This window comes from Sphingomonas sp. UV9 (assembly GCF_004101245.1).
Lineage (GTDB): Bacteria > Pseudomonadota > Alphaproteobacteria > Sphingomonadales > Sphingomonadaceae > Sphingomonas.
Genome location: NZ_SCIN01000003.1, coordinates 852,558 through 964,095, shown reverse-complemented (window position 1 = coordinate 964,095; position 111,538 = coordinate 852,558). Strand labels below are relative to the sequence as shown.

Annotated in this window: 110 protein-coding genes, 1 pseudogene and 1 riboswitch (2 of these 112 only partly in view); of the genes and pseudogenes, 25 read left to right on the top strand and 86 right to left on the bottom strand. The window is 66.7% G+C overall.

Annotated features, from left to right (window positions below; genetic code table 11):
* Positions 1-823 carry the 3' portion of an LPS export ABC transporter permease LptG gene (gene lptG, locus EQZ23_RS16750; protein WP_128455511.1) on the top strand. It extends 278 nt beyond the left edge of the window, so 823 of the gene's 1,101 nt are visible here — the last part of the coding sequence; the start codon falls outside the window, past its left edge; it ends in the stop codon at positions 821-823.
* 85 nt (positions 824-908) lie between these two features.
* Here lptG and EQZ23_RS16745 read toward each other — a convergent pair whose 3' ends face one another.
* A complete protein-coding gene (locus tag EQZ23_RS16745) occupies positions 909-2,024 on the bottom strand; it encodes a fatty acid desaturase (protein ID WP_240663629.1) in 1,116 nt (371 codons plus the stop codon).
* Between the two features lie 163 nt (positions 2,025-2,187).
* Here EQZ23_RS16745 and EQZ23_RS16740 point away from each other — a divergent pair, with 163 nt between their 5' ends.
* Positions 2,188-3,339 carry an N-acetyltransferase gene (locus EQZ23_RS16740; RefSeq protein ID WP_128455510.1) on the top strand — a complete coding sequence of 384 codons (1,152 nt, stop codon included), beginning with the start codon at positions 2,188-2,190 and terminating at the stop codon, positions 3,337-3,339.
* A gap of 97 nt (positions 3,340-3,436) precedes the next feature.
* Here EQZ23_RS16740 and EQZ23_RS16735 read toward each other — a convergent pair whose 3' ends face one another.
* From EQZ23_RS16735 to EQZ23_RS16705, 7 genes are all read right to left on the bottom strand, one after another.
* Entirely contained in the window at positions 3,437-3,763 is a 327-nt protein-coding gene (locus EQZ23_RS16735) for a hypothetical protein (protein WP_128455509.1), read from the bottom strand.
* Positions 3,764-4,570: a transporter gene (locus tag EQZ23_RS16730; protein ID WP_346427830.1), complete on the bottom strand. Its 807-nt coding sequence runs from the start codon at positions 4,568-4,570 to the stop codon at positions 3,764-3,766.
* On the bottom strand, positions 4,567-5,337 hold the full coding sequence (gene xth / locus EQZ23_RS16725) for an exodeoxyribonuclease III (protein ID WP_128455508.1): 771 nt from the start codon (positions 5,335-5,337) through the stop codon (positions 4,567-4,569). The genes EQZ23_RS16730 and xth overlap by 4 nt, the downstream gene beginning before the upstream one ends.
* A gap of 7 nt (positions 5,338-5,344) precedes the next feature.
* Positions 5,345-5,683: an iron-sulfur cluster insertion protein ErpA gene (gene erpA / locus EQZ23_RS16720; protein ID WP_128455507.1), complete on the bottom strand. Its 339-nt coding sequence runs from the start codon at positions 5,681-5,683 to the stop codon at positions 5,345-5,347.
* A 200-nt stretch (positions 5,684-5,883) separates the two neighbouring features.
* Positions 5,884-6,669, bottom strand: coding sequence for a M23 family metallopeptidase (locus EQZ23_RS16715; protein WP_240663628.1), 786 nt, complete (start codon positions 6,667-6,669; stop codon positions 5,884-5,886).
* Between the two features lie 271 nt (positions 6,670-6,940).
* Positions 6,941-7,396 carry a peroxiredoxin gene (locus EQZ23_RS16710; RefSeq protein ID WP_206364283.1) on the bottom strand — a complete coding sequence of 152 codons (456 nt, stop codon included), beginning with the start codon at positions 7,394-7,396 and terminating at the stop codon, positions 6,941-6,943.
* Positions 7,386-10,070: a bifunctional [glutamine synthetase] adenylyltransferase/[glutamine synthetase]-adenylyl-L-tyrosine phosphorylase gene (locus EQZ23_RS16705; RefSeq protein WP_240663627.1), complete on the bottom strand. Its 2,685-nt coding sequence runs from the start codon at positions 10,068-10,070 to the stop codon at positions 7,386-7,388. Before EQZ23_RS16705 ends, EQZ23_RS16710 begins: the two co-directional genes overlap by 11 nt.
* Positions 10,071-10,146: 76 nt before the next feature.
* On the opposite strand from EQZ23_RS16705, the gene EQZ23_RS19920 reads away from it, so the two are divergent.
* Positions 10,147-10,320, top strand: coding sequence for a hypothetical protein (locus tag EQZ23_RS19920; protein ID WP_164913479.1), 174 nt, complete (start codon positions 10,147-10,149; stop codon positions 10,318-10,320).
* 37 nt (positions 10,321-10,357) lie between these two features.
* Here EQZ23_RS19920 and EQZ23_RS16700 read toward each other — a convergent pair whose 3' ends face one another.
* Entirely contained in the window at positions 10,358-11,011 is a 654-nt protein-coding gene (locus EQZ23_RS16700) for a sigma-70 family RNA polymerase sigma factor (RefSeq protein ID WP_128455505.1), read from the bottom strand.
* Between the two features lie 306 nt (positions 11,012-11,317).
* Positions 11,318-12,121: a response regulator gene (locus tag EQZ23_RS16695; RefSeq protein ID WP_128455504.1), complete on the bottom strand. Its 804-nt coding sequence runs from the start codon at positions 12,119-12,121 to the stop codon at positions 11,318-11,320.
* A gap of 330 nt (positions 12,122-12,451) precedes the next feature.
* Between EQZ23_RS16695 and EQZ23_RS20510 the strand changes: the two genes are divergently transcribed.
* From EQZ23_RS20510 to EQZ23_RS16685, 3 genes are all read left to right on the top strand, one after another.
* Positions 12,452-12,586, top strand: coding sequence for a NepR family anti-sigma factor (locus EQZ23_RS20510; protein ID WP_276318485.1), 135 nt, complete (start codon positions 12,452-12,454; stop codon positions 12,584-12,586).
* A gap of 83 nt (positions 12,587-12,669) precedes the next feature.
* Positions 12,670-14,211, top strand: coding sequence for a histidine kinase dimerization/phosphoacceptor domain -containing protein (locus EQZ23_RS16690; protein WP_206364302.1), 1,542 nt, complete (start codon positions 12,670-12,672; stop codon positions 14,209-14,211).
* A 343-nt stretch (positions 14,212-14,554) separates the two neighbouring features.
* Entirely contained in the window at positions 14,555-14,689 is a 135-nt protein-coding gene (locus EQZ23_RS16685) for an entericidin A/B family lipoprotein (protein WP_128455503.1), read from the top strand.
* A gap of 78 nt (positions 14,690-14,767) precedes the next feature.
* On the opposite strand, the gene tatC is transcribed toward EQZ23_RS16685, so the two are convergent.
* From tatC to EQZ23_RS16645, 8 genes and pseudogenes are all read right to left on the bottom strand, one after another.
* Positions 14,768-15,550 carry a twin-arginine translocase subunit TatC gene (gene tatC / locus EQZ23_RS16680; protein WP_128455502.1) on the bottom strand — a complete coding sequence of 261 codons (783 nt, stop codon included), beginning with the start codon at positions 15,548-15,550 and terminating at the stop codon, positions 14,768-14,770.
* A 412-nt stretch (positions 15,551-15,962) separates the two neighbouring features.
* A pseudogene (tatB, locus tag EQZ23_RS20365) lies at positions 15,963-16,193 on the bottom strand (Sec-independent protein translocase protein TatB); the annotation flags it as partial.
* A gap of 53 nt (positions 16,194-16,246) precedes the next feature.
* Entirely contained in the window at positions 16,247-16,492 is a 246-nt protein-coding gene (locus EQZ23_RS16670; protein WP_128455500.1) for a twin-arginine translocase TatA/TatE family subunit, read from the bottom strand.
* Between the two features lie 35 nt (positions 16,493-16,527).
* On the bottom strand, positions 16,528-17,130 hold the full coding sequence (gene scpB / locus EQZ23_RS16665) for an SMC-Scp complex subunit ScpB (RefSeq protein WP_128455499.1): 603 nt from the start codon (positions 17,128-17,130) through the stop codon (positions 16,528-16,530).
* Complete coding sequence (locus tag EQZ23_RS16660) at positions 17,127-17,864, bottom strand: ScpA family protein (protein ID WP_128455498.1); 738 nt, start codon at positions 17,862-17,864, stop codon at positions 17,127-17,129. Before EQZ23_RS16660 ends, scpB begins: the two co-directional genes overlap by 4 nt.
* Before the next feature lie 799 nt (positions 17,865-18,663).
* Positions 18,664-19,665, bottom strand: coding sequence for a glycoside hydrolase family 3 N-terminal domain-containing protein (locus EQZ23_RS16655; RefSeq protein WP_128455497.1), 1,002 nt, complete (start codon positions 19,663-19,665; stop codon positions 18,664-18,666).
* Positions 19,666-19,674: 9 nt separating this feature from the next.
* Positions 19,675-23,754 (bottom strand): translocation/assembly module TamB domain-containing protein, encoded by a 4,080-nt coding sequence (locus tag EQZ23_RS16650; RefSeq protein ID WP_128455653.1) that lies wholly within the window; start codon positions 23,752-23,754, stop codon positions 19,675-19,677.
* Positions 23,755-23,828: 74 nt separating this feature from the next.
* A complete protein-coding gene (locus EQZ23_RS16645; RefSeq protein WP_128455496.1) occupies positions 23,829-25,868 on the bottom strand; it encodes an autotransporter assembly complex family protein in 2,040 nt (679 codons plus the stop codon).
* A gap of 154 nt (positions 25,869-26,022) precedes the next feature.
* Here EQZ23_RS16645 and EQZ23_RS16640 point away from each other — a divergent pair, with 154 nt between their 5' ends.
* Positions 26,023-26,220, top strand: a complete 198-nt coding sequence (locus EQZ23_RS16640; protein WP_128455495.1) for a hypothetical protein — start codon at positions 26,023-26,025, stop codon at positions 26,218-26,220.
* 265 nt (positions 26,221-26,485) lie between these two features.
* On the opposite strand, the gene EQZ23_RS16635 is transcribed toward EQZ23_RS16640, so the two are convergent.
* The 3 genes from EQZ23_RS16635 to nadC are packed head-to-tail and all read right to left on the bottom strand — an operon-like array spanning position 26,486 to position 28,577.
* Positions 26,486-27,199: a ribonuclease T gene (locus tag EQZ23_RS16635; protein WP_128455494.1), complete on the bottom strand. Its 714-nt coding sequence runs from the start codon at positions 27,197-27,199 to the stop codon at positions 26,486-26,488.
* Positions 27,196-27,672 (bottom strand): hypothetical protein, encoded by a 477-nt coding sequence (locus EQZ23_RS16630; protein ID WP_128455493.1) that lies wholly within the window; start codon positions 27,670-27,672, stop codon positions 27,196-27,198. Before EQZ23_RS16630 ends, EQZ23_RS16635 begins: the two co-directional genes overlap by 4 nt.
* A gap of 53 nt (positions 27,673-27,725) precedes the next feature.
* The gene (gene nadC / locus EQZ23_RS16625; RefSeq protein WP_128455492.1) at positions 27,726-28,577 is read right to left on the bottom strand and encodes a carboxylating nicotinate-nucleotide diphosphorylase; all 852 of its coding nucleotides are present in this window, start codon (positions 28,575-28,577) and stop codon (positions 27,726-27,728) included.
* A gap of 165 nt (positions 28,578-28,742) precedes the next feature.
* Here nadC and EQZ23_RS19910 point away from each other — a divergent pair, with 165 nt between their 5' ends.
* Positions 28,743-28,892 carry a hypothetical protein gene (locus EQZ23_RS19910; protein ID WP_164913478.1) on the top strand — a complete coding sequence of 50 codons (150 nt, stop codon included), beginning with the start codon at positions 28,743-28,745 and terminating at the stop codon, positions 28,890-28,892.
* A 42-nt stretch (positions 28,893-28,934) separates the two neighbouring features.
* Here EQZ23_RS19910 and nadA read toward each other — a convergent pair whose 3' ends face one another.
* The 6 genes from nadA to EQZ23_RS16595 all read right to left on the bottom strand — a co-directional run bounded on the left by nadA (position 28,935) and on the right by EQZ23_RS16595 (position 32,874).
* Positions 28,935-29,918, bottom strand: coding sequence for a quinolinate synthase NadA (gene nadA / locus EQZ23_RS16620; RefSeq protein WP_128455491.1), 984 nt, complete (start codon positions 29,916-29,918; stop codon positions 28,935-28,937).
* 15 nt (positions 29,919-29,933) lie between these two features.
* Positions 29,934-30,668, bottom strand: coding sequence for a DUF4230 domain-containing protein (locus EQZ23_RS16615; protein WP_128455490.1), 735 nt, complete (start codon positions 30,666-30,668; stop codon positions 29,934-29,936).
* Positions 30,650-31,507 carry an MBL fold metallo-hydrolase gene (locus EQZ23_RS16610; protein ID WP_128455489.1) on the bottom strand — a complete coding sequence of 286 codons (858 nt, stop codon included), beginning with the start codon at positions 31,505-31,507 and terminating at the stop codon, positions 30,650-30,652. The genes EQZ23_RS16615 and EQZ23_RS16610 overlap by 19 nt, the downstream gene beginning before the upstream one ends.
* A gap of 477 nt (positions 31,508-31,984) precedes the next feature.
* Positions 31,985-32,308: a Grx4 family monothiol glutaredoxin gene (gene grxD, locus EQZ23_RS16605; RefSeq protein WP_128455488.1), complete on the bottom strand. Its 324-nt coding sequence runs from the start codon at positions 32,306-32,308 to the stop codon at positions 31,985-31,987.
* A gap of 10 nt (positions 32,309-32,318) precedes the next feature.
* The gene (locus tag EQZ23_RS16600; protein ID WP_128455487.1) at positions 32,319-32,549 is read right to left on the bottom strand and encodes a BolA family transcriptional regulator; all 231 of its coding nucleotides are present in this window, start codon (positions 32,547-32,549) and stop codon (positions 32,319-32,321) included.
* Position 32,550: 1 nt separating this feature from the next.
* Positions 32,551-32,874, bottom strand: coding sequence for a DUF1476 domain-containing protein (locus EQZ23_RS16595; RefSeq protein ID WP_128455486.1), 324 nt, complete (start codon positions 32,872-32,874; stop codon positions 32,551-32,553).
* Between the two features lie 164 nt (positions 32,875-33,038).
* Between EQZ23_RS16595 and EQZ23_RS19905 the strand changes: the two genes are divergently transcribed.
* Entirely contained in the window at positions 33,039-33,176 is a 138-nt protein-coding gene (locus EQZ23_RS19905) for a hypothetical protein (RefSeq protein WP_164913477.1), read from the top strand.
* Positions 33,177-33,244: 68 nt separating this feature from the next.
* On the opposite strand, the gene EQZ23_RS16590 is transcribed toward EQZ23_RS19905, so the two are convergent.
* The 9 genes from EQZ23_RS16590 to EQZ23_RS16550 form a co-directional block, all read right to left on the bottom strand.
* Complete coding sequence (locus tag EQZ23_RS16590; protein ID WP_206364282.1) at positions 33,245-34,243, bottom strand: NADPH:quinone oxidoreductase family protein; 999 nt, start codon at positions 34,241-34,243, stop codon at positions 33,245-33,247.
* The gene (gene leuD, locus EQZ23_RS16585) at positions 34,206-34,835 is read right to left on the bottom strand and encodes a 3-isopropylmalate dehydratase small subunit (protein ID WP_128455485.1); all 630 of its coding nucleotides are present in this window, start codon (positions 34,833-34,835) and stop codon (positions 34,206-34,208) included. The genes EQZ23_RS16590 and leuD overlap by 38 nt, the downstream gene beginning before the upstream one ends.
* Positions 34,836-34,932: 97 nt before the next feature.
* Positions 34,933-36,372, bottom strand: coding sequence for a 3-isopropylmalate dehydratase large subunit (gene leuC, locus EQZ23_RS16580; RefSeq protein ID WP_128455651.1), 1,440 nt, complete (start codon positions 36,370-36,372; stop codon positions 34,933-34,935).
* Positions 36,373-36,500: 128 nt separating this feature from the next.
* Positions 36,501-37,382: an alpha/beta hydrolase gene (locus EQZ23_RS16575; protein ID WP_128455484.1), complete on the bottom strand. Its 882-nt coding sequence runs from the start codon at positions 37,380-37,382 to the stop codon at positions 36,501-36,503.
* Positions 37,382-38,017 (bottom strand): 3-oxoacid CoA-transferase subunit B, encoded by a 636-nt coding sequence (locus EQZ23_RS16570; RefSeq protein ID WP_128455483.1) that lies wholly within the window; start codon positions 38,015-38,017, stop codon positions 37,382-37,384. Before EQZ23_RS16570 ends, EQZ23_RS16575 begins: the two co-directional genes overlap by 1 nt.
* Positions 38,017-38,328 carry a DUF5076 domain-containing protein gene (locus EQZ23_RS16565; RefSeq protein ID WP_164913476.1) on the bottom strand — a complete coding sequence of 104 codons (312 nt, stop codon included), beginning with the start codon at positions 38,326-38,328 and terminating at the stop codon, positions 38,017-38,019. Before EQZ23_RS16565 ends, EQZ23_RS16570 begins: the two co-directional genes overlap by 1 nt.
* Positions 38,328-39,074 carry an HAD family acid phosphatase gene (locus EQZ23_RS16560; protein ID WP_128455650.1) on the bottom strand — a complete coding sequence of 249 codons (747 nt, stop codon included), beginning with the start codon at positions 39,072-39,074 and terminating at the stop codon, positions 38,328-38,330. The genes EQZ23_RS16565 and EQZ23_RS16560 overlap by 1 nt, the downstream gene beginning before the upstream one ends.
* A gap of 209 nt (positions 39,075-39,283) precedes the next feature.
* The gene (locus EQZ23_RS16555) at positions 39,284-39,994 is read right to left on the bottom strand and encodes a CoA transferase subunit A (protein ID WP_128455481.1); all 711 of its coding nucleotides are present in this window, start codon (positions 39,992-39,994) and stop codon (positions 39,284-39,286) included.
* 212 nt (positions 39,995-40,206) lie between these two features.
* Complete coding sequence (locus EQZ23_RS16550) at positions 40,207-41,106, bottom strand: SMP-30/gluconolactonase/LRE family protein (protein WP_128455480.1); 900 nt, start codon at positions 41,104-41,106, stop codon at positions 40,207-40,209.
* Between the two features lie 91 nt (positions 41,107-41,197).
* On the opposite strand from EQZ23_RS16550, the gene EQZ23_RS16545 reads away from it, so the two are divergent.
* Positions 41,198-42,844, top strand: a complete 1,647-nt coding sequence (locus tag EQZ23_RS16545) for a thiamine pyrophosphate-binding protein (protein WP_128455479.1) — start codon at positions 41,198-41,200, stop codon at positions 42,842-42,844.
* 276 nt (positions 42,845-43,120) lie between these two features.
* Here the strand turns inward: EQZ23_RS16545 and alaS are convergent, their stop codons facing one another.
* From alaS to EQZ23_RS16530, 3 genes are all read right to left on the bottom strand, one after another.
* The gene (alaS, locus tag EQZ23_RS16540) at positions 43,121-45,772 is read right to left on the bottom strand and encodes an alanine--tRNA ligase (RefSeq protein ID WP_128455478.1); all 2,652 of its coding nucleotides are present in this window, start codon (positions 45,770-45,772) and stop codon (positions 43,121-43,123) included.
* 337 nt (positions 45,773-46,109) lie between these two features.
* Complete coding sequence (locus tag EQZ23_RS16535) at positions 46,110-46,487, bottom strand: hypothetical protein (protein WP_128455477.1); 378 nt, start codon at positions 46,485-46,487, stop codon at positions 46,110-46,112.
* A 13-nt stretch (positions 46,488-46,500) separates the two neighbouring features.
* Positions 46,501-47,778 (bottom strand): Xaa-Pro peptidase family protein, encoded by a 1,278-nt coding sequence (locus EQZ23_RS16530; protein ID WP_206364281.1) that lies wholly within the window; start codon positions 47,776-47,778, stop codon positions 46,501-46,503.
* 71 nt (positions 47,779-47,849) lie between these two features.
* Here EQZ23_RS16530 and EQZ23_RS16525 point away from each other — a divergent pair, with 71 nt between their 5' ends.
* On the top strand, positions 47,850-49,187 hold the full coding sequence (locus EQZ23_RS16525; RefSeq protein ID WP_128455476.1) for a dicarboxylate/amino acid:cation symporter: 1,338 nt from the start codon (positions 47,850-47,852) through the stop codon (positions 49,185-49,187).
* A 227-nt stretch (positions 49,188-49,414) separates the two neighbouring features.
* Here the strand turns inward: EQZ23_RS16525 and EQZ23_RS16520 are convergent, their stop codons facing one another.
* The 6 genes from EQZ23_RS16520 to EQZ23_RS16495 form a co-directional block, all read right to left on the bottom strand.
* Positions 49,415-50,038: a glutathione S-transferase gene (locus tag EQZ23_RS16520; protein ID WP_128455475.1), complete on the bottom strand. Its 624-nt coding sequence runs from the start codon at positions 50,036-50,038 to the stop codon at positions 49,415-49,417.
* Positions 50,039-50,052: 14 nt separating this feature from the next.
* Positions 50,053-50,892 carry a class I SAM-dependent methyltransferase gene (locus EQZ23_RS16515; protein ID WP_128455474.1) on the bottom strand — a complete coding sequence of 280 codons (840 nt, stop codon included), beginning with the start codon at positions 50,890-50,892 and terminating at the stop codon, positions 50,053-50,055.
* A 556-nt stretch (positions 50,893-51,448) separates the two neighbouring features.
* Positions 51,449-52,522 carry a recombinase RecA gene (gene recA, locus EQZ23_RS16510; RefSeq protein ID WP_128455473.1) on the bottom strand — a complete coding sequence of 358 codons (1,074 nt, stop codon included), beginning with the start codon at positions 52,520-52,522 and terminating at the stop codon, positions 51,449-51,451.
* Between the two features lie 321 nt (positions 52,523-52,843).
* Positions 52,844-53,782, bottom strand: a complete 939-nt coding sequence (locus EQZ23_RS16505) for a 4-(cytidine 5'-diphospho)-2-C-methyl-D-erythritol kinase (protein ID WP_240663626.1) — start codon at positions 53,780-53,782, stop codon at positions 52,844-52,846.
* A 223-nt stretch (positions 53,783-54,005) separates the two neighbouring features.
* On the bottom strand, positions 54,006-55,283 hold the full coding sequence (locus EQZ23_RS16500; RefSeq protein WP_240663625.1) for a tetratricopeptide repeat protein: 1,278 nt from the start codon (positions 55,281-55,283) through the stop codon (positions 54,006-54,008).
* 136 nt (positions 55,284-55,419) lie between these two features.
* Entirely contained in the window at positions 55,420-57,081 is a 1,662-nt protein-coding gene (locus EQZ23_RS16495; RefSeq protein ID WP_128455471.1) for an electron transfer flavoprotein-ubiquinone oxidoreductase, read from the bottom strand.
* A 139-nt stretch (positions 57,082-57,220) separates the two neighbouring features.
* Between EQZ23_RS16495 and EQZ23_RS16490 the strand changes: the two genes are divergently transcribed.
* From EQZ23_RS16490 to moaB, 3 genes are read left to right on the top strand one after another with little or no spacing between them, the layout of a single operon-like run.
* A complete protein-coding gene (locus tag EQZ23_RS16490) occupies positions 57,221-57,991 on the top strand; it encodes a uracil-DNA glycosylase (protein WP_128455470.1) in 771 nt (256 codons plus the stop codon).
* On the top strand, positions 57,988-59,856 hold the full coding sequence (locus EQZ23_RS16485) for a lytic transglycosylase domain-containing protein (protein WP_128455469.1): 1,869 nt from the start codon (positions 57,988-57,990) through the stop codon (positions 59,854-59,856). Before EQZ23_RS16490 ends, EQZ23_RS16485 begins: the two co-directional genes overlap by 4 nt.
* Before the next feature lie 5 nt (positions 59,857-59,861).
* The gene (moaB, locus tag EQZ23_RS16480; protein WP_128455468.1) at positions 59,862-60,389 is read left to right on the top strand and encodes a molybdenum cofactor biosynthesis protein B; all 528 of its coding nucleotides are present in this window, start codon (positions 59,862-59,864) and stop codon (positions 60,387-60,389) included.
* Between the two features lie 197 nt (positions 60,390-60,586).
* On the opposite strand, the gene EQZ23_RS16475 is transcribed toward moaB, so the two are convergent.
* Positions 60,587-60,784: a hypothetical protein gene (locus EQZ23_RS16475; protein ID WP_082445022.1), complete on the bottom strand. Its 198-nt coding sequence runs from the start codon at positions 60,782-60,784 to the stop codon at positions 60,587-60,589.
* Positions 60,785-60,959: 175 nt separating this feature from the next.
* Here EQZ23_RS16475 and EQZ23_RS16470 point away from each other — a divergent pair, with 175 nt between their 5' ends.
* The gene (locus EQZ23_RS16470; RefSeq protein WP_128455467.1) at positions 60,960-62,030 is read left to right on the top strand and encodes a PA0069 family radical SAM protein; all 1,071 of its coding nucleotides are present in this window, start codon (positions 60,960-60,962) and stop codon (positions 62,028-62,030) included.
* Between the two features lie 171 nt (positions 62,031-62,201).
* On the opposite strand, the gene EQZ23_RS16465 is transcribed toward EQZ23_RS16470, so the two are convergent.
* Together EQZ23_RS16465 and EQZ23_RS16460 are read right to left on the bottom strand one after the other, a co-directional pair.
* Positions 62,202-62,561, bottom strand: coding sequence for a VOC family protein (locus EQZ23_RS16465; protein ID WP_128455647.1), 360 nt, complete (start codon positions 62,559-62,561; stop codon positions 62,202-62,204).
* A 194-nt stretch (positions 62,562-62,755) separates the two neighbouring features.
* Positions 62,756-64,291: an aminoacyl--tRNA ligase-related protein gene (locus tag EQZ23_RS16460; RefSeq protein ID WP_128455466.1), complete on the bottom strand. Its 1,536-nt coding sequence runs from the start codon at positions 64,289-64,291 to the stop codon at positions 62,756-62,758.
* Positions 64,292-64,629: 338 nt separating this feature from the next.
* Here EQZ23_RS16460 and EQZ23_RS16455 point away from each other — a divergent pair, with 338 nt between their 5' ends.
* Positions 64,630-65,490: a DMT family transporter gene (locus tag EQZ23_RS16455; protein WP_128455646.1), complete on the top strand. Its 861-nt coding sequence runs from the start codon at positions 64,630-64,632 to the stop codon at positions 65,488-65,490.
* A 160-nt stretch (positions 65,491-65,650) separates the two neighbouring features.
* Here EQZ23_RS16455 and EQZ23_RS16450 read toward each other — a convergent pair whose 3' ends face one another.
* From EQZ23_RS16450 to glmU, 7 genes are all read right to left on the bottom strand, one after another.
* On the bottom strand, positions 65,651-66,163 hold the full coding sequence (locus EQZ23_RS16450) for a CcdC protein domain-containing protein (RefSeq protein ID WP_128455465.1): 513 nt from the start codon (positions 66,161-66,163) through the stop codon (positions 65,651-65,653).
* A gap of 88 nt (positions 66,164-66,251) precedes the next feature.
* Positions 66,252-67,826: an aminomethyl-transferring glycine dehydrogenase subunit GcvPB gene (gene gcvPB / locus EQZ23_RS16445; protein ID WP_128455464.1), complete on the bottom strand. Its 1,575-nt coding sequence runs from the start codon at positions 67,824-67,826 to the stop codon at positions 66,252-66,254.
* Positions 67,823-69,193, bottom strand: a complete 1,371-nt coding sequence (gene gcvPA / locus EQZ23_RS16440) for an aminomethyl-transferring glycine dehydrogenase subunit GcvPA (protein WP_128455463.1) — start codon at positions 69,191-69,193, stop codon at positions 67,823-67,825. The genes gcvPB and gcvPA overlap by 4 nt, the downstream gene beginning before the upstream one ends.
* A 158-nt stretch (positions 69,194-69,351) precedes the next feature.
* Complete coding sequence (gcvH, locus tag EQZ23_RS16435) at positions 69,352-69,723, bottom strand: glycine cleavage system protein GcvH (RefSeq protein ID WP_128455462.1); 372 nt, start codon at positions 69,721-69,723, stop codon at positions 69,352-69,354.
* A gap of 1 nt (position 69,724) precedes the next feature.
* Positions 69,725-70,972, bottom strand: a complete 1,248-nt coding sequence (gene gcvT, locus EQZ23_RS16430) for a glycine cleavage system aminomethyltransferase GcvT (RefSeq protein WP_128455461.1) — start codon at positions 70,970-70,972, stop codon at positions 69,725-69,727.
* Between the two features lie 154 nt (positions 70,973-71,126).
* Positions 71,127-71,230: riboswitch (glycine riboswitch) on the bottom strand.
* A 238-nt stretch (positions 71,231-71,468) separates the two neighbouring features.
* Complete coding sequence (gene glmS, locus EQZ23_RS16425; protein ID WP_128455460.1) at positions 71,469-73,292, bottom strand: glutamine--fructose-6-phosphate transaminase (isomerizing); 1,824 nt, start codon at positions 73,290-73,292, stop codon at positions 71,469-71,471.
* Positions 73,293-73,315: 23 nt separating this feature from the next.
* Positions 73,316-74,710: a bifunctional UDP-N-acetylglucosamine diphosphorylase/glucosamine-1-phosphate N-acetyltransferase GlmU gene (glmU, locus tag EQZ23_RS16420; protein ID WP_128455459.1), complete on the bottom strand. Its 1,395-nt coding sequence runs from the start codon at positions 74,708-74,710 to the stop codon at positions 73,316-73,318.
* Between the two features lie 62 nt (positions 74,711-74,772).
* Between glmU and EQZ23_RS16415 the strand changes: the two genes are divergently transcribed.
* The gene (locus EQZ23_RS16415; protein WP_128455458.1) at positions 74,773-75,441 is read left to right on the top strand and encodes an HAD family hydrolase; all 669 of its coding nucleotides are present in this window, start codon (positions 74,773-74,775) and stop codon (positions 75,439-75,441) included.
* A complete protein-coding gene (locus EQZ23_RS16410; protein ID WP_128455457.1) occupies positions 75,438-75,797 on the top strand; it encodes a hypothetical protein in 360 nt (119 codons plus the stop codon). The genes EQZ23_RS16415 and EQZ23_RS16410 overlap by 4 nt, the downstream gene beginning before the upstream one ends.
* Here the strand turns inward: EQZ23_RS16410 and EQZ23_RS16405 are convergent.
* The 5 genes from EQZ23_RS16405 to EQZ23_RS16385 form a co-directional block, all read right to left on the bottom strand.
* A complete protein-coding gene (locus EQZ23_RS16405) occupies positions 75,794-76,783 on the bottom strand; it encodes a nucleotidyltransferase family protein (protein WP_128455456.1) in 990 nt (329 codons plus the stop codon). The two genes, EQZ23_RS16410 and EQZ23_RS16405, sit on opposite strands and share 4 nt — an antisense overlap.
* Positions 76,768-77,628 (bottom strand): HprK-related kinase A, encoded by an 861-nt coding sequence (locus EQZ23_RS16400; RefSeq protein WP_128455455.1) that lies wholly within the window; start codon positions 77,626-77,628, stop codon positions 76,768-76,770. Before EQZ23_RS16400 ends, EQZ23_RS16405 begins: the two co-directional genes overlap by 16 nt.
* Positions 77,625-77,915, bottom strand: a complete 291-nt coding sequence (locus EQZ23_RS16395) for an HPr-rel-A system PqqD family peptide chaperone (RefSeq protein WP_128455454.1) — start codon at positions 77,913-77,915, stop codon at positions 77,625-77,627. The genes EQZ23_RS16400 and EQZ23_RS16395 overlap by 4 nt, the downstream gene beginning before the upstream one ends.
* A gap of 4 nt (positions 77,916-77,919) precedes the next feature.
* Positions 77,920-78,372: a hypothetical protein gene (locus EQZ23_RS16390; protein ID WP_128455453.1), complete on the bottom strand. Its 453-nt coding sequence runs from the start codon at positions 78,370-78,372 to the stop codon at positions 77,920-77,922.
* A 136-nt stretch (positions 78,373-78,508) separates the two neighbouring features.
* Positions 78,509-80,317, bottom strand: a complete 1,809-nt coding sequence (locus tag EQZ23_RS16385; RefSeq protein ID WP_128455452.1) for a DUF885 family protein — start codon at positions 80,315-80,317, stop codon at positions 78,509-78,511.
* 258 nt (positions 80,318-80,575) lie between these two features.
* Here EQZ23_RS16385 and EQZ23_RS19900 point away from each other — a divergent pair, with 258 nt between their 5' ends.
* The 3 genes from EQZ23_RS19900 to EQZ23_RS16375 all read left to right on the top strand — a co-directional run bounded on the left by EQZ23_RS19900 (position 80,576) and on the right by EQZ23_RS16375 (position 83,469).
* Positions 80,576-80,752 carry a hypothetical protein gene (locus EQZ23_RS19900; RefSeq protein ID WP_164913475.1) on the top strand — a complete coding sequence of 59 codons (177 nt, stop codon included), beginning with the start codon at positions 80,576-80,578 and terminating at the stop codon, positions 80,750-80,752.
* A 67-nt stretch (positions 80,753-80,819) separates the two neighbouring features.
* Positions 80,820-82,064 carry a putative DNA modification/repair radical SAM protein gene (locus tag EQZ23_RS16380; protein ID WP_128455451.1) on the top strand — a complete coding sequence of 415 codons (1,245 nt, stop codon included), beginning with the start codon at positions 80,820-80,822 and terminating at the stop codon, positions 82,062-82,064.
* A 13-nt stretch (positions 82,065-82,077) separates the two neighbouring features.
* The gene (locus EQZ23_RS16375; protein WP_128455450.1) at positions 82,078-83,469 is read left to right on the top strand and encodes a UdgX family uracil-DNA binding protein; all 1,392 of its coding nucleotides are present in this window, start codon (positions 82,078-82,080) and stop codon (positions 83,467-83,469) included.
* Between the two features lie 19 nt (positions 83,470-83,488).
* Here EQZ23_RS16375 and EQZ23_RS16370 read toward each other — a convergent pair whose 3' ends face one another.
* A complete protein-coding gene (locus EQZ23_RS16370; protein ID WP_128455449.1) occupies positions 83,489-84,286 on the bottom strand; it encodes an aldo/keto reductase in 798 nt (265 codons plus the stop codon).
* 80 nt (positions 84,287-84,366) lie between these two features.
* On the opposite strand from EQZ23_RS16370, the gene EQZ23_RS16365 reads away from it, so the two are divergent.
* The gene (locus tag EQZ23_RS16365; protein ID WP_128455448.1) at positions 84,367-84,999 is read left to right on the top strand and encodes a DedA family protein; all 633 of its coding nucleotides are present in this window, start codon (positions 84,367-84,369) and stop codon (positions 84,997-84,999) included.
* Here EQZ23_RS16365 and EQZ23_RS16360 read toward each other — a convergent pair.
* The 12 genes from EQZ23_RS16360 to EQZ23_RS16310 all read right to left on the bottom strand — a co-directional run bounded on the left by EQZ23_RS16360 (position 84,996) and on the right by EQZ23_RS16310 (position 93,906).
* Positions 84,996-85,697, bottom strand: a complete 702-nt coding sequence (locus EQZ23_RS16360; protein WP_128455447.1) for a DJ-1/PfpI family protein — start codon at positions 85,695-85,697, stop codon at positions 84,996-84,998. The genes EQZ23_RS16365 and EQZ23_RS16360 overlap by 4 nt on opposite strands.
* 537 nt (positions 85,698-86,234) lie before the next feature.
* Positions 86,235-86,780 (bottom strand): hypothetical protein, encoded by a 546-nt coding sequence (locus EQZ23_RS16355; RefSeq protein WP_128455446.1) that lies wholly within the window; start codon positions 86,778-86,780, stop codon positions 86,235-86,237.
* 31 nt (positions 86,781-86,811) lie between these two features.
* The gene (locus EQZ23_RS16350; protein ID WP_128455445.1) at positions 86,812-87,360 is read right to left on the bottom strand and encodes a demethoxyubiquinone hydroxylase family protein; all 549 of its coding nucleotides are present in this window, start codon (positions 87,358-87,360) and stop codon (positions 86,812-86,814) included.
* On the bottom strand, positions 87,357-87,839 hold the full coding sequence (locus EQZ23_RS16345) for a disulfide bond formation protein B (protein WP_128455444.1): 483 nt from the start codon (positions 87,837-87,839) through the stop codon (positions 87,357-87,359). The genes EQZ23_RS16350 and EQZ23_RS16345 overlap by 4 nt, the downstream gene beginning before the upstream one ends.
* A 20-nt stretch (positions 87,840-87,859) precedes the next feature.
* Entirely contained in the window at positions 87,860-89,257 is a 1,398-nt protein-coding gene (locus EQZ23_RS16340; RefSeq protein ID WP_128455443.1) for a S41 family peptidase, read from the bottom strand.
* Between the two features lie 136 nt (positions 89,258-89,393).
* Positions 89,394-90,554, bottom strand: a complete 1,161-nt coding sequence (locus tag EQZ23_RS16335; RefSeq protein WP_240663624.1) for a peptidoglycan DD-metalloendopeptidase family protein — start codon at positions 90,552-90,554, stop codon at positions 89,394-89,396.
* A 17-nt stretch (positions 90,555-90,571) separates the two neighbouring features.
* The gene (locus tag EQZ23_RS16330) at positions 90,572-90,994 is read right to left on the bottom strand and encodes a 23S rRNA (pseudouridine(1915)-N(3))-methyltransferase RlmH (RefSeq protein WP_056411785.1); all 423 of its coding nucleotides are present in this window, start codon (positions 90,992-90,994) and stop codon (positions 90,572-90,574) included.
* Positions 90,995-91,020: 26 nt separating this feature from the next.
* Positions 91,021-91,428 carry a ribosome silencing factor gene (rsfS, locus tag EQZ23_RS16325; RefSeq protein ID WP_128455442.1) on the bottom strand — a complete coding sequence of 136 codons (408 nt, stop codon included), beginning with the start codon at positions 91,426-91,428 and terminating at the stop codon, positions 91,021-91,023.
* A gap of 1 nt (position 91,429) precedes the next feature.
* Entirely contained in the window at positions 91,430-92,044 is a 615-nt protein-coding gene (locus EQZ23_RS16320) for a nicotinate-nucleotide adenylyltransferase (RefSeq protein ID WP_128455441.1), read from the bottom strand.
* Positions 92,041-92,325: a type II toxin-antitoxin system RelE/ParE family toxin gene (locus tag EQZ23_RS19895; RefSeq protein WP_164913474.1), complete on the bottom strand. Its 285-nt coding sequence runs from the start codon at positions 92,323-92,325 to the stop codon at positions 92,041-92,043. The genes EQZ23_RS16320 and EQZ23_RS19895 overlap by 4 nt, the downstream gene beginning before the upstream one ends.
* Complete coding sequence (locus EQZ23_RS19890; RefSeq protein WP_164913473.1) at positions 92,322-92,576, bottom strand: hypothetical protein; 255 nt, start codon at positions 92,574-92,576, stop codon at positions 92,322-92,324. The genes EQZ23_RS19895 and EQZ23_RS19890 overlap by 4 nt, the downstream gene beginning before the upstream one ends.
* Before the next feature lie 31 nt (positions 92,577-92,607).
* Entirely contained in the window at positions 92,608-93,906 is a 1,299-nt protein-coding gene (locus EQZ23_RS16310; protein ID WP_276318482.1) for a glutamate-5-semialdehyde dehydrogenase, read from the bottom strand.
* Positions 93,907-93,986: 80 nt separating this feature from the next.
* Here EQZ23_RS16310 and EQZ23_RS16305 point away from each other — a divergent pair, with 80 nt between their 5' ends.
* Entirely contained in the window at positions 93,987-95,078 is a 1,092-nt protein-coding gene (locus EQZ23_RS16305; protein ID WP_128455438.1) for a DUF3667 domain-containing protein, read from the top strand.
* Positions 95,079-95,243: 165 nt separating this feature from the next.
* Here EQZ23_RS16305 and EQZ23_RS16300 read toward each other — a convergent pair whose 3' ends face one another.
* The 7 genes from EQZ23_RS16300 to ruvB form a co-directional block, all read right to left on the bottom strand.
* Entirely contained in the window at positions 95,244-95,621 is a 378-nt protein-coding gene (locus tag EQZ23_RS16300) for a hypothetical protein (protein ID WP_240663623.1), read from the bottom strand.
* Positions 95,622-95,684: 63 nt separating this feature from the next.
* Complete coding sequence (ftsH, locus tag EQZ23_RS16295) at positions 95,685-97,592, bottom strand: ATP-dependent zinc metalloprotease FtsH (protein WP_240663647.1); 1,908 nt, start codon at positions 97,590-97,592, stop codon at positions 95,685-95,687.
* 227 nt (positions 97,593-97,819) lie between these two features.
* Positions 97,820-98,788: a tRNA lysidine(34) synthetase TilS gene (gene tilS, locus EQZ23_RS16290; protein ID WP_128455436.1), complete on the bottom strand. Its 969-nt coding sequence runs from the start codon at positions 98,786-98,788 to the stop codon at positions 97,820-97,822.
* Positions 98,789-98,915: 127 nt separating this feature from the next.
* Complete coding sequence (locus EQZ23_RS16285; protein ID WP_128455435.1) at positions 98,916-99,848, bottom strand: tetratricopeptide repeat protein; 933 nt, start codon at positions 99,846-99,848, stop codon at positions 98,916-98,918.
* A gap of 96 nt (positions 99,849-99,944) precedes the next feature.
* Positions 99,945-100,910, bottom strand: coding sequence for a RodZ domain-containing protein (locus tag EQZ23_RS16280; protein WP_128455434.1), 966 nt, complete (start codon positions 100,908-100,910; stop codon positions 99,945-99,947).
* A 109-nt stretch (positions 100,911-101,019) separates the two neighbouring features.
* Positions 101,020-103,293, bottom strand: a complete 2,274-nt coding sequence (gene ptsP / locus EQZ23_RS16275) for a phosphoenolpyruvate--protein phosphotransferase (RefSeq protein WP_128455433.1) — start codon at positions 103,291-103,293, stop codon at positions 101,020-101,022.
* A 221-nt stretch (positions 103,294-103,514) separates the two neighbouring features.
* Positions 103,515-104,540 carry a Holliday junction branch migration DNA helicase RuvB gene (gene ruvB, locus EQZ23_RS16270; protein WP_128455432.1) on the bottom strand — a complete coding sequence of 342 codons (1,026 nt, stop codon included), beginning with the start codon at positions 104,538-104,540 and terminating at the stop codon, positions 103,515-103,517.
* A 53-nt stretch (positions 104,541-104,593) separates the two neighbouring features.
* On the opposite strand from ruvB, the gene EQZ23_RS16265 reads away from it, so the two are divergent.
* Complete coding sequence (locus EQZ23_RS16265; RefSeq protein WP_128455431.1) at positions 104,594-105,502, top strand: 2-hydroxyacid dehydrogenase; 909 nt, start codon at positions 104,594-104,596, stop codon at positions 105,500-105,502.
* Positions 105,503-105,684: 182 nt separating this feature from the next.
* Here EQZ23_RS16265 and ruvA read toward each other — a convergent pair whose 3' ends face one another.
* From ruvA to EQZ23_RS16240, 5 genes are all read right to left on the bottom strand, one after another.
* Entirely contained in the window at positions 105,685-106,284 is a 600-nt protein-coding gene (gene ruvA / locus EQZ23_RS16260; RefSeq protein WP_107963179.1) for a Holliday junction branch migration protein RuvA, read from the bottom strand.
* 70 nt (positions 106,285-106,354) lie between these two features.
* Positions 106,355-107,344 carry a hypothetical protein gene (locus tag EQZ23_RS16255; protein ID WP_164913472.1) on the bottom strand — a complete coding sequence of 330 codons (990 nt, stop codon included), beginning with the start codon at positions 107,342-107,344 and terminating at the stop codon, positions 106,355-106,357.
* A gap of 216 nt (positions 107,345-107,560) precedes the next feature.
* Positions 107,561-108,067 (bottom strand): crossover junction endodeoxyribonuclease RuvC, encoded by a 507-nt coding sequence (gene ruvC, locus EQZ23_RS16250; RefSeq protein ID WP_128455429.1) that lies wholly within the window; start codon positions 108,065-108,067, stop codon positions 107,561-107,563.
* Positions 108,068-108,276: 209 nt separating this feature from the next.
* The gene (locus EQZ23_RS16245; protein ID WP_128455428.1) at positions 108,277-109,020 is read right to left on the bottom strand and encodes a YebC/PmpR family DNA-binding transcriptional regulator; all 744 of its coding nucleotides are present in this window, start codon (positions 109,018-109,020) and stop codon (positions 108,277-108,279) included.
* Positions 109,021-109,050: 30 nt separating this feature from the next.
* Positions 109,051-109,596, bottom strand: a complete 546-nt coding sequence (locus EQZ23_RS16240; RefSeq protein WP_128455427.1) for a DUF1003 domain-containing protein — start codon at positions 109,594-109,596, stop codon at positions 109,051-109,053.
* 112 nt (positions 109,597-109,708) lie between these two features.
* On the opposite strand from EQZ23_RS16240, the gene EQZ23_RS16235 reads away from it, so the two are divergent.
* On the top strand, positions 109,709-111,172 hold the full coding sequence (locus tag EQZ23_RS16235) for an ATP-binding protein (RefSeq protein WP_128455426.1): 1,464 nt from the start codon (positions 109,709-109,711) through the stop codon (positions 111,170-111,172).
* A gap of 4 nt (positions 111,173-111,176) precedes the next feature.
* On the opposite strand, the gene EQZ23_RS16230 is transcribed toward EQZ23_RS16235, so the two are convergent.
* Positions 111,177-111,538, bottom strand: partial view of a nuclear transport factor 2 family protein gene (locus EQZ23_RS16230; RefSeq protein ID WP_164913471.1) — the 3' portion only. The gene runs 82 nt beyond the window's last position; 362 of the gene's 444 nt are visible here — the last part of the coding sequence; the start codon falls outside the window, past its right edge; its stop codon occupies positions 111,177-111,179.

Genomic DNA, 111,538 nt, shown 5'->3' with positions numbered 1-111,538 from the left:
CGAAATCGTCGCGTTGAAGGGGTCGGGGCTGTCCGCGCACCAGGTGCTCGCGCCGCTGCTCGTCGCGAGCCTCGGCGTGGCGGTGATCAGTTTCATGTTCAACGACCGGGTCGTGGCGCGCTCCACCGCGACGCTGAACCAGTGGCAGAAGGTGGATTACGGCAAGCTGCCGATCGATCGCGGCGACCGTGCGAACGTATGGGTGCGAGACGGCGACGATCTGATCGAGGTCGCGCAGATCCGCGGTCGCGGCGATGCGACGCGGCTGGGCGGGATCACGCTGTACGATCGCACGGGCGGCAACCTCGTCGCGATCCTGCGCGCCGATCACGGCAAGCGTGCGCCCGGCGGTGGCTGGCTGATCGAGCCGGCGACGCGGTTCGACGTCACGCGCGGTACCGTCACCCCCCTCGGCGCGGTGGTGATCGCGAAGGACGTGCGGCCGGACCAGTTCACACTCGCGAGCGTCGATGCGGACGGCCTGTCGTTCGGGGCGCTGAAGGCCGCGATCGCCGACCTGTCCGACGCAGGGCGGCCGACCAAGGCGCTCGAGGGCTCCTTGTGGCACAAGCTGTCGGGGCCGCTGTCGTCGGTGCTGATGCCGCTGCTGGGCGCGGTCGCGGCGTTCGGGATTGCGCGATCGGGCAAGCTGTTCGTGCGCGCCGTGATCGGGATGGGCCTCGGGTTCGCGTTCTTCGTCGCGGATAACTTCGCGTTGGCGATGGGTAATCTCGGCGCTTACCCGCCGTTTCTCGCCGCGTGGGCGCCGTTCCTGCTGTTCTTCCTGATCGGCGAAGCGGTGCTGATCAGGTCCGAGGAATAATCGGACGGCACCTCGCTAAATTTGTCCCCCCGCGAAGGCGGGGGCCCAGTCTGGGTCCCCGCCTTCGCGGGGAAACAAGCTTTGGTCAGCGCCTGACCATCGTGCTGCGGGCGATCTTGCCGACCAGACCGGGCAGTCCCGGATAGCTCGCCTTGTGATAGGGCGACATCGCGTCCAGCTCCGCCGAGATGCGACGATGTGCCTCACCGAGCGCGTGATAGGGCAGTCCCGGCAGCAGGTGATGCAGCGCGTGATAGCGAAGCCCGACCGGCGCCCATAGCGCCGGCAGCAAGGCCGGCGGCGGCACGTTGACCGTGTCGAGATACTGCGCGGTCACCGTCATCACCTCGCCGTCATTCTCCCAGAGATGCGCGACCAGCGTGCGGATCTGGTTGAGTACCGCGAACGCCGACGCCACGCCCAGGATCGTCAGGAATGCGCGCAACGGCAACACGCCCGCCACCGTGATCCCGATCAGCGTGATCGCCCACAGGCTCGCGGCCAACTCCAGGCGGTTCCAATATGCCTTCGCCTCGCCCTCCGGCGCGCGACGACGGAATTGCGGATTGATCGCCAGCGCCGAATAGCGCTCGACCACCATCGTCCGCAGCTTCGGCGAAAGCAGCGACAGCGGCGACAGGATCGCAAACCGGATCAGCAGCGCGATCGGTGCCAGTGCGGACACCAGGATGAACAGCGGCAGCGTCCACGGCTTCATCAGCGCGAGCGGCAGATATTCGGGGTCCTCGACCGTACCGTAGCGGGTCTTGGCGTGATGAAGGTTGTGGACACCCTCGTACATAAACGACGGCGTCAGCATCGGCACGCCGACCAGCATGTTCCAGCCGAGCCGGAAGTTCGGCACCGACGCGTGCTTCATGTGGCTGACTTCATGGATGAAGCTCAGCCCGCGATACAGTCCGAGTACCGACACGATCGCGGCAAGCACCGCAACCAGAGTAGAGTCGCTCGTCGCAGCCACGACCAGCGCGCCATAGCCCAGCACCACCGACGCGATCAGGTCGCCCCAATACACCGCCGGCCGCGGCTTCACGAGATCGCGCGTCAGGTCGGCCGCAGCGCGCAGCATCGCCTTGTCGTCGGCGACGCGAACGGCGCCGGCACCCGTCACGGGTGGGGCTGGCACTGGGGCGGCCGTGCCGCGAGCGAGGCTGAGCGAGGTATCCATGGGCATGTCCATTGCCCGAAGATAATGGCTGCAGCGTGGCATTTACAGGTTGCGCGCCTGTTCACGCGCGAGGAAACCCGATCACTCTGACCGGCTGCCACGATGACTCATGTGTCACTCGCCTTTACGCGTCACGCTGGCTAGACACGCGCGACTGCGTTTTCGGGAACGACACATGGCCAAGCTTACGATCCGTCCGGTCAAGACGAAGAATGACCGCAAACTCTTCATCGACCTGCCATTCCGTCTTTACGCCGACGACCCGCACTGGGTACCGCCGCTGAAGTCCGAAGCGCTCGGCCTGATCACGCCGGAAAAGAACGGCTGGTTCAGCCATGCCAAGGCACAGCTGTTCCTCGCCGAGGAAGAGGGCCGCGTGGTCGGCCGTATCTCCGCGCACATCGATACGCTCGCGCTGACGATGCCCGCCGAGCAGGGCTTTGGCCCCGGCGTCGGCCAATGGGGGCTGATGGAGGCGGAGCGGCAGGACATCTTCCAGGCGCTGCTCGCCCGCGCCGAGGACTGGCTGCGCGAACAGGGCATGACGCGCGCGCTCGGCCCGATCAGCATGTCGATCTGGGAGGAGCCGGGGCTGCTGATCGACGGCTATGATCATGCGCCGACGATCATGATGGGCCACGCCAAGCGCGAATATCGCGGCTGGATCGAATGGGCGCAGTATCGCCCCGTCAAACGCCTGATGACCTATGAAGTCGACGTCACGAAGCAGTTCCCGCCGATCGTCCAGCGCATCATCAAATCGGGCGAGAAGAACCCGCGGATCAGCATCCGCAATGTCGACAAGACCAAGTTCGAGGAAGAGGCGGCGATCATCCTGTCGATCCTCAACGACGCGTGGCGCGACAATTGGGGGTTCGTGCCCTTGACCCCGCCCGAAATCAAGGACGTGGGCGTGAAACTGAAGCCGATCGTCTTCAACGACCTGATCCGCATCGCCGAGCTGGACGGCAAGCCCGTCGCTTTCATGATCACGCTCCCCGACCTGAACGAGGCGATCAAGCCGCTGAACGGCAACCTGTTCCCGTTCGGCTGGGCCAAGCTGTTATGGTGGCTCCGCAAGCCCAAGGTACGGACGGTGCGCGTGCCGCTGATGGGCGTGGTGAAGGAATTGCAGGCGTCGCGGATGGCGAGCCAGCTGGCCTTCATGATGATCGAATATATCCGCCGCGCCTCGGTCGAGCATTATGACGCCAAGCGCGCCGAAATCGGCTGGATCCTCGACGACAACCAGGGGATGCGATCGATCGCCGAGACGATCGAGAGCCGGGTGAACAAGGTGTACCAGGTATACGAACGGACGCTGTAGGGGCAGCTCGCCCAAGATGCTTCCCCGTGAAGGCGGGGATCCGGTCTGGGCTCCCCGCCTTCGCCGGAGAACACTGAGGTAGGAGGATCCGGTTCCGCTACTCCCGCTTTCCTCTCCCGAACGGGATCTTGAGCGTCACCGCCGCGCCCTGCCCGCTCGCGCCAGGCAACTGCGTGCGGATGGCGTGGACATTCCCCACGCCGCCACCAGGCAGGCGGAACGACAGTGGATCGCCACGCGGAGGCTGGACGGGTTCGGCAACCGTCCCGAGCCGCTGATCGGTCGGCCGCGCGCAAACTACGATCTCGCCGTCGGGATCGGCCTGCACCGGACACGGCATGGTCGCGCGCGCCACGCGCTTGCGCAGTTCCGGCGGGAGCGGCGGCCCGGCGACCGCTTGCAGCAGGAGCAGGCCGACCAGCATCTAGAACCTCCGCGATATCCCCGCATACACCCGCGCATCGGGCGTATCGTCGTTCAGCCCCGCCGCGCCGAACACGTCGAACTGGAGATCGTCGCCCGCCATCCACGCCAATGATAATGCCGCCACCGCCTGGGTCGCATGCTTCTCGGGATCGTTATCACGCAACGCCTGCAACTCGCCGGTCAGCGTGACAGTCTTGGCGACCTCGACCGACACGCCGGCGGTCGAGCTATAAGCGAGATGGCGCCCATTGCCGTCCTGGTCGACCGCCGCGTCGATCTCCGGCGTCAGGTCCAGAGATACCGAGTCCGACAGTTCGTAGGTCAACGGAACGAGAAATCCTGCACCCCAGTCGCCGGCACCGATCGACGACCGCCCGACCGGCAGCGTCACGAACGGCAGCACTGCTACCGACAAGTCCGAGCCGTCCGGGTTGTGGAGGTTCGCCTTCATCCCGAGCGAAACGTCGCCGATCCCGTTCACCGAGTCGATCCCGGTCGAGTCGCGAATGCGGTCATGCCCGAACGGCGTCCACCCGATCCGCACCTCGATCGTGTCGCTGACGCCGACGCGGACCAGCGTGTCGCCAACGAGGATGCTATCCTCGCGCGAACCCAGCTGGTCGTCGCGCGTCCAGTCTGCCAGCGACGTCTCGACCGAGACGCGACCCGGGGCAATCGTACAGGCGGGCGTGCCGACACCCGGCCGATCGGGGCAATATTCACGATTCTGCGCCGCTGCCGCACCCGAAAACCCGACACTGGCGACAAAAACACCGGCTACTGCAAAGCCGAGCAGTCGCGTCAACGCAACCGGACCCAGGTCGGTGCGTGATCGCTGGCTTTCTCGCGGCCGCGATACGCCTTGTAGACGCCGGCATCGATCATCCGGTCGGCGGCTTGCGGGCTGAGCAACAGGTGATCGATCCGAAACCCGGCGTCGCGCTGCCAGGCGCCGGCCTGGTAATCCCAGAACGTCCAGACGCCGCCTTTCGGAAATTGCGTGCGGAGCGCGTCGGTCCAGCCCTGCGCGACAAGAGCGCGGTAATGCTCGCGGCTTTCGGGCTGCATCAGCGCGTCGTCCTGCATCGCGCGGACGGAGTAGGTGTCGTCGTCGTTGGCGATGACGTTATAGTCGCCCGCGAGAATTGCCGGCTTCTCTTCGGCCAGCAGCACGCGCGCCCGGTCAGCGAGACGATCCATCCAGCGGAGTTTATAATCGAATTTCGGGCCCGGCTGAGGGTTGCCGTTGGGAAGATAGAGCGCGGCAACGATCAGGCCGTCGATTTCCGCCTCGATGTAGCGGCTGTGCTCGTCCTCGGGTTCGCCTTCGAGACCGCGTTGCCGCACCACGGGCGTGCCGCTCTTGGCGAGGATCGCGACGCCATTCCAGGCCTTCTGGCCGTGCCACACTGCGCCGTAGCCGACTGCTTCGATGTCGGCGATCGGGAAGGTGTCGTCGCTCGACTTCAGTTCCTGGAGACAGACGATGTCGGGCTGGTCTTCGACGAGATACTCGATCAGTCGCGGCAACCGCGCCTTGATGCCGTTGACGTTGTACGTGACGATTTTCATGGGGACGTCAGACCGAGAAGCTGGAGCCGCAGCCGCAACCCGAGGCGGCATTGGGGTTCTCGACCTTGAATGCGGCGCCGGCGAGCGACTCGACGTAATCGACCGCGCACCCGCGGACCAAGTCGATGCTGACGCTGTCGACGACGAGCTTCACGCCGTCATGCTCGGCGATCACGTCGTCGGGCTCCACCGAGTCGGCGAACCCGAACTTGTACTGGAAACCCGAACAGCCGCCGCCGTCGACCGAGAGGCGCAGGATCGCCGGCTTCCCCTGCTTGACGGCGATCGCCGCGACGCGCGACGCGGCGGAGGGGGTGAGGATGATGTCGGGAGCCAGCGTTGCCATGCCTGGGAGATAGGGGGGCGAGCAACTTGCGGCAAGCTCGGGGTTTGCTCGATCTCAGGAGCCACCCCTCACCCAAGCGCCAGCGCCTCGCCCGTCATCCCAGCGAACCCTGGGATATCAAACTGATAGCCCGTCCCGTGGTGGGAAATCGCAGCATTCGCCGGGATGTCGGGCGTCTGGCCTGGATCTGCGTTCTAAGATCAGTCCTGCGCGGCGGGGCCGCCGGTGGCGACCGGGATCGCGTTTACCGAGCGATCCTGCGCAGCGAGCAGGTAATCCGCCGTCGTCAAAAACGGGATCGGGTTCACGGCGTGGCCGTCGATACGGACTTCGTAATGGAGATGCGGGCCGGTCGAGCGGCCGGTCGAGCCCATCAGCGCGATCAATTGTCCGCGGGTCACGCGCGTATTGTCAGCGACGAGGATCTTGGAAAGGTGACCATAGCGGGTGGCGATACCCTTGCCGTGGTTCAGCTCGACCAGATTGCCATAGCCGCCCTGGCGACCGGCGTGCGAGACGATGCCGTCTGCGGTGGCGTAGATCGGCGTGCCGACCGGGCCCGGGATATCGACGCCGGCGTGCATCGCCGCGGTGCCGCGGAACGGATCCGAGCGGATCCCGAAATTGCTGGTGAACGAGAGCGAGTGGACCGGCTGGACCGATGGGATCGCGATCACGCCCTGCTGGGTCGCATCGAGCTTCTTCCAGGTCTGGAAGAGCGTGCGGAACTGCGCGTCGGCGCGGAGATCGGCACTGGCCTCCTCGGCGTTGGCGGCGATCATCGGACCACCGGTCGCGGCGCGGACGCCGTGCGCCTGGCTGGCGACCGGCTTGGCAGGCCCCCCGACCTGCGCCTCGCCGGCTGAAGCGAACCCGGCGACACCGATCGCCGCGGCGATCACATACTGGCCGATCGAAGAAAATTTGCGCACCGTGAACACAGCCTTGAGGCGTGTCACGATGGCTGCAGTGGTAAAATCGACCATTGGTCCCCGACAAAAAAATGCAGGGCCGTTTCGCTCCCAGGCGGACGGCTCCGAAACTCTGTCCTGACTCGCAGCCCCTCCGCGCACCAGACGAGTAGAGTTAGGCCGGATACCGCCGCGACGAGCAAGGGTGCGGCCCCATTCGCGCGGCGGAGCGGCAGACTGATACGGCGAGTTGATGGAATTACCCGCCTCGCGCAGGGAACGATCCCGGAACGCTGCCGACAGCGATCGAAATATCCGCGAATCTCCGCCCTTTACCGACCGCCGTTCAGAGCGCCTTCGCGGCCGCCAGCACGGCTTCGACATGGCCCGGAACACGAACCTTGCGCCACGCTTTCACCAGCGTGCCGTCGGCGCCGAATAGGAAGGTCGCGCGCTCGATTCCCATATATTTCTTGCCGTACATCGCCTTCTCGACCCAGACGCCGAACGCCTCGCAGGCGACCCCGTCGACGTCGCTGGCGAGCCGTACGGTGAGCGCATGCTTGGCGGCAAATTTCGCGTGGGATGCGGGCGTATCCTTCGAGATGCCGATCACCTTCACCCCCGCCGCGTCGAACGCGTCGGCTGCTGCGGAAAAGTCCTTCGCCTCGGTGGTGCAGCCCGAGGTGTCGTCCTTTGGGTAGAAATACACCACGAGCGGCGCACCGAGGCTGGCCAGCGACACCACCGCGTCGTCGATCGCGACCGTCACTTCGGGAATCTTCGCGCCTTCATCCATCATGCTCTCCCGTGACTTGCATCCAGAACCGGCGCACTTCCTGGCGCGTCGATTCGAGCGTGGCAACCACCGCAGCCCAATCCGCAACGCCGATCGCGCGCGCGATCAGTTCCTCCGTGGCGTGCCCCGGCGGCGCAGCATCGGGCGCGACAAGGCGAAGGGTGACCAGCAGCCGGGTCAACACGTCGTGCGCGGCGCGCAACGTCGGCGGCGCGAGGGTTTCGGCCGTCAGCCGGTCGATCGCAGTTCCCAGGTTCGGATCGAACCCGGTGCGGTTGACCAGTTGAACGACATGCACCGCGAACTCGAGGTCGACGAGACCGCCGGGGAGCAGCTTGGCATCGAGCGGTCCCTTGGGCGGTTTGTGCGCCGCCATGTCTGCGCGCATCGAGGTGGCTTCGGCGACCACGTCGCGGGTCGGGCGATCGCCTTCGAGCACCCCGCGCACGATCGCGGCGACGGCGGCGCGCGCGTCCGGCGAACCGAACACCGGACGCGCCCGGGTGAGCGCCATGTGCTCCCATGTCCACGCATCCTCGCGCTGGTAGCGGGCGAAGCTGTCGAACGTGACGACCAGCGGCCCCTGCCCGCCCGACGGGCGCAACCGCGTGTCGATCTGATAAAGCGGGCCCGCGGCGGTCGCGACCGACAGCGCCGCCGTCACGCGCTGCGCCAGGCGGTTGTAGTAGAGGGTGGCGCCGAGCGGCTTCGCACCGTCCGATTCCGCCGCGAAGTCGCCGGTGAAGAGATAGATCAGGTCGAGATCGGACGCGTGCGTCAGCATTGCTCCGCCCATCCGGCCAAGCGCGAGCACGACCAGTTCACTGTCCGGCACGCGACCATGCGCCTTGGCGAACTCGTCGATGGTCGCGCTTGCGAGCACGCCGATCGCCGCCTCCGCGACCCGCGCATAGCCCGCGGCGACGTGCAACGGATCGGACGCGCCCGCGACGATCTGCGCACCCAGCGCGAACCGCAATTCGCCGACGACCCGGCGGACATGGTCGAGCCGCGCCTGATAATCGCCCCCGGCCTCGCCCGCGCGCATCGCCGCCTCCAGCGCCGCGATATCGCCGACCGGCTCGAACGCAGTCGCGTCGATCAGGCCGTCGAGCAGGTCCGGACGCCGGCCGAGATCGTCGGCGAGCGTCGGTGCATGGCTGAGGATCGCCGCCAGCAACGTCGCCAACCCCGGCCGCGCCTCCAGCAGGCGGAAGATGTTGATCGCACTCGGCAGGCGTTCGAGCAGCGCATCCAGCCGCAGCAACGCCGCCTGCGGCACCGGCGCGGTGGCGAAAGCGGTGACGAGGGTCGGCAGCACCGCCTCCAATGCCTCGCGCGCGGCGGGACTGCGCAGTGCCGGATACACCCCGCCGCGCCATGCCTCGATCCGCCGACGCGCGGGCTCGGGCTCGTCGAACCCGGCGTCGGCGAGATCGCTCTCCAGCGTCACCGTGTCGTGCGAAAAGGCAGGGCGCACCGTGTCGTCGAGCGCGTCGTAGATCCGCCCGGTCGCCGCCACTTTTGGCGCGAGCAACGCCAGCAGTGCGTCCGTGCCTTCCAATCCGTGCAGCTTGGCGACGCGGTCGAGCGCGTCCCCGGTCGGCAGCGCGTGGGTCTGCCGGTCGTCGATCATCTGCACGCGGTGCTCGATCGTCCGTAGCAGCGTGTAGCTGTCGATCAGCGCCTGCGACTCGTCGCGGCCGATCCAGCCAGCCTCGGCCAATCGCGCGAGCGCGTCGCGGGTTGCAGGGGCGCGGACGCTGCGATCGCGCCCGCCGTGGATCAACTGGTGGATCTGCGCGAAGAACTCCGCCTCGCGAATGCCGCCACGACCGCGCTTCAGGTCATAGCCGGGACCGAAGGCCTGCCCCTGTGAATGATGATCGCGAATCCGGGCGGAGATGCCGCGTATCTCCCCGATCGCGCCGAAATCGAGTGCCCGCCGCCAGACGAACGGCCGGATCGCATCGAGGAACCGCTGGCCCAGTACGAAATCACCCGCCGCCGCGCGTGCGCGGATGAAGGCGGCGCGCTCCCACGGCAAAGCCTGCGCCTCGTAATAGCCGATTGCCGCGTCGACCGGCAGGACGATCGGCGTGATCTCGGGCGAGGGTCGCAACCGCAGGTCGACCCGCAGGACATAGCCGTCGCCATCGCGCGCCTGGAGCAGCTCGACGACGCGCCTGCCGATCCGCACCGCCGCCTGCTCGGGCTCCTCGCGCGGCTTCAGGGGCAGCGTCGCGGGATCGAACAGCAGGATCGGATCAATATCGGACGAATAATTGAGCTCGCCGCTGCCCTGCTTGCCGAGCGCGATCGCGGTAAAGCCCAGCGGCTCCGCGCCGGGCGTCCGCTCCTCGATCGCCGCGCGGATCGCAGTGTCGAGCGCATGGTCGGCAAACCGGGTCAGCGCGCCGGTGACCGCGGTCAGGTCGAGCACCCCCGCGAGATCGCCGATCGCGACGTTCAACGCCATCGCGCGTCGCTCGAGCCTCAGCCGCTTGGCAACCGGCATGTCGGGGGTCGCGCTGGATGCACCAAGATCGAGCCGACCTTCCGCGAGCGACCGGGCGAGTACCGGCTCGCGATCGAGGATCATGGCCAGAAACGGAGACCAAAGTCGTGCCCGGCCGAGCGCGTCGTTTATCGCATGTTCAGGTTCGAGATCGTGCATGGTTCGTCACTATAGAAAGTCACGACGTCTTGACATGGGCAAGCAACGAAACCCGCAATCGACCGTTCTGAGGTACATGAGCTATGCACTACACATGGTCAACCGTGACGAGAACGGACCGCAGACCGTCCGCGGCCCTCGTGTGACCGACGTCATCGGCTATGCACTGCGCGGGGCGTTTGACGAACCGCGCGGCCTACCGGAGGACATGGTCCGGATGCTGCGGCAGATGGACCAGGTACGGCGTTAACGCACCGAGGGTGCGACAGGGTAACCCAAACCGGTGATCACCGCCCTCGGCTGAGTTCCTCGACATCGCCCATGATTGAATCGAGCGCAGTCTTGCTCGTATCGGTCTCGTGATCGCGGCGCGACGGCAACGAGCCATCGGTCAGAATCGTTTCCAGCGCGACACGGCCTCGTGCAACACGGCTTTTGATCGTGCCGACCGCCACGCTACAAATTTCGGCTGCTTCCTCATACGCAAAACCACCGGCACCCACGAGGATCAGCGCCTCGCGTTGCGGCTGAGGAAGATGCATCAGCGCACGCTGCATGTCGCCAAGCTCGACGTGACGATCCTGGCTAGCGGGCGCCGCAAGGATCCGGTCGGCGACCAGATCGTCCCACTCGCCCTTGAACCGCGCGCGACGCATCTGCGACAGATACAAGTTGCGGAGGATGATGAAGGTCCACGCGCGCATGTTGGTGCCAGCCTGGAAGCGCAGACGCGCGGCCCACGCCTTCAACAGCGTTTCCTGAACGAGGTCGTCCGCAAGATCCCGGCTGCCCGAGAGCGAACGGCCGAAAGCGCGAAGATGCGGGATCACCTGAGCAAGCTGAACCTTGAACTCGGCATCAGACAGCGAGACATGCTCGACCGGTTCAACGACCTCGTCGATCTCCTCGTCGGTGTCTGCACGCGGCGCAGGCTGGGTCATGGCAATCCAATCAATCCCGATAAAAACTGCCGAGCGGAGCGACAGACATAGACGCGGCTTACCAGCATTGCCAGTGACCTACGCAAAAATCAGATTATCGGAGAACAAGGAATCCGAAGATCACGATGACCAATACCAGCGAGATCGCCAGTATATATCGGGTCATGTGAGGGGTGGACCCCGCTCTCGCGTCATCGGTCTCGATATGGATCGGTTCGTTAGGATCAGCCATGACCCTTAAACCCTCGAGAACCGTTTTGGGTCCGTAACCGTCTGGCGAAAACGGACCCGATTTTACGGCGCCGATCAAGCGGTCGGAACGGTCGCCTGATCGAAGAACAACGCCTGGCTGATCGCGGCCTTGACGGTCGAGCGCTGGAAGGGCTTGGTGATCAGGAACGTCGGCTCGGGACGTTCGCCGGTCAGCAGGCGCTCGGGGAAGGCGGTGATGAAGATCACTGGAACCTCGAACTCGGCCAGGATGTCCTTGACCGCGTCGATGCCCGAACTGTCGTCGGCGAGCTGGATGTCGGCGAGCACGAGGCCGGGCCGCGTTTCCATCGCCAGCGCAACCGCTTCGTCGCGCGTAACCGCAACGCCGGTCACGTCATGGCCGAGATCGCGGACGATCGTCTCGATATCCATCGCGATGATCGGCTCGTCCTCGATGATCAGGACCTTGGCGCGGGTTTGATTCTCGATTTCCGATAATGCATCGGCGACGAGATCGTCGATTTCGCTCGCGTCGACCTCGATCAGATAGGCGGCGTCCTCGGGCGTGAAGCCCTCCATCGCCGTCAACAGCAGGGCCTGGCGCGACAGCGGCGTCATCCGTGCGAGACGAGCACGTGCAACCGCTTCATGACCCTCGGCTTCGCCAAAACCCTCTTCGCCGACCTCGTCGAAATTCGCCGAGTTCCAGATCGCCTGGAACATCCGGTACAGACCGAGCCGCGGATCGACGTCGCGCGGAAACTCTTCCGGCGCGGCCACGATCGCTTCCAAGGTCGCGCGCACATATTTGTCGCCATGCATCTGGCTGCCGGTCAGGGCCCGGCCATAGCGCCGCAAGAAGGGAAGGTGCGGTGCGAGTTGCTGTCCTAAAGACATGGGTAACGAATACTCCCTGATCCTGTGCGGCCCCCCATGTGTCGGGCGGCTCGCGTCATTGCAATGGCATCGGTCGAAAATGGCATCGTCGAAAATGCTACCGGTCGGTCCATCCCTGGTGCATCAGTGACCGGCGAGCGGACGGAATGAAGCGGGAATGCGGATTTTTCGGTCGAACGTGGAACTATCGAGATGCTATTTGGTTTCACGAGCATCTTTTCGCGAGTGTGCAGCCTGATGCCCGAGGGTCCAGCCATACTCATCGTCATTTGATTGGTTTGCGTCGTGCAGGGGGAAGTTTTGAGTTTGGGCCACGACACGGAGAAGACAGTGCCTGCAACGAAGCCCCAGAAGATCCAGAACAAGGATCAACAGATGGGTTCGGCGCTGCGCTCGGTTTACCAGAAGACCGTTGACGAGGTTATCCCCGACGATCTGCTCGACCTGCTCGGCAAGCTAGACTGACCGCGGGCCTCATGGCCTCGCCACCCGAATTGAATCAGACACCACAGGCGGACACATTGGCCGAACGCCGTTTCATATCGGCGATGGGTCGCCTGCCGACTGGCGCCAAGCTGTTCCTGATCATTAGCGCCGCACTCCTGCCGCTGGCGCTGATCGCGGTCTTCGCCACCTTGCAGACCACGCGCCTCGCAGACGCCGAGGCACGCGCCCGATTGCGGGTCACCGCCAACGAGAGCGCGCGCGCCATCGCGATCGAACTCGTCGGCGACATGACCGCATTGCGGGTAGCGGTGACCGCGCTCGGCACCGATCCCGCCGACGCACCCAGCTGCGCACGCGCGCAAGGCGTGTTCGCGCAGCAGTCCTCGGCCGGCACCCGCTTCATCATCACCGATCGCAAGGGCAACGTCCTGTGCGGCGTCCCGTTGCCCAATCCGGTCACGCTGCGGCAGGACGACATGCCGATCGCCGCCGCGATCGTTCCCGACACCGGCCTGTTGCTCGCGATCTCCGGCCCAGGCGGCGATACGTCGGCCCGCGCCTATTTCCCCCGCCCCTTCCTCGAAAAGATCGGGCGACCATCGACCCGCGCGTCGGCCTTCAGCAGCGCCATCGTGCTCGACGAGGATGCGCTTCACCTCGAGACGATCCCGGACGAACGCCCGCTCGATCGCATGGAGACGATGCGGACCGAACTCGGCGTCGCAGGCCTTGCCCTGCGCACGAGCATCCGCAGCGCGCCCGTCACGTCGTCGCTGATCGTCGCGATGTTGTTACCGTTGCTCATGTGGATCGCCGCGGCGAGCATCGCGTGGTTCGTCGTCGATCGCCTGCTGATCCGCCCGCTGCGTCGCCTGCGCGGCGCGGTTGCGGCCTTCACGCCCGGCGAGGAGCTTGATTTCGGCCCGGTGCACACCTTGCCCGCCCAGGAGATCCGCGAGCTGGGCGAGACGTTCCAGGCGATCAGCCGCACCGTCGCTCTGCACGAGGCCGGGCTGGCCGAGGGATTGGTGCGCCAGACCAAGCTGACGCGCGAAGTCCATCACCGCGTGAAGAACAACCTTCAGGTCATCTCCAGCCTGATCAACTTCCACGCCCGCAGCGCGCCGAGTGCCGACGCGACCGCGGCCTATTCCTCGATCCAGCGCCGCGTCGATGCGCTGGCCGTCGTCCACCGCAACCACTTCGCCGAGCTCGAGGAAAACCGCGGGCTCAACCTCAGGACGATGATCGGCGAACTTTCCGCCAACATCCGCGCGACCGCCTCGGATCGCTCGCATGGCTTCGGTATCACGCTCGACGTCGACCCGTATCTGGTCAACCAGGACGTCGCGGTCGCTATCGCCTTCCTGGTCACCGAGACGATCGAGCTCGCCATGACGTGCGATCCCGCCGCGCAGATCCGCATCGTCGTGAAGCCCGCCGACAAGCTTGCCGACAAGCCCGATCGCGCGCTGTTGCGGGTCGTGTCGCGCGCTCTGGTCGAGAGCGATGCGTTGCGCGAGGCCGCGTCGCGCTACGCGCGCGTGATGGAGGGTCTGTCGCGCCAATTGCGCTCGCCGCTCCACCACGACCCGTTGGTCGGAGCCTATGAGATCGCCGTCGCCATCACCGGCCGCGACTGACCCAGGCGATACTGCAGCGTTTCATGCCGCGATGTTAACCAACTCAAATTAAACTCGGATTTTAATCGAGATTCTTGAGAAAACGCGGGAACCGACGTCGGCCATCGCCGTTCTATACTTCGGATAGCGACTTTATGCCCCCCCGCTCTCGCTATCCAGAACACAGGCCCGGTAGCATCACCCTCCCCCCCTGGTGATGCTCCCGGGCCTTTATCGTTCGCAAGGGATGGGACGCGCGCTAAGCGTCCCAAATCGCAGGGCTGCTGGTTTCGGCGTCGGAACGAATGACGCGCCCGAACATTTCACCTCCGGTGGCATTCAAGCCCTTCTTGGAGGAAGTATCATGCGTAAGTTGGTTGGATTGGTCGTCGTCGCAGGCGCGCTCATGGTTTCGGCATGCAACACGGTCGAGGGTGCAGGCAAGGACGTCGCATCGGCAGGCAGGACCGTCGCGAATACCGCAGACGGCGCCAAGTAAGCCTTCGCGCTTTTGGTAATGGAACGGGGCCCGGTGCATACGCACCGGGCCCCGTTTTCGTATCGGCCTTCTGCGCTCTTAACTCTCGACGATATCGGTCGAATCGCCCTCGACGGCCTTGGCCTTCGCCCGGCTGCGCTCGGTGAACCAGATCCCGATCAGCGCGAGTTCGTACAGGATGACCAGCGGGATCGCGAGCAACAGCTGCGATCCGATATCCGGTGGCGTCAGCACCGCGGCGATCGCGAACGCCGCGACGATCGCGTAGCGCCGCGCACCGATCAGCTGCTTGCGCGTGACGATCCCCGCCCGCTCCAGCAGCATCAGCAGCACCGGCAGCAGGAACGAGATCCCGAAGCCGAACAAGAACTGCATGGTGAACGACAGATAATTGCCGATCGCCGGCAGCGCCTCGCGGTGGATGCCGCCGACCATGCCGTCGAACCCGAGCAGGAAGTGCAGCGCCATCGGGATCGCGATGTAATAGGCCATCGATGCGCCGGTCAGGAACAGCACCGGCGTCGCGAGGATGAACGGCAGGAGCGCGCGCTTCTCCTTCTTGTAGAGGCCCGGCGCGACGAACTGCCAAAGCTGGTTCGCAATCACCGGGAACGATAGCATCATCGCCGCGAAGAACGCCACCTTGATCTGGACAAAGAACGCCTCGAAGATCTCGGTATAGATGACCTTGTTCTGCCCCGCCGCGAGCAGCGGGTGCACGAGGAAGCCGAAGATATCCTCGGCAAAATACATCGCGATCCCGAACGTCACGATCAGCGCGGCGATGCAATATAGCAGCCGCCGCCGCAACTCGATCAGATGGTCGAGCAACGGCGCCCGGCTTGCGTCGATCTCGCTCATGGTCTGCTTTCGGCGTTATGTAGGGCGATCACGGCCGGTTCGCTCATGACGGCGCCACGTCGGACTTGCCGGTCTTGTCTTCGGGGTGAGGAGCGGTCGAGGCCGGCGTATCCAACGGGGTATCGAACAGGTCCGGGGCGTGGTGACCGATCGACTTCTGCTCCGCAACGGCGGGCGTCGGCGATACCGTTGGCGGAGCGGCGGCGACCACCGGCTTCTCGACCATCACCGGTTCGTCCGTATGATCGCCAGCCGTATGATCGACAGCCGTATGATCGCCGGCCGCATGATCTCTGGCCGCTTGATCTCCGTCCGCATCATCCGCAGACCGATAGTCGCGGCGATACTCGTCGGTCTCCGGCGAATGGACGACCTGAGCGGTATCGGCCGCGCCGTCCGGACCCGTCTGGGGATGCTCGCGCATGATGCGTTCGTTTTCCGACGCCCAGCGCTTTTCCATCTCTTCGAGTTCGGCTTCGCGCACCATCGAATCGAAACCCGAGCGGAATTGCCGCGCGACGCCGCGCGCCTTGCCGACCCAATAGCCGACCACGCGCATCGCCTTGGGCAAATCCTTCGGACCGATCACGACGAGCGCGACGAATGCCACGAGCAGGAACTCGGAGGGCGCGATATCGAACATTCAGCCGCGCCTATCTAGGGTCTTCAACTCTGCCAACTTCAAGCACGATTGCTTCAGGCAGGACGGTCGTCGCGGACGCGATTGCCGTCGCGATCGAACGCGGGATCGGCCGACTTCTGCGCTTCGATCCGCGCCGAAGGCTTGGCCGCCGTCTCGTCGTCGGGCTCGGCCATGCCCTTCTTGAAGTTCTTCACGCCCTTGGCGACGTCACCCATCAGACTGGAAAAACGACCGCCGCCAAGAAGGAGGATCGCGACAACCGCGAGGACGAGCAAGTGAATCGGGCTAAAACCGCCCATGGCCATTCTCCTGAAAACTGGACCCTATCTAAGGCTCATCCCGCCTCAATGCCAGAGATTGCACCATCTTCGCCGCCATCTTCGCTATCTTCGAGCCGATCGAAGGCTAGATCGACCGGATCCAGCAGCCCGGCGGCGCGCAGATCGTCGATCCCGGGCAGGTCGCGGCGGCTGGCCAGCCCGAAATGGACGAGAAATTCACGGCTGGTGGCGAACATCAGTGGCCGCCCCGGCACCTCGCGCCGCCCCGCCGGTTTCACCCAGCCCGCCTCCATCAGCACGTCGAGCGTCCCCTTCGAGATCTGCACCCCGCGAATCGCCTCGATCTCCGCGCGCGTCACCGGCTCGTGATAGGCGATGATCGCCAGCGTCTCGATCCCTGCGCGACTGAGCTTGCGCGGCTCCTCGCGATCGCGCCGGAGCATGTGCGCCATGTCCGCCGCGGTCTGGAACTGCCAGCGGTCGCCCCGCCGGACGATGCCGATCCCGCGCCCGGCGTAATTCGCGGTCAGCGTCTCGAGCGCGGACTTCACGTCGCCCGCCCCGACATGCGCGCGGATCGCGTCGATCGTCAGCGGGGCTTCGGCCGCGAACAGCACCGCCTCGACGGCCCGCACGAAGTCGTCCGGCGGGGTCATGCGCGCGCCCTCAGATAGAGCGGCGCGAACGGCGATGCCTGCCGCAGTTCGATCCTCCCCTGCCGCGCGAGTTCGAGCGCCGCAACGAAGCTCGACGCCAGCGCCGATCGCCGCAGCCGCTCGCCGTCTTGCAACATGGTCGCATCGGGAAGGAAGCTCTCGATCACGCTCCAGTCGATCCGCTCGCCGACCAGCATAGACACACGCTCAAGCGCCGCCTCCAGGGTCATCACCTCGCGGTCGGCAACGACATGCATCACCGGCCGGGTCCGCGCCGAGATGCGGCCATACGCGGCGATCAGGTCGAAGATCTCCGCCTGCCACGCCGCCTTGCGCACCGTCCGCAGCCCTTCAGGCGCCCCCCGCGCGAACACGTCGCGCCCGGTCCGATCGCGCGCCATCAGGCGCGCCCCCGCCTCGCGCATCGCGCTCAACCGCTCCAGCCGAAGCTGCAACCGAAGCGCCAGCTCCTCGGGATCGGGCTCCGCAAGCGGATCGCGTGGCAGCAACAACGCCGATTTCAGATACGCCAGCCACGCCGCCATCACGAGATAATCCGCCGCCAGTTCCAGCTTCAGCGCCCGCGCGGACTCGACATAAGCGAGATACTGCTCGACCAGCGCGAGGATCGAAATCTTCCGCAGATCCACCTTCTGCCCCCGCGCGAGCGACAACAGCAGATCGAGCGGCCCCTCCCACCCGTCCAGATCCAGCGTCAATTGGGCGTCGTCCATGACGCCGAGATACAGGATCGCCCGCGGTTCGGCATCCGTGAAAGGAAGGGCGGGCGAGAGACTCGCGCCACTCGCTTATGCCCAGTGAACATCCGGTACCGCGACCTATTCCGCATCGGATTTCTGCATAGCCGTGCGGCCCGGTTTTCCGCCGTTTTCGGATCAATGCGAAACCCGTGATTTTTGCATCATGGTCAATTAAAGTGGATAGTACAAAAAGGGAAGCAAACTCCCCACCCCATATTGTTATTTGTTGTGGGTCCGGGGGCGATCAGTGTAAGATCGACTGTAATAAATCTAATGGTCGCCGTAGCAGCGGTTACGGTTTCTTGAGATGCTCGAACCTGTGCTGACCAAGTCAATGCAGCTTTCTGGAAGTCGGGGTCGGTTGGCATTCTGACCATAGTAGCAAGGATTTTGCAGCCTACTAGACGGCCATCAGCCTTCAATCCAGAGCACACAAGATGCCCGTATCCAACACCTGTCTTCGTACTAGGTAATCTTGCCTTAATAGCTACAGGACGATCTCGCCATTTAATCGAGATCGGCGTTCCGTTTCCCTCAGAGTATATTGTTGAGCGGTCTTCAGAGACCCCCAAGCTAATCAGGGATTTGTTAGGGGTCACTGACGCGAGCAGTAGAGCGAATAACATGTTGCATGACCCCTAGAGAAGCCTTTTGACTACACGGTCTTAAGCGACAATGCGGCGATACCCCAGATTGGCAGGCTGCGGAATCAACTTGATTGATGCAAAACTATTGATTTTTGCATCAGGCATCAATGCCCGCATGTTTTCTGTCAGGCACGCTCCAGCAGCGCGTCCCGCGTGGCTATCAGGTCGGCGAAGTCGCCCTTGGTTTGTCCGACCGACGCCATAGCCCGATCGAGCCGCCCCCGCGACGAGTCGGAAATTTCCCCCAGGCGGCCGGCGATTTCGATCATCTCGTCCATGCGGGCCCAGCAGTCGAGGACGATGTCGCAGCCGGCCTCGATCGCACCCGCCGCCTTGTCGCCGGCGGTGCCGGACAGCGCCTTCATGTCGATGTCGTCGGTCATCAACAGGCCGTCGAAGCCGATCCGCTGGCGGATGATCCGGTCGATCACGATTCGTGACAGCGTCGCGGGGCGGTCGGGGTCCCAGGCGTCGAAGACGATGTGCGAGGTCATGCCCATCGGCGCCTGGTTGAGCGTGCGAAACGGTTCGATGTCGATGTCCAGTTCGGCATCGGTCGCGGTGACGGTCGGGAGGTGGTGGTGCGTGTCGAGCTTGGCGCGGCCGTGGCCCGGCATGTGCTTGACAATGCCGACGACGCCGCCCTCGGCGAGACCCTCCAGCGTCGCCCGGCCGAGTGCTGCGACCCGCATCGGGTCCGAGCCGAACGTGCGGCAGGCGACCGCCTCGGTGGTGTCGGGTTGCGCGACGTCGAGCAGCGGGGCGCAGTCGACGGTGATGCCCACCTCGCTGAGCATCACGCCCAGCGCTTGGCCGTTCGCGCGGGCCGCCTGGATCGCGGTCATCGGCGCGCGCTCGTACGCCGCGTCGAACACCGGGCCCGCGGGGAACGCCGGCCATTCGGGCGGGCCCATCCGCGCGACGCGACCGCCTTCCTGATCGATGAGGATCGCCAGATCGTCGCGGCCGGCCAGCGCGCGGAGCGAGTCGGTCAGTGCACGGACCTGCGCGCGGTCGACGATGTTGCGCTTGAACAGGATGTAGCCGGCGGGCTCGCACTCGGCGAAGAACGCGCGTGCCTGGGGCGTGAGGACGGGGCCGGACAGGCCGAAGATGACGGGCTTCATGATAGGACCTCAATAATCTTTCGACACGCGGACGTTGGCGCTCTGCCGGCCGAGCGTCGAGATGCTCGACAACAGCGACAGCCAGCGCGTGACCTGGAACTCGACTTGCGTCGCGGAATAGCCCTGCCCGTCGGTGACGATCTCCGCGTACAGCCGCCGCGTGACGTATTTGCCCGCGGCGATCGAGGTACCCTGCCCGGTCTGTGGGTCGGCGGGCAGGATGCGCAGGCGGTCGAGCCCGGCCGCTCGGCGCACCGCGTTGATCGGATTGAGGCCGCTGCCGCCACCCTGCAACGCCGCCACCGCCGCCGCCAACTGCAACGCCTCGGGCGCTGACAAATTGGTGATCGAGGTGCCGAACAACAGCCGCGAGAGGAGTTCGTCCTCGGGCAGCGCGGGCGTACTGGTGAAGCCGATCTCGGGTTTTAGCGCATAGCCGGTGACGCGGATCGACGCGCTGAGCCCGGTCGAATCGGCATTCGCCTCGATATCGAGCGCGGGGTTGGCGGGCACGCCGCCGTCGAAGCGGATCACGCCGCGCGACAATTCGAACTGGCGCCCCGCAAACTCGTAATCGCCGCGGATCAGCGTTGCACGGCCGGTGATCGCCGGGTTGTCGGGCGCACCCGCGATCTGGAGTCCGGCGGACCATTCGCTGGTCAGGCCGAGGCCGCTGACCATGACCTGATTGGGAGCACGCGCCTTGATCGCCAGCGTCCACGGCGTGGTGGGTCGCGCGGTTTCTTCTCCGCCTTCGGGCAGGTTGATCTCGCGGATGTTGAGCTGCGGCACCGCGCTGGCCGCAGTCGCTTGGCCGAGGCGGTAGCGGCTCTTGTCGAGCACCACGTCGCCCGCGATCGTGCCGCCCAACCCGTTCGACTTGAACGTCAGCGGGCCGGTGACGGTGGCGCCGATATCGTCGCGGTTGATCATCACCGCCTTGTCGGCCTGCAAGGTCAGGTCGAGACCGAGGCCGTTGGCGGCGGCGAATTCGAACTGGCCGGCGCCGGTGACGCGGCCGCCCTTTCCCGCATCCGCGCCGAACCGGTCGATTACGAGGCGCGATCCGCCGAAGCGGCCGGTTGCCTGGACGTTGGTGAGGACGGTGCCGGTGGTCGCGCTCTCGATCCGCGCGCCGTTCGCCTGGACGACGCCGCGCAAGGTCGGGTTGGCGAGCGTGCCGACGACGTCCGCCCCGATCGCGACCGGGCCGGACAGATCGAACAGCTCGACGCCGGTCAGCCGCCAGAGCGTATCGGCCGGGCCGCTGTAGCGGAGTTGCCCGAACAGGCGGGCGTTGGTGATGCGGGAGGCCAGATCGCCCTGCCCGAGCGGGGCGAGTTGCGCCTGGGCGCGGCCGATCGTCTTGCCGCCCGACGCGATCACCGCGCGCAGGCCGAGCTTGGTGGGCGAGAGCACCGCCGCGACGCCGACGTCGATCGGGCGCGATGACAGGACGAGGCCGGCGCGGGCGAGGCCCCGGATCGTGAGGTCGGCCTTGCCGGTCGGCGCGGCGCCGTTCGCAGTGGCGACGTTGAAGCGACCTGACGCCGAACCGCTCAGGCCGAGACCGGGATAGCCGATGTCGAGCAGCGCGAGCGGCATCCGCGTCAGGCTGGCGTCGATCGCGGTCGTGGTGCCGGTGAACAGGCCACCGACCTGCGCCTCGCCGCCGCCGAAGCTTAGCTTGGTCGGCGCGAGGTGCCAGCCGTCCTCCGCCTGGGTAATCACGGCCGGCGTCAGCAGCTTGAGCGGACGGTTGTCGAGTGTGCCTTGCGCGGAAATCGCATAGCTGTTGGCGGTGACCTGCGTCACGCTCTGGATGTCGAAGGCGCGGCCGCGCGAGCCGGCAATCGACGCCTTGATCGTGCCGACGCCGCCGCGCAGCGAGGCCGAACCGTTGAACCGCGCAAGACTGAGCGCACCGCGACGCAGGCCGAGGCCAGTCGCGGTCGCCTCGATCGACGTGCCGGCGGGGTCCAGCAACGTCACGAAATCGAGCTTGCCCTGGCGCAGCGTGACGGTGTCCAGCGTCGCGGCCTTGGCGGCGAGGTGGCCCTCGATGCGCTGGATCGTGCCGACCGGGCGGAACAGCAGTTCGCCCGTCACGCCGCCGCCCGCGACTGCGAGGCGGCCGTTGAAGCCGCCGTCGACCACCGCGATATTGCCGTTCGCCCGCGTGCCCGCGACGTTTAGCGCGGCGATCGCGATCGTCGCGCCCGCGCCCGGCGGCAACAGGATCGCGCCGTTGGTCGTGAACGGCCCGAGCCGCGATCCGCCTGCCGCGGTGAACGCGAACCCCTGCGGCGTCGGATCGAGATGCGCGCGGACGTTCGACAGCCCGAGCGTCGCATTGGGGCTGGCGAAGACGAGGTCGAGCGTCGGCTTTTCGATCTGCCCGTCGAGTTTCAGCGTCACCGGGCCATAGGTCTGCTGGCGACCGCCCCCCTCGAAATGGAAGGTCCCGTCGCGCCGCCGATAGCCGTTGCCGGTCAGCCGGATCTGCGGCGCGGTCAGCACGAGGTTGGTGAAGTGCAGCACGCCGTCGGTGGTGCGTTCGAGGTTGGCCGTGATCCGCGGCAAGCCGCCCGCCAGGCTGCGGAAGAAGGCGTTGTCGAGCCGCACCATCTGCGCGCTGCCCTGCCCGATCACGCGCGTACCCTTGCGGTTCGGGCCTGGCACGACGCGAAGGATCGATTTCACGTCGACGATGCCGAGCCCGGGGATCAAATAGCGCCCAAGCCCCCCGTTGATACCGACCTCGAACTGCCCGTTGCGCAGGTCGACGACCAGATTGATGCTGCCGGTGAGCTTGTCGGACCGGAGCTTCAGCGCGTCGCCGGTCAGCAGCGTCGGCGTCACGCGGAGCAGCCCGTCGACCGACAGGTTGCGCAGGATTCCGCCCGCGACCGTGCCGACTCCGGTGACGCGCGCCGCCGTGAAACGGATCGGGACGCTGACCGGTGCTGCGGACAGACGCCCCTTGCCGGCGGCGTGCGCGTTCTCGAACCCGGTCTGGTCGAACGCCAGCCGGCTCGCGTCGAGGCGGTAGTCGAACGCCGCGGTCGCGAACGGCCCGTCGAGGATGGCGCGGAGTTCGACCATGTTGCCGGTCATGTTGCCGAACAGCGCGGGCGGACGCAGCAGTCGCGCCTTGATCCGCACGTTGCGGTACGCGTTGGCGCCGAGATCGATGATGCCGGTCGTGTCGACCGCGAGCGCCGGCGTGCGCAACGAGAGTTGCCCCTCCAGCCGGCGGTTGGCGAACCCCGCGCTGCCGTTGACGAGCACGCGCGGCGCGGTCAGCTTTTGCAGCCGCCCCTTGAGCAGCGACGACGGCGCGAGCGTGCCCGACAGCGTGTAGCGCCCGGCAACCTGCGCAAGCGCCAGATCGACGACGCGGGTCGCCCCGATCATCCCGTTCGCGCGGCCATTCCACTTCGCCCAGCTGCCGTCGCCGGTCACCGCCAGCGCGACCGGCCCCTTCGCCTTGACCATCCGCGCGAGCACGCCGTTCGCCGCACCGCGCGCCGCCACGTCGATATCGAAGCGATCGCGCGCCGGTTCGGCGTCGATCCGCAGCTTCAGGTCGTCGCTGCCGGCAACCCGCGCCTTCAGGTCGACCAGCGCGCGGCCCGCACGAATGTCCGCACGCCCACTGAGTTGCGCGATCCGCTGCGTTCCCAGCACGCGTTTCGCCAGCGTCAGCCGGCCGACCGACAATTCGCCGATATGGATATCGAAATCGGGCAAGATGGGCCCGCGAGTCTTCGACGGACGGGTGCGCGGCGTGTGCGTCAGGATCGCGCGATCGACGATCAGCCGCTGAATCTCGAGCCGGCCCGAGAACCAGTCGAACGGCGACCAGTCGAGGGAGACGTTGGGCGCCTGGAAGACGAGCCCCTCCAGATCGTACACGCGCAGGTCGACCAGCCGCGTATCGCCGTACAACGAACCATCGATCCGCCCAACCGTGAAGCGCAACCCGTTGGCGGTCCTGATCGCCGCGATCCGGTCGGCGACGAAGCGGTGGCCGATGCCGGTGTCGACGATCAGCAACGCCGTGCCGAGGATCACCAGCAGCGCCATGACCGCGCTGACGATCCAGCGCCACCACGCGATACGGCGCTTCGGCGGCGGCGTCTGAAGCCCGGTGTCCTCGCTCAAAACGCCTGCCCCAGCGATACGTACACGGCGATGCGGCTGTCGCCCGGCTGCGGGTTGATCGGCGTGCCGACGTCGAGGCGGATCGGCCCGAAATTCGAATAATAGCGCACGCCGATCCCGGTGCCGTATTGCAGCCCGGTGAATTTCGGCAGCGGCGAGGTGTAGATGTTGCCCGCGTCGAGGAACGGCACGATCCCGAAATTGCCGAACGCCTTCACCCGCGCCTCGATCGAGAATTCGGTCAGGCTGCGGCCGCCGATCGGGTCGTTGTTGGGATCGCGCGGGCCGATCGACTGATAGCCATAGCCGCGTACCGACGCGCCGCCGCCGGCGTAGAACCGCCGTGACGGCGCCACCTGATCGCGTGGTGCGCCGACGATCGTGCCGAGCCGGGTGCGCGCGGCAAGCACCACCTTGCCACCGATCGGCTGGTACACGCTTCCATCGAACTGCGTGCGCGCGTAGCCGAACACGGAGCCCTGCAACGACACTTCGGGGCTGAGCCGCCCACCAAGCCGGAACCCCTTGGTCGGGTTCAGCAGGTCGTCGGAGCCGTCATAGTTGAGACTGGTCGGCAGCGCGCCGATGAAGAACGTCCGCCGCCGCGGCGCGCCTGTCGACACGATCACGTCGCGCTCGTCCGACGCGATCAGTTCGGCGCCGAGCGACCACGTCCAGGTCTTCTGGAAGAAGATGTTGGTCTGGCGTTCGAGCGTACCCGCCAGCGTGAAGGTCTTTGCGTCATACGCGTCGCGATTGGTGTGCACCGCGGAGGCCTGCAGCGTCAGGACGCGGTCGCGCGCCTGGAAATTGTTGCGGCGGAACACGATCGAGCCAAGCTGCTCCTGCGTCCCCAGCACGCTGCGCAGCGTCAGCGCACCCTCGGGCGGGAACAGATTGCGGTGCGTCCAGCTGATTTCCGCGCGCGCGCCCTCGCCCGTGCCATAGCCGAGTTCGCCCGCGACGGTATGCGGCGGCGCCCGATCGAGCTTCACCGCGACATCGACCGTGTCGGGCGTCGCGCCCTGCACGGGCTTCAGGTCGACCGCGGATACGAGGCTGGTCTGGATCAGCGCGCGGCGGAGATCATCGAGCTTGGCCGCGTCATACTGGTCGCCCGGTGAAAAGCGCGCGATCTCCGCGACGTGATCGGCATCGAACACCCGGTTGCCGGGCAGCGCGACGATCTGCCCGAATTTGCGCGCGCCGCCCGGCTGCACCGACAGGTCGAGCGTCGCGGTGCGGGTGGCGTGATCGACGACGATCGCGGGATCGCCGACCTTGGCGAACGGAAAGCCTTCGCGGCCGATCTGCGTGGTGAGCTTGGCTTGCCCTGCGACGATCGCATCGGAATTGACCGGGTCTTCGGGCTTTACGCCGAACGCGGTCACGAGGCCCGGCGCCTTGTCGCCCGCCGCGGCGATGCCGTCGATCGTCACGCCCTTGAATGTGTAGAGCGTGCCGGGGGTCGCCGACACCACGACCATCGGCTTGGCGCCGGGCTCGACACGGGTGACGACGTTGGCGTCGTAATAGCCCTCCGCGCGGAGCAGGCTGTTGAGCAGGTCGGCGTCTTCGCGGGCGCGGCGATCGAGCTGGGCGGCGTTGGCGGCCAGATGATCGTTCGCGTCGAGCGTCGACAGCGCGGCGAACCGCTGCCGCAGCAGCGTGTCGTTGATTCCGTCGATCCCATCGATCCGCCATGCATACCGGCTTTCCGCATTGGCATCGACGGCCGCGATCGTAGCGGCCGGATCCATCGGCGAGGTCGCGAGATCGGGCCAGCCGACCCCGATATCGGGCATCGCGGCGAGCGGCGAATTGGGATCGAGCGACACGGGCGTATCCGCGGTCGGGCTCGCCAGCGGACCTGGCGCAGGCTGTGCAGCAACAGCCGGCGGGGTCCGCCCGGCGGCCGGCGGAGTCTGGGCAGGATCGGGCGCAGTCTGCGCTTCCGCGCCGGAGACGATTGCCCCGGCTGTCGTCAGAACGAAAAGGACGGCGGCCGGCCCGGCTCGCCCGACGCGGAACACCATGTCCGGCTCCTAGCCGGGCTTGTCGTTGCGGAACAGTATGTAACGCCGTATTTCCGCCACGTTTCGTCCGGGCGCAAAAACTGGGTGGCGTGCGGCGGGCATCGCGCATTACCCGCGACTGGCATCCGACGGCCGCGCGTGGCAGGACACGCCGATGGCCGACCCGACTTCCCGCGACACCCTTCCCCCCCACAAGGACCCCAGCGCCGCGGGCGGTTTCCTCGTCGCGATCGGCATGCTCGTCGGCGTGGGCGTCGGCTTCGCGATCGGCCAGGCGACGCCGGGGTTTCTGGTAGGGACCGGAGTCGGCGTGGCGGCGGCCTTGCTGGTCTGGTTGAAGGACCGGCGCTAGGCTGCTCGGCCTGTAATCCCCTCGCAGTTCGGACGGGGGAAGGTGGAACCGCGAAGCGTGTGGTCAAAACGGAAGCCAGCGCTTCTAGATCCTCCCCCGCAAGGGGGAGGTGGCAGGCGCAGCCTGACGGAGGGGGCGGCAAGCGGCGACTTCGGTTGCGTGTCCTCCCCCTCCGTCGCCTTCGGCGCCACCTCCCCCTGGCGGGGGAGGATCGAACCGATCGGCCTACATCAAGCGCCTGCGTTTACGCGCCGCTCGCGCGTCCCTACCGACCACCGCGCCAGATCTGGAGTGGCGCCGTCGGGGCGAGTCCGCCCTGATGCACGGGGCAGCGGCGGTAGCGGAAGCGGCGGTCGAGGCAGATCCAGACCTCGTCGAGCCACCCCTGCTTCGTCGCGGTCACGCGCATCATGTCCGGCTTCAGGCCCGGATTCGCCCGCGCCATCGCCGCCGCGAACCGTCCCGCGGTCATCGACGTCCGCGACAGCGCGTCCATGTCCGGGTAGCGGAGCTTGCCGTACAACCCCGCCGACTGGTTGAAATACTTCGCCGGACGGTAGCCAGGCATGCAGGTGCCGTGCTTCGCCCACTCGTGCTGGAGCAACTGCGCGGACGGTGTCGTACACAGGTGCGCGCGGATCACCGGAGGCGGGACGAAGCCGGCGTCGCGGCAATATTGCGGCCAATCCTTGCCGACGCCATCGGGCCAGAGCCCGTGCAGGGTGAAGCCGAAGCGGTTGCCCGCGCCGCACTGGAAGGTCGATCCGGCACGACCGCCATTGTCCCGGCAATATTGCGGCGCCCAGGTGATCGCGAGCGTGTAGCTGCCGATCGGGATGTCGCGCTTCGGCTGGCTCGCCGAGGGCAGATCCGGACGGACGCGCTCGACCGACGCCGGGGCCGAGCATTGATAGGCCTGCGCCTGCACGACGCTCGGCAGGACCATCGCAGTGGCGGCCAGGATCAATCGGGAGATCATGCGGCGTTTCCCTTGTCGGTATCTGAATAGGCATCGGTGTAGGGCGCGGCATCGGCTCTGGCATCTCGCCCGAACCAGGCTTTGCTGGCGGGCTTGAACAGGTACACGGCGGCCGCGACGTAGAGCGCGATTGCGATCAGCGAGACAATCGACGCGGTGCCCAGCGTCGCGCTCCCGGTCACGAACGATCCGAGTGTCTGGAACGCGGTCAGCAGCGACAGGCCGGCAAGGACGACGACCACCCATTTCGCGACGACGCTCGGCGCCCGAGCGGTGAAGTACCAGAGCAGCACCGTCACCGCGACGCCGATGGCCTGGAACGTCGGAAGAATCCATGTCGACTTTGCGAGCATCGGATAGGCGGTGACGATCGCCTCCCGTTGTGTCCAGGTCATCGCGGTGACGACCGTGTCCAGCACGAACGCTGCCCAATACAGCCGCTCGTAGCGAACGATGGCAACCGGCCTGATCATGGTCCAACTCCCTGACCCGGCCAACCCGCAGCCCGTGCCGGATCTGGCACGGGCTATTCGGCGGTCGCGAAGTCCAGGCCTATATCCGCCGCGGGTGCCGACTGCGTCAAGCGGCCGACCGAGACATAGGTCACGCCCGACTCGGCGATCGCGCGGATCGTGTCGAGATTGACGCCGCCCGATGCTTCGGTCGGCACGCGGCCGGCCACCAGCGTCACCGCCTCGCGCAACATCGCCGGTGGCATATTGTCGAGCAGCAGGTGGGTTGCCCCGGCCGCGAGCGCGGGCTCGATCTGGTCGATCCGGTCGACCTCGACGATGATGTGCGCGATTCCCGCAGCCCTTGCGCGGCGTACCGCTTCGGCGACGCCGCCGGCTACCGCGACGTGATTGTCCTTGATCATCGCCGCATCCCACAGACCCATGCGGTGGTTCTGCGCGCCGCCCATCCGGGTCGCGTATTTCTCGAGCACGCGCAGGCCGGGAATGGTCTTCCGCGTGTCGAGCAGGATCGTGCCGGTGCCCGCTATCGCATCGACATAGCTACGCGTCATCGTCGCGATCCCCGACAGATGCTGGACGGTGTTGAGCGCAGATCGCTCGGCGGTGAGTAGCGCGCGCCCTGCCCCTTCGAGCCGCAGGAGTTCGGTGCCCGCCGCGACCTGTTGGCCGTCCTGGACCAGGCGTTCGATCCGCACGTCCGGGTCGAGCGCACGGAAGAACGCTTCGGCGAGATCGAGCCCGGCGACGACGATCGGGTCGCGGCTGTCCATCACCCCGGTGAACCGCGCGTCCACAGGGATCACCGCAGCGGACGTGATGTCGCCGATCGTCCCGAGATCCTCGGCCAGCGTCGCTGCGACGAACGCGGGAATGTCGACGCTTTCGGGCAATGCTGCGTTCACCTAAACTCTCCCAGATATTGCCGGCCGGCGATGCCAGCGCCGGTGCCAAAAAACTGCGCGCGGGGACAGCAAATTTACGCAGCCGCCGGGCGACGAAATTATTTCGGGCAACCTGGAACCAAATCGAGTTGACTGAGTTGCACGATCGAGCCCTGGGGAATTGCCATGCCTACGAAGACGGTAGCAGATACCGCGCGACTGAGCGCGTTGCTGGACGAAGCGCTAGAGCTAGCCGACTCGCTTCAGTTGCCGATCGCGGCGATCCACATCGATCAGGCGCGTGCCCAACTCAACGAAAACGCGCCCGCGGCCTGACGGTATCGGGCGGGGTTTCCCGCCCGATCCACGCCTTGGCCATCACTTGGGCCCGAGATCGCCCTTGCCGACGGTGTTCGACGCCATCCGCAGCATCGCATCGAGGCTCTTCTTGGCCTGAAGCCGAAGCCCCTCCTCGATCTCGATCCGCGGGCTCAGATCGCGCAGCGCGACGTAGAGCTTTTCCAGCGTGTTGAGCGCCATGTACGGGCAGATGTTGCAGTTGCAATTGCCGTCTGCGCCCGGCGCACCGATGAAGCGCTTGTTCGGCAACGCCTTTTCCATCTGGTGGATGATGTGCGGCTCGGTCGCGACGATCAGCGTGTCACCGGGCATCGCCAGCGCATAATCGAGGATACCGCGGGTCGAGCCGACATAATCGGCGTGATCGAGGATGATCGGCGGGCATTCGGGGTGCGCGACGACCGGCGCACCGGGATGCTGCGCCTTGAGCTTCATCAGTTCGGTCTCGCTGAACGCCTCATGGACGATGCACACGCCGGGCCACAGCAGCATGTCGCGGCCGGTCTTCCGCGCGAGATACCCGCCGAGATTGCGGTCGGGGCCGAAGATGATCTTCTGCTCGGGCGGGATCTGGGCGAGGATCGTGTCGGCCGACGACGATGTCACGATGATGTCGGACAGCGCCTTCACCTCGGTCGAGCAGTTGATGTAGGTCAGCGCGATGTGATCGGGATGCTTGGCGCGAAAGGCGGCGAACTGCTCGGGCGGGCAGCTGTCCTCGAGGCTGCAGCCGGCGTCCATGTCCGGCAACACGACGATCTTGTCGGGCGACAGGATCTTGGCGGTCTCGGCCATGAACCGCACGCCGCAGAACGCGATGACGTCGGCGTCGGTCGCCGCCGCCTTGCGCGACAGGTCGAGGCTGTCGCCGACGAAATCGGCGAGATCCTGAAGCTCGGGCTTCTGGTAATAATGCGCGAGGATGACCGCGTTCTTCTCCTTGCGGAGGCGCTCGATCTCGGCGCGTATGTCGATGCCGGCGAAGTTCTGGTTCAATTCCATGGTCGTATCCCGAGTTTAGCGCGCATTCCCTAGCACGTCCTGCAGCGAGCGCGAGGTGTCCCAGCGTTCCGTATTCGCCACGGGTTCGTCGGCGAAGCGAACCGCAACGGTCGCGTCGATCCCCGCGGCGCGCAGCGGCATTGCGAAACTGCGCTCGACCGCACGGCGCGTGGCGTCGCGGGCGAGCTTGATCATCTGCGGTTCGCGCGCCTGGCGGATCAGCTCGATCTGGCCGGCGCGACGATTGGCCGCATCGAGGCGCTTCTCGGCATCGGTGAAGGTGGTCAGCACGCCGCCAGAGCCATATTCGCGGACCGCGTTCAGATCGACCTGCGGACCGTCCGCCTCGACCGCGGGCAGCCGCACGGACAGGATCTTGGACGTTGCATCCCAAGCGACATCGGCCTGCGTCAGTTTGGCCATGTCGACCTCATACCGGACCATGCCGGGCATGATCAGCGTCTTCTCCGTGGTGAAGCCGAGCTGCGACTGTTTCGAGGTGACGACCGCGACGTAGCGCGCAGCGAACGCCGACAAGCGGTTCTGTTCGCGCAGGCCCTCTAGGCTGGCGCTGGCGATCGTCGTCGGATTGGGGGTCAGGCGCTCGCTGACGTAGCGCTGTACACCCCACAAGGCGAGCAAGCCCGCGAGCACGAGGATGACGACCACTCCGACCGCCTTCGCCAGGAAGGCGCCGACGTTGCCGCTGCGCGCGGGGGGAGGATTGGAAGTCAGGTTCTCGTCTGCCATATTTCGCCTTCCTCGCTCACCAGTCCGCGGGTTTGCAAATCGTAGAGATGCGCCAGCACCGATCGCTCGGCGGCGGGCACGAGCCGCGGGTCGAGACCGACATACATCCGCTCGACCATCGCCGGGATCGGCCGTGCGCCGTCGCGGAGCAAGCGGAGAATCTGCCCCTCGCGCTGCTTGCGGTGGCCGAGCATGCCGCGGACGAGGCGTTGCGGCTTGTCGATCGCCTCGCCGTGGCCCGGATAATAGACACGGTCGTCGCGCCCCATCAGCTTTTCGAGGCTCGCCATGTACGCCGTCATATTGCCGTCGGGGGGCGATACGATCGTGGTCGACCACCCCATCACGTGATCGCCCGAGAACAGCGCCTTCGTCTCGGGCAGCGCGAAGGCGAGGTGATTCGAAGTGTGGCCCGGCGTTGCGATCGCCTCGAGCGTCCAGCCGTCGCCCGTGACGGTTTCGCCCTCGGAGAGAACGCGATCGGGGGCGTAGGCCGAGTCGAACGACGCGTCCGCCCGCGCGCCCGTGTCGTCCAGATCGAAGGGCGCCGCACCGACGATCGGCGCGCCGGTGATCGCCTGGAGCGGGCGCGTAGCGGGGCTGTGGTCGCGGTGGTGATGCGTGACGACGATCGCGTCGACCGGGCGGCCGTCGATCGCACGCATCAAGGCTTCGATGTGCGCGGGGTCGTCGGGCCCGGGATCGATCACGGCAAGATCGGTGGTGCCGACGATATGCGTCTGCGTGCCGGTGTACGTGTACGGCGAAGGATTGGGCGCGAGCACGCGAATGACCAGCGGCTCGAGCTGGATCGGGATACCGGTCGGATGCTCAGCCATGGACGCGAGATGGCGGCTGCACGCGGCGATGGCAAGGCCTGCGTGGTACGGGAGAGCGTCGGTGTTCTTTACACGTCACCTGCAGGTGGGAATGCCGTTAACTACTGGAGACCGCGCAAATTCGGAGAAGATCCAGGTTGGCACGACGGATGCGTCTCCTACGATGTCACCGAGCGCGTCCGCGTTCATGCAGGGTGGATCGACCGCTACCGTCCGGTCTCTCGTCGATCCACCCGCCCCGGTGCTGCTCCACACTTGGCGAGATTGGCTGTGTGTTCGGTATTCGTATCGGCGAATTGCGGGGGCTGGGCGGATGTCGCGTCCCGAGCCGTCACACCACAGCTTTTACTGGGGTGACGGGCGGGATCGGCATCCTCTTATCGGGGTGGTGGCGACGGTTCTTATGCACATCGCGCACCATTTGAACTGTTGTCGAGAAGGGTGGCACCGCGTGGCGCCTGACCCTCTACTCGAGGATCATTCGGCCTTCTGCTTCTCGAACAGCTGGGCCAGTTCGCCGCTCTCGTACATTTCCATCATGATATCCGAGCCGCCGACGAACTCGCCGTCGACATAGAGCTGCGGGATCGTCGGCCAGTCCGAATAGGCCTTGATGCCCTGGCGGATGCCCTGGTCCTGCAAGACATCGACGCTCTCGAACTCAACCTCCAGATGGTTGAGGATCGCGATCGCGCGGCTGGAAAAGCCACACTGTGGGAATAGCGGGCTGCCCTTCATGAACAGCACTACGGGGCTGGCTTTGACCAGGGTGTCGATGCGGGCGTTGGAGTCGTCGGTCATGTGTCGGTCCTCAGGAAATTGCGGTCGTAAGTTGCAGCGCGTGCAGGACGCCGCCCATCCGCCCGCCGAGCGCGGCGTAGACGGCCTGGTGCTGCTTCACGCGGCTCATCCCCGCAAAGCTCGGGGCGATGACTTTTGCGGCGTAGTGATCGCCGTCGCCCGCCAGATCGGTAATCTCGACCTGCGCGTCGGGGATAGCGTCACGGATCATCGTAGCGATGTCGTCGGCAGCCATCGGCATATCAGCGCGCCTCCAACAATTGGCGTCGCGCCTCGATCATCTGCTGCGCAAGCGCACGACGGACCGTCGCCTCGTCGTGATCGAGCCCAGCCGCAGTCAGGTCGCCGACCAGTTTGCGCACGACATCATCGTCACCGCCACCTTCCATATCGGCATGGACGAGCGCTGTCGCATAGGCGTCGGTTTCTTCCGGCGTGAGCTTCATCTCGTGCGCGGCCCATCCCCCGAGCAGCCGATTGCGGCGCGCGGTAATTCGGAACGCCATCTCCTCTTCGCGCGCGAAATTGGCCTCGCTGGCGCGTTCGCGATCTTCGAAAATGGTCATATCGCGGGTCCCCGTACAGTCTCGTCGTCAGGCCCGAGATAGGTCGCCGACTGCCGCTGCGCAACAATCGAGGGATCGCAGTACAAACCTACTAGCGTAGAGCGACGAAATGACCGATATATGCGACGGCTACGTGACAATATGCACGAGCAAGGAGAGTGATCATGATCGGTTTTTCGGCAGCTACACCTACCACTCCGACACGAGCGGCACCGCCAGTCGTGCATGGCTTGGCGTATGGCGTGCTGGCGTCCGTCATGCTTTGGGCCGCGATCGCAGCGGTCGTCTACAACCTCTTCTGAGGTCCTCCAAACGGCTCAACCCGGCAAGCGGAATGGGTTGAGCCGATTGAACGAAGCATTGGCTGGCCTCAGCCGACTTCGACGACGAGTTTTCCGATCGCGCCGCGCGCCGCCATCTTGGCGATGGCCTTGCCGCCGTCTTCGAACGCGAAGACTTCGGTCACGCGTGGCGCGATCTTTCCCTCCGCCCACAGATCGAAGAGCGTTTCGATGTGCGCCTGGTTCGCCTTCGGATCGCGCGCCGCGAACGCGCCCCAGAACACGCCGCAGACGTCGCAGCTCTTCAGCAACGTCAGGTTGAGCGGCAGGCGCGGGATGCCGGCGGGGAAGCCCACGACCAGATACTTGCCCTCCCACGCGATCGATCGCAGCGCCGGCTCGGCATAATCGCCGCCGACCGGATCGTAGATCACATGCGCGCCGTCGCGTCCGACCGCAGCCTTGAACTGCTCGGCGAGCGCCTTGGACTGATCCTTGTCGAACGGGGCGCGGGCGTAGATCAGCGTCTCATCGGCACCGGCGGACTTCGCCGCCGCAGCTTTTTCCTCGGACGAGACCGCGGCGACGACCTTCGCGCCGAACGCCTTGCCGAGCTCGATCGCGGCGAGCCCTACCCCGCCTGCCGCACCGAGGACGAGAAGCGTTTGCCCCGCCTGGATGTGCCCGCGGTCGAGCAACGCGTGGATCGTCGTGCCGTAGGTGAGGATCAGCGACGCGCCCTCGGCGAAGCTGCGCCCTTCGGGGAGACGGTAAAGCTTGGCGGGATCAGCGATCACCTTCTCGCACAGGCCGCCGTGGCCGAGCATCGCGATGACGCGGTCGCCGACTTCCCAGCCGGTGACGCCTTCACCGATCGAATCGATCGTGCCGGCAATCTCGCCGCCCGGCGCGAACGGGCGCTGCGGCTTGAACTGGTATTTGTCCTCGATGATCAGGACGTCGGGAAAGTTGATCGCGCAGGCCTTGACCGCGACGACGACCTGGCCGGGGCCGGCCACCAGATCGGGCAGCTCGACCATTTCCAGAGTTTCAGGTCCGCCGATCGCCTTCGATACCAATGCCCGCATACCCGCTCTCCACCGTCATCCAGGGGCGATTCGCTGCGACCGCCTCCTCGAAATTTGAAATCTGGGTATCCCTTGCCAGCGTCAGGCCGACTTCGTCCAGCCCTTCCATCAGGCATTGGCGGCGGAATGCGTCGAGATCGAAGGTGAAGCGGTCCTGGAACGGGGTGGTGACGGTCATGCTTTCGAGGTCGATCGTCACCGGCTGGTCCTTCGCCACCTCGAGCAGGCGGTCGATCGCGTCCTGCGGCAGGACGACCGCAACGATGCCGTTCTTGAACGCGTTGCCCGAGAAGATGTCGGAGAAGCTCGGCGCGATGACCGCGGCGATGCCCATGTCGGCGAGCGCCCACGCGGCATGCTCGCGGCTCGACCCGCAGCCGAAATTGTCACCGGCGATCAGGATCGGCGAGCCCGCATAGCGCGGGTCGTCGAAGATGTTGGCAGGGTCGGCACGCACCGTCTCGAACGCGCCGCGCCCAAGTCCGGTGCGAGTGATCGTCTTCAGCCAGTGCGCGGGAATGATAACGTCGGTGTCGACGTTCTTCGCTCCCCACGGATAGGCACGGCCCGAGACGGTGGTGACGGGCTTCATCGCTGTTCCGAACGCTCCGGGACGACACGTGCCGATGCGACATAGGCCGCGACGCCGCTGAGCATTGCGCCAGCCGCCAACAGTACGAAAACTTTCTTCATGCTTCTGCCCCCATCAACTCTCTGACGTCACTCAGCTTGCCGGTCACCGCCGCTGCCGCCGCCATCGCGGGTGATACCAGATGCGTGCGCGCTCCGGGACCCTGCCGGCCGACGAAATTACGGTTCGACGTCGACGCGCACCGCTCGCCCGGCGGCACCTTGTCGGGGTTCATCGCGAGGCACATCGAACAACCCGGTTCGCGCCATTCGAAACCGGCGTCGGTGAAGATCCGGTCGAGCCCTTCAGCCTCCGCCTGCCGCTTGACGAGCCCCGAGCCGGGGACGACCAGCGCGCGGACGCCCGCCGCGACATGGCGCCCCTCGGCGATCGCGGCGGCCGCGCGGAGGTCCTCGATGCGGCTGTTGGTGCAGCTGCCGATGAAGACGTGCTGGATCGTGACGTCGCGCATCGCAGTGCCGGCGGTGAGGCCCATATAATCGAGCGACTTCTGCGCGGCGGCCTGCTTGGCGGGATCGGCGAAGCTCGACGGTTCGGGGACCACGCCGGTGATCGGCACGACGTCCTCGGGGCTGGTGCCCCAGGTGAGGCCGGGGGCGAAGTCCGCCGCATCGAGCACGACCGTCTTGTCGTAGCGCGCGCCGGGATCGGCCGCGAGGCTGCGCCACCAGGCGACCGCGCGGTCCCAGTTTTCGCCGGTCGGCGCCATCGGGCGGCCCTTGAGATAGGCGAAGGTCGTGTCGTCGGGCGCGATCAGGCCGGCGCGCGCGCCCGCCTCGATCGACATGTTGGCGATCGTCAGGCGCCCCTCGATCGACATGGCGCGGATCACGCTGCCGGTGAATTCGATGATGTGACCGGTGCCACCCGCCGCGCCGATCTTGCCGATGATTGCGAGGATGACGTCCTTCGGGCTGACGCCGAAGCCCAACTCGCCGTCGACGCGGACTTCCATCGTCTTGGCCTGCGACAGCAACAGCGTCTGCGTGGCGAGGACGTGCTCGACCTCGCTGGTGCCGATCCCGAACGCCAAGGCGCCGAGCGCGCCGTGCGCCGAGGTGTGGCTGTCGCCGCAAACGAGCGTCGTGCCGGGCAGCGTGAAGCCCTGCTCCGGGCCGACGACATGGACGATGCCCTGCTCGGCGGCGAGTGCATCGATATAGTCGATTCCGAACTCGGTGGTGTTGCGGCGCAGCGCGTCGAGCTGCTGCGCGCTTTCAGGGTCGGCGATCGGCAGCGCGCGGCCGGTCGCGTCCTTGCGCGGCGTGGTCGGCAGGTTGTGATCGGGGACGGCGAGCGTCAGGTCGGGGCGGCGCACTTTGCGTCCTGCCACGCGGAGGCCTTCGAACGCCTGCGGGCTGGTGACTTCGTGGACGAGGTGACGGTCGATATAGATCAGGCAGGTGCCGTCGTCGCGGCGTTCGACGACATGCGCCGCCCAGATCTTCTCGTACAGCGTTTGCGGTGTGGCCATGATGGGGGCGCGGTAACCGAAAGTGGTTGCGTCGCCAAGGTTGTAAGTAATTTTCGGTCGTAAGAATGCTTCGGCGCGCCGCGTATCCGTCGTCATCCGGACGAAAGTCGGGATGACGGAAAGGAGAGCGGCTACCGCGCCGGCATCGCGCGATCGAGGAAGGCGACGCTGTCGGCGAGCACGGGCGCCTTGCCGCGGAAGGGTTTCGACAAAGCCATCGCGACGTTCTCGTGGCTGAGGCCGAGATAGTCGATGTGCGTCACCGGTGCGCCGAGCGCCTTCAGCCGCGCAGTGAGGTTGATCGCGTTGTGCGGCTTTACCTGCGTGTCGTCGCCGGCGGTCACCAGCAGCATCGGCGGCGCGTCGGCGCGAGCAAAGTGGATCGGCTGGGTCATGACCGGGTCGGCCGCGCCCTGCATCGCGTCGATCGCGCGCTTGGCGGTGAAGGGGTAGAAGTCGTACGGGCCGCACAGGCCGACCGCGGCCTTGATGATGTGCGGATCGACGCCTTCCGCCTTCAGCCAGCGTTCGTCGAGCGTCAGCATCGAGACCGTGTAGGCGCCTGCGGAATGGCCGGCGACGGCGATCCGGTCGGGGTCGCCGCCCGACTGCGCGATATGGTCGCGCGTCCATTTCACCGCTTCGGCGCCGTCCTGGACGAAGGCGGGGAAGCGCACGTCGGGCACCTTCCGATAATCGGGCATGACGACGACGTAGCCTGCCTTCGCATAGGCGCGCGCGGCGAACGCATAGGCGGTGCGCGAGCCGTGGACCCAGCCGCCGCCGTACCAGAAGATCAGCACCGGCAGCCCGGTCTTCGCGCCGCCGGACGGACGCCAGACGTCGAGCTTCTGCCCATGCGTGCCGAACGGAACACCTTCGCGCACCCGCGCCGTGCCGCGACCGCCACCCATCATGCCGTCGAGCACGCTGAGCGTGCCCGGCCCCGCGGTGAATGCCGCTGCGCCGATCAGGATCGCGATAAGCGCCATGACGATCGCGGCACGTTTCATCAGGCGGTGTAGTTCGCGGTGGTCTTCGCGGCGACGTCCTCAGCCGTCACGCCGGGGGCGAGCTCGACCAGCGTGAACGGGCTGTCGTGATCGGGGCGCTGGAACACCGCCAGGTCCGTGACGATCATGTCGACGACGTTCTTGCCGGTGAGCGGCAGCGTGCAGGACGGGATGAACTTCGGCGTCCCGTCCTTGGCGGTGTGATCCATCACGACGATGATCTGCTTGACGCCAGCGACCAGATCCATCGCGCCGCCCATGCCCTTGATCATTTTCCCCGGGATCATCCAGTTGGCGATGTCGCCGTCCTCGCTGACCTCCATCGCGCCGAGCACCGTCAGGTCGATATGCCCGCCGCGGATCATCGCGAAACTGTCCGATGAGCTGAAATACACCGACGAGGGCAGTTCGCTGATCGTCTGCTTGCCCGCGTTGATCAGGTCGGCATCCTCCTCGCCCGCATACGGGAAAGGTCCGATCCCGAGCATGCCGTTCTCCGACTGGAGCGTGACGGTCATGCCCTCGGGGATATTGTTCGCGACCAGCGTCGGGATGCCGATGCCGAGATTGACGTAATAGCCGTCCTTCAGTTCCTTGGCGGCGCGTGCGGCCATCTGGTTACGGTCCCAGGGCATCAGTTGATCGTTCCTTCCTGGATGGTGGTGATGGTCGTGAACTGTTCGCGGAGTTCGGTGCCGACGCCGTCGACGATCGCTTGCAACGCGGCGTCCTCGGCGATGCCCCACGTCCCCGCATAGGCGCGCGCGGCGTGGCGGATCGTGTCGGCGATCAGATAGCCGAACACCGTCGGATCCTCGAGAATGCCCGCGTCGATCAGCACGTTGCTGCCCGCGCCGTTGGTGATCCAGATTCGCGCGACTTCGACCGACTCGCTAGTCAGCTCGGCATTGTTCGCGAGTTCGATCGCGTTTGGATGATCGGTCATTACTTGGCTCCTCCGGTCGGGGCCCAGTGCAATGCGGGCGGAAATACCTCGTCGCGGCTGCCTTTCAGCGCGGTGCCGTAGACGGGGTTGGGCAGCACGAACCACCCCGCCCCCCATTTCGCGGCGATCGCGGGCGACTGGACGACGGCGCGGCGGGCAGCGGGGCTCTGGCCGGCGTTGAACAGGTCGCTGAAGTCGCCGAGCTGGTCGCCGCCCATCGCGACGACGCAGTAGCGCGCAGCGATGGTCGCGCGGCGGCCGTCCTTCTTGGAGCCGGTCGCGTCGTCGCCCGACAGGAACAGCGTCTCGCCGTGGCGCGCGGGGCCGAGGCCGGCGCCGATGATCGCGGCTTCGGTCGGCGCGGCGTTAGCGGCGGAACGGTTCGAGTTGAAGACGATCGTGACGCCCATTGCGCGCAGGGCGGCGAGGGCTTCGCGTGCGCCGGGAACGGGGGCGACCTGCTTGATGCCGGTGCGTTCCCAGTCCTGCCAACGGGAGTCGGACCAGGGCTGGCCCGATGCCGCATCATATTCGAAGCCGAGGTTGAGGAGGACGGTCTCGTCGACGTCGAACACTACGGCTTTCGGCTTGGTGCCGCAGGAGGTCCAGGCGGGGGCGGCGAGTGTGGCACCTTGGGCGAGGACAACGGAGATTGGAGCGCGTTGCGCGCGGACGTAGCCGACGACAGCATTCCACGCCTGAATGCTGACCGCTGCGCCCTCGCCCGAGGCGTAGAGATATTGCATGCCGGCGGGGACGCCATCGACCGTCACGGGGACGGCGGCGGTCTTCGAGGCCGCTATCGAGGTCGGCGCGGAAACGCTGACGCATCCTTGGAGGGCCAGTGCCGCTGCGAACGCAGGGGTCCAGGATACCAAGCGCAACGCCCGCGACCCTGGGCTCCTGCGTTCGCAGGAGAACGGGGTGCGTTTGCGATCCACCGCCGGGCCTGGCTTCACGCGGAAACCCGCTCGCGGACGGTGCGGAACTCGATCTGCTTGTCGTACGGCGCGCCGACGATCATCCGCTTCACATAGATGCCCGGCAAATGGATCGTGTCGGGATCGAGACTGCCGACCGGAACGATCTCCTCGACCTCGGCGACGCAGATTTTCCCCGCGGTCGCCATCGGCTGGTTGAAGTTGCGCGCGGTCTTGCGGAAGATCAGGTTGCCGCTCTCGTCCGCCTTCCAGCCCTTGATGATGCTCAGGTCGGCGCGGATGCCACGCTCCAGGATATAGTCCTGCCCGTCGAAAGTCTTCACTTCCTTGCCCTCGGCGACCAGCGTGCCGACGCCGGTCTTGGTATAAAAGCCGGGAATCCCAGCCCCCCCTGCCCGGCAGCGTTCGGCAAGCGTGCCCTGCGGACAGAATTCGACCTCGAGTTCGCCGCTCAGATATTGCCGCTCGAACTCCTTGTTCTCGCCGACATAGGACGAGATCATCTTCTTCACCTGGCGCGAGCGGAGCAGTTTCCCCAGCCCCTGCCCGTCGATCCCGGCATTGTTGCTGGCGATCGTCAGGTCCTTCACCCCCGACGCCTCGATCGCGTCGATCAGCCGCTCGGGGATCCCGCACAGCCCGAACCCGCCCGCACAGATCGTCATGCCGTCGAACAACAGGCCTTCGAGAGCCGTCGCCGCATCGGTGTAGCGCTTGTTCGCCATGCATCCTCCTCAGGTATTTCGCCTCGCATAAGCCGGTGGCTAGCGCTCGGCAACGTAGGCTTGATCGACTTTTCACGATCCTCCCCCTGGCGGGGGGAGGTGGCGGGCACTTGCCGGACGGAGGGGGAGGAATGGGTAACCTCTGTTCCGCGTCCTCCCCCTCCGACACCTTCGGTGCCACCTCCCCCTGGCGGGGGAGGATTGAGCCGCTCTCAATACGCCAGCTTCAAGCCCGGCCGCTTCCACCGCGTCTTCACCAGCCGCCCGCTGCCCGAGCAGGTGATGTACGCATCCATCCCATCCGCGCCGCCCCAGCAAATGTTGGTGGTGAACGCATCGTCGGTGGCGACGAACTCGACCAGCTCGCCCGCCGGCGAGATCACGCTGACCCCGCAGTCGCCGATCGTCGCGACGCAGATGTTGCCGCCGGCCTCGATACCGAGCGAGTCGAAGAACTTGTAGCCGGCTGGGCGGTAGAGCGGCGTGCCCGACGCGCTGGCGACCTTGCCCGGCCCCACGATGTCGAACGCCATCAGCCGGCACGTGTAGGTTTCCGCTGCGTACAGCGTGGTACCGTCGGGCGAGAGGCCGATGCCGTTGGGGTTTTCGCTCGGGAAGATCACCTCTTCCAGATGGCTGCCGTCGGCGTGTGCGTAGAAGATGCCGGTGATGTCGCGTTCGCGCTCGCGCGTTTTGCCGTGATCGGTGAACCAGAAGCCGCCGTGCATATCGAACACGATGTCGTTGGGCCCTCGCAGCGAGCATCCGAAATCACCGTCCTTGTAGAGCGTCTCGACCGCGCCGGTGGCGATGTCGATCCGTTCGATCCGGCCACCGGAATAGTCGTCCGGCTGGCCGTGCGGCGTGAGGAACCCGTTCGCCTCGCGCCACGCGAAGCCGCCATTGTTGCAGCAATACAGCTTGCCGTCGGGGCCGATCGCCAGGCCATTGGGGCCGCCGCCGGGTTCGGCAACGGTGGTTTTCGTGCCGTCGGAAGCGATGCGCGTGACGCGACCGGCGGCGATCTCGACGAGGATGACGCTGCCGTCGGGCATCGCGACGGGGCCCTCGGGAAAGCGCAGGCCGTCGGCGACGGTGATGAAGTCGGTCATGATCCTCTCCGGGCGAGTCGGGTTGGTCCCGGCTTCGACGCCAGCGTAACCGGTTCTCGACTTCGCGCACAACGGACGGCAGGATGCACCGATGATCACACCACGCACCGGCGGCCGTATCCTGGTCGACCAACTTGTCGCACAGGGTTGCGACCGGATCTTCACCGTGCCGGGGGAAAGCTTTCTCGCCGTCCTGGACGCACTCCACGACACGCCGGCGATCGACCTCGTCGTGTGCCGGCAGGAGGGCGGCGTCGGGTTCATGGCGTGCGCCGACGGCGCGCTGACGCACCGGCCGGGCGTGGCGTTCGTCACGCGCGGGCCAGGCGCGACCAACGCGTCGATCGGCGTGCATGTCGCGATGCAGGATTCGCAGCCGATGATCCTGTTCGTCGGCGATATCGATCGCGGCACGCGCGACCGCGAGGCGTTTCAGGAGATCGATTTCCAGGCGATGTTCGGAGCCGTCGCGAAGTGGGCGGCGCGGATCGACGATGCGCGGCGGATCCCGGAATATGTCGCGCGCGCCTATGCGACGGCGATGTCGGGGCGGCCGGGGCCTGTCGTGCTCGCGCTGCCCGAGGATATGCTGCTGGACGTGGTGGAGGCAGTCGATCGGCCGCGCGTAGAGCGGGTCGCACAAGGCTGCGACGCCGACACGATGGACCTGCTCGCCGACCTGCTGACGACCGCAGAGCGTCCCGTCGCGATCGTCGGGGGCGCGGGCTGGGACGTCGCCGCGTCGGGCGCGTTTTCGAGCTGGGCGGATCGTAACGGCATTCCGGTCGCGGCGGCGTTTCGGCGGCAGGATGCGATCCCGAACGATTGCCCGGTCTGGGCGGGAAACCTGGGGTATGGCCCCAATCCGAAGCTGGTCGAGCGGGTGAAGGCCGCCGACCTGTTGCTCATCGTCGGCCCGCGATTGGGCGAAGCGACGACCGATGGCTATGCGCTGATCACGCCCGATCATCCGGGACAGCGAATCGTCCATGTCCATCCCGATCCCGACGAGTTGCAGCGTGCCTATCGCGCGGACGTCGCGGTATGCGCGGGCATGGCGGAGTTTGCCGAGGCGTTGCTGCTGCTCGACCTGCCACCGCGGACCGCCGGGCGGGAGGCGCATGGGGAGTGGATGGCATGGTCGACGCCGGCACCGCGCGATCTGGCGATGGACCTGGGCCCGTGCGTCGCGGCGATGCGCGACCGGTTGCCGGCGGATGCGATCATCTGCAACGGCGCGGGGAATTATTCGGGCTGGTGGCATCGGTATTGGGCGTATGCCGGGCCGGGTACGCAGCTCGCGCCGACCGCGGGCGCGATGGGGTACGGCGTGCCGGCGGCGGTCGCGGCGTCGTTGCGGCATCCCGAACGAACGGTCGTGGCGCTGGCGGGCGACGGGTGTTTCCTGATGAATGGACAGGAACTGGCGACCGCGGTGGCGCACGGCGCGGACATGCTGGTGATAGTGGTCGACAACGGCAATTACGGCACGATTCGCATGCATCAGGAGCGGGAATATCCGGGGCGGGTGTCGGGGACGGCGCTGCGCAATCCGGACTTCGCCGCGCTGGGACGGGCTTATGGGTGCTGGGCGGAGACGGTAACCGAGACGGGCGATTTCGTCGGGGCGCTGGACCGGGCGATGGGGCGCGGCGGGGTGCGGATGCTGCACCTGGTGACGGATATCGAGGCTATTACTGCTGGGACGACGCTGGCTAAGGTTCGCGGGGCTGGGTGAGCTGCTGCCGCGGAAGCACTCGCCCGACAGAACCCGCGCATACAAGAGCCACCTCCCCGGCGGAGGCCGGGGTCCAGTTGGAAAGGTCATTGTAACGAAGGACCGCCCGTCGTTACCGCCGTCCCCCAACTGGGCCCCGGCCTTCGCCGGGGTGGTGATAGGTTCCGGGGTGGTGCCTGCAACCAAAAGGCAGTTCCCCCGCGGAGGCGGGGGGCCAGGGTTACGGCAGCTGACGGTATTTAGCTGGGCCCCCGCGTCCGCGGGGGAACTGCTCAGTTAGACGGCAGCCGCCTCCAGCTTTGCCCGCACCGCCGCCACAGCCTCCGCTGCCTTGTTCCCGTCCGGGCCACCGCCCTGCGCCATGTCCGGCCGGCCACCACCACCCTGCCCGCCGAGCGTCGCAACCGCGATCTTCAGCAGGTCGACCGCATTGTGGCTCGCGACCAGATCCGCCGTAACCCCGACCGCGACCGAGGCGCGGCCGTCGTTGATCGCGACCATCACCGCGATGCCCGAACCGAGCCGCTGCTTGGCCTCGTCGACAGCGCCGCGCAGGCCCTTCGCCTCGAAGTCGTTGAGCACCTGGCCGATGAACGCCACGCCACCGACCTGCTCCGGCCCGGCCGCGTCGCCCGAACCACCGCCACCGAGCGCCAGCGCCTTCTTAGCATCGGCGAGTTCACGCTCGAGGCGGCGGCGGTCGTCGAGCAACGACGCGACGCGCGCCGGGACCTCGTCGGGGGTGGACTTCAACACCGCCGCGGCTTCGCGCAGGCGATCGTCGCGACCGGTCAGATACGTCCGCGCCGCTTCGCCGGTCAGCGCCTCGACACGACGGATGCCACTGGAGACCGCACCTTCGCCGACGACCTTGAACAGGCCGATATCGCCGAGCGCGGTGACGTGCGTGCCGCCGCACAGTTCGATCGAATAGGTGCCGTCGTCGGTCGAGCCCATCGACACGACCCGAACCTCATCGCCATATTTCTCGCCGAACAGCGCCATCGCGCCCATCGCGATCGCGTCGTCGGGGGTCATGAGCAGCGTCGTCACCGCGCCGTTGCCGCGGACCTGCGCGTTCACGTCGGCCTCGACCTGCGCGATGTCGGCGGGGGTCATCGCGACCGGCTGCGAGAAATCGAAGCGCAGGCGGTCGGGCGCGACGAGGCTGCCCTTCTGCGCGACGTGCTTGCCGAGGCGCTCACGCAGCGCCTCGTGCAGCAGATGCGTCGCCGAGTGGTTGGCGCGGATCTGCGCACGGCGCGCGAAGTCGATCTGGAGCTTCACGGACTCGCCGACCTTGATGCCGCCGGCATCGACGATCGCGTGATGGACGAACACGCGGCCGAGCTGCTTCGAGGTCTCGGTGACGTTCGCGCGCAGTCCGGTATCGTTGGAGATGTGCCCGGCATCGCCGACCTGCCCGCCGCTCTCGGCGTAGAACGGCGTCTGGTTGACGACGATCGCGACGGTATCGCCGGCCGTCGCATGCTCGACGCGCGCACCGTCCTTGACCAAGGCGACGACCTCACCCTCGCCGGTGTCGGACGCATAGCCGAGGAATTCGGTACCGCCGGTCTGCTCGACGATGTCGAACCAGATGTCGTCGGAGGCCTTGGCGCCCGATCCCTTCCACGCGGCGCGGGCGGCGCGCTTCTGCTCGGCCATCGCGGTGTCGAAGCCTGCGCGGTCGACCGCGATATTGCGCTCACGCAGCGCGTCCTCGGTGAGGTCGTAAGGAAAGCCGAACGTGTCGTAGAGCTTGAATGCGACGTCGCCTGCCAGCGTGCCGTCAATCATGCCGACGGTTGCCTCGTCGAGCAGCTTCAGCCCCTTGTCGAGAGTCTGGCGGAAGCGCGTCTCCTCCTGCTGCAACGTCGCCTCGATCAGCGGGCGCGCCCGCGACAATTCGGGATAGGCAGCGCCCATCTCGGTGACGAGCGCGGGGACCAGCCGGTGCATCAACGGCTCCTTCGCGCCGAGGATATGCGCGTGGCGCATCGCGCGGCGCATGATCCGGCGCAGGACATAGCCGCGGCCTTCGTTCGCGGGCAGCACGCCGTCCGCGACCAAGAAGCCCGCGGTCCGCAAATGGTCGGCGATCACGCGGTGGCTGGCGGTGTTGGCGCCGTCGGTCGCGGTATGCGTCAGCGCGCCCGACGCTGCGATCAGCGCCTTGAACGTGTCGGTGTCGTAATTGTCGGTAACGCCCTGCATGACCGCGGCGATCCGCTCGAGCCCCATGCCGGTGTCGATCGAGGGCTTGGGCAGGTTGCCGACGATCTCGGCATTTTCCTGCTCATATTGCATGAACACGAGGTTCCATATCTCGACGAAGCGGTCGCCGTCCTCGTCCGGCGAACCGGGAGGGCCGCCGAAGATATGGTCGCCGTGATCGTAGAAGATTTCCGAGCACGGCCCGCACGGCCCGTTGTCGCCCATCGACCAGAAATTATCCTTGGTCGGGATGCGGATGATGCGGTGATCGGGGAGGCCCGCGATCTTCTTCCAGAGGTCGAACGCCTCATCGTCGGTGTGGTAGACGGTGGCGGTGAGCTTGTCCGGCGACAGGCCCCATTCCTTGGTCAGCAGCGTCCAGGCGTGCGTGATCGCCTGTTCCTTGAAATAATCGCCGAACGAGAAATTGCCGAGCATTTCGAAGAAAGTATGGTGGCGCGCGGTGTAGCCGACATTGTCGAGATCGTTGTGCTTGCCGCCGGCGCGGACGCACTTCTGCGACGACGTCGCGGTGCTGTACGGCCGCGATTCGAGGCCGGTGAAGACGTTCTTGAACGGCACCATCCCCGCATTGACGAACATCAGCGTCGGGTCGTTCTGCGGCACGAGCGGCGCGCTAGGCACGATCTGGTGCCCCTGAGACCCGAAATAGTCGAGGAAGCCGCGGCGGATGTCGTTGGTCGATGTCATCGCGCGGACTTAGGCGAGCGCGGCGGTTCGCTCAAGGGAGGGATGTAGGCGGTGGGTTCGTACGTATCCCGTTGGCACCGAAGCAAGCTTGTTTCCCCGCGAAGGCGGGGATCCAGTCTGGGCTCCCGCCTTCGCGGGAGAACAAGGTAGGGAGGGGTACCGTTCGTTGAGAGCCGCCACCCCGCACCGCCACCACCCCGGCGGAGGCCGGGGCCCAATTGGAAAGGTTCAGATAACGGAGGACGGCGCTTCGTTACGGTCGTCCCCCAATTGGGCCCCGGCCTTCGCCGGGGTGATCGAGATTGTAGCGGGGTGGTCTAGGAAGGTGGGAAGCCGATCACGCACCGCCGCACATGTGCTCCGCGTCGGGCAGCGTCCACGACTCATAGGTGCGCAGGTTGGTGGTCGTGTACCACTTGCCGCGCTGGTCGCCCGGCGGGCAGTGCGTCGGCAGCTTTGCGAGGCAGGTCATGACCCGGTCGCCGACACGCGACCGCTGAACAGCCGGAACCTGCTCATAAGAAACGCCGTACACGCGGTTCGCGAGCATGATGCTGGATCCCGAGTCCGGCACCGGACGGCCCGCGCCATCCTCGAGCCGCTGCCCGACCGAGCGGATCGTGGTGAACGCGCACGTGCCGACCCCCGTCGGCGGTCCGGGCGGCGCACTCGCCCCGATCAACAGCATCATCGCGATGGCGGCGTGTGGTTTCATGTCGTCCCTGCCCTCAGAGTGGTGCGTCGATCGACTTGGGCGGCTCGCTGAACCATTTCGGCCCGGCGGCGGTCATGTGGAAGCAATCCTCGATGCGGATGCCGTATTTGCCGGGGATGTAGATGCCGGGTTCGTCGCTGAAACACATCCCCGCGGCAAGCTTCGTCATCTCGCCGCGGACGAGGTTGACGGGTTCGTGGCCGTCCATGCCGATCCCGTGGCCGGTGCGGTGCGACAGGCCGGGGAGCTTATAGCCGGGGCCGTAGCCGAGCGTCTCGTACTGCCGGCGGACCGCGTCGTCGACGCTGCCGGCAGTTGTGCCGATCCGTGCGGCGGCGAACGCGATCTGCTGGCCGCGCGCGACTTGGTCCCAGACTTTGCGCTGGTCGGCCGAGGCGGTGCCGTGGACCCAGGTGCGCGAGATATCGGACTGATAGCCCTGCACGGTGCAGCCGCAGTCCATCAGCACGACTTGTCCGTCGGCGACGCGGTGGATCTCGCGGCTGCCGTGCGGATAGGCCGACGCCTCGCCAACCAGCGCCATCGAAAATTCGGGCGCGCCACCGAGCTGCTTGGTCGCCGCGGTCATGAGCGCGCCGATCTCCGGGCCGGTCATGCCTTTTTCGACGCGCGCATAGGTCCAGCGGTAGGCGGCGAGCGTGACCTCGGTGGCGGTCTGCATCAGTGCGATCTCGGCGGGCGTCTTGATCATGCGACACCCGCGCACGATGGGATTGGCGGAGACGATCTTCGCCCCCGGCATCGCGCGGGCGAGCGCGTCATAGGCGAAGAAGCGCACCGTTTCCTCGATCGCGATCGGTCGCGTGGCGAGTTTGCGATCACGCAGGAAGCCGGCGACCACAGCCAACGGATCCTGATCCTCCTGCCAGACGCGGACCTCGGCGGGGACCGCGAGCGTCTCGCGGACCGAGGGCTCCTCGAAGAACGGCGTGACGATACACGGCGCGCCCTCGGCCGGCAGGATCGCCGCGGTGAGCCGCTCGCTCCGTCCCCAGCGAACGCCGGTGAAGTAGATCATCGACGACCCCGGCTCGATCAGCACCGCGCCGATACCTGCCGCCTTCATCAACGCCTGGGCGCGGACCAGGCGCGCGGCGCGCTCGGCAGCATCGATCGGCCTGGTCGTCACGGTAATATCGGACAGCGCGGACAAATCGGGCTCGGCGGCACGAAGAATCGCGCTGGTGGACAGCAACGGCGCCGCGATCGCGAGCCCCAGCAGGTCACGACGCGAGGGGCTGAAGGCGGGCAGATGGGGTGCGGTCGACATCACCGGACGATAGGGTCCTTGACCCGGGCGCCGCAATCCCCTTCCCTGTCGCCACGTTTCGGGAGCGATTAATGGCCAAGCGGCTAACCTATTACATCTTGTTCGGCCTCGTCGCGGGGATGGTCCTCGGCTGGATCCTCAATGCGTCGATCGACAACGGCACGCCTGAGTCCGCAGCGCAGTTGAAGGACATCGCCGGGTATTTCTCGATCGTCACGTCGCTGTTCCTGCGGCTGATCAAGATGATCATCGCGCCGCTGGTGTTCTCCACGCTGGTCGTCGGCATCGCGCATATGGGCGATACGGGCGCGCTCGGCCGGGTAGGCCTGCGCAGCCTCGGGTGGTTCGTCTGCGCGAGCCTGTTGTCGCTGACGCTGGGCATGATCCTCGTCAACGTGTTGCAGCCGGGCGTGGGCTTGGAGCTCGCGATCCCGCCAGCGACCGCGTCGAGCGGCGTCGATGCCGCGGCGTTCGATCTTGCCAAGTTCATCTCGCATATCGTCCCCGATTCGATGATCGCGGCGATGGCGAGCAACGAGATCCTCCAGATCGTCGTGTTCTCGGTGTTCGTCGGAGTCGCGATCACCGCGGTCGGCGAGAAGGCCGCGCCGCTGGTCAAGGCGATCGAGGCGCTGGTGGCGGTCATGCTCCAGATCACCAACTACGTGATGCGATTCGCGCCGTTCGCGGTGTTCGCGGCCGTGACGGCGACGCTTGCCGAGCGCGGTCCGACCATTCTTGGCCAACTCGGCTATTTCATGCTGACCTTCTATATCGGCTTGGCACTGCTATGGGCGATGCTGATCGGGATCGCGTTCCTGCTGATCGGGCCGCGGACGCGGTTGCTGGTCCGGTATATCCGCGATCCGCTGATCCTCGCCTTCTCGGCGGCGTCGTCGGAGGCGGCCTATCCGCGGACGCTGGAGGCGCTCGACCGGTTCGGCGTGCCGCCGCGGATCGCGAGCTTCGTGCTGCCGCTCGGCTATTCGTTCAATCTCGACGGGTCGATGATGTACATGACGTTCGCGTCGCTGTTCATCGCGCAGGCGTACGGGATCGACATGCCGATCGGGCAGCAGATCGCGATGCTGCTGGTGCTGATGGTGACGTCGAAGGGGATTGCCGGCGTACCGCGCGCATCGCTGGTGGTGATCGCGGGCACGTTGTCGATGTTCAAGATCCCGGAGGCGGGGATCCTGCTGATCCTCGCGGTCGACCATTTCCTCGACATGGGGCGCTCGGCGACAAATGTGATCGGCAATGCGGTGGCGGCGACCGTAGTGGCGAAATGGGAGGGTGGGCTCGATGAACGCGAGCCGGCCGACCGGGACTTTCCGCATGCGCCGACGGGGCATGGGCCCAAGGTGAACGTGGATAGCTACGAGAAGATCGGGCCGGGGCAGGTTTAGGGTGGATAAGCAGTGTCGGAGCGGTGCCTTCTAAGGATGGCTTTTCGGCCAACAGATCACTGAAAAGCCACCACCCCGGCGGAAGCCGGGGCCCAGTTGGGAGACGTCGATGGCGACCGTTGCGCGTCATTACTCCAACCTCTCCAACTGGGCCGCGGCCTTTGCCGGGGAGGTGTTCAGGGGACGGTCGCGTACTTTGCCTAAACTCTATTCCCGCCTTGCAGCGCTCAAGCGTAGGCGTAGGGCCCGCCTTTCTTGAGACCTGCCTGATACGCCGGCCGGGCGTGGATCTTGGCGAGCCACGCGATCGTAGCGGGGCGGGATCCGTTGAGACCACCGCGGCTGCGGGCAGCTTCCAGGGGAAAGCTCATCATGATGTCGGCGGCAGTCATCTGGTCGCCCGCGAACCAAGGGCGCTGTGACAGTTCGGATTCGACGTAATCCAGATGGACGTCGATCATCGGCTGGATCCTCTTGATCGCCACCTTCCCCATGATCGGGATGCGCGCGAGGACGAGCTTCAGCAGCAGCGGCGGCATCATCGAGCCTTCCGCGTAATGCAGCCAGAACCGGTAGCGCAGCGCGTCGCTGCGTTTCGCTGGGGCCCCAAGTTTTCCGTCGGCCTTGTCGACGAGATATTCGACGATCGCGCCAGTTTCCGCGACCACCAGGCCGTCATCGTCGATCACCGGCGACTTGCCGAGCGGGTGGACCTGCTTGAGTTCGGGCGGGGCGAGCATCGTCGCCTTGTTCCGCTCGTAGCGCTTGATCGCGTAGGGGACGCCGAGTTCCTCGAGCATCCAGAGAATACGTTGCGATCGCGAGTTTTCGAGGTGGTGGACGATGATCATGACGCGTTGCTCCCCTATGCGATGCCGGCTTTGCGCGCCGTCCAGATCCAGGCGGCGGCGGGGAAATCCACCGCGTCGCCGATGCGGTGACGCTCGCAGACCTGGGTGAGACGCGCAACGTGCATGTCGCGTTCCTCAGGCGCGGCGTCGCGGATCAGCGAGGCGGCGGGGCCGATGCGGCGGAAATAGTCGACCGCGTCGGCCACGGGGTCGGCGCCCTGGCCGGCGCGGTAGGCGAAGTCGATGCGCTGGGGTTCGGTCGTGTGCCAGCCGGCGGCGTCGAGGACCTCGGCGACGTGGGGCGGATTGGAGAAGGCGAACGGGCCTGGAGTCGTGGATTCGGGTGCGGCGGTGTCGCCTCCCGTCGCGCCGACGATCTCCGTGGCCCAGACATTGGCAGCGCGTTCGGCGAAGCAGGAGAAGACGAGCGCGGCGCCGGGGGATGCTGCGTTAGCGAGGATCGTGAAGGCCACGGCTGGATCGGCGAAGAACATGACTCCGTGGCGGGACGCGTAGAGATCGACGGGCGCGTGCTCGGGTGCGACGGCGGTGATGTCGGCACAGCGGAAGCTGGCGTTGGGCTGGGCTTCGGTGCGATGTCTGGCGGTTGCGATCAGGCTGGGCGAGAGGTCGATGCCGGTGATCTGCGCGCCCGGCAGCGCTTGCGCGGTGGCGATCGAGGTCGCGCCGGCGCCGCAGCCTATGTCGATGATCGTGCGGGTTTCGGACGGCGCGGCGGCGAGGATCGCGGCGTTGAGATGGGGAGCCAACGCCGCGAAGCTGCGGTCGGTTCGGCGCCATTCCTGCGCCCAGACGTCGCCAATCTTGCCAGTCCAGTCGTGAGCGGTGGTCATGGGCGGGGGCCGTTTCCTGGTTTGGTTTGTGGCTTTGCGCTTAAGTAGTGGGGAGTGAAGTGCAGGAAGTGCAGACGCTGGGAGGGATCTTTTGTGGAGAGCTTTGCGGGGTGAGTCGGCGGCTTGGTGGTGGATCGCTTACCGACATCATCGTAATTGTTTCCCCGCGTTAGGCGGGGATCCAGACTGGGAGTGCTGGGTCGGATCGTCCCCCGGACGATCCTCGCGCATGCGGGGCATGCGCGAACCAGCGCTCGCCTTCGCGGAAGAACAAGGAGGCGGATACTACCGTATTGTAGAAGCCACCACCCCGGCGGAGGCCGGGGTCCAGTTGGGAGCCGATCGTAACGCAAGATCGCATTCCGTCACTGCAACCTTTCCAACTGGGCCCCGGCCTCCGCCGGGGTGAAGCGTTGGCGCGGTGCGGATCGAGCCGATGCGGTGCAAAGCCGATGCCGATGCCGATGCCACCATACACCATCCGCCGCGTGCCCTCACCCTCCCATAGCCAAGGCGATAGGCCTCTCCCTCTCGCCCGAGGGAGAGGGTTTCGACGTTACGCGTCGTCTTCGGCGTCGGGGCCGGCCATCATTTCCTCGGCGACCTTGTCGGTGCGCGCGCGGATCTGCTTTTCGAGGCGGTCGGCGGTTTCGGGGTTGTCCTTGAGGAAGGTCTTCGAGTTTTCGCGACCCTGGCCCAAGCGGACGCTGTCGTAGCTGAACCACGCGCCGGACTTTTCGACGAGCCCGGCCTTCACGCCGAGATCGAGGATCTCGCCGAGCTTGGAGACGCCCTGCCCGTACATGATGTCGAACTCGACCTGCTTGAACGGCGGTGCGACCTTGTTCTTGACGACCTTCACGCGGGTCTGGTTGCCCGTGACCTCTTCGCCGGCCTTGATCGCGCCGATGCGGCGGATGTCGAGGCGTACCGAGGCGTAGAATTTCAGCGCGTTGCCGCCCGTCGTCGTCTCGGGGTTGCCGTACATGACGCCGATCTTCATGCGGAGCTGGTTGATGAAGATCACCATGCAGCGCGAACGGCTGATCGAGCCGGTGAGCTTGCGCAGCGACTGCGACATGAGACGCGCCTGGAGGCCGACATGGCTGTCGCCCATCTCGCCTTCGATTTCCGCACGCGGCACGAGCGCCGCGACGGAGTCGACCACGAGCACGTCGATCGCGTTCGAGCGGACCAGCGTGTCGACGATTTCAAGCGCCTGCTCGCCGGTGTCGGGCTGCGACACGATCAGCTCGTCGATGTTGACGCCCAGCTTCTTGGCATAGACCGGGTCGAGCGCGTGCTCGGCATCGACGAACGCCGCGGTGCCGCCGCCTTTCTGCGCTTCGGCGATCACGTGCAATGCGAGCGTGGTCTTGCCCGAGCTTTCCGGGCCGTAGATCTCGATCACGCGACCGCGCGGCAGGCCGCCGACGCCGAGTGCGATGTCGAGCCCGAGCGAGCCGGTCGAGATGACCTCGACCTGCATCGTCTCCTTCGAGCCGAGGCGCATCGCCGAGCCCTTGCCGAACGCGCGGTCGATCTGCGCGAGCGCGGCGTCGAGCGCCTTCTGGCGGTCGTTGGTTGCGGTTGCCATGCCGGTGTCGATCACTTTCAGATTAGCGGCCATTGATAAGCTCCCATCGCTAAAGCAAGCGCGCGTGCCATTCAACGCGTCTGACGCCCTGTATCCTTTTTGTTCTTGCGGAACAAGTGCGGAACATCGAGTTTGGGTCAAAAAGATTCGGCGATTTGGCGGGGACGGAGGCGCTCACCTTCGCCGTCATGCCGGGCTCGTTCCGGCATCCACCTGTCCGCATAGTTCGAGGCGGCGGGTTCGCGGGTCGGTGGATCCCGGAACGAGTCCGGGATGACGGAGTGGGTTGGGCACCGTTTGGTCGATATCCGCCCGGTCTTGTCCGGGGGCTGGCGTATTCGGGGGCGGGTTCGATCAGGCGAGCGTCGTTGCGAGCGTCCACCAGCCTCGGGCTTGCGCGGCGCGCGCGGCGGCGTCTCGGGCTTGCGGCGTTTCGAACAGGGCGAAGCAGGTGGCGCCGGAGCCGGACATTCTCGACAGCAGGACGCCTGTGGCCGCGTCTAGGAGGTGGCGGACTTCGGCGATGACGGGGGCCAGCGCGAGCGCGGGGGGTTCGAGGTCGTTGCGGCCGGCGACCGCGCGGGCGAGCAGGTCGCCTTCGGGGATCGGGCCTCGGTCCTGGCCGTCCCAGGCCTTGAAGACGGCGGCTGTGGAGACGGCTACGTTGGGATTTACGAGCAGGAGGGGCGTGCCGGCCAGGCCTTCGAGGTTGGTGAGCGTGTCGCCTTTGCCGGTGCCTAGCGTGGTCCGGTTGGCGAGGCAGGCGGGGACGTCTGCGCCGAGCTTTGCGGCGATGTGGTGGAGGCGGGGGTCGGTGGAGGGGATCGCGTGGAGGCGGGCTAGTGCGCGCAGGGTTGCGGCGGCGTCGGCCGAGCCTCCGCCTATGCCCGAGGCGATCGGGAGGCGCTTCTCCAGGGTTATGGCGTGGTGAGTGTTCGGGGCGAACTCGGTCGTGAACGCGTCGGCGGCGGCGGTGACGAGGTTGCCGCTCCATTCTGCCTCCCCGGCGTAGGCCGGGGTCCAGTTGGGTGAACGTTTCGCGTCTTCACGGGCCGTTCCCAATTGGGCCCCGGCCTCCGCCGGGGGGGTGGTGAGGGTTCGGGTTGGGAGGAGCGCGGCGGCGAAGGGGCCGGTTATTGTGAAGCTGTTCTCGGGGGCCGTCTCGACCGTAACCGTGTCGCCCTCGGTGGCGAAGGCGAACAGGGTTTCGAGATCGTGATAGCCGTCGGCGCGGCGGCGGCGGACGTGGAGGGCCAGGTTGATCTTTGCGGGGGCGGGTTCGGTGATGCGCATGAGATCTCGGGTTTTGGGGTGGGGACCGGGAGTCCGTTGTGTGGCGGGGCTTAGTCAATAATCACCCGTCATCCCAGCGGACGCTGGGATCTCATCGTTTGGCGGGCGGCGCGTGCCTCGGGGGAGACCCCAGCTTTCGCTGGGGTGACGGGTGGTTCGCCGGAGTGACGGATGTTGGTGGAGGGGCCCCTTCCCTCTCCCCTGCAGGGAGAGCGTGGTAGGGTCAGCGTTTGGCTTTTGGGGGAAGGCCGTTCGCGACCTTGGCGGTGATGCGGGCGGTTTCGCTCGCATCGGCGGTGAGGAGTGCGGCGCGCCAGGCGTAGCGGGCTTCGTAGTGGCGGCCGACGGACCAGTAGGCGTCGCCGAGATGGTCGCCGATCTCGGCGTTGGTGGGCTCGCCCTCGGCGGCGCGTTCGAGCAGCGGGAGCGCGCGGGCGGTGTCGCCCGACAGATGATACGCCCAGCCGAGCGAGTCGGTGACCGACGCGTTCTTGGGGTCGAGGCTGCTGGCGCGTTCGAGGAGGCGGATCGAGGCGGGGATGTCGTCGCCATGCTCGACCTGCGCGAAGCCGAGGTAATTGAGCGCGAGCGGCTGCGCGGGGCCGCGTGCGACGGCTTTTTCGAGCGCATCGCGCGCTTCGGGCCAGCGCCCCGCCTGGTCGAGCGCGCCGCCATATTGCAGCCAAGCGCCCCAGGTGCCGCCGGCCTTGCTATCCGCGTCGATGATGCGCCGGTAATAGCTTGCGGCCTCGGCGGCGTTGCCGGTGTTCACAAGCAGATCGGCATAGCGTTGCCAGTCGGCGGCGTCCGCGCCCGGCTGGTCGACGCGGTTCTTGGCGGCGGCGAGCGCTTCGCCGTCGCGGTCGGCGTTGGCGAGGATGTCGATCCGTTTGGCGGCGGCGGCGATCGCGAACGGGCTCTTCGGGCCGATCTGGTCGAGCACGACGAGCGCACGATCGACCAGAGTGTTGCGGGCCAGCGCGTCGGCGAGGAGGATGCGGGCGCGGTCGTAGCTGGGGTCGGCGCGCAGCGAGGCTTGGGTGAGCGCGATCGACAGCGGCGACGGATTGCCAAGCGCGAGGTCGCTGGCGAGGTGCGCGAGCAGGCGCGAGACACCGATCGCGAGCGACTGTCTGGCCGGAGCCTTGGCAATCAGGTCGCGGGTTTCGGTGGCGAAGCGGTTGGCGACCGGGTCCTTCGCGGCGGTGGCGAGCGACGGCGCGGGATCGCGGCCTTCGCTGTGCGCGACCCAGGCGTAGAGCGACGGTGCGAGCACCACCAACGGCCCGGTGGCGAGCGTGACGATCGCGGCGCTGGCGGCCTTCGCGTCATTGGACCGCGCGGCATCGGCGAGCGGGATAAGCGCGGCATCGGCGGGGGCAACACCGGCCTTGGCCAGCACTGCGGCGGCGCGGGTGGCGAGCGGCATGTCGCCCGCCTCGAGCGCCTCGCGATAGGCGCGGATCGCGACGACCGGATCGTCGGGCGAGGCCGCCAGCACCTCGGCATAGCTGGCGGCGGCGAGATCCGGCCGGCCGGCGGCGTCGGCGGCGCGGGCCTTCAGATAGGCGGAGAGATCACCCGTCCCGGCCGTAGCAGGAGCCGCCAGGACGAGACCGAGTGCGAAGAATACTGGCTTACATGTTGGGATAATTGGGGCCTCCGCCGCCCTCGGGTACGACCCAGTTGATGTTCTGGGTGGGGTCCTTGATGTCGCAGGTCTTGCAGTGGACGCAATTCTGCGCGTTGATGACGAACTTGGGGTCGCCGGTGTCTTCGCCGACGACCTCGTAAACGCCGGCCGGACAATAGCGTTGCGCGGGCTCGTCGTACATCGGCAGGTTGTAGGCGATCGGCACCGCCGGATCCTTGAGCGTCAGGTGGACCGGCTGGTCCTCCTCGTGGTTGGTGTTCGAGACGAACACCGACGAGAGACGATCGAAGGTCAGCACGCCGTCGGGCTTCGGGTAGACGATCGGCTTGACGAGATCCTTGCGCCACAGGCTCTCGTGATCGGGATGGTGGTGCATCGTGAAGGGCACCTTGATCCCCAGATGCTCGAGCCACATCGTCACGCCGGCAAGCCCCGAACCGACCAGGTCGCCGAACTTCTTGACCAACGGCACGACGTTGCGGACGACCGACAGCTCCTTCTTGACCCAGCTCTTCTCGAACGCCGCGGGATAGGCGGCGAGCTCGTCATGGCCGCGCTGCGAGACGATCGCCTCGACCGCGGCCTCGGCGGCCATCATGCCGGACTTCATCGCGGTGTGCGTACCCTTGATCCGCGGCACGTTGAGGAAGCCGGCGCTGTCGCCGATCAGCGCCGCGCCGGGCATGACGAGCTTGGGGATCGACTGCAGCCCGCCATCGCTGATCGCGCGCGCGCCGTAGCTGACTCGCTTGGCGCCCTTGAGGAGCGCGGCGATCTCGGGATGCGTCTTCCAGCGCTGCATCTCGTGGAACGGCGAGAGGTGCGGGTTGGTGTAGTTCAGCCACGTGACGAAGCCGATCGAGACCTGCCCGTTCGCCTGGTGATAGATCCAGCCGCCGCCGTTCGAGCCGTCGGTTTCGGTCAGCGGCCAGCCCTGCGTGTGGATCACGCGGCCGGGCGAATGCAGCGCGGGATCGATGTCCCACAGCTCCTTGATGCCGAGGCCGTAGACCTGCGGATCGCTGTCCTTGGCGAGGTCGAACGTCCGGATCAGTTCCTTGGTCAGGTGACCGCGGCAGCCTTCGGAGAAGAACGTGTACTTCGCGTGGAGTTCGAGGCCGGGGGTGTAGTCGCCCTTGTGCGTGCCATCGCGCGCGACGCCCATGTCGCCGGTCGCGACGCCCATCACCGAGCCGTCGTCGTTGAACAGGATCTCGGCCGCTGCAAAGCCCGGGAAGATCTCGACGCCGAGCTCCTCCGCCTTGCCCGCGAGCCAGCGGCACAGATTGCCGAGCGAGCCCGTGTAGGTGCCCTTGTTGTGCATGAACGACGGCGTGACGAAGTGCGGCATCTCGCTCTTCTTCGTCTTGCTGAGGATCCAGTGATGGTTCTCGGTCACCGGCACTTCGGCCAGCGGGCAGCCGTCCTCGCGCCAGTCGGGCAGCAGTTCGTCGAGGCTTTTCGGATCGATGACCGCGCCCGACAGGATGTGCGCGCCGACTTCGGAGCCCTTTTCGAGTACGCAGACGCTGATTTCGGCGTCCTTCTCGGCCGCCAATTGTTTGAGACGGATCGCTGCCGACAGACCGGCCGGGCCCGCGCCGACGATCACCACGTCATAGGGCATCGATTCACGTGTCGTCATCATCGTCTCCCGGGGGTCTCCCCTATTTGCCCCACTTCCCGAACGTTACGTTCGTTCGGGCTCGGGCGGACACCGTCTTGGCTAATATGGCGATTGCGCGAGTTGACCGCCACGTCAACCGTGCAGCATAGGTTACCCGATGGGGGCGGACCAAACCATCGATTGGCGAAATGCCGCCGCCAGCGCGCTCGACTGGTGGCACGAGGCTGGCGTCGACACGTTGGTCGACGACGTCCCGCGCGACTGGTTCGCGGCGCCCGAGCCGCTCGTCATACCCCAGACCGCGCCTGCTACACCCGTCGCTGCGCCGTCCGTCATGCCGCTTACGCTCGCCGATTTCCTCAACTGGCGGACCGGGGCGCAGGTTCCGGAAGCCGACTGGAGCGGGGTTTCGCTGACCGCGATCGGGCCGGCTGACGCTACGGTCATGGTGCTTGTCGATTGCCCTGACCGCGACGACGGCGACGCCGGCGCCCTCCTCAGCGGCGCATCGGGGCGGTTGCTCGACAAGATGCTCGGGGCGATCGGCCTGACACGCGACGAGGTTCACCTCGCGGCGGTCTGTGCGAAGCGCCCGACGGCGGGGCGGATCCAGCGCGAGGTCGAGGAGCGACTTGCGGAAATCGCCAAGCATCACATCGGTTTGGTCGCGCCGAAGCGGTTGCTGCTGCTCGGCAATGCGGCGAGCCGTGCGATCCTCGGGACGGAATTACAGGCTGCGCGCGGGCGTTTACATGGGTTTAACCATAAGACCGCACAAACAGGGGTCGGTGACGCGTCGCACATGACGAACGTGGTCGCGAGCTTTCATCCGCGGTTTCTGATCGAGAAGCCAGCGGCCAAGGCCGAGGCCTGGAAGGATTTGCAGATGCTGATGCGCGAACAGATGTCGCAAGAGGGCGTGAGATGATTCGGATTCGGTCTGTATCGCGGGCGGCGATCGCTCTGGGGCTCAGCGCCCTCCCCTTGCCGGCGCTGGCGGCGACCGTCGCTGGCGAGCCGGCCGCCGATGCGCGGGTCGGGACGCCGCAACTGGTCGGCGCACCGACGTTGGAGCAGATCCCCGACCAGCTCGATGCGGGCCAGCGCGAGGCCTATAAGACGGTGTTCGCCGCGATACGCGACGGCAAGTGGACCGACGCACAGATCCAGCTCGACACGATGAAGCCCGGCCCGTTGCACGCGATCGCACGCGCCGAGCTCTATACCGCGAAGGGCTCGCCCCGGATCGAGATGGAGCCGCTCGTCGCGTTGCTCAACGAAGCGCCCGAACTGCCCGAGGCCGAACAGATTTCCCGGCTGGCCAAGGTGCGCGGGGCGGTCGATCTGCCTCCCCTGCCCGCCGCACAACGGCTGATCTGGCAGGACGGCGCGCCGCGTCGCATCCGCGCCAAGAGCCTGCAGGGCGACATGATCGCTGCCGATCTCGCTCTCAAGATGCAGCCTTACGTCAAGGCGGACATGGGCCGCGAGGCGCAGTCGTTGCTCGAAAGCACCCCCGGGCTCACCCCCGACGCGCTCACCGAGTGGCAGCAGAAGATCGCGTGGATCTATTTCCTGCAGGGCGACGACATAAACGCGCGCGTGATGGCCGCGAAGGCGCAGGACGGCGTCGGCGACTGGGCCGTGCAGGGCCGCTGGGTCGGCGCGCTGGCGGCATGGCGGCAGAATGATTGCGCGAATGCGGAGACCGGGTTCGAGGGCGTTGCTGCACGGGCCGGCGACGTCGATCTCCGCGCGGCGGCGCTGTACTGGGCGTCGCGCGCCGACATGGTGTGCTCGCGCCCCGACAAGATCGAGGGTCGGCTGAAGGCCGCGGCGCAGTTCGGCGAGAGTTTCTACGGCCAGCTTGCGCGCCAGCAACTGGCGATGAAGGACAAGGGAACGTCGGTCGGTGGCCTCGTCGCCAGCGACTGGAAGGTCGTCGGCAAGCGCCCCAACGTGCGCGTCGCGGCGGCGCTGGTCGAGGTCGGCGAGACCGATCTGGCCGACACCGTCATCCGCCAGCAGGCCAAGATCGGCGATCCGCGCGAGTTCGCCAACCTGGTCCGCGTCGCCGAGGCGCTGAGCCTGCCAGCGACCACCGTGTGGCTCGCGCATAACTGCCCACAGGGTGTGACGTCGACCGCCGAGGCGCGCTATCCGACGCCGAACTGGACGCCGGACAGCGGCTGGCACATCGACAAGGCGCTGGTCTACGCGCACACGCTCGAGGAATCGCGGTTCCGCAACACCGTGAAGAGCCCGGCCGGCGCGTATGGTCTGATGCAGATCATGCCCGCCGCCGCGACCGACTTCGCGCGCGAGCGTGGCACCTCGATCGACGTGAAAGCGCTGACCAAGCCCAGCACCAACATGGATGTCGGCCAGCGTCATCTGGAGCGGCTGCGCGACATGGCGGGCGTCACCGGCGGGCTGCTGCCCAAGGTGATCGCAGCCTATAATGCGGGGCCGCGTCCGGTCGGCGATTGGAATGCGATCGTCCGCGATAACGGCGATCCGCTGCTCTATATCGAGAGCATCCCGTATTGGGAGACGCGCGGCTATGTGACCACCGTGCTGCGCAATTACTGGATGTACGAGGCACAGGGCGGCAAGAAAGCGTCGGTCAGCCGTAATGCGCTGGCGCAGGGCATGTGGCCGCGCTTCCCGGGCCTGCCGGGTGCGACGGCGGTGCGGATGAATGCGCGGCCGAACGCGCGGGCAAGCGCCAGCACGGTTGCGGTGAACGCCAGCGTCGGCCCGCAGTCCGCCACCATCACGCGGGCGGACTGAGTTTCATGGCGATCGACGAGAGCCGGACGTTCCTGCCGATACGGATCGCCGTGCTGACGGTGTCGGACACGCGGGGACTGGCCGAGGATCGCTCGGGCGATACGCTGGTCGCGCGACTGAGCGAGGCTGGCCATGTGCTTGCCGATCGCCGGATCGAGAAGGACGACGTCGAGACGATCGTCGCGCGGCTCCACGCCTGGATCGACGATCCCGAGGTCGATTGCATCATCACCACCGGCGGCACGGGCGTCACCGGCCGCGATGTTACCCCCGAGGCGGTCGAACAGGTCGCCGAGAAGATGATCCCCGGTTTCGGCGAGCTCTTCCGCATGCTCAGCTACCAGACGATCGGGACGTCGACGGTGCAGTCCCGCGCCTGCGCGTGCGTGTCGAAGGGCACCTACATCTTCGCGCTGCCCGGCTCGACCGGCGCGGTGAAGGACGGCTGGGACGGCATCCTGCGCGACCAGCTCGACAGCCGCCATCGGCCCTGCAACTTCGTCGAGCTCATGCCGCGGTTGCTGGAGCGCTAGGCTGCGGGCTTCCTGAAGGGCCGTATCACCGTTGCGGTTCTCGCAACCCGTGCATCCAGCCTTGCACCTTCCGACGCAAACGACGGTGCTGAGATACGCTGCCAAGATGCATGAATACTGCTTCGATGACCCGGCCACGAAACGATCGCGGATCGGTCGGACGATATCGCCATCGTCCCGACCGAACCGCCACCGCGTCAGGCCAGCGCGGATCCACCACGCGCGGCGTGGATCAGATCGACGAGCTGCTTGTTGATCGACGCGCCATGAAGGTGAAGATGCACCGCGTCATATCCTTCACGCCGCAACCGCTGACGCAGCGCATTGACCGACTCGCACTCGCCCGAGCGTGCCAGTTCGAAAGCCCGTTCCACCGTGGTGATCTGTCCCGTCATTCCCTTGCCCTACGCGCTATCGTCACACGCTGCGAGAGCTGATTCGTACCACGAGCAAGTCGCTAATAAGCGGTCATTATTTATATAATATAGATCAGTTTTTGGTGGCCTAACTCGCATGGCTCGCCGATTTATTGTTCTATATCTGTTCTCATTTTACGCCTATCATCGGCCTATGAAGACCGCACGACCAGTTCGCGGAGCGACGCGCAACGACGAGAGTCGGCGGTTCAACCTGCCGCAGACCGAGGCGGACGGCGACTGGCTCGACATGCGCGAAGGGATCGACGGCATCGCGCCGAAGCTGCGCACGACCGTCACCGTCGAGACGCCGCGCACGATCATCAGCCGCAACGCCTCGCCCGACATACCGTTCGACCGCTCGATCAACCCGTATCGGGGGTGCGAGCATGGCTGCATCTATTGCTTCGCACGGCCGAGCCATGCGTTTCACGACCTGTCGCCGGGGCTCGATTTCGAGAGCAAGCTGTTCGCCAAGCCGTCCGCGGGGGCGCTGTTGCGAGCGGAGCTCGGCAAGCCCGGCTATGTCTGCGCGCCGATGGCATTGGGGACGAACACCGATCCGTACCAGCCGATCGAGAGCGACTGGCGGATCACGCGCGGGATCATCGAGGTGCTGGCCGAGACCGATCATCCGCTGACGATCACCACCAAGTCGGACCGCGTCGTGCGCGATCTCGACCTGCTCGCACCGATGGCGGCGAAGGGTCTGGCGGCGGTGGCGATGTCGATCACCTCGCTGGATCCGAAGATCGCCTCGACCGTAGAACCGCGCGCGCCGCACCCCGAGCGCAGGCTGGCGGCAGTGCGGAAACTCGCCGATGCTGGCGTGCCGGTCTACGTCTCGATCGCGCCGGTGATCCCGGCGATTACCGACCACGAGATCGAGCATCTGATCGCGCGAGCGGCGGAGGCTGGCGCGAGCCGGGCGTTCTTCATCCCGGTGCGGTTGCCGCACGAGGTGGCACCGCTGTTCCGCGCGTGGCTGGACGAACACTTCCCGGACCGCGCGGGGAAGGTGATGGCGACGATCGCGTCGCTGCGCGGGGGACGCGACAACGACCCGAATTTCTTCACCCGGATGAAGGGCCAAGGGCCTTGGGCGGACCTGCTGGGGACGCGGTTCCGGATCGCGTGTGCGAAGCATGGGCTGAACCAGAAACGGATCGCGCTGCGGAACGACCTGTTCCGCCCGCCGCGGGGGCCGCAGGGGGAGTTGTTTTAAAGGTTGTGACAGGCCCCGGGGTGACGATACTCGCGCAAGCCACCCCTGATGTTAGACCGGCCTTCTGCCTTCCCTTTCGAGGCGGCGTGAAAGTCTGGGAGTCCGCGCGCTCGAGATCCGGGATACCCACGCACTTCGCCCCTCACCACCCAAGATCTGGGCGCGTCGTCGTTACGCAGGATCTTCGGGTTGCCAGAGTTCGATCGGGTTGCCTTCAGGATCATGGATGCGGGCGAAGCGGCCGAAACCGGGCATGTCCCATTCCGGATTGGTTATCACCGCAATGCCGGCCGCGCTGAGGGTCCCGATCAGACCATCAAGGTCGTCGACGCGGAGGTTGAGCATCCATGGGCGATCCGCGGAGAAATAGTCGGCATCGACCGCGAACGGTGCAAAGACGCTTGGTCCTGCCTGCGTTTCCCACGATCCATACGGCACCGACCCGACGCCGAGATGCGCGACATACCATGCGCGAATAGCCTCCGGGTCCTTCGCCCGGAAGAAGAAGCCGCCGATCCCCGTCACGCCCATGCCTGCCCCCGTCAAGAGTCGTACCGCCTATAGCCAATGCGGCGGTACAGCACGGAGACCTCCGCGCAGCCGATAGACCGGTCCGTTTCGGTTGCTTCGCGGCATGGGGAGTCAGGAATGCGCGTCGTATCGACCGCTCGTTACGCTACCTAGCGAGGCCTGGAAGAGACGCCGGCCGCGGCCGATCGGCGCGCCTAATAGGCGCGACCGATCAGGATGCGTTCCACTGCGGGGTCACCGGTGAAGATGCACGCACCGTCGTCGCACCCGGTCTGGCCCATCGGTGCGTTGCGGATGGTGAGCTTCAGAGCCTTCAACCGCGTCACGACCGCGTCAAGCGCTGCCCCTGTCGGCTTCGACCAGCGGACATCGACCCAGCCCGGGTTCTTCACGCTCTCCGCGAAATGCGCCTCGAGCGCGGCGAAATCGGCGACCGGCACGATGTTCGCCTTCAACCGGTTCATCGATTCGACGTGGAGCGACGCCTGGACGTCGTGCAGCATCCCCGCCACGTCGCCGACGAACGCGTCGCGCGGCGTGGCGACGCTGTCGAGCTTGCCGTCCTCGCGGTAGAGGCGGTCGCGGCGGATCACGGTGACGTTGCCGCCGGCCATGTCGCGGCCACCGACCTCGATCACGATCGGCGCGCCCTTCTTGACCCAGCCCCAGCGCTTGGTCGCGGTCTTGGCAGGCTTGAGGTCGAGCAGCACGCGGACCGGCTCGCCGAGCGCGGACTGTTTGGCGAGGTCGGCCTGGAGCGCCTTGCAATAGTCGACGATCGCCGCGTCCTCGGGGACGTCGCGCAGCATCGGCACGATCACGACCTGCCACGGGGCGATCATCGGCGGCACGCGCAGGCCGTCGTCGTCGCCGTGGACCATGATGACCGCGCCGATCATCCGCGTAGACACGCCCCAGCTGGTGGTGTTGCAGAACTCGAACTCGCCGCCCGCATTCTGGAAGCGGATGTTCTGCGCGGTCGCGAAATTGGTGCCGAGGAAGTGCGAGGTGCCGGCTTGCAGCGCCTTGCCGTCCTGCATCATCGCCTCGATCGAATAGGTCGCGACGGCGCCGGGGAAGCGCTCGTTCTCCGGCTTCTCACCGGCGATCACGTGGAGCCCGAGGCACTCCTCGGCGAAGTCGCGATAGACTTCGAGCATCTTGAGCGTCTCGTCGCGCGCTTCTTGCGGCGTCGAATGCGCGGTGTGGCCCTCCTGCCAGAGGAATTCGCTGGTGCGCAGGAACATGCGCGTGCGCATTTCCCAGCGGACGACGTTGGCCCACTGGTTGATCAGCACGGGCAGGTCGCGCCACGACTGGACCCAGCGCGCAAACGCGGCGCCGATGACCATCTCGGACGTGGGGCGGACGACGAGCGGCTCCTCGAGCTTGGCCTCGGGATCGGGGATCAGGCGGCCGTATCCGTCGGCCTTCAGCCGGTGGTGCGTGACCACCGCCATTTCCTTGGCGAACCCGTCGACGTGTTCGGCCTCCTTCTCGAAATAGGAGAGCGGGATGAAGAGCGGGAAATAGCAATTCTCGTGGCCGGTGGCCTTGATCCGGTCGTCGAGCAGGCGCTGGATGCGCTCCCAGATGCCGTAGCCCCACGGGCGGATGACCATGCAGCCGCGGACGCCGGATTCCTCGGCGAGATCGGCCTCGGAGATGACGGCCTGGTACCAGGCGGAAAAATCCGCCTCGCGGGTGACGGGGAGTGCGCGCTTTATCATGCGGTGCGGATAGCGGGTGTGCGTGGGTTCGTCACCTGTGAGTTGGTTGCCTCCAACGTCGGCCCTTCCCTACGCCCTTTATCCGTTCCGTACCCTGCCCCACACCCATACCCAGCCCCCACACCCGTCATCCCAGCGAAAGCTGGGATCTGTCGCGGTGAGCGCGGGACGTTCCCCATGGAGATCCCAGCTTTCGCTGGGATGACGGAGTTTGGTGACATCGCAGCTTTCTCTGGGCAACGGGCATGGGGCGGGATGACGGGTTTGGGGTGGGCTGACAGGGTTGGGTTGCGTAGGAGCGACGCGTGACCACCGACCGCATCCTTCCCGCCATCGGCATGCGGCTGCTGTCCGTCGTGATCTTTGCGCTGATGAACACCGCGATCAAGCTGGCCGAGCGGCACGGTGCGAGCGTGTCGGAGATCCTGTTCTTCCGCCAGTTCGGTGCGTGCCTGCTGGTGTCGGGCGTCATCGTCGCGGGGCCGGGATTGCCTTCGATCGCGACCAAGCGCCTGCCTGCGCATATCGTTCGCGCGGTTGTCGGGCTGTCGGCGATGGCGTTCACCTTCAACGGGATCGTCGCGCTGCCGCTCGCCGAGGCGACGACCATCGGCTTCACGGTGCCGGTGTTCGCGACGATTCTCGGGGCGCTCATCCTGCGCGAGCCGACCGGCTGGCATCGCTGGGCGGCGGTGGCGACGGGGTTCGCGGGCGTGCTGATCGTCGCACAGCCCGGCGGCGAGCATTTCCCCTTGTGGGGCGCCGGCTGCGCGCTGGCGGGCGCGTTCGGGACGGCGAGCGTGTCGATTTTGCTGCGCCAGATCGGCAAGACCGAAAGCGCGCTGACGACGGTGTTCTGGTTCTCGGCGCTGTCGCTGATCCCGCTGTCGGTGCTCTACGCGCGGGCGGCGCAATCGCATGATCTGGTGGCCTGGATCTGCCTGGCGAGCGTCGGGATCTTCGGCGGCCTGGCGCAGATCGCGATGACGACCTCGCTGCGGCTCGGGCCGGTGTCGGTGGTGGTGCCGATGGATTATTCGAGCCTGTTATGGGCGACGCTGCTCGGCTGGCTGGTGTTCGACACGCTGCCGGCGGAAGCGACGTGGGTGGGCGCACCGATCATCGTGGCGAGCGGGCTGTATATCGTCTGGCGCGAGCATGTCCGGCGGCGCGAGGATACCGACCGGGTGATTGCGTGACGGCGGTGCGACGTTCAATCCTCCCCCGCCAGGGGGAGGTGTCGCCGAAGGTGACGGAGGGGGAGGATACGAAACAGCGGTTACCCCTTACCTCCCCCTCCGTCTGGCAAACGCCAGCCACCTCCCCCTGGCGGGGGAGGATCGTTACCGTAGCGGCGCGCTATCCAACCCGCGCCGTCTCCAGCAGCCGCTTCGCGCGCAGGTACATCTCGATGCGTTGCGTGGTGAACAGGCCGAGCCCGAGCGCGACGAGCACGTCGGTGACCGCGAACGCGTCGAGGTGCAGCGCTTGGCCATCGCCGATCACCGCGCGAGCGCCGGTGCGGACCGCGACGATGGCGACCAGGAACAGCACCGCCGCCGGCGACGAGGCGATGTTGAGCGCGTGGCTGTCGGGATCGACGGTGATCCGCATCATCTTGCCGCGCTGCCAGCCGAGCGCCGCGCCCATCACCAGGGCTATCGCGCAGAACAGCCAGGCGAGGCCCTGTGGCGGGTACATCATGACCATGTAGAGCGCGGCCGCGGCATAGATCGCGGGAAACACCCAGAGGCGTTCGAGCTTGAGCGGCTTGACCACGCTCATCCGGCGCCAGCGCACCGCGAATACCACCGCGATGATGACGGCCGTGATTCCGTAGCTGATCCAGCCCTGTGCGTCTTGCGCCTGCATGTCTCTTGGCCCCCACCCTGTCGGGGCGGAGGCTAGAGCGGTTGCGGTTCGCTCGGCAATCTGTTTTCCTGCGTTCGCAGGAGAACGGTTACTCCGCCGCTTCAGCCAGCGGCGCCGGCTCCTTCCACACCAGCACGGGCTTGCGCGCCGCGAGCGTCTCGTCGAGGCGCGCGCGGGGCGCGAAATGCGGCGCGGTCTTGAGGCTGGGGTCGCCAGCCTTCGCACGCTCGGCGACCGAGCGGAGCGCGGCGATGAACTGGTCGAGCGCGGCTTTCGACTCGGTCTCGGTCGGTTCGACCAGCATCGCGCCGTGGACGACGAGCGGGAAGTACATCGTCATCGGGTGGAAGCCCTCGTCGATCAGGCCCTTCGCGATGTCGATCGTCGAGAAGCCAGCGGCGAGGCCGGAATCCGAGAACAACGCCTCGTGCATGCACGGACCCGACGGACCGAACGGCGCGTCGAGCGTGTCGTCGAGGCTGCGCAGGATGTAGTTCGCGTTGAGCACCGCATCCTCGGACACCTGCCGCAGGCCGTCCGCGCCGTGGCTGAGGATGTAGGTCAGCGCGCGCGTGAACATGCCCATCTGGCCGTGGAACGCGACCATCCGGCCAAAGCTGCCGGCGTGATGCTCGCCCGCGGTTTCCTCCTCAACCAGGACGAAAGTGTCGCCCTGTTTTTCGACGAACGGAAGTGGCGCGTACGGCGTGAGTGCCGCCGAGAACACCACCGGCCCGGAACCCGGACCGCCGCCGCCATGCGGGGTCGAGAAGGTCTTGTGCAGGTTGATGTGCATCGCGTCGATGCCGAGGTCGCCCGGACGGACGCGCCCGACGATCGCGTTGAAGTTGGCACCGTCGCAATAGACATAGCCGCCCGCCGCATGCACCGCGTCCGAAATCTCGCGCATGTCGCGCTCGAACAGGCCGCAGGTGTTGGGGTTGGTGATCATCACGCCGGCGACGTCGGGGCCGAGCCGGGCCTTCAGCGCAGCGGTGTCGACGCGGCCTTCGGCGGTGGCCGGGATATCCTCGACGCTATAGCCCGCGAACGCCGCGGTCGCGGGGTTGGTGCCGTGCGCGCTCTCGGGGACGAGGATGATCTTGCGATGCCCTTCACCCTTGGCTTCCAGCGCGGCGCGGATCGCGAGGACGCCGCACAGCTCGCCGTGCGCGCCGGCCTTCGGGCTCATCGCGACCGAGGTCATGCCGGTGAGCGTGACGAGCCAGTGCGCGAGCTGGTGGATCACCTCGAGCGCGCCCTGCACGGTATCGACCGGCTGGAGCGGGTGGACATCGGCGAACCCGGGCAGCCGCGCCATCTTCTCGTTGAGGCGCGGGTTGTGCTTCATCGTGCAACTGCCGAGCGGGAAGAAGCCGAGGTCGATGCCGTAATTCTGGCGCGACAGGCGCGTGTAGTGGCGGACGGTTTCGGGCTCGGACAGACCGGGCAGACCGATCGGTGCCTTGCGCGTCAGGGTGCCGAGCATGTCATGCGCGACATCGCCTTCGCCGAAATCGACACCCGTCGTCTTCGCGTCGCCGATCTCGAAGATCAGCGCCTCTTCCAACATCAACGCCTTGTTGCCGGTGACGCTGGCGGAGACGCCGCCGGTATTCGCTTCGGGCGACGTCGGACGCCATCCGCTCTGGTTGATGCTCATGCCAGTATCTCCCCAAGGACGGTGGACAGTGCGGTGGCGAAGGTTTCGACGTCTTCCGCGGTGGTCGTCTCGGTCACGGCAACGACCAGGCCGTTGGCCAGCGCATCCTTGCCCGGATAGAGCCGACCGAGCGATACGCCCGCCAGGATGCCGCGATCGGCCAGCGTGCGCACGACCGGGCGTGCCTCGACCGGCAGCTTCAGCGTGAATTCGTTGAAGAAGTGCGTGTTGAGCAGTTCGACCCCCGGGATTTCCGCGAGCCGCCGCGCCGCATGGACCGCACCCGCGTGGTTCACCCCTGCGAGCCGACGCAGACCCGCTTCGCCGAGCAGCGTCATGTGGATCGAGAAGGCCAGCGCGCACAGGCCGGAGTTGGTGCAGATGTTCGACGTCGCCTTCTCGCGGCGGATATGCTGCTCGCGCGTCGACAGCGTCAGCACGAAACCGCGACGGCCATCGGCGTCGACGGTTTCGCCGCATAGGCGGCCGGGCATCTGGCGGACGTACTTATCCTTGCAGCCGAACAGGCCGACATACGGTCCGCCGAACTGGAGGCCGACGCCGAGCGACTGCCCCTCGCCGACGACGATGTCCGCGTCCATCTCGCCAGGCGAGGTGATCGCGCCTAGCGCGACGGGCTCGGTGACGACCGCGATCAGCAGGGCCTTCTTGGCGTGGCACGCGTCCGCGAGCGGGCGGAGGTCGCCGATCCGGCCGAGGATGTCGGGATATTGGACGACCACGCACGACGTATCGTCGTCGATCTTCGCGATCAGCCGGTCGAGGTCCATCTCCGGCACCAGCCGCGGATCGGTGGTGTCGAGCACGTCGCCGGTGAACTTGGCCATCGTCTGCGACACCGAGACGTAATGCGGGTGGAGCCCGGCCGACAGGATCGCCTTGCCGCGCTTGGTGATTCGACGCGCCATCACGATCGCCTCCCAGCACGCGGTCGAGCCGTCGTACATCGAGGCGTTGGCGACGTCGGTGCCGAGCAGCCGCGCGACCTGCGTCTGGAACTCGAACAGCATCTGCAGCGTGCCCTGCGCGATTTCCGGCTGGTATGGCGTGTAGGCGGTCAGGAACTCGCCGCGCTGGATCAGGTGATCGACCGACGCGGGGACGTGATGCTTGTACGCACCGCAGCCGAGGAAGAACGGGGCTTCGCCCGCGGTGAGATTTTTCTTCGCGAGCGCCGACATGTGGCGTTCGACCGCCATTTCGGAGGCGTGCATCGGCAGGTCGTGGACCGGGCCGTCGAGGCGCGCGGCTTCGGGGACATCGACGAACAGGTCGTCGATCGTTGCGGCGCCGATGACGGAAAGCATCGCCTGGCGGTCGGGCTGGGTCAGGGGAAGGTAGCGCATGACGTTCCTTTAGAACGTCACCCCAGGAAGGCACCCATCAAAGTATTACTTTGATGGGTGCCTCCGGAAGCTGGGGTCTCAAACCGCGGGAGAGACGCTGGTGTCGGCCCCGTGGAGGGAGATCCCAGCTTTCGCTGGGATGACGGTTTATTGTGGGATCAGAGTCCTTCGACGAAGGTCGCGTAGGCGGCTTCGTCCATCAGGCCGTCGAGTTCGCTCGGATCGCTGAGCGTCAGCTTGAAGAACCAGCCGGCCGCTTCCGCGTCCGAGTTCACCAGGCTCGAATCGTCGGTGAGCGCGGCGTTGCCCTCGATGACGGTGCCCGAGACCGGCGAGTAGACGTCCGACGCGGCCTTGACCGATTCGACGACCGCGGCTTCGTCGCCCTTGCTCAGCGTCTTGCCGGCTTCGGGGACTTCGACGAACACGACGTCGCCGAGCTGGCTCTGCGCGTATTCGGAAATACCGACGGTGCCGACGTCACCGTCGACATCGACCCATTCATGATCCTGCGTGAAAAAACGGCTCATATCACTTGGCTCCTGCGCGGACGTAGCGGTGGGGAATGAAGGGCATCGCGGTGACGGTGGCGGTATGGACCTTGCCGCGCTGCGCGATTTCGATGCGGGTGCCGGGCGCGGCGAGCGCGAGCGGCACATAGGCCATCGCGATCGGCTTCCCGAGCGTCGGCGCGAAGCCCCCGCTGGTCAGGCGACCGATCGTCGCGCCGGTGTCGTCGATCACCTCGGCGCCTTCGCGCGCGGGCTGGCGCCCCTCGACGATCAGGCCGACGCGCTTGGTGGCCGGGCCATGCTCGCGCTCGGTGAGGATGCGCTCGGCGCCGGGGAAATCGGCGGCCTCGCGGCGGCGCTTCGACAGCGCGAAGCCGAGATCGGCCATCATCGGCGTGATCTCGGGATCGAGGTCGTGGCCATAAAGCGGCAGACCGGCTTCGAGACGCAACGAGTCGCGTGCGCCGAGGCCGATCGGCTTGATCTCGGGAAGCGCCAGCAGCGCATCGGCGAACGCAACGGCATGCTCGGCGGGGATCGAAATCTCGAGGCCGTCCTCGCCGGTATAGCCCGAGCGGCTGATCCACACGCCCACGTCGTTCCAGTGGAACGCGCCCGCGGTCATGAAGACGAGGCCGTCGACACCGGGAACGATCCGCGCGACCGCAGCGACCGCCCTGGGCCCCTGCACCGCGAGCAGCGCCTGGTCCTCGAGGATGTTGATCGTGACGTCGTCGGGCAGATGCTCGATCAGGTAGCTGACATCGTCATATTTGGTCGCGCCGTTGACGACCACGTAGAAGCTGCCGCTCGCGGTCGGCGACGGGTGGAGCGGATCGTACGCCTCGGGCTCGATATCGGACGCCGAAAAGGGCGACGGCTGGTCGTCGGGCAGGCGCGTGGCCATCAGGTCGTCGAGGATGCCGCCGTCCTGCGCGAGCAGCAGCGAATAGCGCATCTTGCCCTCGCCAAGCCCGGCGATGTCGCCCGGCAGCACGGTCTCGAGCGCCTGCGCGACGCCCTCACCCGAGAAGACGAGCTGGCCCATATGGCTGACGTCGAACAGGCCCGCAGAGTCGCGCGTCCAGGTGTGCTCGGCCATGATGCCTTCATACTGGATCGGCATCTCGTAGCCGGCGAACTCGACCATCCGCGCGCCCTGTCCGCGGTGCCACGCGTCGAGCGGCAGGGGCAGGATCTCGGGCTCGACGTAATCGTCGGCCTGATCGATGATGCTGGCGTAATCGCGCAGTTCGGGGTCGCTCATGCTGGTCTCCGTCGAAGGGGCGCGCGGCACCCGGTGGTGCTGCGATCCGAACCCCCTCTGTCACGGGACCTGAGAGCTTTCGCGGCGGACTTGTCCAGCGCTTACCCCTTCGGTGGCCCTCGACTTACGTCAGGACGCTTTCCAGAGTGTCGATCAGCCTCGCGCGGTCTCTGGTGCCTGAGAGATTCCGGGGTGGTTGCTCCTTCGGCGGTTCCATCAGCCCTCAAAGGACCGGAAACGCTCTCCCGCGCGGTGCCATGCCGGTTGCCCGACATCGACGCCGCAAGCTGTGACGCGGCGCACAATCTTAGTCAATCGAGCGTTTGGGATTCGATGAGAAACCACTCGTGCTATCCAGAAAGATGCACCACCCCGGCGAAGGCCGGGGCCCAATTGGGAAACAGTGGTAACGGAGGGACGGTCCCCCGTTACTGCGAGCTCTCCAATTGGGCCCCGGCCTTCGCCGGGGTGGTAAATTGGGTGGGGTGCGGGCGCCTTATTCGACCGTCACACTCTTCGCCAGATTCCGCGGCTGATCCACGTCCGTGCCCTTGAGCACCGCCACATGATACGCCAGCAACTGCACCGGCACCGCATAGACCAGCGGCGCGATCAGCGGATGAACCTTGGGCATGGTGATCGTCGCCATGCAGCCCTCGCCCGCCGCCTGGATGCCGTCATAGTCCGAGATCAGCACGACCCTGCCGCCGCGCGCCATCACTTCCTGCATGTTGCTGACAGTCTTGTCGAACAACGGCCCCGACGGCGCGATGACGATGACGGGCACATGCTCGTCGATCAGGGCGATCGGGCCGTGCTTCATCTCGCCGGCGGCATAGCCCTCGGCATGGATGTAGCTGATTTCCTTAAGCTTCAGCGCACCTTCGAGCGCGAGCGGGTAATCCGTCCCGCGCCCCAGATACAGCACGTCGCGCGCGCCGGCGATGTTGTGCGCCATCGCCTCGATCGCCTCGTCATACGCCAGCGCGCCGTTGAGCGCGGCGGGCGCCTCCGACAGATGCCGGACGATCTCGCGCTCCTGGTCCTTCGACAACAGGCCCTTCGCGCGCGCCAGATTGGCGGCGAGTGCGGCCAGCACGGCGAGCTGGCACGTGAACGCCTTGGTCGAGGCGACGCCGATCTCCGGCCCGGCATGCGTGGGCAGCAACAGGTCCGCCTCGCGCGCCATCGAACTGGTCGGCACGTTGACGACGACCGCGATCTTCTGCCCCTCGGCCTTGGCGTGGCGGAGTGCTGCCAGCGTGTCCGCCGTCTCGCCCGATTGCGAGATGAACAGCGCGAGGCCGCCATCCTCCATCACCGGCGCGCGGTAGCGGAACTCGGACGCGACATCGAGGTCGACGGGCACGCGCGCAAACTGCTCGAACCAGTATTTGGCGACCATGCCGGCGTAGAAGCTCGTCCCGCACGCGACGATCGTGACGCGCTTGATCGTGGAGAGATCGAACTCGGGGATCGGCAGCGAGACCTCGCCCTCCATCCGCTTCAGGTACGAGCGGAGCGTCTGCGCGACGACGATCGGCTGCTCGTAGATTTCCTTGAGCATGTAATGCTTGTGATTGCCCTTCGAGATCACCTCGCCGGTGATCCCCGAGATCGTGATCGCGCGCTCGACGGGCGCGTTGTCGCGGTCATAGACCTGCGCGCCGTCGCGAGTAAGCACGACCCAGTCGCCCTCGTCGAGATACGCGATCCGCTGCGTCAGCGGCGCGAGCGCGAGCGCGTCGGAGCCGAGATACATCTCGCCCTCGCCGTGGCCGACGACCAGCGGCGAACCGAGCCGCGCGCCGATCAGCAGGTCGGGATGCTGGCGGAACAGGATCGCGAGCGCGAACGCGCCGTGCAGCCGTGGCAGGATCTCGCGGACCGCGGACACCGGGTCCATCCCCGCCTCGACCTTTTCGCTGACCAGATGCGCGACGACTTCGGTATCGGTCTCACTGGTGAACGTCCGGCCGCGCGCGATCAGCTCCTCGCGCAGCGGCTTGAAGTTCTCGATGATGCCGTTGTGGACCACCGCGACTTCGTCGGTCGCGTGCGGGTGCGCGTTGTTGGTGGTCGGCCCGCCATGCGTCGCCCACCGCGTGTGCGCGATGCCGGTGCGGCCGGGCAGCGGATGCGCCGCGAGTTCGTTGGCGAGATTGACGAGCTTGCCCGACGCGCGCCGCCGCTCGATCGTACCATCGTGATCGGTGGCGATACCCGCCGAATCATACCCGCGATATTCGAGTCGCTTCAGCCCGTCGAGCAGACGGACGGCGACGTCGGTCGTGCTCAGAATTCCAACGATGCCACACATTCGATCTTACTCCGGAAACACGCTTATCGGGCAGCCTTGCGGGCTGTCATTTTGTCACGGAACCGCGCGGCCCAGCCGGGCTTGGCGATCTGTGGCGGACGGACCAGCGCAAGCGCATCGGCCTCGACATTCTGCGTCACAACCGATCCGGCCGCGACGATCGCACCTGCGCCGATCGTCACCGGGGCGACCAGCGCGGCGTTGGAGCCGATAAAGGCGCCCTCGCCGACGACCGTGCGGTATTTGAAATAGCCGTCGTAGTTGCAGGTGATCGTGCCGGCGCCGATGTTCGCGCCCGCGCCAATATCCGCGTCGCCGATATAGGTCAGGTGGCTGACCTTCGCGCCTTCGCCGATGATGGCCTTCTTGATCTCGACGAAATTGCCGACCTTGGCGTCTGCTCGGAGATCCGCGCCAAGGCGGAGGCGCGCGAACGGGCCGACGTTGGCGCCCTTGCCGACCGAGGCGCCTTCGACATGGCTGAACGCGTGGATCGTCGCGCCATCCTCGATGCGCGCACCGGGCCCGAACACGACGTTGGGCTCGATCACCACGTCGCGGCCGAGCACCGTGTCGTGCGCGAACCAGACCGTGTCGGGCGCGATCAGCGTCGCACCGGCGGCCATCGCCTGCGCGCGCCGCATCGCCTGCCACGCGCCCTCGACGCCGGCGAGTTCGCCGCGACTGTTGACGCCGGCCACCTCGTCCGCGCCGGTCTCGATCACCGCCGCCGATCGGCCGGCCGCCCCCGCCAGCCCGACGATGTCGGTGAGATAATATTCGCCCGCCGCATTGTCGTTGCCGAGCCGGTCGAGCAGCGCGAACAGATCGGTCGCGCGCACCGCCATCAGCCCGGAATTGCACAACGTCACCGCGCGTTCCGCCTCCGACGCGTCCTTAAATTCGACGATCCGGTCCATCCGGCCCGCGGCATCGGCGATCACGCGGCCATAGGCCCCGGGATCGGCGGGGCGGAAGCCGAGCACGACGACGGCAGGCATATCGTCGCCGTGCAGGCGATCGATCATCCGCTGCATCGTCGTGGCGGTGACGAGCGGCACGTCGCCGTAGAGAATCAGCACGTCGCCCTTGAACCCCGCCAGCGCCGCGCGCGCCTGCGCGACCGCATGGCCGGTACCGAGCTGTTCCGCCTGAAGCGCGGTGGCAATGCCGAGCGGCGCGACCGCCGCCTCGACCTGCTCGCGTCCCGCACCCGTCACGACGACCGTCCTGGCCGGATTCAAAGCCGCCGCACTCGCAATCAGATGCAGCAGCATCGGCCGCCCGGCGATCGGATGCAGCACCTTGTGCAGGTACGATTTCATCCGCGTACCCTTGCCGGCGGCGAGGATCACCACCGCGATCGGGTGGGCGGGGGAATGCGCCGGAAACGTTTGGTCGTTGGAATGCGTCGTCATGGGAGGATCGCTGCCACGAAAGCCTTGCCAATTCCATAGCGCCGCTGGCAGGCACCACCGTAATGACGCATTTTTCTTTTACTATCGTCGGGTTCGACCTGGACGGTACGCTTCTCGATACCAGCGGCGACCTCGCCGCCGCGGTCAACCATGCGCTGGCATCGGTCGGTCGCCCTCGCTTGAGCGTCGAAGAGGTCAAGCCGATGATCGGTGGCGGCGCGCGGCATATGCTCAAGCAGGGCCTGACCGCGACCGGCGGCTATGACGAGGCGATGCTCGACACACTGCACGCCGAGCTGCTCGCCTATTACGAGGCGAACATCTGTGTCCTGACGAAACCCTATCCGGGCGTGATCGACGCACTCGATGCGCTGGCGGCACGCGACGTGACGCTCGGGATCGTCACCAACAAGATCGAGCGGTTTGCACGGGTCGTACTGGACGAACTGGGCCTGACCGATCGGTTCGCGTGCATCCTCGGCGGCGATACGCTCGCAGAGTCGAAGCCCTCGCCGATGCCGATCCATGAGATGGTGAGGCGATGTGGCGGCGGACGTGCCGCGTTCGTCGGCGACTCGATCTTCGATATCCAGGCAGGCCAGGCGGCGGGGTTGCCGACGATCGCATGCAGCTTCGGCTTCCTGATGCAGCCGGTCGCCGAACTCGGCGCCGACGCGGTGATCGACGGGTTCGCCGAGTTACTGCCGACGCTCGAAAGGCTCGGCGCATGAACCGCGCTCTGTCTCTGCGCATCGCGCTGGTCGCGGCGGTGGTGTTCGCGGTGACGATGGCGCTGCTGCCAAAGCCGCCGCACATGCCGATCGACCAGTTCGGCGACAAGTTCCAGCATATGCTCGCGTTCGCGACGATGTCGTTGCTGGCGGCGCTGGCCTATCCGACCGCCCGGCTGTCCCGGATCGGCGAGCGCTTCTCGTTTCTCGGCGCGCTGATCGAGGTGCTTCAGTCGATCCCGTCGCTGCACCGCGATTGCGACATCCGCGACTGGATCGCGGACACGCTGGCGATCACGGTCGTGCTGCTGATCGTCTGGTCGGTGCGGCGCGGGCGTGGTGCGCGCCTGCCCTAAACCTTGCGGAACTTGGTCCAGAGGTGACGTGCGAGCATCGCCGGCGGCATCCGCAACCAGTGCGAGCGGACATAGAAGGCCAGCCGCGTGACCGCTCGGGTCGGCCTGCCCCAGCCGTCCCGAGCAGCGATCCGGTGACCGTAAAGGCCGTCGATACCGCGCGCCTTGGCCGCACCGAACACTGCCTCCACCAGCCGTAGCGCGCGTGCCACCTCACGGTGCAGCCCATGCCCATGTGCCGCCGCGACGAGGCCGTCGGTGCCGAACTCGTCGATCAGGCAGCGAATATCCCACAGGTTGCGCATCCCGCCAGCCAGGTCGCCGTCCGCGAACAGATGCGCCGCGGCGTGAACGATCATCCCGTTCGGCGACAGGATCCGCAGGCCATTCCCAAGCGCCACGCTCCCCGCGATCAGCGCATCCGCGTCGGGCGTGATCCGTGCGGTCAGCGGCAATATGGTGTGGTGCACATCGATCATCCGGTCGCGCTCACGGTGAATCAGCGGCGGAAGTTCGTGCATCCAGCGGCGGTAATAGACGTCGTCATACGGATCGGGCTTCACCCATTCCCAGCCCGCCGCGAGCAGCGCCGCCTCGACCGCATCGAGCGCGCGGCGCGGCACCAGGATATCGAGATCGCCGATCGACCTGCCCTGCCCCGCCGACAGCCCCGCCGCGACGAAGGCGGTGCCCTTGAGCAGCACGACCGGGCAGTCGATCGCCGCCAGCGCCCGCCTCGCCATCTCCGCCTCCCAAAGCGCAGCGCGGCGCCCCTGCTCGGCGGCGGCCCGCGCATCGGCGAGAATCGCCTTCACCGAGCCAGGCATCGGCAAGCCATCGAGCCGCACCGCCAGCGTGCCGATCAATTGCTCCGCGCGCGCCATCGCCAGAAGCGTGGTCCAGCCGTCCGCATCGAGCCCGGCGACGCTGGCCGGATCGGCGAGCGCTCGCGCAAGTATGCGCGCGTCCGTCACAGCGCCGCCCATAGGGTCTCGACCTGCGCGATCGCACTCGCGCCGTCGGGATAGTCCACCGCCACCGAGGGGACGTCCCCGATCAGCCCGGTCAGCGCACGGAACCCCGCTTCGCCAAGCGCGACGTAGTTGGTCGACGCCTGCGTCATCCGCACGAATGCCTCGCCCGGCTGCACCGAACGGATTTCGGGCGCGAAGCCATAGCGCGGGAATACCAGCAACGCGGGGCGCGCTGGCACGTCCATCGCCGCGATCGCCCGCGCGTCGGGAACCATGTGGCGGATATCGCCCTTTGGCGTCGTCGGCAGCAGCAGCCCCATCCGCGCGTCCGGCCAAGCCGCCTCGGCCGCGGCGATCGCCTCGTTCTTCAGGCTGATCAGCCGCGGGAACGCGTGGATCAGCCCGGTTGCCGGATCGAGCAGCGCAAACTCGTCGCCCATGAACCGCCAGCCTTTTGCGGCGAGCAGCGTGGCCAACGTCGACTTGCCCGCCCCCGAGATACCGGTCATCAACAGCGCGCGCCCGTCCCGCTCGACCGCCGACGCATGCAACAACAGATACCGGCGTGCGCCAAGCGCCATCTGGAGGTTCATCGCCATCTCGGCCGCGAGCAGGCCTTGGCGCAGCGGCAACGGTGCGGCCTCGGGCAGCATGTAATCGCCGCCGATCTCGACCGAGGGGCGCAGGAAACGCCGCCATGGCCGCCGCGCGAACAGCCGGACGGTAAAATCGGGCACGCCGTCCAGCGGCTTGGGATAGTCGCGGTACAGGCTTTCCAGTTGAGCGATTGGAGCACGCCAGTCCGAGCCGATGCGGAAGCCGACCGGGCCGATGCGGACGGAGAAGGCATGCCTCATGCCCGCTCGACCCATTCCGCTTCGACGAGTCCGGCTTCGACCAGTTCCGCCAGCCGGGCCGCCAAGGCCTCGCGCGTGCCGTCGGTCAGATCGTAATCCTGCCCGAGCCGATCGAGCAGCGCGTCGAGCGACAGCGCGCCCTGCCCGAGGATCGCCAGGATCTGCGGAGCCGGCTCGGTCAACAGGTGCGTGATCCCCGACGCGCGGTGGTAGACCGCGGTGAACTCGTCGAGCGGGGCGATCAGCAGCCCCGTCTCGGGCGGACCGCGATAGAGCTCCCCCCGCACGGCCTCAGCCGCGCGGCATCTGCAACGATGCGAAGCAGGTGAAGCCACCCTGGCCGCGCTGCAACCGGCGGATATATTTGACGTAGGCACGGCTGCGCTCGGAATCGGTGCCGGGCAGCGTGCTGCCATTGGCCATCGCGCGCTTGACCTCTTCGCCCTTGAACGGGCGGGTCGAGGGCGGGAACGCGCCCTTGGTCCGTGCCGCCACGACCTTGCCGTCCGCATCGATATAGCTGCCCGCGCGGCCGGGATCGGGAACCGGGATCTGGCAATTCAGTACCGATCCCACCGTCTGCGCAAGTGCCGGGCGGATCGACACGACCGCGCCTGCCGTCACCGCGCCGAGTGCCAGCACGCGACGTCGGGTCGGCACGGCCTCGGTCCCCGCGCTGTCCGCGGACGGCGCGGCACAACCGTGATCGGCCGGATCTTGATCGGATCGAATATCGTCGCTCATGGTGCCCCTGCTACACCCTAGCCCTTTCACAATCCTGAAGCGCTGACAATGTCGTGCGGCAGACCGTGCCGAAGCAGGACGGTGCGAAAGCCGGGCCGCCCGACCCCGCCGCCGTCACGCCGCCGTCACGCCGCCTTCAGGTTGCCGTCGTTTCACGCCGAACGACGCGTTCCAGGATTGCGAGCGGCATCGCCCCTTTCAGCAGCACGGCGTGGAACTGCTTCAGATCGAAACCGGGGCGTTTCTGGGCCTCGGCGCGAAGGCGGGTCCAGACGGTGTGGCCGATCTTGTAGCTGCACGCCTGCCCCGGCCAGACTGTGTAGCGATCGATCTCGCCCTGGCTGCGGCCGCGGGCAATCCCCGTGGTGGCGATCAGATAGTCGGTCGCCTGCTCGCGGGTCCAGCGCTTCGCATGCATGCCGCTGTCGACCACGAGGCGCGTCGCGCGGAACAGCAGCGACTGGAGATAGCCGACCTGTCCCAGCGGATCGCCTTCGTACATGCCCATCTCGTCGGCGAGTTGCTCGGCATAGAGCGCCCACCCTTCCGAATAGCCGCTGAAGAACCCGCGACGGCGGATCAGCGGAATCTCGGTGCTCTCCAACGCAAGGCCCACCTGGAGATGATGGCCTGGCACCGCCTCGTGATGCGTCAGCGTCGCCAGCCCGAACTTCGGACGATCGAACGTGTCGCGCAGGTTGATGTAGTAGATCGCCGGGCGCGAGCCATCGAGCGAGGCGTTCTGGTAATAGCCACCCGGCGCGCCGGCCTGGATCGTCGGCGGCACGCGGCGCACTTCGACCGGAGCCTTGGGCAAGGTCGCGAACGCTTCGGGCAGTCGCTTTTGCATCGCGACGATCTGGCGATTGAGATGCGCCAGCAACGCATCCCGGCCGGCGTCGGTATTCGGATAGAGCTGATCGGGACGCTGGTTGAGCGCCACCAGCCGCTCGCCGACGCTACCCTTGGTCATCCCCTGCGCCTTCAGGATCGTGTCGATCCGCGCACCGATCTCGGCAACCTGCGTCAGGCCAAGACGGTGGATCTCGTCGCCGCTCATCGCCACCGTCGTCGCAGCCTCGGCGGCCGCGGCATAATAGGCCGCGCCATCGGGCAGCCGCCAGCAGCCGGCGTCGTGGACCGCCTTGGTCCGCAACTCCGCGACGAGCGCGCGTTGCCGTTCCAGTGCCGGAAAGACGTCGCGCTGGACGATCGCCGTCGCCTTGGCCACGCGGTCCGCCGGGAGATTGGCCGCCTTCAGCTTGGCGGCGAAGCTTGCGACCATCACGGTCTGGTCCGCTGGCCGCTCCATCGCGCTGCCGAGCTGCTTCAGGGTCGTGTCGAGGATGTAGTCCGGGGCGAAGACGCCGCGGGCGGCATCGCTGCGCTGCCGGGCGCTGCTGTCGTCGATCGCCTTCGGAAAGGCGGCAAGCCGTTCGAGATACGCGTCTGCCTCGGCCGCGTCGCGCACGCGCGTCTGCGAGTCGAGGAAGTCCGGCACGTCGCGGTACGGGCCGGTCAGCTGGCTGAGGACATAGGGCGCGAACCGGCCGAGGCTGTCGCCATAGGTGAAGCGCTCGGCACCGGCGATGGCGCGGGTGAGTTGATAGGCCACGACCTCATAGTCGAGCGCGGCGGCCGGCGAGAGGCCGCTGGTGCCGAACGCCCGCAAGTCCGCCAGCTCCGCCTTGGCCCGAGCAAGATCGTCGGCCTTTCCGGTGGCGGACTCGTCGTCGAGCTTGCCCTTCAGTGCGACGCGGGCGCCGGTGTCGAGACCGAGCCGGGTCGCCTGTTCCGGCGACGCATCGAGGCGCGCGTAGAAGAACCGATCGAGCATCGTCCTGAGCGCCGTATCCCGATCGCCCGGTGCGCCGATGGCTTGGGCCGGCAACACTCCGACGGCCGATGCCGCCGCTGCGCTCGCTAGAAAATTACGACGATGCATGCTTACTCCCCCGGTCAAGTCCGCCGAGACTATCGTTTCGGGCGGAGAATGGCGATCCATTCCGCCCGGCCCATTCCCCCCGGCGCCAGCGCGGTATAGCGATTACAGGGCGCGCCACCCGAATTTATTCGCGGCTACGGTAGTAGTATCGCACGAGGATCGTTAGCGTTTCGCCTCGCGTGCTGTCGCTTGCGTTGGTATGACGGACACCGCGTTCGCCTGGAGGCATGCGATGCGGACGATCGCCTGGAGACCGAAATGTTCCTCGACGAAACCCATAACTGGCCGCGCAGGGAAGACCTGCCCCCACGCAAGCCCGTGTTCAAACATGAAAAGGCGTTGAGCCGGATTCTGCTCTTCTACGCGATCGTGCTGCTGCTGCTTCCCGTCAGCCTCGGCGGATTCGTCGATCTGTTCCGGTATGTCTTCGACTGACGCCTATCGCGGCGATCGTTGATGTCGATCAATCGACACGTGCGGTAGCGGAACGTAAGACGAACGGATGGCGCAGCTCGATACCCGTGAAAAGCTCGAGATTCTTGCGGATGCGGCCAAATACGATGCGTCTTGCGCGTCGTCGGGGACGACCAAGCGCAATTCGAAGGACGGCAAGGGGTTGGGCTCGACCGAGGGCATGGGCATCTGCCACGCCTACGCGCCCGACGGCCGCTGCATCTCGCTGCTGAAGATCCTGCTGACCAACAGCTGCATATTTGACTGTCATTACTGCATCAACCGCAAAAGCTCGAACGTCCGCCGCGCACGGTTCACGGCGAAGGAAGTTGTCGACCTGACAATAGCCTTTTACAAACGCAATTATATCGAGGGGCTGTTTCTGTCGTCGGGCATCATCGCCTCGTCCAACTATACGATGGAGCAGATGGTCGAGGTCGCGCGGTCGTTGCGCGAGGATCATCATTTCCGTGGCTACATTCACCTCAAGACGATTCCGGACGCAGATCCGGAACTCGTTCATCAGGCTGGGCTGTACGCCGACCGTGTGTCGATCAACGTCGAACTGCCGACCGCGAACGGCCTGAAGCGCCTTGCCCCCGAGAAGGACGGCGTCCGGATCGAAACGGCGATGGCGGAGGTGAAGGCGTCGATCATCGACGGCAAGGATGCCAAGGCGAAATATAAGTCTGCGCCCAAGTTCGCGCCTGCCGGCCAGTCGACGCAGATGATCGTCGGGGCGGATGCGGCGACGGATGGCGACATCGTGCGGAAAGCGTCGACCCTGTACGACCGGTTCGGCCTTCGCCGCGTGTATTATTCGGCCTTCAGCCCGATTCCGGATGCAAGCGCGGTTCTCCCGCTGCAACGCCCGCCGCTGATGCGCGAGCACCGGCTGTACCAGTCCGACTGGCTGATGCGCTTCTACGAATTCCAGCCGCACGAGGTCGTGGCCGCCGCCGACGACGCGACGGGGATGCTGCCGCTCGACATCGATCCGAAGCTCGCCTGGGCCCTGAAGTTTCGCGGCAGCTTCCCGGTCGACGTCAATCGAGCGCCGCGCGAGATGCTGCTGCGGGTCCCCGGGCTGGGCGTCAAGGCAGTCAACGGCATCCTCACCAGCCGCCGGTGGCGCCGCCTGCACCTGGCGGATATCGCGCGCTTGACGGTATCGGTCGCCAAGATCCGTCCGTTCATCATCGCCGAGGATTGGCGTCCCGTCGTCCTGTCGGACCGCGCCGAGCTCCGCCCGATCGTCGCGCCGAAGCCAAAGCAGATGGAAATGTTCGCGTGAGTCCGGCGAAGACATGCGCGTCGTAACCCTTACCGAACCCGACGACTTCGACGGTTGGCGCGACGCCGCTCGAAGACTGATTGCCGAAGACGTGCCGCCCGACGACGTTGTCTGGCAGGTTGGCGACGAACCGACTGACCTCTTCGCCACGGTTGCGGAACCCGCCCCAGCCCCAGCCCCCGCCCCCGGCGCCTTCAGCGTACCCCGCGCCTTTATCGACCTCGCCCGCAGCGCGATCCTCGGCAGCGATCCCGAGCGGTTTGCCATGCTCTACACGTTGCTCGCCCGCCTCCGTCGCGAACCCAAACTCATCGAGGACCGCGCCGATCCGCTCGTCCGCCGGCTCGACCGGATCGCCAAGGACGTCCGCCGCGACATCCACAAGATGCGCGCGTTCCTCCGCTTCCGCGAGGTCGAGGAGGGAGGCGGCACACGCTTCGTCGCGTGGTTCGAGCCCGACCACCACATCGTCCGCGCCAACGCCGCGTTCTTCGTCAACCGCTTTGCGAGCATGCGCTGGTCGATCCTGACGCCCAACGTCTCGATCCACTGGGACGGCAAGGCGCTGAGCGAAGGGCCCGGCGCCAGCAAGGCGGACGCGCCCGATTGCGACCCGACCGAGGAGGTGTGGAAGACCTATTACGCCAGCATCTTCAATCCGGCGCGCGTCAAGATCGGCGCGATGCTGAAGGAAATGCCGAAGAAATACTGGAAGAACATGCCCGAGACCGCGCTCGTGCCCGGCCTTTTGGCGGCGGCGCAGGCCAGAGAATCTGGGATGATCGCCAAGGCAAGAGACACCGTCGGCGGCAACAGCCTGATTGCCTGGGAAGCGTTGCGCGACGAAGCGGCGGGCTGCACCCGCTGTCCGCTGTACAAACCCGCCACGCAGACTGTGTTCGGCGAGGGGCCCGTCGATGCGCCGTTGATGTTCGTCGGCGAGCAGCCGGGCGACCAGGAGGATATCGCCGGACGTCCGTTCGTCGGGCCGGCGGGGCAGATGTTCGACAAGGCGATGGCCGAAGCGGGCGTCGACCGGTCGCGGGCTTATGTCACCAACGCGGTGAAGCATTTCAAGTTCGAGCAGCGGGGCAAGCGCCGGATCCATGCCAAGCCTGGGGCGGGGGAGATCGATGCGTGTCGTTGGTGGATCGAGCAGGAGCAGATGCTGATCAAGCCCAAGGTCACCGTTGCACTCGGCGCGACTGCGGCTCGGTCTTTGTTCGGGAAGGTCATGACGATCGGGCGGGAGCGCGGGCGGGCGTTGCAGTTGCCGGATGGCGGCGAGGCCTGGATTACCGTACATCCGAGCTATCTGCTGCGGCTGCCGGACCCGGCGCAGGCGGCGGAGGAATATGCGCGGTTCGTCGAGGATCTGCGGACGGTGGGTGGGCGGATCGGCTGATCCGCCCGAATGGTAAACGTTACATGCTGGTTGGTTCGGGTCCGAGGCGACCGGCGGGATCGTCGAGAGCTTCGATCGCCGCCACGTCCCATTCGTCCAGCGTGAGATCCTGCGCCGCGAAGTTGTCGGCGAGATGCTCGGCGTCGGAGGCTTTCGGGATGACTGAGAAGCCATTCGCCAGGTGCCAGGCAAGGATGACCTGAGCGGCGCTGCGGCCGCGCTTGTCGGCAACGCGCGCGATCGCCGCGTCCTGCAACAGCGTCTTGCCCTGCCCCAGCGGGCTCCAGCTCTGTGTCACGATGCCGTGCGCCTCGTGATACGCGCGTTGCTCGCGTTGCTGGAAATTGGGGTGGAGTTCGATCTGGTTGACCGCCGGAGTCACGCCGGTCGCGGCGACGATTGCGTCGATGTGCTCGGGGAGGAAGTTCGAGACGCCGATCGACTTGGCCTTGCCCGCATCGCGCAAGCCGATCATCGCCTTCCACGCGTCGACGAACTTGTCCTCGCTCGGCACCGGCCAGTGCATCAGGTACAGGTCGACCGATTCGACGCCGAGTAGCGCCAGGCTTTCGTCCATCGCCGCCTCGGCATCGCCCTGCCGGTCGTTCCAGAGCTTGGTCGTCAGGAACGCATCCGATCCCTTGTAGCCGTCGCCGACGCCGCGTTCGTTGTCGTAGATCGCGGCGGTGTCGACCAGCCGGAAGCCGATATCGAGCCCGCTGCGGACGATCGCCGCCGCCTGGCTGTCGGGGATCTGCCATGTGCCCATGCCGAGTTGAGGCATCTTGCGGCCGTCGTTGAGTGTGAGATCTGTCATGCTGCAAACAGCGCACGACACGCCGGGCGGTTCCGATTGCCTCTTCCCTTCGGCGCCCGGTTCGCGCAATCGACCGACCCATGTTCGAAAAGATTCTGGCGGTCCTCGCCACCTTCACGATCGGCGTGATCTCGTCCGGTGGCTATGTCGGCATCGCGCTGTTGATGGCGATCGAGAGCGCGTGCATCCCGCTGCCCTCCGAGATCATCATGCCGTTTGCCGGCTACCTCGTCTCGACCGGGCGGTTCGACCTGTATCTCGCCGCCACGGCGGGCGCGATCGGCTGCAACCTCGGCTCGATCGTCGCCTATGAGGTCGGCAAGCGCGGCGGCCGGCCGATGGCCGAGCGTTGGGGCCGCTTTGTCCTGATCGGCCCCGGCGAACTCGACGCGGCCGACCGGTTCTTTGCACGCTGGGGATCGGCCGCGGTACTGATCGGCCGCCTGCTGCCGGTCATCCGCTCGTTCATCGCCTTTCCGGCCGGCGTCGCGCGGATGAAGCTGGTGCCGTTCCATCTCTACACCTTCATCGGATCATGGCCGTGGTGCTTCGGGCTGGCCTGGGTCGGCATGAAGCTCGGCGACAAATGGGACAGCGACCCGCGCGTGAAGGCTGCGTTCCACAGTGCCGACCTGCTGATCGGCCTGGTCCTGATCGCGCTGGTCGGCTTCTACATCTGGCACCGGGTGCGCGGGCTGAAGCGTCACCCTTAAGTCTCCCGCGTAAAACCGCGACGTTTCGCCAGCGCGCGGAGGTCGTCGTCGCGGGTCGGGACGACCGATTGCACGCGGCGCTGATAGGCCGCGACGATCTCGGGCCCCGCCCCGGCGGGTGAACCACTGTCGAACGGCGGCGCCGGGTCGTATTCCAGGCCGAGCTGCACAGCCCTCGCATGCGCTTCGCCGCGGATCATCGCGGTCAGCGTCAGCGCGAAGTCGATGCCCGCGGTGACGCCGCCGCCGGTGACCCGGTTGCGATCGACCACGACGCGCGCGTCGACCGGGATGGCGCCGAACAGCGGCAGCATGTCGCGCTGCGCCCAGTGGCACCCGGCGCGGTAGCCATCGAGCAACCCCGCCGCGCCGAGGATCAGCGATCCGGTGCAGACGCTCGTCACCCAGGTCGCGGAGGCGCCGACCGTCTGGACCCAGGCCATTGCCTCGTCGTCGGCGATGACTCCGTTGGTGCCGAACCCGCCGGGCACGCACAGGATGTCCGCGGTCGGCAGGTCCGCGAAGGTCGCGGTCGGCAGGATCGAGAAACCCGCGTCGGTCGGGACGGGATCGAGCGTTTTCCACACCAGGTCGAGCCGGGCATTGCCGAGCCGCGACAGGACCTGCGCGGGGCCGGTCAGGTCGAGTTGCGTGATGCCCGGGAACAGCAGGAAGGCGATGCGCAGCGGTTCGGTCATGGCGATTCTCCTGGCGAGGGGCAAGTCGGACGGAAGGTCGCGGCCGCACGGGTGGCAAACGGCGAAACGCTCCGGAAAACAGTGCCTTGTCGGGTTGGACGGCGGCACGCGCAAAAGTGAAGTATAGAAAGTGCAGACGCTCGCACGGGTTTGGTGCCGTTGGTCGACGCGCGCGGGGGAGCGGTATTGGGCATCGCATTCGGGGAGGTCGGCTGCGTCATGGGCGGATCATGTCATGCCCTGTCCTTGTAGGACAGCGAGGGCTGAGCGGGCAGGCGTCAGGGGGTCAGCCGTGTGGCAAGCGTGTGCGCTCGGGGAAGCTTGGGTCCGGGAAAGACAGCCGACGTTTGCCCGGCGGCCATCCGGTAGTGGGCCGTCGTGCGGGGCTCGCGTCATCCACTTCGAGAAATACCCCAGCTTTCGCTGGGGTGACGTGCGAGGGAGCGAAGTAGCGTCCCCCATCTATCTCTATCCCATGGCCGTCATCCCAGCGAAAGCTGGGATATCGTCGTTTGGGTCTCGACGCGTCCTAAAGGCTCAGGGAAGGACCGGGACTTCCGCGGCGCGCGTCTTGTTCTCGAGGCGGGATTCGCGGACGCGTTGGCCGAAGCAGCCGGTGGCGCCGCCGGCGCCGACGGCCGAGCAGCTACCGATCGTGTTGACCCCGGAGCCGGGGTCCATCGTGCCCTGCGCCTTGGTCGCCCAGCTGGCGTTTTCGGGCGTGACGACGAACTCGCGGAGTTCCTTGGGGACGCGGTATTGCTCCTGCGCGCTGCGGCGGACGCAGACGACGATCTCTTCGCCGTTCTGGTTGGTCGGGCAGCGTTCATTGCCGAACAGCGTGAGGACGCCATTGATCGGCGCGTTGCGCGAGACCTGCGGTGGCGCGACGGTCGGCTTTGGCCTGGCCGTTGCACCCGGCAGCGCGGGGGCTTGCGCCGGCGCCTTTGCCGGCAACTGCGCCAGCGTCGGGCCGGCGTTGCGCGCCGGGCTCGGTTGGGCGGCAGGCTGGCCAGAGGTTTGGGCGGTCTGTGCGACCGCGGGTCCGGCGACGAGCAAGGCCGCCGCAAAAAGCATCTTCATACGCATCACTCCCACGCGCTTGGTACGCTTGTTATATTCGTTTGGCGGCCGCGATCGCGACCTTGCAGCCGAGCCGGATCGCCGCGCTCAACACCGGATAGCCCGGCGTCTCCTCGGCGCCCGCAGCGATCGCGGTAGCCTTGTGTTCGAGCTCCTCGGCCTGGAAGTCGAGGATCGCTGCCGATAGCTCGGGGTCGCTGGCGCCAAGCTGAACGAGCTGTTCCTCGTAATGCTTGTCGATCTCGGTCTCGACCGCTGCGGTGCAGGCCATCGCCGCGCGCGGGCTGATCGCCGCGGTCACTGCACCGAGCGCGAAGCCGGCGACCTTCCAGATCGGCTGCAACACGGTCGGGCGGACGCGCCGCTCGACGATCATCCGGTCGAAGAACGCGCGATGCCGTTCCTCCTGCTGTGCCATGTGGTGGATCGAGCGCGATGCGGGATGGCGATCGCCGAGTACGGCCAACTGACCCGCATAGATGCGGATCGCGCCATATTCGCCGGCCTGGTCGACGCGGACCATCGCATCGGTCGCGCGCTTGACGCGACCCTGGGCATCACCTGGCTTCCATCCGTTCATCGCGTCTTCCTCATAAGAGCGAATATGGTGATCGCGCCCGTCAGAGAAAAGATGGCGTTGAAGCCGGCGAGCGAAATGCCGAGCAGCGTCCATTGTGGCGAATCACAGCGCACCATCGGCGCGTTCATGATCGCCGCGAGCCGTTCGGCGGCGGTGGTGCCGGTCATCGACACGGTCGTGGTGCAGGCGGTGAAGCCATTCCACCAATGATATTCGACACCGGCATGCGCGATGGCGATCAGCCCGCTGAAGCCGATCAGCAGCCCGGCAATGATCACGAGCGTAGCGCGCAGCGAGCGACCAGGGACCAGGAACGTCGCGCCGGCGACGAGCACCGCGGCATAATGCGGCCAGCGCTGCCAATGGCACATCTCGCACGGATACAGCCCGCCGAGATATTGCGACCCGAGCGCGCCGAGCAACAGGAACGCCGGCAACAGGAGCGCGAGGGCGCGCGCGATCTCTTCGTTCTTGGTCATGCCCAACCCGCGACGCACACTCACTTTGGCGTCACCTTGGCGGCGTCGGCGGCCGCGGTCGGATCAGGCTTGATCGGCCGCGGCTTGGTCGCGGCGGCGACCTGTACCGGGCCGCCGAGGCGCGCGACGGTCTTCAGCGCGTAATAGAGCTGGAAGTCGTCGATACCCAGTTTCTTCAGCTGGTCGGGCGTCTGCGAGAAGCGCGGGTCGGTCTTGTTGTCCTCCTCGAGCACCGCATTGTCGGCCTTCACCTCGTTGATCAGGTGCTTGCGCAGGTCCGCCTCGCGGAACACGGGCCGCGACTTGTAGTCGGGATCGGTGAGCTGCGGCACCTTGATGTCGGGCTCGATCCCGCCCTCCTGCACCGACCGGCCGGACGGCGTGAAGTAGCGTGCGGTCGTCAGGCGGAGCGCAGTCTCGGGGCCGAGCTGGAGCACGGTCTGGACGGAGCCCTTGCCGAAGCTGCGCTCGCCCATGATCAGCGCGCGGTGGTGATCCTGGAGTGCGCCGGCGACGATCTCGGACGCGGACGCGGTGCCGGGATCGGTGAGGACGACGACCGGCAGGCCGTGCGCGTCGTCGCCGGGCTTGGCGTAATAGCGTTCGATATCGGTCTTCTCGCGGCCGCGCTGCGAGACGATCTCGCCGTGATCGAGGAACGCGTCGGACACCGCGATCGCCTGGGTCAGGAGCCCGCCGCCATTCTCGCGCAGGTCGACGACATAGCCCAAGGGGCGGTGGCCGAGCGACTTGTCGATGCTCATGATCGCCGCGCGCGTGTCGGCGCCGGTATTCTCGCTGAAGGTGTTGATGTTAATGTAGCCGACGTTGCCGCGGACTTCCCACTTCACCGGCTTCTGGACGATGATCTCGCGCATCATCGTCACGTCGAGCGGCTTGTCGCGGCCCGGGCGGACGAGGCCCAGCGTGATCTTGCTGCCGGGCTTGCCGCGCATCTTGCCGACCGCCTCGTCGAGCGAATCGCCGTAGATCAGCTTGCCGTCGATATGCGTGATATAGTCGCCGGACTTCACCCCGGCGCGCGCGGCGGGCGAATCCTCCTGCGGGGAGACGACCTTGATCGCGCCGTCCTCCATCTGGACCGTGAGGCCCAGGCCGCCGTAATTGCCCTCGGTCATGATCCGCAGGTTTTCATAGTCGAGCGCGTCGACGTACGAGCTGTGCGGATCGAGGCTGGCGAGCATGCCCTGGATCGCGCCCTTGATCAGCGTCTTGTCATCGACCTTGTCGACATATTCCGCCTTAACGCGATTGAACACGTCGAGGAACTGGTCGAACTCGCGATACGTATCGGTGTCGACCGCCGCCATCGCGGAGGTGGCGAGCGGGATCAGCGTCAGGGCGCCGACGATGGCGGTTGCGGTGAGGATCGGGGTACGAAGGGTCGGACGAGGCATCGATGGTCCTGCAACCTGAGAAATGACGGCATCTTAGGGTCGTAACGGTATGTCTTGGCAGATCGTAGCGGCAACGCGCGTGCGGAGCAAAGCCGCGTGCGACTTCCCGCGTGACTATCCTATCGGCGCAATGGCTTCAACGCGGGCTTATCAGGGACGCGGCGTCGACGGGGCGGCCCTGGCGGCGGAGCTCTACCGTGATGCGGGGGGCTTCGTCGCGGGGCGCAACACCGATCGGGGCGCCCATCGCGATGCGGTCGCCCGGCTTGACGGCGGTTGCGGCGAGGCCGGTGACGAGGCTGGTCCAGCCGTCGGCGTGGTCGATGATGACGATGACGCCGTAATCGCGGAACCGGCGCGCGTAGCGGACGGTGCCAGCGGCGGGCGCGACCACGCGCGCACGCGGCGCGGTGGCGAAGGTCAGGCCGCGCGACCGGACGCCCGAATCCGAGAGTTCGTCGAAGCCGGTGACGAGCGTGCCGGTGACGGGGGTGCGGTAGACGCCGCTCGGGGCTGGCGGTGGCGTGGTGCCGCGCGCGATCGGGCGGGGGAGCGGGCCGGCGAGGGTCAGAAGGCTTGCCGCGGTGGCCTTGTCGCTGGTCGTTGCCGCCATGCCATCGACGAGGTCGCGCGCGCGTTCGCCAAGCGCGAGCGCGCGGTCGGACTCGCTACGCGCGCCGCGGCCGAGCGACTGGCTGCGCTGGCGGTGGCGGGCTTCGAGTTTGGCGAGCGCTATGCGGTCGTTCTCGAGGCGCGCGCGGCCGTCGGAGAGCGCCTTGGCGGCGAGCGTGGCGCTGGCCTGCAACCGGCGCGTTTCGGCGAGTTCGGCGCGGACGGCTTGGGTGCGCTGGCGGACGACGGGCAACGCGCTGCCGAGTACCGCGCGGACATGGACGAGGTCGTCGACCGAGCCGGGCTGCGCGACCGCGACGATCGTCGGGCGGCGGGCGAGTGACTCTAGCGCGGCGAGCAGGCGGGCGATCGGGGTTTGCGCGCGCCCTAGTTTTGCGCGCTGGTCGGACAGCAGGCGTTCGACGAGAACGACGCGGGCGCTGGCGGTGGCGAGATTGGCCTGGGCGGCGGTGACCCGGGCGGCGAGCGCCTGTTCTTCGCGGCGGGCGCGATCGGCGGCGTCGCGTTCCTCGGCGGCGGCGGCGGCGAGCCGCGCGGCGCGGCGTGCGGCGATCGCGGCGTCGCGTTTCGCGGCGACGAGGCGTTGTTGCTCGCGCGAGAGTTCAGGGGCACTGGTCTGCGCGGTCAGGCCGGCCGCCATTGCCAGCAGACCTGCCAAGACCACGCCCCTCCCCATGCGGCTCACCCTTCGCGGTGATAGGGATGGTTGGCAAGGATGCTGGTCGCGCGGAAGAGCTGCTCGGCGAGCATCGCGCGCGCGAGCAGATGCGGCCAGGTCGCGCGGCCAAACGAGAAGAGCAGGTCGGCCTCGTCGCGCGCCGCGTCGTCGAAGCCATCCGCCGCCCCGATCATGAACCGCGCCTCGCGCACACCGTCGTCGCGCCACCGCTCGAGCTTATGCGCGAACTGCGTCGACGACAGCGTCTCGCCCTTCTCGTCGAGCAGGATGCGCTTGGTTTGCTCGCCGACCAGCGGGATCTTGCCGCCGGTATCGGGAAGCTCGGACACCTTGGTCGGCCAGACGATCCGCTTCAAATAGCGGTCGACGAGGTCGGCCTCGGGCGAGCGCCCGATCCGACCGCGTGCGACGATGTGCAGCAGCATGATCCGCCTTCGGGCCGCCGCTGCGCTTAGTCTTCGTCGGTGTAGGTCGGTACCGGCGGCGGGGTCGGCGCGTCGCCGAACGCCCACATCCGCTCCAGATTGTAGAAGCTGCGGACTTCGGGACGGAACAGGTGGACGATGATGTCGGTCGCGTCGATCAGCACCCAGTCGGCGGTCGGCAGGCCTTCGATCTTCACCGGACGCTTGAATTCGCCCTTGATCCGCTCGGCCAGCTTCTGTGCCATCGAGGCGACCTGGCGGGTCGAACGACCGCTGGCGATCACCATGTAATCGGCGATGCTGGTCTTGCCCGCGAGCGGGATCGAGATGGTCTCGACCGCCTGGTCGTCGTCGAGCGACGCGAGGATCAGGCGATGCAGCGCCTCAACCTCTTCGGGGTCGGTCGCGCGAGGGGCAGTAGGGGAAGTGGCCAAGTCAGCTCCTGGGTAAGACTACCGGGCCAGCAACATGCTGAACCCAGTCGGGATTTTTGGCACGCAGGCCGGTTGCGGAGGTCGGGTCGGGTCGGAAGCGCAACAGCACAAGGGCCGGCAATCTCCACGTCGTCCAGCTCTTCGCATGGTCTGTGCGCCGTTGGAAGCGCCGCAGCCAACCCATCGCGGGGGCCGCGAGGGCGCGCCCGTCATATCCCGGACGCGCGATTACCGCAATCGGAACCTCGCGCGCGATCTGCCGCCAGTTCTTCCACCGGTGGAAGTCGGCAAGATTGTCGGCGCCCATCAGCCAGATGAAGCGGATCTTGGGGTAGCGGCGCTTGAGCTTGCGGATCGTGTCGAGCGTGTAGCGGGTGTGGAGGCTGGCCTCGATATCGGTCGCGCGGATCGGTGCGCGGCGGGCCATTCGTCGGGCCGACGCGAGGCGCGCAGGGAGCGGCGCCATGTCGTTGGCGGCGTCCTTGAGCGGGTTGCCTGGCGACACGAGCCACCACGCCTCGTCGAGCGCGAGCGCGTCGATCGCAGAGAGCGTGATGCCGCGATGGCCGCGATGCGCAGGATTGAACGACCCGCCGAGGATGCCGACGTGGGTCATGATTCGTGTGGCGTGTCGCGGCGCGCATCCATCACGCGAACGATATCAACGCCGTCCGGCATGGGACGATAGAGGATGAAGTATTCCGTGCCACGAATGGACCATTTCCGGATTTCGCCTGCGAACGCCGGCCCAAGATAAGGATTGTCGGCCAACAGCCGGGCAGCGTCTATAGCGCTTGCCCCGACCCTGCGCGCGAAGTTCGGCGAACGGTCCTGAAAATAGCGGTCGATATCACCCAGGTCCGCAAGTGCCGAGGCGGACCAGATACTACGCGTCACTCGGCCGCTATGTCGCGGTGCCGCGCCTCGAACCAGGCTTCGACCTGTTCCTGCGTGTAGACGCGTCCGGCATCGATATCGTCGAGGCCCTCCTGGACGAGGGCCGCGAGTTCGCCGTCTTTCCGCGTTGCATTCTCTACGACCGACTTCACATAGTCGGTTACCGACATCCCACGCCAAACCGAGGCGGCGTGCAACGACGCCAGTGCCTCCGCATCCAGGTCGATAGTCAGAGGTTCGGACGTCTTCATGCCGGGAGAGTATGCCCCTTGAGCATCACAATCAACCGCGCACCTGGCCGGTGCCGCGGCCGAGCCATTTGTAGGTGGTGAGGCCTTCGAGTGCGACGGGGCCGCGGGCGTGGAGGCGGCCGGTGGCGATCCCGATCTCCGCGCCGAGGCCGAATTCGCCGCCGTCGGCGAACTGGGTGGAGGCGTTCCACAGGACGATCGCGCTGTCGACTGCGGTCAGGAAACGCTCGGCGACCGAAGCGTCCTCGGCGATGATCGCGTCGGTGTGGTGCGAGCCGTGGCGGGCGATGTGCGCCACCGCGCCCTCCAGCCCGTCGACGACCGCGACGGCGGCGATCGCGTCGAGATATTCGGTGTCCCAGTCGGCGGCATCGGCCGGGGCGATCTCGGGGACCAGCGCGTGGGCCCGCGCGTCGCCGCGGACTTCGCAGCCCGTCGCTACGAGCCGTCGGATCAGTGCCGCGGCCCCTGCATAGTCGCGGTCGATCAGCAGCGTTTCCATCGAGCCGCAGACGCCGGTGCGACGCATCTTGGCATCGACGACCACGGCCTCGGCCATCGCCGGATCGGCCGACGCATCGACATAGACGTGGTTGATCCCGTCGAGATGCGCGAGCACCGGCACGCGCGCCTCCGCCTGGACGCGCGCGACGAGGCTCTTGCCGCCGCGGGGAATGATCAGGTCGATGACCCCGTCCGCCTTCAGCATCGCGCCGACCGCGGCGCGATCGGTGGTGGGCACGAGTTGCACCGCATCGACGGGCACCCCGCCCGCCGCCAATCCGGCGACCAGAGCCGCGTGGATCGCACGGTTGCTGTTCACCGCCTCGGAGCCGCCGCGCAGGATCGCCGCGTTGCCCGCCATCACGCACAGCACCGCGGCGTCGGCCGTCACATTGGGCCGGCTCTCATAGATGATGCCGATGACCCCGATCGGCACGCGGACGCGCGACAGCTTCAGGCCGTTGGGGCGTTCGCTGGAATCGATCACCTGGCCGACCGGATCCGCGAGCGCCGCGACGGCCGCCACGCCATCGGCCATCGCCGACACCCGCGCCGCGTCCAACCGCAACCGATCGAGCAGCGCGCCCGACAGCCCGGCGGCAGCGGCGCGGGTCATGTCCTCGCCGTTAGCGGCGACAATCGCGGCCGAGGCAGTGCGCACGGCCTCCGCCGCCAGCCTGAGCGCCGCCGCCTTCCGGTCGGACGGCATCGACGCCAGCACGAGTGCGGCTTCGCGCGCGCGGCGGCCCATCGCGGCGATCATGTCGCTAGGCTGCTCGTCAGGCAACTCGGGGGACAATTCGGTCGGATTTTCTACGTCGGCCATGGACCGTCGCGCTAGCATGCGAACCCCCTCGCGCCAACGTCGCGAAGTCGTTACGCTCACGAAACTTGGAGGGGGAAGATATGACCGGGGACATCGGGGCAACGGCGGATATCGCCACAGGCGCGCTCGTGGCGCGTGCGTTCGAGCCGCGCGCAGGCGAGACAGGTCCCGCTGCGGTGGCCGACCACGCGGCGCACGATGGGCTGTGCCTGAACTGCGGGACTCGGCTGATCGGCGCGCATTGTCACGCCTGCGGACAGTCGGGGCATGTGCACCGGTCGCTCGGCGCGATCGGGCATGAGATCGCGCACGGCGTCTTCCATTTCGAGGGCAAGATCTGGCGGACACTGCCGCTGTTGATCCTGCATCCCGGCACGCTGACGCGACGCTATGTCGCGGGCGAACGCGTCCGGTTCGTGTCACCGCTCGCGCTGTTCCTGTTCACCGTCTTCCTGATGTTCGCGACGATCGGGACGCTTGGCGGCGAACTGACCGAGACGATCGCCAAGCCGACGACCGCACAGCAACAGGCCGCGTTTTCGCGGGAGATCCAGAAGGCACGCGTTCAGCTGGCTAACGCCGAACGCGAACGGGCGGCCGCGGTGCGCGATGGCAAACCGAACGGCGACCTGGATACGCAGATACTCGTCCTGCGCGGGACCATCAGCGCACTGAATACCGCCGCCGGGCAGGAAGCGCGGGACAAGGACGACTTCACCTTCACCGATCTGAAGACAGGCTGGCCCAAGCTCGATCACGGTATCGCCAAGGCCAATGCGAACCCCGGCCTGATGATCTACAAGCTGCAGACCAGCGCGTATAAATATAGCTGGGGCCTGATCCCGCTGTCGGTCCCGTTTATCGCGCTGCTGTTCCTGGGTCGGCGCAGGCATCATCTCTACGATCACGCGATCTTCGTGACCTACTCGATCGCGTTCATGATGCTGCTCGCGATCGTCCTGATGCTGGGCGCGATCGTCGGCCTGCCGAGCGGCTGGATCGTGATGGCCGCGTTGCTCGTGCCGCCCGTCCATTTGTTCGCGCAGCTTCGCGGTGCCTATGCGTTGCGGAAGCGGTCGGCCGGGTGGCGGACGGTCGCGTTGCTGAACTTCGCGTTCACCGTCCTGCTGGCGTTTATCGTGCTGCTGTTGCTGCACGGGCTGACGGAATAGGGTGCGGCGTCCCTTCACACGCTCCTGCCATCATCCCAGCGAAAGCTGGAATCTCCCACTTGGGTACGATGCGGCTCGAACGGGGAGATCCCAGCTTTCGCTGGGATGACGGGGAGAGTTGGCGTCGGCTAATCTGCATCACCGCGAACGCTCTCCGCCCAAGCGTCATCTGCAGGGGTAGAGGTTCGCCAACACTCGTGCGTAGCCGTCCTTCAGCGGGCGTTTCCGATAGTTGGCCGGCAGCCGCTCCAGGCCGTCGAGCATGTCCATGATCCCGACCGATTCGCCTTCGGGAACACACGCGATCGGGGGCTTGCCCGCCGCCGCGCGCGCGGCGCGTTCCGCCTTCAGCTGTGTCGTCGCCGCCTTGGCTTCGGCCTTCAGCGCGGGAAGATCGGGCGACATCAAGGCCATCGGACCCTGGTCGCGCAACGCGTTGGCGCGCGTGAGAAAGTTTCCGACCGTGATCGCGGCGCTTGCCGGCATCGCCAGTCCAGCGATCGCCAGCGCGCCGATCAGGACCTTCCAGCGAACATACGACATGGGCGGCCTTTCCGAGAAAAGACCGCCCATGGCGCTACTTAACTGACTGATCGGTGAACCGTTTCAGGCGCCGAGCGGACTCGGCGTGCCGAACGGTCCGTTCGGACGACGCGTCTTAGGAATAGACGTGCCCGCGCGCGGGACGGTCGACGCCTTGGCACCCGGATCGGGACGGTCGAGATCCTCGCCCGCGATCAGCTTCTTGATCTCGTCGCCGGTCAGCGTCTCGAACTCGAGAAGCGCGCCAGCCACGGTGTGGAGCTGATCGACATGATCGCTCAGCACCTGCTTGGCACGGTCGAGACCGCCTTCGACGATCCGCTTGATCTCGTCGTCAATCAACTGCGCGGTCGAGTTCGACATGCGCGACGGACGGCTCGACGAGTAACCTAGGAACGACTCCCCCTCGGGCTCGCCATATTCGAGCGGGCCGACCTTGTCCGACATGCCCCAGCGCGTGACCATGTCGCGTGCCAGCCCGGTGGCGTACTGGATGTCGCCCGATGCACCCGACGAGACCTTGTCGTAGCCGAAGATGACCTCCTCGGCGACGCGGCCGCCCATCGATACCGCGAGGTTCGCGTACATCTTGTCGCGGTGATAGCTGTACGAGTCGCGCTCGGGCAGCCGCATGACCATGCCTAGTGCGCGACCGCGCGGAATGATCGTTGCCTTGTGGATCGGATCGGACGCGGCCTCGTGCATCGCGACGACGGCATGGCCGGCCTCGTGATACGCGGTCATCCGCTTCTCGTCATCGGTCATGACCATGCTGCGACGCTCGGCGCCCATCATGACCTTGTCCTTGGCCTCCTCAAACTCGGCCATCGCCACCAGACGCTTGCCCTTGCGTGCCGCATGCAGCGCCGCCTCGTTGACGAGGTTGGCGAGATCGGCGCCAGAGAAGCCCGGCGTACCGCGTGCAATCACGCGCGCATCGACGTCCGGTGCAAGCGGCACCTTCTTCATGTGCACTTCGAGGATCTTGATGCGGCCCTCGATATCCGGACGCGGCACCGTGACCTGGCGATCGAAGCGGCCCGGACGCAGCAGCGCAGGATCAAGCACGTCGGGACGGTTGGTCGCGGCGATGATGATGATGCCTTCGTTCGCCTCGAAGCCATCCATCTCGACCAGCAGCTGATTCAGCGTCTGCTCGCGCTCGTCATTGCCGTTGCCGAGACCCGCGCCACGATGACGGCCGACCGCATCGATTTCGTCGATGAAGACGATGCACGGTGCGGACTTCTTGGCCTGTTCGAACATGTCGCGGACACGGCTTGCGCCGACGCCGACGAACATCTCGACGAAGTCTGAACCCGAAATCGTGAAGAACGGGACGCCGGCCTCACCCGCGATCGCGCGGGCGAGCAGCGTCTTACCGGTCCCGGGCGAACCGACCAGCAACGCACCCTTGGGAATCTTGCCGCCGAGGCGCGCGAACTTGGTCGGATCCTTCAGGAACTCGACGATCTCCTCAAGCTCCTCGCGTGCCTCGTCGATGCCGGCAACGTCCTGGAAGGTGACCTTGCCCTCCTTCTGCGTCAGCATCTTGGCGCGCGACTTGCCAAAGCCCATGGCGCCCGAGCCCGAGTTCTTTTGCATCTGCTTCAGGACGAAGAACGCGATGCCGAGGAACAGCAGGAACGGCAGCGACTGATAAAGGAGCAGCGCCAGCATCGACGGCCCCTCTTCGGGCTTCGCGCTGATCGACACACCCTTCTCGCGCAGCTTCGGCACGAGCGTGGAATCGGGGATCGGGTACGCCTTGAACTTCTCACCACTCGACATCGTGCCCGAGATCATGTCGCGGGAGATGTTGACGTCCTTGACGGTGCCCTCGTCGACCTTGTCGAGGAATGCCGAATACGCGATCGTGTTGCCGCCCGACGCCGCGGTGCGGCCGTCGAACATGGTCACGAACAGCGCCAGCGCGAGCAGGATGCCGACCCAGATCAACAGGCTCTTCATCCAAGGATTGCCGCCGCCGCCGTTCTCGGGGCCGCCATTGCCGGGGCCTCCGTTTCCAGGGCCCTGGGGCTTCTGCCCGCGGTTCTCGTTGTCGTTCATGGGTGCACGATACCTTTCACCGCACAAGATAAGCGTGCGCAGGTTAATGGCAATGGAACAACACGCGACTTGCGTTGATCAGTGTGAACGGATCGTCACGTTCATAAAGGTGGGCGTTCGAGCGGCGATTAAGACGGAGCCCGACGCGGTGGTGCCTCGCGGAACCGCCAGACGTCGCCGCGGACGCTGGCGATGATGCCGGCCTGCGTCGTGCGCTTGCCGGCCAGCAGCGAGTCGAGCAGCTTTTCAATATTCGCGGCTTCGGTCCACTCCGGCGTCACGATCCCGGCCTCGGCGCGGACCGTGCCGATCGCGCGGCGGGCCAGCCGTCGGAGGATTTCGCGGGGAAGGTTCTCGACCGCGAGCTTCACCTCGTCGTGGCCCACCTTGGCGCGTTCGGTCCAGATCCATTCGACCATCGCGCGGACGTCGGTATCGGTCTCCGCGAGCGCGGCCGCGGCGCGTGCGAGGTTGGGCGTGCCCAGCCATTCGTTCTCGCCGAGCAACCGGCGGAAACGCGTGCGATCATGACGATCGTCATGGTTCGAAGGGTCGTCGAAGAACGGCACTTCGGCGCGGCGGACGATCGCGCGGAGTTCGGCGCGGCGCCAGTCGAGCAGCGGGCGGATCACCCTAACGCCGTGGATTTCCGTACGCGCGCGGACGCCGGCGAGGCCCGCGAGGCCGGAACCGCGGGCGGCGCGCATGAGGAACGTCTCGGCCTGGTCGTCCGCGTGATGGCCGGTGACGAGCGCGCCTGCCCCGATCTCGCGCGCGTGCTCGGTGAGCAGGGCGTAGCGCGTAGTGCGCGCCTGCGCCTGGATGCTGGCGCCGGTGATCGGTTCGGTCGGCGCGAGCGTGGTGTGGGGGATGCCGAGGGTTGCGCAATGCGCGGCGACCATGGCGGACTCCTCCACCGCTTCGGGGCGGAGGCGGTGGTCGATGCTCGCTACCGTGAAGCCGGGGGGAAGCGCTTCGTGCGCGAGGGTGAGCATCGCCATGCTGTCGGGGCCACCGGAAACGGCGAACAGCGGGTTGGTGATATCGCTAGCCAGGCGCGCGAAGTCGGCGGCGAACCTACGCCCCTCCTCCGTCATGCCGGGCTCGTTCCGGCATCCACCCGTGCCCGTACCGTCAGGCCGGGGAGAATGTGGAACGGTGGATTCCGGAACAAGCCCGAGATGACGGAGAAGACAGAGGCCGGCGTCATGCACAAGCCTCGGTTTACTTGCACTTCGCCGCGCTGCGCCCGGCGGCAACCTGCCCCTTCATCGCCGAGGCCATCTTCGCCCCATAGACGTCGGTCAGCTCGTCATACACCTTGCATGCATCGGCTGGCTTGTTCAGCTTGGTCAGCGCCTGGCCAAGATACAACAGGCTGTCCGGCGCACGCTCGCCATCGGGCATCTTCTTGTAATTGTCGTAGAACGCCATCGACGCGAGGCTTGGCTTGCCCTCGTCAAGATACGCGCGGCCGAGCAGGTTCTGCGCATAGCTCGCGCGCTTGCTCTTCGGATAGTCGGCAACGACCTTCTTCAGCTGCGCCTGTGCCTGCGGATATTGTTTGGCGTCCCAAAGGCGGTAACCGTACAGATATTCGTCCTCCGCCGGATCGCCGGTGGAAGGCTTCTCGACCGAAACCCTGATGGGGGCCGGGGTGTCCGGCGTCGACGCCGTCTCGGGGCGGGTCGTCGGGCGCGAAGGACCATTATTCGAAGGGCCGGCGCTCGACTGGTCATCGGCCTCGGTCGGGCCGCCAGCCGCAGCGATCGGCGCAGGGCCGGTTTCGAGCGTCTTCATCCGCGCGTCGTTCGAGCGGCGGTAATTGTCGAACGCATCCTGCAACTGCCGGGTGCGGTTCTGGTTCTGCTCGATCTGCTCGGTGAGCGAAGTCATCTGCTGTTCGAGCGACGTCACGCGCTGGTTCACGTCGGCAAGCGCGCTGGTCGCAGGCGATCCGGGTCCGGGCCCCCGCTCGCTTTGCGGTGCGCGCACTTCGGGCTGTAGCATCTGGCCCGAACCACCCGGGAAGACCTTCCGCTGGACCGCGCGCATTTCGCTTTCGAGCTTGCCGACGCGGCCCTCGACATTTTGCGCCTGGACGCTCGTCGGCACCAGGGCCGCGAGGCAGACGCCGATCAGAATTGACTTACGCATGGGCCACACCCCCCGGTGGATTGGTTAATCGTCCGGGTATAGCTGCACTACCCATCCTGTCGCCAGCCTTAAGGCCCTGGCGATGCCCCCCGGCGCTCACGGAGTCGGCGTCGCCGTGGCAACGGGCGGCGGGTTGGCGGCTGCGTCCAGGTTGGCGCGCTGCGTCTCGGTCAGGGGACGACGCGACGTACGCGAACCGCTGGCGCGCGACCGCTCACCGGCGGCAGACGGCGTGGTTGACGCGGTCGGCGTCGCAGGCTGGGGCTCGGGCGTGCCTGCCAGACGTGCGGCGATCGCAGGCGCACCGATGCGGACGTCCTTGATCGCACGTTCGCCGGTGCCGAGCGCCGGCGCGGCGGCACCGTTGAGCGTCACCGCCAGCTTGTCCGCGCGGCCGATGTTGATCATCGGGTCCTTCGCATCCTTGGGCACGTCGAACTTCTCGCCCGGCTTCATCGTGCCGAGGTAGAGCGTCTTGTTGTCGGCATCGTAGACGCGCATCCACACCTCGTCGGACGCGGTCAGCGTGACCTGGCCGTTCGCGGGCGTCGCGGGGGCAGGCACGGGTTGCGCGGTCTGTGCGGCAGGGTTCGGCGCGGTTTGCGCAACCGGTGTCTCGGTCGGGGAATTGCCCGATCCGCGGAACATGTCCGTGCCGTACCAGAGGCCGACCAGCACCAGCACCGCGATCGCGATCCCAAGCGCGACGATCGCGATCCCGCGCGAGGGCACGCGCGACGGATCGGTCATTTCATAGGGTTCGTATTCGGGCGTGCGGCGGCCGAGCTTGGCGACGTCTTCGCGCACCAATTGTGCGACCCGCACCTCGTCGACGCCGACTGCGCGCGCATAGGCGCGGCTGAAGCCGACCGCGTAGGTGGAGGACGGCAGCGCGGTATAGTCGGATGCCTCGATCGCCTCGAGATGGCGCAGCGGCACGCGCGTACGCGCGGCGATATCCGCGACGCTCAAGCCCTGCGCCTCGCGGCTGTTCCGAAGAATGTCGCCAGCACGCTCTGGTACAGCGGGCGTAGCGTTCTGGCCGGTTTCGACCTCGTCCATTCTTGTCTCCGAAGCGGGCTGCGTAACGTTGCCCGTCATGTCCCCCGTCTTTCAGAGCCCCCCAGCCGTGTCAACGCGCACGCGGCCCAGAACCGCCGGTTTCGGGCCCTCAGACGAGTTCAACGCCATTTTCGGTCGCCCACGCGGTCAACGCGCCGCGCATGTCGCGGGGCGGATCAGCCAGCAGCCCTGTCATGTATTGGGTGAGCGCAGCACGATCGAGCGAGCGCGTCATCGCCTTGATCGGGCCGACGGCTGCCGGCGTGATCGACAGCCGCTCGATCCCGAGTCCGATCAGCGCCATCGCTTCCAAAGGCCGCCCGCCCATTTCGCCGCACACCGCCAGATCGACCTTGGCGTCACGGGTCGGCGGCACCAGCCGCGCGATGAAGCGGAGGATCGACGGGCTTAGCCAGTCGTAGCGCTCGGCGAGCTTCGGGTTGGCGCGATCGGCGGCGAACAGGAACTGGGTCAGGTCGTTGGTGCCGATCGACAGGAACTCGATTCGCGGCAGCAGCACGTCGAGCATCTCGGCGAGCGCCGGAACTTCCAGCATCGCGCCATAGCGGATCGCGAGCGGCAGTTTGCGTCCGCGTCCCTCCAGCCATTTGCGCTGTGCTTCGAAGAGCGCGCGGGCCTCGTCGAACTCCCAGGGCTCGCTGACCATCGGGAACATCACGTTGAGCGTGCGACCGGCGGCCGCCTCCAGCAGCGCACGCGCCTGCACCTTCATCAACCCGTCGCGCTCCAGGCCGAGGCGCAGCGCGCGCCAGCCCATCGCCGGGTTCTCCTCGTCGGCATCTTCCTTGTTGAGATACGGCAGCGCCTTGTCGCCACCGATATCGACGGTGCGGAAGATCACCGGACGCTCGCCGGCCGCGTCGAGCACTTCGCGGTACAGCCGCTGTTGGCGCTCGCGCTGCGGCAGCGTGGCGGAGACGAGAAACTGGAACTCGGTGCGAAACAGGCCGATGCCGTCCGCGCCGGTGACGTCGAGCGCCGCCACGTCGTCACGCAGGCCTGCGTTCACCATCAGCGTCAGGCGGTGGCCGTCCTTGGTGATCGGCGGCACGTCGCGGAGCGCTGCGAACGCCGCCTTGCGCTTCTGGCGCATTGCCAGCCGCGCCTCGAACGCCTCCTCCATCGCCGCCGACGGCCGCGCGAACACGTTGCTCTCGGCGCTGTCGAGCAACAGCATGTCGCCCTCGGCCACGAGGCGGCGAATGTCGCGGACGCGGCCGAGCACCGGCACGCCCATCGCGCGCGCGACGATCGTGACATGCGCTGTGAGCGAGCCCTCTTCGAGGATCACGCCCTTGAGCCGGCGCTTGTCATATTCGAGCAGTTCAGCGGGGCCGAGATTGCGCGCGATGAGAATGGTGTCCTGGCGCAGGCCGAGCTGCGCCGCAGTGCCCATCTGGCCCGAGACGATCCGCAGCAGTCGGTTCGACAGGTCCTCCAGGTCGTGCATCCGGTCGGCGAGCAACGGATCATCGATCTGGCGCATGCGCTGGCGGGTGCGTTGCTGGACGCGCTCGATCGCGGCCTCGGCGGTGAGACCCGAATCGATCGCCTCGTTGATGCGCCGGGCCCAACCCTCGTCATAGGCGAACATCTTGTAGGTCTGGAGCACTTCGACATGCTCGCCGCCGACGCCGAATTCGGCCTCGCGCGTCATCCGGTCGATGCCTTCGCGCATCTTGTCGAACGCCGCGTAGACGCGGTGGCGCTCGGCGTCGGTGTCCTCGGCGACGGTGTGCTCGATCGTGATCCGCGGCTGATGATAGACCGCGAAGCCCGCCCCCATGCCGTCGACCAGCTTCTGGCCGGGGATGCGCATCGCCGCGGTCGACTGTGGCCGGTCCGCGCCGCCCCCTGTGGTGTCGATGAGCCCGGCGTTGGCGATCAGTTCGGACAGCACCATCGCGACCGTCTGCAACGCCTCGATCTCGACGTCGGCATATCTGCGACGATCCGTGTGCTGGACGGCCAGGACCCCCACCGAACGCTCGCGGCGGATGATCGGGACGCCCGCAAAACTGTGGAAGCGGTCCTCGCCGGTCTCGGGCTTGTAGGCGAAATCGGGGTGGCTGGCGGCTTCGTCGAGGTTGAGAACCTCGACGTCCTCGGCGATCGTGCCGACGAGCCCCTCGCCAAGCGCGAGCTTGGTGACATGGACGGCAGCCTGATCCAGCCCGCGCGTGGCGAACAGTTCGAGCACGCCTTCGCGCAACAGGTAGATCGAGCAGACTTCGCTGTCGATCGCAGTGGCGATGATGCCGACGACGGCGTTCAGCTTGGCCTGCGCGGATGTGCGCGACGCCATCACGTCGTGAAGGCTGGTGAGAATTTCGCGGGCGGAGGCGGCGGCCGAAAGGGGCATTTGGGATGGCTATCAGATGAAGCGCCCGGGTGCCACGCAACAAAAGCAGTGTCGCGCCCAAGTTCGATCGATCTTCGGGTGTGGCTTCTTGCAAGGGAAGCGGAGAACGTTGGTCGGCAGATCGAACCGGCGGCGGCTGCTTCCTTGTTCTCCCGCGAAGGCGGGAGCCCAGTCTGGGTCCCCGCATTCGCGGGGAAACAAGGTAGAGCGGAAGCGAGCAGTTACGCGTCGAACAGCCCGTCCTGGCTGCCGGCCGGCGGGTTCAGCCCAAGATGCTTCCACCCCCCCGCGTTCAGGAACCGCCCCCGTGCGGTCCGCGCGATCAGGCCCAACTGGATCAGATACGGCTCGATGACTTCCTCGATCGTATCGCGCGGTTCGCTGAGGCCCGCCGCCAGCGTCTCCACCCCCACCGGTCCACCGCGATAGATATCCGCGATCATCATCAGATAACGCCGGTCCATCGCGTCGAGCCCGAGCGAATCGACCTCCAACCGGTTGAGCGCCGCGTCCGCCCCCCGCGCATCGACCGTCTCGTGCCCCGCAACATTGGCGAAATCGCGCACCCGGCGCAGCAACCGCCCGGCGATACGCGGCGTACCCCGTGCCCGCCGCGCGATCTCCATCGCGCCGTCCTTGGCGATCCCCAGCCCGAGCAGTCCGGCCGCGCGCGTCACCACCCGCTCCAGTTCCTCGACCGTGTAGAATTGCAGCCGCACCGGGATCCCGAAACGATCGCGTAAAGGCGTCGTCAGCAACCCCTGCCGCGTCGTCGCACCGATCAGCGTGAACCGCGGCAGGTCGATCCGCACTGAGCGCGCGGACGGCCCCTCGCCGATCATCAGGTCGAGCGCACGATCCTCCATCGCCGGGTAGAGGACCTCCTCGACCGCGGGCTGCAACCGGTGAATCTCGTCGATGAACAGCACGTCGCCGTCTTCGAGATTGGTCAGCAGCGCGGCTAAATCGCCCGACTTGGCGATCACCGGCCCAGACGTGGCGCGGAACCCCACCCCCATCTCGCGCGCGACGATCTGCGCCAGCGTGGTCTTGCCGAGCCCCGGCGGGCCGAAGAACAGCACGTGATCCAGCGCATCGCCACGCGACTTCGCCGCCTGGATGAAGATCCGTAGATTCTCGCGCGCCGCCTTCTGCCCGACGAATTCGTCGAGCGTCTTTGGACGCAGCGCGGCGTCGACGTCTTCGGGACGCTTGGCAGCGGTCAGGATGCGGTCTGTATCGGTCACCTGCCCGCGTTAGCGCGCTCGCGGTGACGGGGGCAAGGCGGCTATGGTCGGTCATGACCAACGAAACCGCACATCCCGATCTCTATCTGATCACCGGAGTCTCGCCGACATTGCAGGCGGCCTTGGCCGAGCGCTTCACGCTGCACCGCAAGGATCCGCCAGCGACGACGCGGGCGATCGTCGGCGGCGGGACCAGCGTGGTCGATACCGTATTGCTCGATCGCCTGCCCGCGCTGGAGATCGTCGCGATCCACGGCGTCGGCCACGACGGCATCGGCCTCACCGCGACCAGAGCGCGCGGCATCGCCGTAACCACGACGCCGGACGTGCTGACCGACGACGTCGCGGACCTCGCGATCGGGCTGATGCTGGCGGTGCAGCGGCGGATCGTCGCCAACGACCGCGCGGTGCGCGACGGCGGGTGGCAGGTCGATCTTTCTCGACGCGCGAGCGGGCGAAGGATCGGCATCTTCGGGCTAGGCCGGATCGGCAAGGCGATCGCGGCGCGCGCCCGGCCGTTCGCCGGCGAACTCCACTATACCGCACGCTCCGCGAAACCGGATTTCAACGGCGTTTTCCATGCCGACATCGTGTCGCTCGCGACCGCCTGCGACGTGCTGATCATCGCTGCACCCGGTGGCGACGCGACGCGGGCCGTCGTCGATGCCACAGTCCTCGCGGCGCTGGGGGAAGACGGGATCTTCGTGAACATCGCGCGTGGCAGCCTGGTCGACGAAACCGCCTTGATCGCCGCGCTCGCGGCTGGGACGATCGCGGGCGCGGGGATCGATGTGTTTGCCGACGAACCCACCGTTCCCGATGCGCTCAAGACGATGGAGAACGTCGTCCTGTCGCCGCATCAGGGCAGCGCGACGGTCGATGGCCGGGCCTCGATGGCGGCGCTGGTGCTCGCCAATCTCGACGCGCATTTCGCGGGGAAGGCTCTGCTCACGCCGCTTTGAAACACCCCGGATCATAATTTCCTATCCTTCCCCGCCAGGGGGAGGTGTCGCCGAAGGTGACGGAGGGGGAGGACACGGAACAGAGGTTGTCGTCGCCTACCTCCCCTTCGTCTGGCAAGTGCCAGCCACCTCCCCCTGGCGGGGGAGGATCGAAAGGTTCGCCACTTGCACTCGCGGTAAAGCTAGGACTTCGACGCTTTGCGCAGCGCCAGCCGGACCAGCGCGTCGAGCGAGGCTCCCGGCCCCAGTTCCTCGTCCGCCGCAGCCACCGCGACGCTCGCCTCGTTCGGCCGGAACCCGAGGTTGAGCAGCGCCGACACCGCATCCGCCGATGCCCCCGGCGCGGCGTTCACCACCGCAGGCCCAAGCCCGAGCGCGATGCCGCCGACCTTGTCCTTCAATTCCATAACGATACGCTGGGCAAGCTTCGGCCCGACACCATTGGCGCGCGCCACCATCGCCTTGTCGCCACTGGCGATCGCACGGCTCAGGTCGACCGGTTCCAGCGCCGACAGGATCGCCAATGCAACCCGTGCCCCGACCCCCTGGACGCCCGTCAGCAACCGGAACCAGTCGCGCTCGTCCGCGCTAGAAAACCCGACAAGCCGCTGGAAATCCTCACCGACGAGCAATTCGGTAAACACCGTACATGCCTCGCCGATCGGCCCGAGCGCCGACAGGGTGCGCGCCGACGCGCCGACCAGATAGCCGACGCCGCCGACGTCGATCACGGCATGGTCGATGCCGGTCGAATCCAGCCGTCCTTTGAGATGCACGATCATTGGATCACGCGGTAGAACAAAGGGCGCGCGCCGTCATCCTGTCAAAGCGCCCGACGGACTGGGCAGCGCATCACGCAATCGGCCGCGGGCGATCCTTTTCAGGGGGCGACCGGTTTATCGCAGGTGCCGCAGGTCTTGCGACACCGTGGAGAGCCTGGGTGGGCGCGCCGATCACGGCGGCACGCGCGCGCAGGCTGGCCCGCAGGAAAACGGTGTCGGAGGCGATGAAGCGGCGCGGCGTCGTGCCGAGAAACGTGCCGGCATCGCGCAGGAAATGCGACGCGTCGAAATAGCTGCTGTCGATCATCGAGTAATCGCTGAGACCGTCGGCAGTGATCAGGCGAATGAACGAGCGCAGGAACCGCGCGCGCCGCAGCAACAGCTTGGGCGGCATCCCGAAGTGACGCGTCGCCATCCGCCGCAGTTCGTGCGTCGGGATATCGAGCCGATCCGCGACATCCCTCATCTCGATCACGCCATCGGTCACCGTCAAGGCCGTGAACGCCCGGATGAGTTCGTCGCGCGGATGCGGACGATCGAACAGGCCGCAGAAAACCTCGTCGAGCAGCGGCTTGATCAGCGTATCGTCGTCGAGCGCGTCGAGCCCCTCGATCAGGCGGGCGGAAAGCTCCGACCCGAGGGCAGCACTCAGCGGTGCCACCCGGTTGTGGAAATCGCCAGCCGAACGCGCAGTCAGCCGCGACCAGCCAAGCGCGCTCAGGCCGATCCCCACGGCGATCCCACCGTGCGTCTCGGTTCGGAAGGCACGGCTGGTCGGTCCATAGAAGCTGGCGCGATCCAGCGGGCCGAACCGATGGTTGCCGATCGACACGGTCAACTGGCCGGCATCGACGACGACCGAGATCATCGCTGGCGCAGGCAGATACCAGTTGAGCATCGGCGTGCGATCTCCCGACGCGTAGATCGCGTACCCGGTCAGATAGTCGGACAATGCCGGATCGGGCAGGTCGTAGCGCATCGCCATGCCCTCGGGCATCGCAAATGCCGAGGGAGAAACATGACCGCCGTTCGTGCCGCCCCGCACGTCTTCCACCCGCATTATCGCGCCCTTAATCTAAATTAATCGCACGGTCGCGCTGCCACAGCAATTGATGCTTGGCTATAAAAACCTAACCGGAATGAGTTCATACCGGGGTTCGCAAAAACATAGTCCAAAACGAACCAGATTTCGTCGAGATGTGCATGAACGGCGTGGGTGGAAAATCCACCTGTTTGCTTGCCTATACCTGCGGATACAATCGAGGGTACGCGCCGATCAGGCGCCGATGCCGCTCCGGCGCGAAAAGGCGGCCGCGCTGGCGACATGATGCGCGTGGGTGATCGCGACGGCCAGTGCATCGGCGGCATCGGGGCCAGCGAGCTTCGCGCCGGGCAGTAGCACCGCCATCATGGCCTGGATCTGCTTCTTGTCCGCGCCGCCGGTGCCGACGACGCCCTTCTTGACGGTCGAGGGATGGTATTCGCCGATATGCAGCCCTGCTCCCGCCGCAGCGAGCAGCACGACGCCGCGCGCCTGGCCGAGCTTCAGCGTCGATTGCGCGTTGGTGTTGCCGAGCACTTCCTCGACCGCGGCGCCGTCGGGGCGTTCGGTGCGGATGACGTCGATCAGCGCGTTGTACAGCGCGGTGAGGCGACGCGGCAGCGCCATCGACGGATCGGTCTTGATCTGGCCGTTGGCGATATGGCTGAGACGGTTGCCGTCGGCACGGATGACCCCCCAGCCTGTGGTGCCGAGGCCGGGGTCTAGTCCCAGGATGATCATGCGTAGGTAGAAGGAGAAGGTTGGTTCGCGCGGAGACGCGGAGACGCGGAGGTGTCGCGGGTTTGGCGATCGTCTCGCGTCAGCGGGACTGTCACTTCATCGGGCTGGCCGAAAGATACGAGGCCCCTGGCGCGGAAGACGTATCCACACGGCACAACTCTCCGCGTCTCCGCGTCTCCGCGTGAACCCACCGTCTTCATCTCAATGGCTCAACCCAGCGACTCCATGATCTCGTCGGAGATTTCGTAATTGCCCCAGACGGTCTGCACGTCGTCGTCGTCGTCGAGCGCGTCGATCAGCTTGAACAATGTCGCCGCGTCGTCGGCTTCGACCGCGACCATGATCTGCGGACGCCAGGCGAGCTTTGCGCCTTCCGCTTCGCCGAGCTTCGCCTCAAGCGCCTTGGCGACCTCGTGAAGGTCGCCCTGCGCGGTCCAGACCTCGTGGCCGTCCTCGCTCGACGTGACGTCCTCGGCACCCGCTTCGAGCGCCGCTTCGAACACCGTGTCGGCATCGCCTGCACTAGCGGGATACGAGATCAGCCCGACGCGGTCGAACGCGTGGCTGACCGAACCGCCAGCGCCGAGGTTGCCGCCGTTCTTGCCGACCGCGACGCGCACATTGGTCGCGGTGCGGTTACGGTTGTCGGTCAGCGCCTCGATGATCAGCGACACGCCGCCGGGGCCGAAGCCCTCATAGCGGATCTCTTCGTAATTCTCCGCATCGCCGCGGCTCGCCTTGTCGATCGAGCGCTGGATGTTTTCCTTCGGCAACGACGCCGCCTTGGCCGCGTTCACCGCCGCGCGCAGCCGCGGGTTCATGTCGACGTCGGGCAGGCCCATCTTGGCCGCGACCGTGATCTCGCGGCTGAGCTTGCTGAACGCCGACGAGCGCTTCTTGTCCTGCGCGCCCTTGCGATACATGATGTTCTTGTATTTGGAATGGCCTGCCATCTGTGCCTCTAATAGCGTGATGCGGTGGCTTTAGGACGGTGAGGCCGTTTTCGCCAGAGCGTCGATCTTCCGTTCGATCGCGTCGAGCCGGTCGAGCACCAGGTGGTCGATCTTGTGATGCACGCGCAGGATGTCGAGTTCGGCGCGCAGATTGGTCTCATAGTCGAGGCTGGCGGCGAGGCGGTCCTTTGCCGATTGCCGGTTCTGGCTCATCATGATCACCGGCGCCTGGATCGCCGCGACGGTCGACAGCAACAGGTTGAGGAAGATGTAGGGATAGGGATCGAACGCCCGCCCGAAATGCGCGAGAATGTCCGAGTTCAGCAGCATCCAGCCGATCAGCACCGCGGTGAAGGCGATGATGAACCCCCACGACCCGCCGATCTTCGCGACCCGGTCGGACAGCCGCTCGCCGAACGTCGCCCGCTCGTCCGACAGGTCGGCTGCATCGCGACTGACGGTGGTGCCCGCCTCGATCCCGGCAAGAACGCGGCGCTGCTCGTCGTCGAGCTCGCCCGGCGCCTTGCCGAGCAACCGTTGCGAAAGGTCGTCCAGCGGGGATTGATTGGTGGCCATGGCGGGTGGCCTAACCGGGATTGCGGATTATGCCAGCGCGCAAAGCGGGACTTGCGACCGAACCGACAAAGACTCCTTGCCCCGATGCGCCCGCACCTGCCAAACGCGCGGCATGACGGTTAGCGTGAATATGGGCACCGACGGCAATGGTAGTGCCGTCGGTGTCGACCTGGAGGAACTCCTCGCCACGCGCCTGTTGGTGCAGGGCAATTCGGGATCGGGAAAGTCGCATCTGCTGCGCCGGCTGCTCGAGCGATCGGCGGGGCACGTCCAGCAGATCGTGATCGATCCGGAGGGCGACTTCGTTACGCTCGCCGGCCCGCACGGCCACGTCGTGATTGAGGCGGGCGACTATAGCGAACGCGAGATTTCGCGCATCGCCACCCGGTTGCGCGAACATCGCACCTCGGCGGTGCTGAGCCTCGAGGGGCTCGAGGTCGAGGGGCAGATGCGCTGTGCGGCGTCGTTCCTGTCCGCGCTGTTCGATGCACCGCGCGAGCATTGGTATCCGGTGCTGGTGGTGGTCGACGAGGCGCAGATGTTCGCGCCCGTCACCGGCGGCGAAGTTTCGGAGGAGGTGCGCCGTGCCTCGCTCGCGGCGATGACCAACCTGATGTGCCGCGGCCGCAAACGTGGCCTTGCCGGCGTGATCGCGACTCAGCGCCTCGCGAAACTGGCGAAGAACGTCGCGGCGGAGGCGTCGAACTTCCTGATGGGCCGCACCTTCCTCGACATCGACATGGCGCGCGCGGCCGACCTGCTCGGTATGGAGCGGCGCCAGGCGGAAGCGATTCGCGATCTCCAGCGCGGGACGTTCATGGCGCTCGGGCCGGCGGTGTCGCGCCGGCCGATCACGGTGAAGATCGGCGATGTCGAAACCTCCGCACGCAGCGGCAGCCCCAAGCTCACGCCGCTCCCCAGCGCAGCACCGATGGACCTGCAGGATTTGCTGTCCGAGCCGGTGGTCGACGCGCCAGAACTGGGCCTGATGTTCGATTCGCGCCCGCGTCGCGTGCCGGCGGAGGAACTGCTCGACGGCATCGCCCGCCCGCCCGAGCCGCGCACCGCCGCACCGCCGCCGCCAGAGAAGACCGACGACGAGGTCGAGGCGGTCTATGCCGACGTGTTCCGCGCGATCGTCGAGGATCCCGAATCGACGCTGCGGCCGCCGTCGGTGCTGTTCCAGGATTTCCAGGTGCGCTGCCGGATGGGCGGCCTCGCCAAGCCGCCGCTCGACCTGCCCGGCTTCGTACGGCGTCTCAGTTGCGCGCGCGCGGGCATCTTCGACATGACCGACAAGGCGTGGACGGCGGCGCTCGACGTCGCGAGCGGGCTACCCGACGACATGCTCGGCGCGTTCCTGCTGGTTGCGCGCGCCGCGCGCGAAGGCGAACCATGTCCGTCGGATGCGCGCATCGCGGCGACATACGGCACGAGTTCGATCGGCCGCGTGAAGCGCCTGATCGGCTATATCGAAAGCCGCGAGTTGATCGTGTGCCGCACCGATCTGGCGGGCAAGCGCTCGATCACGATCCCAGGTCTGGGCTGGACGACGCTGCCGGCGGAGGCGGCTTAGGGCGTCATCCGCGGATCGGGGTCAACTGCAACGACACGAACTGCCAATCGCCGTTGATCCGCCGCGCGACGAAGCCGGCGCGCAGCGCGCGCGTCTGCGTCTGGCCGTCCTTGCCGGGCATCGTATAGGCGATCCGCATCGTCACGACGCCGATCGTGCCGGCGGGTCGCGCGACGGTCTCGGTGATCGTCATCGGCGGCGCGGGCGATTTCTTGTCGGCGGCGTAAAAGCCGATCACCCGGTCGCGAGAATCGACCTCGCCGATGGGGGACACCTCCTGATAGTCGGGCGCCATCATCGCGGTCATCGCCGCCTGATCGAACTGGTTGCGGACCCGGACGAACGCCTCGGCCTTTTGCGCCAGCC

Coding starts and splice junctions, on each gene's coding strand:
- ptsP (WP_128455433.1), bottom strand. CDS start 103,293: ATGCCCCTTTCGGCCGCCGCCTCCGCCCGCGAAATTCTCACCAGCCTT.
- EQZ23_RS16520 (WP_128455475.1), bottom strand. CDS start 50,038: ATGATCATCGTCCACCACCTCGAAAACTCGCGATCGCAACGTATTCTC.
- EQZ23_RS16265 (WP_128455431.1), top strand. CDS start 104,594: ATGACCAACGAAACCGCACATCCCGATCTCTATCTGATCACCGGAGTC.
- gcvPB (WP_128455464.1), bottom strand. CDS start 67,826: ATGAGCATCAACCAGAGCGGATGGCGTCCGACGTCGCCCGAAGCGAAT.
- tatC (WP_128455502.1), bottom strand. CDS start 15,550: ATGAGCGAGATCGACGCAAGCCGGGCGCCGTTGCTCGACCATCTGATC.
- gcvPA (WP_128455463.1), bottom strand. CDS start 69,193: ATGCGCTACCTTCCCCTGACCCAGCCCGACCGCCAGGCGATGCTTTCC.
- EQZ23_RS16380 (WP_128455451.1), top strand. CDS start 80,820: ATGGCGCAGCTCGATACCCGTGAAAAGCTCGAGATTCTTGCGGATGCG.
- EQZ23_RS16375 (WP_128455450.1), top strand. CDS start 82,078: ATGCGCGTCGTAACCCTTACCGAACCCGACGACTTCGACGGTTGGCGC.
- EQZ23_RS16550 (WP_128455480.1), bottom strand. CDS start 41,106: ATGACCGACTTCATCACCGTCGCCGACGGCCTGCGCTTTCCCGAGGGC.
- EQZ23_RS19920 (WP_164913479.1), top strand. CDS start 10,147: ATGAGCTATGCACTACACATGGTCAACCGTGACGAGAACGGACCGCAG.
- leuD (WP_128455485.1), bottom strand. CDS start 34,835: ATGAAGCCCGTCACCACCGTCTCGGGCCGTGCCTATCCGTGGGGAGCG.
- EQZ23_RS16570 (WP_128455483.1), bottom strand. CDS start 38,017: ATGCCCTGGGACCGTAACCAGATGGCCGCACGCGCCGCCAAGGAACTG.
- EQZ23_RS16360 (WP_128455447.1), bottom strand. CDS start 85,697: ATGACCGAACCGCTGCGCATCGCCTTCCTGCTGTTCCCGGGCATCACG.
- EQZ23_RS16390 (WP_128455453.1), bottom strand. CDS start 78,372: ATGAGCGACGATATTCGATCCGATCAAGATCCGGCCGATCACGGTTGT.
- EQZ23_RS16495 (WP_128455471.1), bottom strand. CDS start 57,081: ATGACGACACGTGAATCGATGCCCTATGACGTGGTGATCGTCGGCGCG.
- EQZ23_RS16345 (WP_128455444.1), bottom strand. CDS start 87,839: ATGACCAAGAACGAAGAGATCGCGCGCGCCCTCGCGCTCCTGTTGCCG.
- EQZ23_RS16365 (WP_128455448.1), top strand. CDS start 84,367: ATGTTCGAAAAGATTCTGGCGGTCCTCGCCACCTTCACGATCGGCGTG.
- EQZ23_RS16695 (WP_128455504.1), bottom strand. CDS start 12,121: ATGTCTTTAGGACAGCAACTCGCACCGCACCTTCCCTTCTTGCGGCGC.
- tilS (WP_128455436.1), bottom strand. CDS start 98,788: ATGACGGAGGAGGGGCGTAGGTTCGCCGCCGACTTCGCGCGCCTGGCT.
- EQZ23_RS16485 (WP_128455469.1), top strand. CDS start 57,988: ATGATTCGGATTCGGTCTGTATCGCGGGCGGCGATCGCTCTGGGGCTC.
- EQZ23_RS16615 (WP_128455490.1), bottom strand. CDS start 30,668: ATGGCAGACGAGAACCTGACTTCCAATCCTCCCCCCGCGCGCAGCGGC.
- EQZ23_RS16305 (WP_128455438.1), top strand. CDS start 93,987: ATGACCGGGGACATCGGGGCAACGGCGGATATCGCCACAGGCGCGCTC.
- EQZ23_RS16690 (WP_206364302.1), top strand. CDS start 12,670: ATGGGTCGCCTGCCGACTGGCGCCAAGCTGTTCCTGATCATTAGCGCC.
- EQZ23_RS16715 (WP_240663628.1), bottom strand. CDS start 6,669: ATGGTCGATTTTACCACTGCAGCCATCGTGACACGCCTCAAGGCTGTG.
- erpA (WP_128455507.1), bottom strand. CDS start 5,683: ATGGCAACGCTGGCTCCCGACATCATCCTCACCCCCTCCGCCGCGTCG.
- EQZ23_RS16705 (WP_240663627.1), bottom strand. CDS start 10,070: ATGCACGATCTCGAACCTGAACATGCGATAAACGACGCGCTCGGCCGG.
- EQZ23_RS16655 (WP_128455497.1), bottom strand. CDS start 19,665: ATGAAGCCCGTCATCTTCGGCCTGTCCGGCCCCGTCCTCACGCCCCAG.
- glmS (WP_128455460.1), bottom strand. CDS start 73,292: ATGTGTGGCATCGTTGGAATTCTGAGCACGACCGACGTCGCCGTCCGT.
- EQZ23_RS16560 (WP_128455650.1), bottom strand. CDS start 39,074: ATGCAATATCTCTACGCCTCGGGCGAGGGCGCAGCGGTCAGCATTCAG.
- EQZ23_RS19890 (WP_164913473.1), bottom strand. CDS start 92,576: ATGAAGACGTCCGAACCTCTGACTATCGACCTGGATGCGGAGGCACTG.
- gcvH (WP_128455462.1), bottom strand. CDS start 69,723: ATGAGCCGTTTTTTCACGCAGGATCATGAATGGGTCGATGTCGACGGT.
- EQZ23_RS16735 (WP_128455509.1), bottom strand. CDS start 3,763: ATGCTGGTCGGCCTGCTCCTGCTGCAAGCGGTCGCCGGGCCGCCGCTC.
- EQZ23_RS16400 (WP_128455455.1), bottom strand. CDS start 77,628: ATGAGGCATGCCTTCTCCGTCCGCATCGGCCCGGTCGGCTTCCGCATC.
- EQZ23_RS16555 (WP_128455481.1), bottom strand. CDS start 39,994: ATGGCGAACAAGCGCTACACCGATGCGGCGACGGCTCTCGAAGGCCTG.
- ruvA (WP_107963179.1), bottom strand. CDS start 106,284: ATGATCGTGCATCTCAAAGGACGGCTGGATTCGACCGGCATCGACCAT.
- EQZ23_RS16370 (WP_128455449.1), bottom strand. CDS start 84,286: ATGACAGATCTCACACTCAACGACGGCCGCAAGATGCCTCAACTCGGC.
- EQZ23_RS16710 (WP_206364283.1), bottom strand. CDS start 7,396: ATGATGGATGAAGGCGCGAAGATTCCCGAAGTGACGGTCGCGATCGAC.
- EQZ23_RS16685 (WP_128455503.1), top strand. CDS start 14,555: ATGCGTAAGTTGGTTGGATTGGTCGTCGTCGCAGGCGCGCTCATGGTT.
- EQZ23_RS16640 (WP_128455495.1), top strand. CDS start 26,023: ATGGCCGACCCGACTTCCCGCGACACCCTTCCCCCCCACAAGGACCCC.
- EQZ23_RS16280 (WP_128455434.1), bottom strand. CDS start 100,910: ATGGACGAGGTCGAAACCGGCCAGAACGCTACGCCCGCTGTACCAGAG.
- EQZ23_RS16490 (WP_128455470.1), top strand. CDS start 57,221: ATGGGGGCGGACCAAACCATCGATTGGCGAAATGCCGCCGCCAGCGCG.
- EQZ23_RS16460 (WP_128455466.1), bottom strand. CDS start 64,291: ATGATAAAGCGCGCACTCCCCGTCACCCGCGAGGCGGATTTTTCCGCC.
- EQZ23_RS16355 (WP_128455446.1), bottom strand. CDS start 86,780: ATGAAGATGCTTTTTGCGGCGGCCTTGCTCGTCGCCGGACCCGCGGTC.
- EQZ23_RS16255 (WP_164913472.1), bottom strand. CDS start 107,344: ATGCGGGTGGAAGACGTGCGGGGCGGCACGAACGGCGGTCATGTTTCT.
- EQZ23_RS16415 (WP_128455458.1), top strand. CDS start 74,773: ATGACGCATTTTTCTTTTACTATCGTCGGGTTCGACCTGGACGGTACG.
- recA (WP_128455473.1), bottom strand. CDS start 52,522: ATGGCCGCTAATCTGAAAGTGATCGACACCGGCATGGCAACCGCAACC.
- EQZ23_RS16565 (WP_164913476.1), bottom strand. CDS start 38,328: ATGACCGATCATCCAAACGCGATCGAACTCGCGAACAATGCCGAGCTG.
- EQZ23_RS16240 (WP_128455427.1), bottom strand. CDS start 109,596: ATGGCCACCAATCAATCCCCGCTGGACGACCTTTCGCAACGGTTGCTC.
- EQZ23_RS16465 (WP_128455647.1), bottom strand. CDS start 62,561: ATGGGCGTGACGGGGATCGGCGGCTTCTTCTTCCGGGCGAAGGACCCG.
- moaB (WP_128455468.1), top strand. CDS start 59,862: ATGGCGATCGACGAGAGCCGGACGTTCCTGCCGATACGGATCGCCGTG.
- EQZ23_RS16450 (WP_128455465.1), bottom strand. CDS start 66,163: ATGCAGGCGCAAGACGCACAGGGCTGGATCAGCTACGGAATCACGGCC.
- EQZ23_RS16650 (WP_128455653.1), bottom strand. CDS start 23,754: ATGGCGCTGCTGGTGATCCTCGGCACGGCGTTGCTGATCGTCGACACC.
- EQZ23_RS16235 (WP_128455426.1), top strand. CDS start 109,709: ATGACGGTTAGCGTGAATATGGGCACCGACGGCAATGGTAGTGCCGTC.
- glmU (WP_128455459.1), bottom strand. CDS start 74,710: ATGACGACGCATTCCAACGACCAAACGTTTCCGGCGCATTCCCCCGCC.
- EQZ23_RS16385 (WP_128455452.1), bottom strand. CDS start 80,317: ATGCATCGTCGTAATTTTCTAGCGAGCGCAGCGGCGGCATCGGCCGTC.
- EQZ23_RS16670 (WP_128455500.1), bottom strand. CDS start 16,492: ATGGGCGGTTTTAGCCCGATTCACTTGCTCGTCCTCGCGGTTGTCGCG.
- EQZ23_RS16595 (WP_128455486.1), bottom strand. CDS start 32,874: ATGACCATTTTCGAAGATCGCGAACGCGCCAGCGAGGCCAATTTCGCG.
- EQZ23_RS16545 (WP_128455479.1), top strand. CDS start 41,198: ATGATCACACCACGCACCGGCGGCCGTATCCTGGTCGACCAACTTGTC.
- gcvT (WP_128455461.1), bottom strand. CDS start 70,972: ATGAGCGACCCCGAACTGCGCGATTACGCCAGCATCATCGATCAGGCC.
- EQZ23_RS19905 (WP_164913477.1), top strand. CDS start 33,039: ATGATCGGTTTTTCGGCAGCTACACCTACCACTCCGACACGAGCGGCA.
- EQZ23_RS16505 (WP_240663626.1), bottom strand. CDS start 53,782: ATGCGCATCACCGAACCCGCCCCCGCAAAGATCAACCTGGCCCTCCAC.
- EQZ23_RS16515 (WP_128455474.1), bottom strand. CDS start 50,892: ATGACCACCGCTCACGACTGGACTGGCAAGATTGGCGACGTCTGGGCG.
- alaS (WP_128455478.1), bottom strand. CDS start 45,772: ATGACATCGACCAACGACATCCGCCGCGGCTTCCTCGACTATTTCGGG.
- EQZ23_RS16300 (WP_240663623.1), bottom strand. CDS start 95,621: ATGTCGTATGTTCGCTGGAAGGTCCTGATCGGCGCGCTGGCGATCGCT.
- EQZ23_RS16410 (WP_128455457.1), top strand. CDS start 75,438: ATGAACCGCGCTCTGTCTCTGCGCATCGCGCTGGTCGCGGCGGTGGTG.
- EQZ23_RS16740 (WP_128455510.1), top strand. CDS start 2,188: ATGGCCAAGCTTACGATCCGTCCGGTCAAGACGAAGAATGACCGCAAA.
- EQZ23_RS16350 (WP_128455445.1), bottom strand. CDS start 87,360: ATGAACGGATGGAAGCCAGGTGATGCCCAGGGTCGCGTCAAGCGCGCG.
- EQZ23_RS16285 (WP_128455435.1), bottom strand. CDS start 99,848: ATGCGTAAGTCAATTCTGATCGGCGTCTGCCTCGCGGCCCTGGTGCCG.
- EQZ23_RS16590 (WP_206364282.1), bottom strand. CDS start 34,243: ATGCGGGCATTGGTATCGAAGGCGATCGGCGGACCTGAAACTCTGGAA.
- EQZ23_RS16470 (WP_128455467.1), top strand. CDS start 60,960: ATGAAGACCGCACGACCAGTTCGCGGAGCGACGCGCAACGACGAGAGT.
- EQZ23_RS16660 (WP_128455498.1), bottom strand. CDS start 17,864: ATGGACGACGCCCAATTGACGCTGGATCTGGACGGGTGGGAGGGGCCG.
- nadA (WP_128455491.1), bottom strand. CDS start 29,918: ATGGAATTGAACCAGAACTTCGCCGGCATCGACATACGCGCCGAGATC.
- EQZ23_RS19910 (WP_164913478.1), top strand. CDS start 28,743: ATGCCTACGAAGACGGTAGCAGATACCGCGCGACTGAGCGCGTTGCTG.
- EQZ23_RS16475 (WP_082445022.1), bottom strand. CDS start 60,784: ATGACGGGACAGATCACCACGGTGGAACGGGCTTTCGAACTGGCACGC.
- EQZ23_RS16525 (WP_128455476.1), top strand. CDS start 47,850: ATGGCCAAGCGGCTAACCTATTACATCTTGTTCGGCCTCGTCGCGGGG.
- EQZ23_RS19900 (WP_164913475.1), top strand. CDS start 80,576: ATGTTCCTCGACGAAACCCATAACTGGCCGCGCAGGGAAGACCTGCCC.
- EQZ23_RS16745 (WP_240663629.1), bottom strand. CDS start 2,024: ATGGACATGCCCATGGATACCTCGCTCAGCCTCGCTCGCGGCACGGCC.
- EQZ23_RS16630 (WP_128455493.1), bottom strand. CDS start 27,672: ATGATCAGGCCGGTTGCCATCGTTCGCTACGAGCGGCTGTATTGGGCA.
- EQZ23_RS16700 (WP_128455505.1), bottom strand. CDS start 11,011: ATGACCCAGCCTGCGCCGCGTGCAGACACCGACGAGGAGATCGACGAG.
- EQZ23_RS16320 (WP_128455441.1), bottom strand. CDS start 92,044: ATGACCCACGTCGGCATCCTCGGCGGGTCGTTCAATCCTGCGCATCGC.
- EQZ23_RS16645 (WP_128455496.1), bottom strand. CDS start 25,868: ATGGTGTTCCGCGTCGGGCGAGCCGGGCCGGCCGCCGTCCTTTTCGTT.
- ftsH (WP_240663647.1), bottom strand. CDS start 97,592: ATGAAGAGCCTGTTGATCTGGGTCGGCATCCTGCTCGCGCTGGCGCTG.
- EQZ23_RS16530 (WP_206364281.1), bottom strand. CDS start 47,778: ATGTCGACCGCACCCCATCTGCCCGCCTTCAGCCCCTCGCGTCGTGAC.
- EQZ23_RS16610 (WP_128455489.1), bottom strand. CDS start 31,507: ATGGCTGAGCATCCGACCGGTATCCCGATCCAGCTCGAGCCGCTGGTC.
- grxD (WP_128455488.1), bottom strand. CDS start 32,308: ATGACCGACGACTCCAACGCCCGCATCGACACCCTGGTCAAAGCCAGC.
- EQZ23_RS16455 (WP_128455646.1), top strand. CDS start 64,630: ATGCGGCTGCTGTCCGTCGTGATCTTTGCGCTGATGAACACCGCGATC.
- EQZ23_RS16535 (WP_128455477.1), bottom strand. CDS start 46,487: ATGAAACCACACGCCGCCATCGCGATGATGCTGTTGATCGGGGCGAGT.
- xth (WP_128455508.1), bottom strand. CDS start 5,337: ATGAAAATCGTCACGTACAACGTCAACGGCATCAAGGCGCGGTTGCCG.
- EQZ23_RS16635 (WP_128455494.1), bottom strand. CDS start 27,199: ATGATCTCCCGATTGATCCTGGCCGCCACTGCGATGGTCCTGCCGAGC.
- EQZ23_RS16330 (WP_056411785.1), bottom strand. CDS start 90,994: ATGCTGCTGCACATCGTCGCACGCGGTCGGATCGGGCGCTCGCCCGAG.
- EQZ23_RS16245 (WP_128455428.1), bottom strand. CDS start 109,020: ATGGCAGGCCATTCCAAATACAAGAACATCATGTATCGCAAGGGCGCG.
- EQZ23_RS16600 (WP_128455487.1), bottom strand. CDS start 32,549: ATGCCGATGGCTGCCGACGACATCGCTACGATGATCCGTGACGCTATC.
- scpB (WP_128455499.1), bottom strand. CDS start 17,130: ATGACCCCGCCGGACGACTTCGTGCGGGCCGTCGAGGCGGTGCTGTTC.
- EQZ23_RS16340 (WP_128455443.1), bottom strand. CDS start 89,257: ATGCCTCGTCCGACCCTTCGTACCCCGATCCTCACCGCAACCGCCATC.
- EQZ23_RS16575 (WP_128455484.1), bottom strand. CDS start 37,382: ATGAAACGTGCCGCGATCGTCATGGCGCTTATCGCGATCCTGATCGGC.
- ruvC (WP_128455429.1), bottom strand. CDS start 108,067: ATGATCATCCTGGGACTAGACCCCGGCCTCGGCACCACAGGCTGGGGG.
- EQZ23_RS16405 (WP_128455456.1), bottom strand. CDS start 76,783: ATGGGCGGCGCTGTGACGGACGCGCGCATACTTGCGCGAGCGCTCGCC.
- EQZ23_RS16310 (WP_276318482.1), bottom strand. CDS start 93,906: ATGGCCGACGTAGAAAATCCGACCGAATTGTCCCCCGAGTTGCCTGAC.